We start from the raw sequence: 103,196 nt of genomic DNA on the forward strand, positions 1-103,196 counted from the left end.
ACTACATTGTCGCCTATCCGGACTCTGAGCAGGTAGAGTGGAATGAGGGCTGCAACTGCAATATTGCCCATCGTCTGGGCGCAGATGACTTAGGTTTTACCGCCGATATGATCGCCGATATCAGCAGCAGTTACACAGTGACGCCCGGTGAAGTATACGCCGCAGGCTATTCTCAGGGTGGGCTATTCGTACAAAATCTGGCCTGCAATCTGCCTCATTTATTTAAAGCCGTGGCTGTGGTGGCAGCACCAATGTCAACCCAGTTGGCCTCGAGTTGTGCGCCAGAGGCTGCTGTTTCGTTGATGATGGTACATGGCACCGCAGACACTGTGCTGCCCTATACAGGTATGGAGCACAGCAACTTTGGCCTGCTCAGCTCACCGGACACTATTGCCTTAATGGCGGAAAAAAACGGCGCTTTACCTTATGCATTGCACAAAGCATTGGTAGCACCAGACACTAACCTGACCAGTTATCATAATGGCGCGCAAAAGTTCCGGTTGTACAGTGTACAGGATGGCGGGCATAGCTGGCAGTTTGCCGGTTTTGACACCAGCAGTCAGATCCTGACATTTTTTGCTGAACTGGAGCAACCAGAGTTGCCTGAGCATTCCCGTCTGGTTACAACAGAGCAGGGGCAGTTTCATGTCCGCGCTATGGGGCTGGACAAGGTGGGGCCAGCTATAGTGTTGTTGGCTGGGCCAAACTACAACTATCACAGCGACAGTGCATGGTTTGCTGCGCTGCAGCCACTATTGGCGCAGCAGTATCGGGTTTATAGCATTGACCGGCTGGGCAATGCCTTTAGCAGCACTGCGGATGAGCTGTCTTACCGCCGTTTCGCCGATGACCTGGCTGCTGTGTTGCAACAGCTGCAGGAAACACAACTGGCGTTGGTTGCCTTTTCCAGCAGCAGTATCAGTGCGCGCTGGTTTTATCAGCAGCATCAGCAGCAGTTTGATATTAAAGCCATGTTGTATATTGATCCCGACATTCCGTTGCCGCATTCGTTAAGTTTGTATCAGGGCTACCCTGCAGACTGGTATCTGGCTAATTTACCGGCTTTGCTGCCCCACCTCGCGGCCGGTAACTGGACAGAAAGAACCAAAGATAAGCTCGATGTTGAATATCAGGAAGTGCAGCAGCTGGTGGCACAACATAATGTGCAGTTGGACTGGAGCTACTTTGAACAGATTATGCAACTGCGTTTACTTATTCCGCAGCAACAAGCCCGCGCCATGGAAATTGCGGCCTATATCGCAGACTTAGACGGTTATGCCCAACTGCCGATGGTATCTGAAATACCTGTCAGCGTAATTGACAGTGATTTTGAGCAGCAGCAGATAGATATGGTGCAAGAAAACGAGCCTGAACTGGCTGAAGCACTGCGCCTGTGGCAACAGGAAGGCAGTGCCTGGAGTGCAGAGCAGGCTTCGTTATCTAACGGTCAATATATTGCTCTGAGCAACAGCGACCACTTGGTATCGGTACAGCAGCCTGAGCAGATAAAGCAGGCGCTGGATTGGCTGTTCGGGCAATTACAACTGCCGTAATCAATGTAACCATAAAGCAGTAACCCATGCATCCGGCTCACAGCCGGATGCTACTTATTGGCTACGGCAGTTAACCAGAGTTTGGTACTCATCAAAAGCAAAATGGTCGGTCATACCGCTGATAAAATCCTGCAATAAACGGCAGCGGCAGTACAACTCCAGGGCGCTGTCGTCCGGGCCGATTTGCGTCAGCGCCAGTTGATAGGCGGCCAGATGTTTATTCGGCAAGCGGTGCGCCAGCCGTTGCTGTTGGGCTAAATGGTAAGCCTGGTTTTGCAGCACAGCGGTAAATTCAGCGCGCGATAACAATAACAGTGGCTGATAACTGCTGAGCAAGCCGGCAATAATACGAAAGCCCTGCAATTCCAGTGTTTCTACCTCGGGCTGGTTAAACACAAACTGGCGGGCGACCTGCTTAAAGGTGCTGGTAATGGCATGGTACTGGCTGCCATCTTCCAGCAAAGCGCGGTTCAGTGTGCCGTGATATACTGCGTCGATGTTGCTGATAAACTGCTGCGCAGCATGGCGCACCAGCGGGTGGATCATACCTACGCGCAACTTAATAAAAAACTCTGAAGTTTTGTTGATCGGTTCATCCGCCGCTTTATCCAGCGCGGCCTTAACCAAGGCAGCAAAGCTCTCGCTGGCGCCACTGTGAGTACTGATTAACCGGCCTTGTGGTTCCAGTTCAACAAAGGCGGTATTAAGCTGCTGCGCCAGTTCAGTTAAGCTCAGCAGGCCTTTTTCTACCGCATCTTCCAGGTCTGCCAGGCAGTATGAAATATCATCGGCGGCTTCCATAATATAGGTCAGCGGATGGCGGCAATGCGCGGCAGTTTGCATTTCCTGCCACAGGGCTTCAACCAGTTTGTGCTCGGAGTAATAATAACCGGGTTTCTTCTGCAAATAGCTTTGGTTGTGGCTGTTATCCGGTTTGGCGACAGTGCCCTGGCGGGTGTACTTTAAAATACAGGCAATTTGCGAGTAGGTCAGGTTCATCCGCTGCAGGCTATGCACCAGCCGTATGGCCTGGGCGTTGCCTTCAAACTGGGCAAGCTCGATGCACAGTGTCTGCCATAAGGCGTTATCCTGCAGTTGATGCTGTGCGGTCAGTGTCGGTAGCACCTGGCTAAACCAGACATTAATAGCACTTTCGCCACTGTGGCCAAACGGCGGGTTACCGACATCGTGCAGCAGGCAGGCCATTTCTACCAATGACTCGATAGGCCGCTCCAGCCCGGTTAAGCCGTACGCTGCCTGGTCTGCAGCGGATAACAAGCGAAATATAGTTTGCACAATAAAACGGCCGCTTTGCTGCACTTCCAACGAGTGCGTTAAGCGGCTGCGCACGGCTGCATTGCGCTCCAGCGGAAATACCTGGGTTTTTTGCTGTAAGCGCCGTACTGCTGCCGAGTTAATAATACGGCCCCTGTCACTTTCCAGCGCACTGTGTAAATCACCGCTGCGGCTCTGCAGCAGGCGATCTGCTTTGATTTTATTGCGGAAATCCATAGCTTAGCCTCAGGTTATGCCCGGCTGAGTAGGGCCGGCAACTGCCGGTAGTCAAACTCAGTAAAACAGCGGATTTTATGATCGGCGATGTCAAATTTGCTGTGCTGCCATTCATGCGCGGCCGGTATCGCAATCACTGTCATGCCGGCGGCTTTGGCAGCGGTGACGCCGGCAAAGGAGTCTTCAAACACCAGGCAATGTTGTGGCGCTACCCCCAGTTTAGCGGCAGCCAGCAGGTAAATATCCGGCGCCGGTTTACCCTGTGTTACCAACTCTATATGGCAACGGGCCTGAAAATAATGCGCGATATTCAGCCGCTGCAAGGTAGTATCAAGCAGCAGTTGCGGCGAGTTAGTGGCCACGGCGATCTTCAGCGCCGCTTGCTCAAGTTGCTGTAGCAGTGCAGGCAAACCGGTTTTGGCGACACCGCCTTGCTTTACGCCGCTGGCAACAAACTGAATAATCTGCTGCTCTACCTGCAGTGGTGTAAGCGCAGGCCAGGGCTGATGCTGATACCAATGCGCAATCACGCTGGCGGTAGTCAACCCGGTGCTTTGCAGCAGTGGTGGTTTAGTGAAATTAACCCCAAGGCCACCTAAGATCTGTTGTTCGGCCTGATGCCATAACGGCTCTGAGTCGATCAGCACACCGTCCATATCGAAAATAACTGCCTGAAACACCGCGCCTCCGGATTTGCTACGCTAAAACAGCAGCATAACATGCAGTAATTAACTTTACTGCTACAGCCAACCTTTTTGCCGTGGTACCACCGCGACTAAACCTTTGCCAAGACTGCGGGAAATCCGTACTGATAACATAAATAAACCTGTGTTTTACTTAACATTAAACTAAACGCCGCCAGACTCTGTATCAGGGTTTAAAGACTGGCCGGGCGTCCGGGGCTTCGGCATTGTATTCATCGTCGCTGAACAACAGCGGATAGTAAAAATGACGCAGTTGGGCGTGAAAATCTCTTACTTTTTGCTCATAGCGCCATGCTGCTTTCGCGTCTGTGTGCGCCCAATCGGTAAGGGTTCTTTGCAGTAAGGTTGCCGGTGATAACCATGCTACCCAACCCGCTGCCCGATATTTATCTGCTGCGGTTTGCTGATAAGCTTGCGCTAATGGCCTGGCCGCTTCATCCCCCAGTTGCTGAAAGGCGTAATACCATTTCCATTCAAACAGCGATTTTACCTGCGTTTTGCCAGCCCACTCAGGGTGCGATACCACAAAAGCCTGCATGGTTGTTTCAATAGGAATATCCCAGGCATCATTTACCGCCTCACGCTGGGTCAGCAGAATATCGCCGCCTTGCGGGCCATGAAAGCTTTTATCAATTACGACATTGGCGACAGCAGGAATAATAAAGGTGGTTAATAACCAAAAGCCGATTAAAAACGAGGCCAGTACCGGGGCAGAAAAGCTAAAACGTGCCACCCAATAACACAGTAATGACCATAGCAGAATATAAACCAGCACTAGAAATACAACCGATAGCATTAACCCGGTAGAGACAGCATTGAATATAGCGCCCACGATAAAAGGCAGCACAAGCGCTAACCACAACGCCAGCACAACAACGATGGCCCGCAATGGCCACAAGCTATAGCCCGTGCGCGCAGTAACGGATAAAAAGTCTAACCGGCCGGCAGCCCGCTCGCTGGCCCGCAAATCATGCAGTAACAATATCAGCAGTAATGGCGCAATAACGGCGATAACAAAAGTAAAATCGATGCGACCAACCATTGCCAGCTCAGGGTTTTGGGTATCAGACTCATGAATTTGGCCCTCAAGTGCCAGCATGCGAATGCGATGCTTCCATGGGTAAACATCGCGTACGCCTGTAGCGGCAAAAGCCAGGGAAGATGGCGGCGCATAAGTCAGGTGGAAAGTATAATAAGCAAGGAGACCCGCCTCATCATAGCGCTTTGCTACACCGGCTTGATCCAGCTCATCTGCTTTTTGCATACGCTCAATGGTGGCATGTTGCTGTGTGACTTCCACGCTGCCGGTCCACACAGAAAATAAAGCCAGTAAAAACGCCACCAAAAGCACTAAAGCTACGCTGTTCTTGTGTAAAACAAATCGGGTTTCACGGCAAATGTCTAACCAACTCATATACGTCTACCTGCGAATAAAATAAAGCCCACCACGACAGCCATGGCACAAAATAGCTGTAATAACGCCATAAGACTGTTGGCAAAAAGTTGCGTTGGCGCTAACGGTGTAAAATGAAAATCATCCAGTATTTGCCAGTTAGCTGAGCTGACAGTCGCCTCTTTCTGCGCTTGTTGGCTGCTATATCTGTTTGCATCTTGCGCGTAGCTAAGCCCTTCAGCGTGCAGCGTATTCAGCGATTGCACAAAGTCAAAGCGTATTGCTTCTGCCTCGCGCAGGAAACGCTGGTAGTTTTCCAGATCGGTGCCGGCAAGCTTCATCGAGGCGGTTTGAATGGCAATAGCGGGTGACAACCAGCCAAAATTGCGGGCAATATCAGCCTGAGCTTGCTCGCTTTGCATTTTTTGTTCGGCAAATTTGTTCAACACTTCCGTATGATGCGCCTCTGAATAGCGTGATACCACACCTCTGAAATTAACCGGGAGCTCTTCCACTGTCGCAACATTATATTGAGCTAAAAGATTGTCTTTAAGCGCTTTAAAAGCAGGATCGTTAGCATTGTGCCCGTCCCCTGTGTCACGAATACTTTGTAGCACAGCAAAATCGGTTTCCAGTTTGCCCTGCGAGGCCAGAGTAACACCGGCAGTGTTGCCGGCAATTCTGGGCAGGATAAGACACATGAGGATCCAAACCGCCATTAAGCCACTAAAACTGGTGCTGTTAGCGGATGCCAAAGCAGAAACAGCCAGCACTATGGCGCACCAAATAGCCAGATACAGCAGATAGGCAATCACAAAAGCCACCACGGGTAACAGCGCAGCACCGTTTAACAGCGTCAGCAATGCACCCACAACAAGCGGAGCCAGTATTAACAGGCCCGCACCGGCCAGTGCCACAGCTTTACCCGACATTAGCGTTAGTGGTGACACCCCCTGCACTTTAAGAAAATCTAAGGTACCGGCCTCGCGTTCACGGGTCATCACACCGAAGCCCAGTACGATGAGCAGCAGCGGGGTGAGTATTTGCATGACATAGGCCGGGGTGAGTTTACCGAGCCAATTTAAGCCACTGCTTTGCTTTTGCTCGGCAAAGGTAGCGCTGTTTTGCTGGTGGCCCTCAAGAAAAATGGCATTACCGGTAAACGCATCGATACCCGGATCTAACGTACTTAAAGGCGGCGGAGCACGAAATAAGTAATGCCCATAGTGGATCATCCGGTGGGGATGGCGGTCTGGTTGTGCCTCAAACCCCTGCTTCGCCTCAGCTTGCATATGCTGGCGCTTTTCAGCCGTTGCCGTAATGGCGGCTTGCGTTACCCACACCGAGGCAATTGCCAGCACCAGCGCAATCAGCAACACGGTTTGTGCCAAACGGGAGCGTCGCCAGTAGCGCCACTCGTCTTTGGCGATTGCCAATACCTTACTACCCATTACAGCGCTACTCATTACCGCGCTCCTTGAGTGAACGCTTTGTGCACGACCTCAGAGTCAATATTGCCGTGTTCGGGCGCGTCGAACATACCGACAATTTCTCCGTTGTGCAGTAAGCCAATACGGTCAGCGACATGACAGGCGCCATAAACATCGTGGGTTACCATAAAAATAGTAGAGCCCTGCGCGGCCAATTGCTTTACTAAACGGTTGAATTCATCAATAGCAACAGGGTCCAGGCCGGATGTGGGTTCGTCTAAAAACAAAATGGGTGCTTCACGCAGTAATGCCAAGGCAATGGCGGTTTTTTGCCGCATGCCTTTTGAATAACCAGCCAGTACAGAGTTCCAGGATGCTTCCTGCAATGCAACACGCTGTAAAGCTTCAGCAATATCGCCAGCTGTCTTCTGCTTGCCAGACAATGATAAAAAATATTTTATATTTTCAATCGCTGTTAAATGCCCATACAGCATGACAGACTCCGGCAAATAAGCGACTTTTTGCCGAACGACATCCGGTTGCCGGTGCACATTAACCCCTGCCAATGACACAGAGCCGGATGATGGCGTCATAAGGCCAAGAAAGGTTTTAATAGTAGTGGATTTACCTGCGCCATTGCCGCCCAGCAGCGCCATTACTTCGCCTTTTCGGGCACTAAAGGAAACATTCTTCAATATTTGCTTTTCTTTTACGTTAACGCATAAATTTGAAGCACTTATAACCAGTTCCTGCATTTTAAATCATCCCGGAATTCAATTAAAAATATTACATGTAGTGGGGGAAGCCTTAACTTCAGAACTGATATTTCACACTAACACTGTAGTTTACCGGCGAACCCGGCAGGTTCCATAACTTATGGTAAGAGTTCTCAATGTACGCTTCATTAAACAGGTTATTTACATCAAACTTCAGGCTAAGCTGTTGGCTTAAATCGACAGACGCTGCCAGGTTAACCAGGGTATACGACGGTAAAATGTAGTTCGCATCGGTTGTTTCACCCACGCGGTCACCAACGTGGCGTACCGTTACAGCAAAGAAAGCGTCTTTCGCTAATATCTGAGTAAAGTGATTCACAGAGATATAGCCAGAGTGTTTAGCGATGTTGATTAAGCGTGAGCCTTTAGCAATAGGCACACCCCAATCCAGATTGGTTGCCTCTTTAGCGGTTTTTGCGTCAACGTAGGCATAGCCCAGCTCGATACTGGTGCTTGTCGTCAGGCTGGTCGTTAGCTGAAATTCAATTCCCTGACTTGCTACTTCACCTAAGGTTGCTGAAAAATTGGAATTTGGTACAGCCGTCAACATATTGGTTTTTTCTGCATCGAAAATAGCAACACTACCTGAGAAACGTCCGGCGAGATTTTGCCATTTAGCACCTATTTCAAAAGAGCTGGTCTCTTCAGGGGCAAAGGCATTTCTGTCAGAATCCAGCCCCGGGTTGGGTCTGAAGCCTTCAGCATAACTGGTGTACAAATTCACACTGTCGTTAATTTGATAAACAAAGCCGGCCCGTGGTGTGAATTGTGTTTTATCCTGGCTTTGAGATACTTCACTGATTCTATTGAAAATATCTTGCTCAAACCGATCTACGCGAAACCCGAGCAATAACTTCGTTTTCTCTGTCAGTTCAATCAAGTCCTGGGCATAAAAACCTAAGCCTTGCTGTTTTTCATCCGTCAGTGTTGTCGGTAACACGTCTGGGCGGAAGATGGTGTAATCAGGATTATTCGGGTCAATGCTATAGGTTGTATCGCCGGACCCCCAGGCTGTTCGCCACAATCTGTAATCAGTGTCCAGGTGATAGTTGTAATAATCTACACCGACCAAGACATTATTCACAAAACCGGCAAGTTCGGTGTTACCACTTAGCTCAAAACGTAAAGAGAGATCCCGTGCCTGATAATCGCGCTCTCTGCGTTGTCTTGATAAACGATTAGGATCAGTTAACAGCAACTGTCTGCCGTCTGATAGCTCTGTATCTGAAGATTGCCCCTTCATGGATGAATCCCTGTAGGCAAAACCGGTTAACAGGTGCCAATCCTGACTCAGTGCATGATTTAAGATCAATTGATGACCAAAGGCTTTAACCTGGTGGGCACGGTCCCGGATATCACCATAAAAATCTTCAGGATTGGCCGCGTCAAAATCGTTATCTAAAATATAAACACCGCGATCCAGTGGTTTTTCCTGATCAAGGATTTCCATCTCGTAACTGAGACTGGTCTGGTCAGAAATATTCCAGATAAAAGAATGGTTTAAGTTTAGATTTTTAAAGAAAACATGGTCCCGGTGTGTATCAGAATCTTCATAAGCCCCCGTAATACGGTAAGCACTAACATCGTTAAGGCCGTTGCTGTAGTCAAATTCCAGTGCTTTCTTGTTGTAGTTTCCTATTGTTGCCTGCAGGTAACCCTGCTTATCGAACAGCGGTTTCTTGGTGATAACATTGATGGTACCACCAGGCTCACCCTGGCCGTATAGCGCGGAACCAGGCCCTTTCATCACTTCAATGGTTTCAATATTTACCGTACTTCTGTTGCCGCTGTAGCCGCGTACGTTAAAACCATTGATTAAGTAGCCTGTTGGGTTGGATTCATCGCCGGAAAAACCGCGGATAGCAAAGCTATCAAACATACCACCAGAGTTGTTTTGCCTAACGATAGACGCTGAAAAGTCTAAGGCGTCACTAAGACGGGTAATGCCCTCGTTGTCTAATTTATCAACACTAATGCGATCGATGGCTTGCGGCGTATCAATAAGTGGTACGTTGCCACGATAAGGCTGCCAGTGTTTTTTAACTTCAATATGCTCAATACCGGCATGAGTCTCTTGAGGTTGAATAGCATTATTACCGGTATTTTGTGCCGCTGCACTGGTAGAGATAGCGAGTAACGAAAATAAGAACCGCTTTTTCATGAGTTTTACATTGCTTGGGTGAAATGATTTGTTGATGTTATAACATAACAATATTCACCGCAATGAAGGTGCGCAGAACTTGAGACATTAAGCAGGTGCTAAGCGTTGAATGCGTTACCGCCTGCGATGTCAGGCAGCAAACTGCAGGCCGTACTGGTTGCCTTTTTTCCACACGCATTGTGCGGTATTTTTGCCAAAGCGCTCGCTTTCAATGTTAATGCTATCACCCTTTTTCAACTCGCCGTTGTATTGAATGCGTGCGCCACCGCCCTGGCTGAAATCCAGCAGCTGGCAGTTAGCAGCAAGCTCTTTTAATGTCAGTTGCGCCAGTGGTGTGTCAGTTGCCATATAGCGGATTTTAGCGCGCCGGTCGGCCAGTTTGTCGGCGACGGGGAAATCCGGGTTTTTTGGCCGGTAGCTGCCTTCGGCTATACGTTGATATACGCTGTCGTGAATACTGACATTAATCGGTGGGTTGGCCGGGTCGCCATAGATGCGCCGCATCGGCTCACCTGCGCCCATTTTTTCCAGCAATTTATAACTGATGGAATAGGAGTCGTGTGGTTGCATATGCAGATCCGGCTGGCACAGGGTCAGTAAATAATCATCATTAAACTCCAGCCCTAATGCACAGGCCTTAATTAACATCCACTGCAAGGCAATATCAGACAGCCCGCATTTTTCGTAGCCACCGCCAATATCCGAATGCACGCCGGCAAACCAGCATTGCTCCATATATTGATCGTCGTTCAGGCTGCCGGTCCACAGGTCCGGTGTGAAAGGTGCGCGGCGTTCATCCAGCGCCAGGGCGTGGTAAGCGTGTTTTACCATCGGGCTGATACGGGTATTGTAAAAGCCCACCCAGGGCCGGGTTAGTTTACCCAATAACCGTGTCGGGGCTCCCAAGGCACCGACGGTATCGAATACACCTACCATGTGAATATCGGGTTTGTAATTATCATCGTATTGCGAGGCTGGCCGCTGTTCCGGTGCGGTACGGTAGTACTGGTAAGCTTTTTTCAGTTGATCCAGACCGTGTTTTTCAATCAGGCCAACACTGTTTACCAGCCCGACCAAAGCCCTGGCGGTAAAGGCGCCGCGGCTAAAACCAAAGAAGTACAGTTCATCACCCAATTGGTAGTTGTGTACCAAAAAACGGTAACCCTCCAGCACATTGTGCTCCATACCGTAACCAAAGGCGCCACCGATATATTTGTCTATCATGTCGCCGGTACCAATACCTTGGTCATAATATACAACCTGATGCTTACCATCTGCGGCCTGTGGTTTAATACTGCGGACCAGTTTGGTCACATTAGTCGGAAGCTCGTCCGGTTCGTTCCAGGTACCATCACAACATATAATTATCCGTTTTGTCGCTGGCATAACTGTGCTCCTTTGCTCAGAACAAACGGCATATCGCTTAGCGACAACGGCGCCGGTTGGTCAGCAAAGTATAGTGCATAATGGCTAAAAAATGAGCAGTTGGCAGTTTCAATAGCCGGAGGCAGCGTCAGAGGTTAAAGCGCTGTCCAGCATGCCGGCCTGATACAGAAACAACAGCAGCAGTACTGACAGTAACTTGGTAAAAATCACTATCCAGACGCTGTCTTTAAAATCGGCATTGGTGGCGCGCATCAGCAGGTAAATATAGGCCACTATTGCCAGCAGCCAGCCGTAGGTAGGGATAAGCGAGATTAATGATACAACAAACACCACTGCCAACAGCACTTTCAGCTCTGCCTGTACCAGGGCCAGGCGGCTGGCTAAATACATACAACAAGATGTCAGCAATACATCCAGTGCAAAAATAATCGCCGTAACGCCCATGCCGTAATCCTTTTACTGCAGCAAACCGGCGTTCAGGCTAATACATTATTGCGGTGCTGGCAATTTACTGCAGCAGCTGTGGTGGCAGATCCCAGCTGGTGGTTAACAGTTCACCCTGCCAGGTTTGCAGCGTAAGCCAGACTTTGTCCGTGCTGCTTAGCTGCTGTGGCGCTATGGCATGCACATGCTGGCCGTGGCGGCTGCCGTGCAGTATACCTTCTTCACCCTGTTGCAGCTGTGCCAGTGGCAAGGCAGCCGGGCCAATATTTAAATAGCCCTGACGGATGGCGCTGATATCGCCTTTGCTGAACATTAGCATAAAGTCTTTTACGTATTCGTCGTGGTGCGCATAGGGCGGTTTTAAATTTAGCGGCATAGGTGCTATTTCAAATTCACCTACTTGTTGTGCCGGCCAGGCTGGCGGGAATTCCGGCGTCAGCGACTGATATAAAAACCAGAATGGCAGAATCAGTACCAGGCCATTTAGTTTGTATTTATGGCGTTGCCAAAAACTGTTACTACGCGCCATGATTAATCTCCTGCAACGCGGCGGCTATGCGGCTTTCACGCACGGCTTTTACCGTGCGGCTGCCCCAAATCATAAAGCCGGTGATCGACATGCCCGACAAAATTAAGCCAAATAAAAACCAGATAGCTTTGGTCCAGATGCCGCCAATAGTGCCGTAGTGCAACGGATCGGCAATATGCATGACGGTTTGCAAAGCAGTCATCGACTGCGGCGATTTTTCGTGCGCAATGTCGCCGGTCCAGGGGTTGATGCTGAGGTTGTAAGCTTGCTCGTCATAAAAAATGTGCTGGCCGCCGCCCATCAGGTTATACATACCGCGGTTATGCTCGGGCAGCATCAGATAACTGGGACGAAAATCCGGAAAGCGCTGCTGCGCAATCTGCATCGCATCGGCAAAGCTGACCGGCGGTGTTTGTTGTGTTGCCGGCAATTGCTCTACGGCTACCAGCGGCGCATGCGGTTCTATATCAATATCGGCATGCCACATTACCGCCTGTACCAAATACCACAGGCCGGTGGCGCTCATCAGCATTAAAAACCAGATAGACCAGACGCCGGCCAGCCGGTGTAAATCGGTAAGCACGGTTTTTTTGCCCTGGTTTAAGCGAATTTTCGGCCGGGTAAAGCTGCGCCAGAAGTTTTTGTAGATCACCAGGCCGGTAACTAAAGCGCCCAGCATTACCAGCGCCATTGCTGACACCAGGTAATAGCCGACGCTGTAGCTGCCTGGCCAGGGAAACAATAACCAGCCATGCAGGCTGCGCATAAAACCAATAAAGGTAATGCCTTCATTGATTTGCTGAATTTCGCCGCTGTACTGGTTTACGTAGGCAATAGCAAAGGGCTTATCGTGATCGGTAAAAATCACCGCATTGACCAGATAAGGCTCAAATACCATTACCGTACCGACATCGGCAGTTGGGTAGGCTTGTTGCACTTTAGCCACCAATTCCGCTACCGGTTTAGCCGGCAAATTATCCGGGTTAGTTGCGCGCGAGGCCGGGTTGGTCAGCCAGGTCAGTTCATGGCTGAATACGGCAATAGTGCCGGTTAAACAGACAAAGCAGAAGATCAGCCAGATCGGCAGCGAAAACCAACCATGTAACTGAAACCAAAAACGATTGCTGAGTTTTGCCATTGTGCTGTGCCTGTGTACCTGACTTCTGGGCAACTATATTAATGTTAATAGGAATCCTTATCAACCGCTATTGTGATTGATACTAATTATCATTTGTACTGTTGCGCTTGCTAAACGCCATTACAGGGCTGTCAGCGCGCTGTGTTTTGCTATAACCGCTAGCTGTTTTTTAATAAAAAAGGCCGCAATCGCGGCCTTTTTATCATCAACTTTCAACTTAGAACGCCCAGGTTACGCCCAGGCTGAAGTTACGTGGTGCACCGTAGTTATACTGTTGGGTTAAACCACTGTAATAGTTTTCATCCAACAGGTTATGCACATTTAACTGCAGGGAAAGCTGCTTACTAATCTCATAACGTGCCATCAGACTAGCCAGCACAAAGCTGTCTTGTTCAACCTGGTATGGCAAACCAGTTACCGGTAGCGCCATTACATCACTGTACGACTCGCTCTCCCAGCTTAAACCACCGCCAACCGTTAAACCCGCCAGCATGTCGCTAAACTCATAGGTGGAAAACAGGTTCAGCTTCTTACGCGGGTGGTTAACATTAATGTCTGCGCCATCGCGATCTTCAGCAGTAAACTGCGAATAGCCGGCACTGATATTCCAGCTTTCGTTAACGCGACCAATTACTTCCAGTTCAAAGCCTTTACTTTCTGAGCCTCTGGCGGCAAACGACGGAAAGAAGTTATTCGCCGGATCATTGTAGTCACTATCGGCCTGCGCCAGGTTGTCCTGTTCTATACGAAACACGGCAAAGGCGGTTTGCAGTGCGCCGTCGAGGAAGCTGCTCTTCACGCCAATTTCCTGATTGCTGCCGACTATGGCATCGAGGAAATTACCGTTGCGATCATAGGCATTTTGCGGTGTAAAAATTTCGGTATGGCTGGCATACAACATATGGTCTTCTGCAACCTGATAGGTTAGGCCAACATAAGGCACAAACTTATCGTCACCAAAATCCAGCGCTGCACCGTAGTTTATGCCGGCACGTTGCCACTCAGTGTAGCGGCCACCGGCAATCAGCTTAAGTTGTTCAGTAATGGCAAAGCGCGTTGCTGCATAGAAGCCACGCTGATCGGTATCCAGATTAACCGCCTGTTCCGCCGTTGTGGCCCAACCCGGCTCAGCCACGCTGCCGTCCCACTGATAAAAGTTACCGGTACCGGGCCAGACCAGGGCGGCATGGGTTTGCACTTCAGATTGCTGTCTGCTGTCTAAGGCACCCACAACAAACTCATGTTCGCGGCCGAGCAGAGCGTAACTGCCCTGTAGCTGAATATCGACGCTGGTTTGTTTGCTAAAACCGTCACTGTTATACGGCCAGGCGATCAGGCCTTCACCGCTGTCTTTGTCGGCAGCGCCATAGATATACAGCAGGCGGGTATTGGCGGTGTTTTTATTGTGATTCAGGTTAACTTTGAGCTGCCAGCCGTTATTAAACTGCTGAGTTAAACTGATAAAGTGGTTTTTGCTGGTCGAATCCCAGCGCGTCCAATCTGCGGCGGTCGTAGTATCACGATCCCAGTCAGTTGGCGTGCCATCACTGAATAATGGCGGCAGTGCACCCCAGGTCGAGGCTGTTGGGTCATTATCCTGATAGCTGCTGCCGAGGCTTAATGTCATGCTGTTGCTTAAATCGGCATCCAGCACGCCGTACAGTACGGTTTTATCTTCTTTGGCCAAATCGCGGAAGCTGTCGCTGAGCTCTTTTTTCGCCACGATACGGGCGCGCACGTTGCCATCACTTGTCAGCGGTGTGCTGATATCGGTAGTCAGAAAGCGTTTGTTCCAACTGCCAATACCGCCGTTAACGCTGCCAGTCAGCTCACGGGCGTTAGCATGCTTGCGTACTAAGTTAATTGATGCTGACGGCTCACCGACACCGGTTAACAGGCCGGTAGCGCCACGCACTACCTCAATCCGCTCGTAAATGGCGACATCGGTAATGGTTTCGCCGGAGTCACCGGCCAGGCTCCAGGCCATAGGTACGCCATCGAGCTGAAACTTATCGATATCAAAACCACGGGCGCTGAACGTATTACGTGTGCTGTCAAAGGATTTGGATGATAACCCCGGCGTTTGTATTACGGCATCAGCAATAGAGCTGATGTCTAAATCCTTTATCCGCTGTGCTGTCATCACACTAACCGATTGCGGTGTTTCCAGCAGGGTTAGCCCCAGGCCGGTTGCAGTATCGATGGTTTCATTTACCGTGTATTGGCCGCGTACGGTAATGGTTTCCACTGCTTTGTCGTCGTTTTTCTGCGTATCAGCCGCAATAGCCGCTGCGGGTAAACACGCCAGTTGTATTGCCAGCACCAGTTTTAGTTTTTTCATCGAATACTGCATGACCACCTCCAAAAAGTTCCGATGATCATACATTAATGATAACCATTATCAATAGTATTAAGTTTAGCTTGCGGTAAGCCGCTCCTATGGGCGGTTAGTTTAAATTGCGGCTGCTGTTAACAGCCTACTGTTTCGGCTCAGGCAAAGCTCAGCACCAGGCTGATAATCACTCCGGTAACAATGAGCTGCAGCAGGCAAAAACCCATAATATCTTTGGCTTTTAAGCCGGCAATGGCCAGTACCGGCAAGGCCCAAAACGGTTGTATAAGATTGGTCCAGGCGTCGCCCCAGGCTACGGCCATGGCAATGCGGCTAACATCAGCGCCCAACTCCAGCGCCGCCGGCAACATTACCGGCGCCTGCACTGCCCACTGGCCGCCACCGGAGGGCACAAAAATATTCACAATACCGGCGCTGATAAAGCTCCAAAAGGCTAAGCTTTCAGCGCTGGCAAAGCTGATAAACCACTGCGACATACTCTGTGCCAGGCCGGATTGCACCATAATAGCCATAATGCCGGCATAAAACGGAAACTGAATAACAATACCGGCGCCGCCGGCAATCGCCTGTTGCAGGCTGTGCAGTAAGCGCCTTGGCGTGCCGTGCAGTACTATGGCAAGAAACAAAAATAAGAAGTTAACGATATTCAGGTTCAATGTGCCGCCTTTAGCAAAGTACTGCACTAAGTAGGCAATACCGGCAAAGCCGACCAACAAAGCCAGCACCAGGCTGTTCTCCAGCTTATCGGCCGGCCGCGCACTGCCGGTGTCTAACGGCTGAGCAGGCTGTAGTTTTGCCGGGTCAACATACACGCTGTCGCCTTTTGCCGGTAACATCAGATAATTCACCAGCGGTACGGCAAGAAACAGCAGCGCGACTAACAACAGGTTGAAGCCGGCAAAAATGGTTTCGCTGGTCGGAATAATGCCAATTTGGGCTTCGCTGAAATGGTTTGGTGTGGCGATAGTTAGCGGCACTGAGCCCGCCAGGCCGCCATGCCATACCACAAAACCGGAATAGGCACTGGCCACCAGCAGGCGGTAATCGACCTTAATGCGCCGTGCTAAGGCTTTGGCAAATAAAGCGCCGACAACTAAACCAAAACCCCAGTTTAACCAACTGGCAATTAATGAAATTACCGTTACCAGCACTATGGCCTGGCCGGCCGTTTTTGCCAGTGCGGCAAGACGGTTTAATATGGCTGTGATCAGCGGCGTATTAGCCAGCATAAAGCCGGTAATCAGTACCAGCAGCATCTGCATGGAAAAACCGAGTAAGCCCCAGAAGCCATCACCCCAATAGCCTATAACGGCCAGCGGGCTTTGCTGCTCAAACAACACTGCTGCGGCAAAAACCACTATGCTGAGTAGTAACACAAAGATGTACGGATCGGGCAGGTAGCGTTCTACCAGTTTAACAAGGGGTTTGGCAGCGGCGTTTAGCATAGTAGACTCATTATTCTGTTATTTGTCCGGATGGTTAACATGACTGATTTTCGCAGTAGCGCACAGTACCAGACAACCTTAGCGCAGTTGGTTGAAAAACTGCAATCCGACTTTAGCCTACCGGCAGTCATTGGTATCAGCGGTGCTCAGGGCAGTGGCAAAAGCACCCTGGCTACCTTGCTGGCGGCAGAGTTACGCGCCACAGGTTTGGCGGCGCAAACGGTATCGCTGGACGATTACTACCTGAGTAAAGCCCGACGCCAGCAATTGGCGCTGCATATCCATCCATTGCTGGCGCAGCGCGGTGTGCCGGGAACTCATGATATTGAGCAAGCAATTAACGATGCCAAAGCGGTGCTGGCCGGTGTGCCGGTGATGTTGCCACAGTTTGATAAAGCGTTGGATGAGCCTGCGGCTACCTTACCGGCACAAACACTGGATATCCTGATTGTTGAAGGCTGGTGCCTGGGTGTAACGGCGCAGGCTGAAGCAGAACTGGCGACACCGGTTAATGAGCTCGAAGCACACGAAGATGCTGACGGCCGCTGGCGGCAATACGTTAATACGCAACTGGCCGGGCCTTACGCAGAATACCGGCGCTTAGTTAAATCGCTGCTTTGGCTACAAGCGCCGGACTGGGATTGCGTCTGCCGCTGGCGCGCCAAACAGGAACTGCAGCTGTGGCAAAACCGCGGTACAGGTATGACAGATACTGAACTGGCACGTTTTATGTTGTCATTTCAGCGCTTAACACAAGCCAGCTGGCAGCAGTTGCCACAGCAGGCTGATTATATTATCAGCCTGGATTCGCAACAAAATATGACATTAATCAGCAGCAGATAATTAATGCCGGCTGAGGTTAAAGTTATCAAATAGCAATTGACAGCGTTGTCATTTTGCCGTTAGGCTGTTTTTCAAACAATAAACGGGGAAAAACTATGCGCTATTCATCACTTGCTGTGTTGCTGTTACTGGCGGGCTGCGAACAAGTTGTTGTTACCAGTGGGCAGCAAAGCTCTGCAGTAGCTGACCAGGCCGGGCTAATGTTTGACGATTTTAATTATGCCGATACCGACGCCTTACTTGCTAACGGCTGGACGGCGCGCACGGAAACCGGCCACCCCGGCATTGCCGGTGCCGCCTGGTCAGCTGAGGGCATCAGTGTGCACCCGGCTCCGGAGGCTGCACAGTTTGGCATTGCCCGTATGAGCTCAATAACCGATGGTAGCGGTGCCGGCACCCGCCATACGCAAATTTGCCATGCACGTAAATATTTATATGGCACTTATGCTGCGCGGGTGTTTTTTCGCAACGAACCCACTTATGGCCCGGATGGCGATGAAGTGATCCAGACCTTTTATGCCATCAGCCCGTTGGCCGCGCCACTTGACCCGGATTATAGCGAAGTGGATTTTGAGTATCTGCCTAACGGCGGCTGGGGTGAAAACAGTGACAGTGCGATGTGGACCACCACCTGGGAGACCTTTCAGCTGGAGCCCTGGACCAAGGTTAACGAATACAGCCGGGTACCGGGTGATTATGCCGGCTGGCATACGTTGGTGATGAATGTTACCGCTGAGGCGGTACGCTACTATGTCGACGGTAACTTAGTCGGCGATCACAGCGCTGCCGTGGCACCGGAAGTGCCGATGTCGATGAATTTTAATCTGTGGTTTATGCCCAAAGGCGCCGATGGCTCGATTGGCCCGATTGACTCAACTGAGTCGCGGCAGTATCAGCAGGATATCGACTGGGTGCTGCATGTTGAAGATCAACTGCTCAGTACCACTGACGTAGAAGCCAAAGTCGCCGCACTGCGTGCAGGCGGACAACGTGCTGTCGATCAGGTGGCCGATAAAGGTTTAGCGCCTTACTGCGGTTTGTAAGCAATTCTACTTAAGCTCTGCTTTACCACGGCTACTTAACGTAGCCGTTTTACTTCTGAGTACTTGTTGCTGTCAACATTCCTGCGGTACAGTGGGCAGTATCAGAATGCAACAAAAACGTTATGATATGGCAATACGTTACAGTTTTAAAAACCCGGAAATGATTATTGCCGGCTCGGCACTGATCGTCAGTTTAATTACTGCCTTTGTTAGTATTTACTCTGCGTTTATTGACAGGGCTTATGCCCGTTCTTCCGTTTGGCCGCGGATAGAAATTGCCAGGGGCCATGATAGTAAGAGTTATTTTCGCTACCTGGTATCAAACAACGGCACCGGACCAGCGCTTATTCAGTACGCCCGGGTAACTTATAACGGCGAAGCCATCCCAAATTGGCAAACCTTGTTCGCCAAGTACGGCATAGCAAACGAAGGTATGGCGCAGTCGCATATCGGCACTACGGTGTTACCGGCACAAAAGCAGATTAATCCGGTAGAAATCAATAATGCAGCTTTCTATAGTAAACACTACTCTCAGGATCATCTGATAAGCATAGAGCTATGTTACTGCTCTATTTATAATGAGTGCTGGCTGGTCGATCGTGAAAATCAACCGCAGCCCGTTGCCCAGTGCAGCATAGACGACAGCCAACGGTTTTTGCAGTAAAGATATGTCACTATGCCAATAATGCGCCGCTTGTTGTCCCGCTTAACTGAAGATTTCCTGCTACTGACGTTGTTATTATTGCTGCCGCTATTGTTATGGCTACAGCCCACAGCGCCGTTTGATGTTGTTGCATTGGTTGATTGGCATACGGTAACGGCGCTGGCCGGTTTAATGCTGCTAAGCCGGGCGTTGGAAGACAGCGGTTATCTGGCCCGTTTTGCCGCCTGGTTGCTGCCGTGTTGCCATTCAGAACGCATGCTGGCAGTGTTGTTGTTATTGTTTGCAGCCCTATTGGCGGCTATCGTTACCAATGACGTAGCCTTATTTATTCTACTACCCATTACGTTAAGCATTGGCCGTTTAACCGGGTTACCGGTAGGGCGGCTGATTATTTTTCTCGCGCTGGCGGTCAATGCCGGTTCCGGTTTAACGCCTGTGGGCAACCCGCAAAACCTGCTGCTGTGGCAGGCCTCCGGCTACAGCTTCTGGCAATTTACGCTGATGATGGCGCCGTTAGCGCTGAGCTTATTGCTGCTGATTTTGCTGTTAAGCGGTGTAGCTTTTGGCTCACACAAGTTCAGTATTGCCGTGCCGCATAATAACAACAGTGATAACGGTAGATTGTTTGGCTGGTCGCTGGCCGGGTATCCGCTGTTTATTCTGGCGATGGAATACCAATTGACGCCCTATGCTGCGCTAGCCGTACTGCTGGCCTATACCCTGTTTAAGCGTGTTGTTATTAGCGGTATTGACTGGCTACTGTTGCTGGTATTTATGCTGATGTTTATTGATTTAGGCTTGTTAGCGCAATTACCGGCAATGCAGCAACTGGCGGCTCAGTTAATGGCGTTGCCAAATGGCAGCTACACCGGTTCAGCACTGTTGTCGCAGCTTATCTCCAATGTGCCGGCGGCGATTTTTCTGCAGCACTTTACTGATGATTGGCGTGCACTGAGCTGGGGCGTAACAGTAGGCGGCTTTGGTTTGGCCATTGGCTCGCTGGCGAATTTAATTGCCCTGCGGCTTAGTAAACAGCCAGGGCTATGGCGCGAGTTTCATTACTGGTCGCTGCCGGTGTTTGCCGGCAGCTTAATGTTGGGTTGGCTGCTTAGTTAAAGTCTTCTGCAAGTGTATTCAAGTGCGCCAGCTCAGCGGTTTTTAACCGCACTTTTTGCTGCAACCGGTAAATGCCAAATATACAGGCCGGCGATACAATCAGGCTGTAAAAAAGCAGCAGCGTCAGTGGTGTGTCTTCCAATTGCCACAGGTGTAATAACCACAGGATCAGCGTAAACAGTATAAGCGCCACACAGCTTAGCTGGGTATAGCGATAATAGCGCAGGCTAAGCTGGCAGGCCTTAAGCCGGAAGTGCAGTAAGCCGCTGCTGCTCCAGTTGTCATAGGCCAGTATAGGCCGGTGTACCTGCCAACTGATATAAACCGTACTTAACGCCCCCAGTGCCAGAAACAGTGCCGAAATGCCCCCTAACCAGCCGGGCAGATTAAACAGCAACAACAGCGCCGTAACGGCCATAATCACCGCTCCCAGCCACTCGCCATACATCAGCAGCTTTTGCTCGCGCTGGCGCTGGCTGGCCTGAGCTAAATCTGCGCTGGTTGGCGCCTCTTCAGCAGGCGTAACTTGTTGCTGCCAGCTTTTTGCCAGCGCGGCAAAGTCAAAATTATCGGCCATCTTGCATTAACTCCATCAGTTCTGTTTTGGCGCGGTTAAGCCGCACCCTTACCGCACCCTGGCTGATCTGCAGAATGTCTGCTATCTCCGGTGCAGCCAAATCTTCCATTGCCAGCAAAATCACCTGGCGGTTAGCCGCTGATAAGCGCCGCACCGCCTGCATTAACTGCTGGCTTTGCTGCTGCTCATCCAGTTGCTCTGACGGGCAGTCATCCAACAGACTTTGTTGTATCTCGTCATCTAAAGGTTGCCACTTGTGGCGCTGCGCGCGGGCAATATGGTCTACCGTTACATTATGCACGATGCGAAACAGGTAGGCCCTTGGCAGCTCAGCCGCCTGTAACCGCTCAGCCGCCTGGTGCAGCGCCAGGAAAATATCCTGTTTTAAATCCTGCCGCGCTGCCGGGTCGGCTTCGTTGGCCAATAATGCGCGGCAAATGGCGCCCTGATGCTGTTGCCACAGCTGTAATACAAAATCGCTCGCGCTTTGCGCGCTATTCAGTCCTGTTGTCAAACGATGCTGCCTTGCTGTTAAGTGCTGTGTCTGGTTACGCCGCTTTTTACTGCGCCTACCCGTTAAGTCTGTTGATTGCCGCCAAGTGTTACATAAAAAAATAAAAAAATAATCTGTAACACCTGAAAAAAAATCAACGACTTAACTGATGACTACTTTATAACAACGAGGATATACAAATGGAAACCTTACAACAGTTGATAACACCCTTTACGACCGCATGGTACCAGGCCGATAACAACGAGTTAGTATCTTTCGGCATCTTCTTTGCGGCCATGTGGCTGATTGCCATGGTGATTGAAGCGGCCGTTAAAAAAGCCACTAAGGAGGACTAAAACATGGAAACCTTAAACCAATTTATCGCTGCTTTTAATACCGCCTGGCAACAGGCTGATGTGCTGTTTTTAGTTGGCTTTGGCCTGTTCTTTTTAACCGTATGGTTTTTACCCTGTCTGTTGGCACTGCTGTTTAACCGCCAGCATTTGGGCAAAATTGCGTTGCTGAATATTCCGGCTGGTTTTTCCTGGATAGCCTGGCTGGCGCTGTTGGTGTGGGCGGTTACCGGCAAACTGAGTAATAGGCTGGCCGCTAAAGCCCGGTTAAAACCGGTGCTGTAATGGCCAGTGGTAAACTATAACGCGACACTATCACCTTCGTTTAAAATCAGCAGCGGCACCTGGCTATCCAGTTGCTGCTGCATATGTAACAACCGCAGTAGTGCCGAGTGTGAGCTGATATCACCCATCTGCCAGCTGGCGTTGCCATAACCCCAGGGGATCATTACTTTGCAGCCCAGCTCATTGGCTACCATCAACGCATCTTCCGGAGTCATATGCACGGCGCGGTAATTCGGGCCATGGTAAGATGCTATCGGCAGCAAACAGATATCTATCGCGCCGTATTTTTGCTTAATATCATTAAAATGCTGCGAATAGCCGGTATCGCCGGCAAAAAACAACTTTGTATTATCATGTTGAATCAGCCAGCCGGCCCATAGTGCCTGATTTTCATCACGCAGAGTGCGGCTGTTAAAGTGCCGTGCCGGTAGAGCATGAATACTCAATTCTCCTTGCCGGGCACTGCTGTACCAAGCCATCTCCGTAGCATTGTAGCCACCGCCAGGCAGATAGGAAGCCATGCCATAAGGTAGGTAATAATGTGCTTTGGTGCCAATGCGCTTAATATCGCGGGTACTGAAATGGTCATAGTGTAAATGAGAGTAGAGTACCGCATCTGTAGCAGCTAAATGTTCTGTGCTGAGTGTTGGCGTGGTACGCCGCGCCCTGGTTCCGACTAAATGTGCGGCCCAGTTCACCGGCCAATCAAACTGACCGGTAACCGGATCCAGCAGTAACTGCTGGCCATCCGGTGTCTTAATGCTGAAACTGGCATGGCCCAGCCAGTGTACGGTAAAACCACTTTTTAGCTCTGGCAAGTGTTGCTCACCGGTGTAGCGGCATTGCTCAGCAGAAGGCTGGCAATCAACCAGTGGATGTGGCTGATAGCAATTTTGTTCACAGTTGGCCGGATAGGGAATATTGCCGCGGTACATATTCTGAAAATAACCGCCGCTTTGCACTATGTTGGCGGCGTTGTCGGGTTTCCCGCTTACTTGCTGCACTTTGTTCGGTGTACTGCAGGATGGGATAAAAGCGATGCCGGCAAGCAGCATCGCTAAAAACAGAATACCCGGATTCGATCGGTCAGGCATCTGAAGCTTTACTCAGCTTTTTCTCCAGCTTCTCGATTTTTTCCTGCGCTTGTTCACGATAACGGGTTAAGCGCTCAATGGTAGCGGCAGCGTTATCTTTAACAAAGCTAACCTGTTGCTCCAGTTGGCTTTTTTGCTTGGCAAGCTTGTCCTGTTCCAGTTGCATATCATGCACCTTGTCGCGCTGCTGTTGCAGTTCTTCACGCAGTTGCTTGATGGTTTCGCGCTGTTCGGCCTGGTGGTTCGCGGTAATAGCGCTTTGCTCTTTCAGCATGGCGTTATTTGATTTCAGCTGGGCCAGGGTGGCGTGAATATCGGCCTCGTCGGCCTCGTCACTGACTTGTGCTTTTTGCATCGCGTCCAGCTGTTCCTGCACTTTTAATGCGGCATCACGTTGCTCGGCGGCTTCGCGTTTTGCGGTTTCGCGCTCTTTTTGCAGCGCAGATATTTGTTTCTCATACTCATCCAGCTGCTGTTGCAACTTTTCAAGTTCAGCAGATGTGTCGGCAGATGGAGCTTGTTGCAACTGAGCGCCGTCAACAACGTCTTGTTTTGCTTGTTCAAGCTGCTCAAGGGCGGTGTCACGCTCTTTTATCAATGCTTCTGTGCGTTTTTGCGACTCCGCCAGCTGCGCCAACGCAGTATCGCGCTCTTCCAGCAAAGCGTTATGTTGATCCGCCATACCGGCTTGGTCTGCTATTACACTGCCCTGATCATTTGATGATTTTTGTAATTGATCCAGCTGTGCCTGCAACCGCTTGGTTAACGCGATGGCCTGGGTTTCAGTTTTAGTGGCTTGCTGCAGTTTGCTTTCAAACTCATCCAGCATCGCTTGCAGCTCGGTAACGTCATGCTCGCGGGTTTGCAGGTCCTGTAAAGCTTTCTTGCTGGTTTGTTGCGCGGCTTCCAGCTCGGCTTTTACCTTAGCCTCCGCTTGTTGTAGCGTTTTTATTTGCTGCTCTGCCTGCTCAGCCGCTTTTAACTTTTGTTGCAGCGGTTCCAGCTCTTGCTCGGCAGCAGCCAGCTCGGTTTGTAATTGCTGCAGTTTTTGCTGGTTCAACTGCTGTTCGTTTTGCAGTTGTTCTTCCAGTTCATCCTGGGCTTGTTGCAGGCTAATTACTTTCAGCTGGATCTCTTCTGCGGCTTTCTTAGCTTGTTCTGCGTCTTGTTGGGCTGTTTTTAATTCGGCTTGCAGTGCCGCCAATGCTTGTTGGTTGCTTTGCAGCTCCTGCTCAGCTTTTGCTAAGGCTTGTTGTTGCTCATCCAACAGCTTCTTCGTACTGTCCAGCTCCTGCTGCTGGTTTTGGCTCAGTTTAACGGCGTGGTCACGTTCTTCGTTCAGCGCGGCGTACTTTTCAGCCTGAGTCGACAGTTGTTGCTGTTGTTGCTGCAAGCTGTTTTCCAGCTCGGCTTTGCGTTGTTCTAATTGCTCAGCTTGCTGTTGCAGTTCGCGATTATGCTCTGCGGCCAGCACTTCAGCCTGCATCGCTTGTTGCAGTTGCTGGTTCAGTTGGTCGGTCAGTTTTTTAGCATATTGCTCAGACTCACGCTGAAAGGCGCTGATAAAGTCGGCGCTAAACATGCTGTCTGTCGGGGGTTCAGCGGGGGCCGGTGTGCGGTTTGCCTGTTCATTGCGCCACTTCTGGTAATGCACCACCAGGCTGGCCTGGGCGCCGGGTACCTGAGAAATTAAATAATCTAATGAAACGGGTTTGCCTGTTTTATGCAGTTCATCACAGATTTTCTTAACTTCACTATATTGCATGGTTTATTTATCCAACTGAACTGAATGGAAGTACTAAAAAAATACCGCTTTGTTATCGGCAACATTTTAAGCACTTTTAGCTTAAAACCAAATTTAAATTACATTTTCTTTGCAACCTGGTCGCTTCAGGACTAAATTACTGTATATAAAAACAGTTGAGTGCCACTATGATCCTGTATATTGCAGAAAAGCCGGCATTAGCCCGGGCCATTGCTGCTGTGTTGCCAAAGCCGCAGTATAAAGATAACGGTTTTATCCGCCTTGCCAATGGTGATGTAGTGAGTTGGTGCATTGGCCATTTATTACAACAGGCCGAACCGGAAGACTATAACCCTGACTACAAACGCTGGCAAACCACGCACTTACCCATAGTACCGCAGAAATGGGTGTTAAAGGTACGTAAGTCAGCTGAACAGCAGCTTAACGTACTTAAAAAACTGTTAAAACAAGCAGATAGCCTGGTGCATGCCGGCGATCCCGACCGCGAAGGCCAGCTGCTGGTCGACGAAGTACTGTCCTACTGTGGCGTTAACGGCGCAAAATTGGCCAATACGCAGCGGCTGCTGATCAGCGATCTGAACCCGCCGGCGGTTAAGCGGGCTCTGAGTCAGTTAAAGCCGAATAAAGATTTTGTGCCCTTATCCACGTCGGCATTAGCCCGCAGCCGTGCTGATTGGTTATATGGCTTAAATATGACGCGGGCTTATACTTTGCAGGGGCAAAAAGCCGGCTATCAGGGCGTATTATCGGTTGGCCGCGTGCAAACACCGCTGCTGGGGTTGGTGGTAAGGCGGGATCTGGAGATTGCAAATTTTGTCGCCAAGCCGTTTTACCAGGTTGTGGCGGAGGTAGAAACCGCTGATAAGCAACGTTTCTCCGCACTATGGCAACCCAGTGCGGCCTGCGCGCCATGGCAGGATGAAGAAGGCAGGGTATTGCTGAAGGCTCTGGCGGAAAAAGTACAACAGAAAATTACCGGCCAGCCGGCAGCAGTAAGTAAGTTGCAGCACAAAGACGGTAAGCAGGCTGCGCCACTGCCGTATAATCTGTCAGCGTTACAGATAGACGCCGGCAAGCGTTACGGTATGACAGCACAGCAGGTGCTGGACAGCTGCCAACAATTGTATGAGCGGCACAAGTTGATTACCTATCCGCGTTCTGACAGCCGGCATTTGCCGCGGGAGCAACTGAAACAAGCTGTTGAGGTATGTGGTGCTATAGCAGCCAACGACCCTGATTTGGCCGGCGCGGTGCAGGAGGCAAATACTAAGCTTATCAGTAAAGCTTGGAATGACAGTAAAGTAGAGGCGCATCATGCCATTATTCCGACCGGGAAACGCCAGCCGCTCAGCCGTTTGAATGTGGCGGAGCAGCGGCTGTATCAACTGATAGCGCGGCAGTATCTGGCGCAGTTTTATCCGCCATTTTGTTACAGCGATACCCTGGTAGAGTTAACTATTGCCGGCGGCAACTTTATCGCTAAAGCCCGCACAGAACAGGCAGCCGGCTGGAAGCAATTATTTCGCCGCGATGCAGAGCCAACACCGTTGGATGAGCAAACCGACCCGGCGATGCAGCAAACCGCCTTACCAGCTTTAAAACATGGCCAGCAATTACTCTGCACAGCTGCACAGCTATTGGAAAAACAGACGCGGCCGGCGCCGGCTTTTACCGATGCCAGTTTGTTAGCCGCGATGACCGGCATCAGCCGTTATGTCAAAGATGAAGCGGTGCGTAAAATTTTGCGCGACACCGATGGTTTGGGCACGGATGCAACCCGCGCCGGCATTATTGAATTGTTATTTAAGCGCGGTTTTTTACAGCGCCGTGGCAAGCTGATTAATGCCACCGATACCGGCAAGGCACTTATCGCCGCCTTGCCGGAGCAAGCTTCATTGCCGGATATGACAGCCCGCTGGGAAGCGGCACTAAATGCTATTTGCCAACGTGAGCAAAGTTACCGGGCCTTTATGCAGCCTTTGATTACCGAGTTATCACAGTTGGTGCAGCAGGCCGCCAACGTTACGCCAACCGGTTTGCCGGTACAAAATGCACGGCGCTGGCGTGGTGGTAAAGCTGCGGCTAAAGCTAAAAGCGGCACTGCCAGACGCAAGGCTGCTAACCGCACTGCCGTTAACCGTACAACGGCAAAGCGTAATTAATTGTTATCCTGCTGGATTTTTTTTTGCAGCTTGCCTTATGCTGCAGCACAAATAACCAAACAGGAAACAATACAATGGCCACAAAGCTGTTAAAAATGCTGCTGGCAGCATCGCTGCTAAGTTGCAGCGGTCTGGCACAGGCAACCATAGTAGAAGTAACGACTAACTTAGGTAAGTTTGAAATTAACCTGTACGACGAAAGCACGCCGGTAACAGTACAAAACTTCCTTAACTATGTCAGCGCAGAGCGCTACAACGGCACGGTCATTCATCGCTCTGTGCCGGGTTTTATTATTCAAGGCGGTGGTTTTGAGTTTGACCAGCAGTTACCCCTCAAAACCAGACCAACCAATCCGGCCATTATTAACGAGCCGAAATGGTCTAATGTACGCGCTACCATTGCTATGGCAAAACAAGCTGGTAACCCAAACAGTGCAACAAACCAGTGGTTTATTAACCTGAAAAACAACGCTTCTAATTTGGATTTCCAAAACAGTGGTTTTACTGTCTTTGGCCAGATCAGTAGCAGTGATATGGATGTAATTGATGCTATAGCTTCACTACCGCAATATGATTTTTTTGCATTTAGCTCTACTGAGAAAGACGAGCTACCACTACGCAACTACTCCGATTCGGACTACGATGACAATAAACCACTGGTTGCAGATAACTTTGTCGTTATAGAGTCTGTAGTGGTTGTTGATAATCGCACAAACACCATCTCAGGTCTGACGCTGGTACCAACCACTAATAGTGGTAGCGCCGGCGGTGATGAGAGCAGCAGCGGTGGCAGCTTTGGCTGGTTTTTGCTGCCGTTAGGCTTATTGGCATTTAGACAACGCCGCTAATCAGCGTTGTAACCCGCAACGGAGCTTCGGCTCCGTTTTTGTTTTGGCTACAATTATTCCGTTTTAAAGCATTTGGTTAGATAAATTCTTTATGTTGTTTCGCTGGTCATCCTAGCGATGTCATCTACACTTAATCCACAGTACTTATGCCACAGTATAGGCTGTGTAGATGAGGGTAGCCTGATGATATTGTTAGTTGGTGGAGAAAAGGGCGGTAGTGGCAAAAGCTGCCTGGCACAAAATATCGCAGTATATTTTTCGCGCGAAAAAAACGCTAACGTCATGTTGGTAGACTGTGACCCGCAAAGAACCTCGTCAGACTGGGTGCAGGAGCGGCATCTGGACCCTGCTCTGCCGTGGATTAATTGTGTGCAGATGTACGGCAAAATCCGTTACGAACTAAAAAGTCTCGAAATGCATTACGACGTGGTTATTGTGGACTGCGGTGGCCAGGATAGTGTGGCCTTACGGTCTGCTATGGTCGTGGCAACCCATGTATTGCTGCCACTGCGGCCGAAACGCCGTGACTTGAAGACCTTAGAGCACCTGGAAGACTTAGTCAGTGCCTGTAATGTAGTGAATCCGGATATGATTGTCGGCTGTGTTATTACCCAGGCACCGTCGCTGCCAAACCAAGCCGGGCGTATTCTGGACGCAAAAGAAGTATGTAAGTCATTTAATATCCGCGTGTTAAATGCCATTACTTATAACCGTAACACTTACGATGACAGTGAAGAGAAAGGGTTGTCGGTCATGGATGTAGAGCCTGACGGCAAAGCCGCGCAGGAAATACGTGATATAGTGACTGAGCTACTGGCTATGAAGGCGATACAAGACGATGGCGCTGACAGATCTGAAGAAAAAGTCGCAGCCGCCCGGTAAGCCCGGTTTTACGGCAGACGAGTTTATTGACGACGCAAACAATTATGCGATGGGTATGCCGCGTATTGTCAGTTTGCGCCGTCAGTTACCCCAGGATGATGACAGCAGCCGCTTGCCAATGCGCCATGCCACTTTTACGCTGAGCCAGGAAGCGATAGACGCGCTAAATGAGTTAAGCAGGGTAACCGGCGAAGCGAAGTCTAAGTTGATCCGGCAGCTTATTTTACAAGCCGGCAGAGCGGTAACTGTGGATTTAACCGATTACAACAGCCGCCATCCAACCTCAGAGCAGGATAAATAGCAGCAGTTCGGTATTACTTTGCCAGAAAGGCATAGGCGGTTAAAAATGCCGTTTCCTGGAAGGCTTTCAGGCCGGTGGCTTTAAAATCTACCGGTATCGGATGACGCTTTAATTTCTCTTTCAATTCGGTAGAGCTGATAATGCTGCATTGGCAACCGGCAATCAGTTGCAACGCAGTCTCTATTTTAAAGCCAACTGCGCCGCCGGCAAATTTGCCTTTTTGTGGCCGGTCTTTAATCACCAACTGGGTAATTTGATAATCTTCGATAAATTTGGCAAAGGTGAACTGAAAATGGCGCATCTGCTGTTGCTCCTGATCTTTGCTCAGGGCAAAGCGGGTTTGGCGGCAATCCGGCAGTTCAAATAAACCATCTTTTAGTGTCATCAGGCAAATAATGGCTTCACTGCCTTTAATTTCGATTCCGCATGTGCGCATGGGCAGTCCTCTGTTTAAGGTTGGTTTAAATTGTCGTAATGGCTTTCAATGATCTTGCAGCTTTCTCTGAGCGGCTCACCGTACAGGATCGGATTAAAGTCTTTATTTACACAATAATCACGGCGGAATCTTTTCAAACTGTCGATACTGGCTGCTGCTTTCTCTAACTGTGCCCGCTGTCCGTCACCCCATTGTTCTGCCAGGGTAGCCAGTTGTTTGCGCGTACTACGCAGCGCAGCTTCTTTGCTGTCTCCGGCAATGGCGGCTTTATCCATAACCAATTCAAACAGCTGCTCTTTATGTGGCCTAATCAAGTCATGATCGGAAAAGGTAATAACTAACAACACCACTACAACCAGCCAGAAGAACTTTTTCATCAGCTTACATACTCCGGTAACACAACGGCGCCATTGTAGCGGATCGCGTAACAATCTGCATCGTAACGACGATGATATCTGCAATACTGTCAACTTTGTTTGCAGTATTTGTAGCTGCTGTCATCCTTGTTTACGTTTTCAGGCTGATTTATACCAAAAAAGTACCTGGCCGGCAGGCATGGATATTGCTTTGTCACAGGTCAAAAAATCCGGTGTCCAAGCTGTTATACTCTGCAGCGGACACAACAAGCAGTAAACGGAGTCATTGGTGGATCAGCAAAAGATAGATATCAGAAACATTCCGGTACATGTTGAGGTACATCAGCCTGCTGCAACCGGGCAGTATAATCCGCGTGACCGTATTTATGTGCGTGCAGTTAAAGGCCTGCATCAGGCGATCCGCCGTTATATGGGCTTTGTGTTTATGGGGCTGTTTATGTTGCTGCCCTGGCTGCGCTATGACGGCCATCAAGCCATTTTGCTCGATATTACCGAGCAGAAATTTAATATCTTTGCGCTGACGCTATGGCCGCAGGATTTTACCATTCTGGCATGGATTTTTATTATTGCCGCCTATGCGCTGTTCTTTATTACCGCTTTTTACGGCCGGGTCTGGTGTGGCTATTTGTGCCCACAGTCGGTGTGGACCTTTATCTTTATCTGGTTTGAAGAAAAAATTCAGGGTACGCGCAATCAACGGATGAAGCTGGATACCGAACCCTGGTCTGGCAGCAAATTTGTTAAAAAGGCGGCTACCCATTTTTGCTGGCTGGCATTCTCCTTGTTAACTGCACTTATTTTTGTCGGTTATTTTACGCCGGTCGGGCCCTTGTTTGCCGAATTCTTTACGTTGCAGGCCGGGTTTTGGGCGGTGGTATCGGTGTTGTTTTTTACTCTGTGTACTTATGGCAACGCCGGTTGGATGCGCGAAATTATGTGTACGCACATTTGTCCTTACGCCCGCTTCCAATCAGCCATGTTTGACAAAGACACCTTTACTGTAACCTATGATGAAAAGCGCGGCGAAAACCGCGGTCCGCGCAGCCGGAAAGACAAAGACTATAAAGACAAAGGCTTAGGGGATTGTATCGACTGCAACCTTTGTGTGCAGGTGTGCCCCACCGGCATCGACATCCGCAACGGCCTGCAGTACGAATGTATTAACTGTGGCGCCTGTATTGATGCCTGTGACGATACCATGACAAAAATGGGCTACCCGACAGGGCTTATCAGTTACACTACCGAGCACAGCTTAAACGGCAAGCCAACCAAAGTACTACGGCCCAAGCTGCTGGGTTATTTGCTGGTGCTGATAGTGGTATGTGGTGCCTTTGTCTGGACACTGTACAGCCGGGTGCCGTTTGAAATGAATATTATCCGTGATCGCGGTGCGCTGTTTCGCGAAACCAACGAAGGCCTGGTTGAGAACACCTACACCCTGAGTATCTCGAATAAGTCGCAGCAAGCAGTGCAGTTTGATCTGAGTGTGGCCGGTGGCGCAAACTTTAGCTGGATAGGGCCGCATCAGGCCAGCCTGAACGGCGGTGAAACGCGCAGTGTAACCATTAGTTTAGCGTTAGACCCTTACGCCACGGAACAGCGCAGCCTGGACATCAGCTTTACCGTGCAGCAAACGGACAATCCGGACATTAAACTTGAGCAAGCCACGAAATTCTTTGTTGGCCGTTAAGGAGCCCTATGACGGCCTTTGATTTTTCCACGCTGCAACCTGATTTGATTATTGATGCTTTACAGCAGCTGGGGCTGGATGTCAGCTCCGGTTTGCTGGCACTGAACAGCTACGAAAACCGCGTCTATCAATTTAGTGCCTATCGTGCGGATGCGCTGCGGCCGGAGAAATTTGTGGTGAAGTTCTACCGGCCACAGCGCTGGAGCGCACTGCAGCTGCAGGAAGAACATGATTTTGCTTTTGAGCTGGCGGCAGCGGATATTCCGGTGGTAGCACCGCTGAAAATAGCCGGGCAATCACTACTGCAATACGGCGGCTATCACTTTGCGCTGTTTCCAAGCCGCGGCGGCAGAACACTGGAAATCGACAATGATGATCAGCTTGCCATGTTGGGCCGTTTTCTCGGCCGTATGCATCAGGTAGGTAAGGCGAAGGCATTCGCGCAGCGCCCGGCATTCAGTGTCGAAAGCCATCTGTTGCAAAGCCGCGACGTATTGCATGCACTGGAGTTTATTCCGGCGTATTTACGCCCGGCCTTTGATACCGCACTTAACCAGGTTATTGAGTTGGCAGCTCAACAGTACCGCCCGGGGCAGCTGATCAGGTTGCATGGCGATTGCCACGCCGGTAATTTGTTCTACGTCGATGAAGGCCCGTTTTTTGTTGATTTGGATGATTGCCGCAGCGGCCCGGCGATCCAGGATATCTGGATGATGCTCTCCGGTGATCGTTTGCAACAGCGCGATACGCTTGAACTTATGCTGGAAGAGTACGAGCAATACTGTGAATTTGACCCGGCTGAACTAAAGTTAATTGAACCGCTGCGCGCTATGCGCATGGTGCATTATATGGCGTGGCTGGCACGGCGCTGGCAAGATCCGGCCTTTCCAATGAACTTTCCGTGGTTTGCCACAGACAAATACTGGGAACAACAATGTGTAGCGTTAAAAGAACAGTTGTTTTGCTTACAACAAGCACCGCTTTCACTGGTGCCATACTACTGAGTTTTTGTTAAGCTGTGGCTTAATTGCCTACCAAAGGACATTACCCAAGATGAAAAAGCTGTTATCTGTATGTGTATTTGCGTTGTTGCTGCCGTTGGCGGTGTCTGCCAACAGTAAGTTTCAACAGGGCAAACATTATGATGTTATTGCTGAGCAAGCTACGCCCAAAGCTGAAGTAAAAGAGTATTTCTCGTTTTACTGCGGCGGCTGTAATGCGTTTGAGCCGATAGCCCAGAGCCTGGCAAAAAAGCTGCCGGCCGATGCTGAGTTTAAGAAAGTCCATGTTGATTTTATCCGTGCGGCATCGCCTGAGCTGCAAAACACGTTGGCCCGCGCTTACCTGGTAGCAAAGAGCCAGGGTAAAGGTGACCAGGTAGCCAGTGCTATTTTTAACCAGATCCACCGCAACCGCGCCCCCTTTGCCAATGAAAACGATATCCGTAGTCTGGTGCTGATCCATGATATTGATGGCGAAACCTACGATAAAGCCATGAAGAGCTTTTCCGTGCGTGGTGCGGCTAATCAGATGAAGAAAGAGCAAGATGAGTTATCTGAAAAACGCATCTTAACCGGCGTGCCTATGCTGGTAGTAAACGGTAAGTATAAAATTAACAACGCGGCGCTGGATAAGAGAAATATGGAAGCCGAATTACAGGAGCTGGTTAACTACCTGCTGCAAAAAGACGCTTAAACCGGTTGATGCATACCAAGGCAGCGATAAGCTGCCTTTTGTTTATGCAGAACTCAGCGCGGTACCTCAATGCGTTGTTTTACGTATTTCAGCTGTGCCACTATGGTAAAGGTCATAATCACCAGCAGCGACCATGAGCTCCACTTACCCAAGTGCACCACCGACCAGGCACCGAGTTGGTTCGGGTAGCTCCATAACCCCATAAAGGTGCTGATATTTTCTGCCAGCCAGATAAAAAAGCCCACCAGCACAAAACCCAGCAACAGCGGCATGCTGCGTTCGCGATCCAGCGGCGTAAAGTACACCACAGTGCGGGCATATAGCCCCAGGGTAGCGGCCGCAATGTACCAGCGATAATCCCCGATATAATGATGGCTGAAAAAATTAGCATAAATTAACAGCGCCACCAGCACCGCCATCCAGTACGGCGGATGATGCATCACCCGCTGCTGCATTAAGCGCCAGCTCTGGATAATATAACTGCCCACCGCGGCATACATAAAACCGGCAAACAGTGGTACGCCAAATACCTTACTGTAAGCAAAGTCGGGGTAACTCCAGGACTGAATGGCGCCTGAGGTTTTAAACACCTCCAGCGCAAAACCCACCAGATGAAACAAGCAGATAGCTTTTAGCTCATCAACAGTTTCCAGCTTGCTCCACACCATCCAGTACTGAATAAGCAGCGCCAATATCAGCAATACATCATAACGCGGTATCGCCAGAATGCCGCTGCGTGGCACCAGCAGTACACAAGCAAAAAACAACGCGACAAATAAACAGGCCCGCGCCTGCTTCAGGCCAAAAAACCACAATTCCCAGCAGATGCGACGCAAGCCGTGGGTATCGGCCGGCGGGGTAACCTGCATCAACCAGCTATCCAACCGGTTAACGGCAACAACGGAAAAAGATGACATAAGCAGTCCATGGCAAAGTGATAACTAAAATTACCCTGCGATAACGCCGCAGGCAAGCGCTTATATAAAAGCTTATGTTAGAGTAGTCAGCTGAATTACCGCTGAGCAACGCTATGAAAACCCTATTAATATCAGCTTCAGGCTTTGGTGATACCGCGGCCTGCATCCGTGTATATATCGCTAACCGGCCACCCATGGCAGAGTATGCCGGCTTACAGGCAGTGCAAGCACTGCACAGTGGCGAGATAGAGCTGATCAACCGGGCTTGTGGTAATGGCTGGCGCAAGGTATTTAATGTCTATGCCAAACTACTGTTTGTGCTGGATGCTAAGCAATTTGCCTTTGCGCAGCAAGCCGGTAGCTGGCAACAATATCGTGAGCAATATTTATTGCAGGCCGGTAGCAGTACGGCATTAGTATTTAGTGCGCCGGATCTTAAGCCAAAGACGAAAACCGTACATATTATTGCCGGCCGTGCTCATGCCAAAGCATTGCTGGAGGCCGGTTTACCGGCACAGCTTAGCTGGTTGAATAATGAATTTGCCGTAGATAAACACAACCGGCTGTTAGTCTGTCCTTACTTTGACTATCGCCAGCTGAATAACGAAAAGTTGGCTTTTTTGGCACAGCTGATTAAGGCATTAGATGAATAACAACTCTTTAACGGTACAACTACAGCAACTGTGCACTATGCTGCAACCCTTGCAGTTTGGTGTCGGCGGCAGTTGCCTGTTGTGGCAACTTGGGCTGGAAAATACACCAAATGATATTGATATCGTTTGCACAGAGCAGGATTTTGCCCGGATATGCCAACTGTTGTCCGTCAGGTTTACGCCGCAGACAACACCTGCCCATGCCGAGTATGTTTCGGCGCATTTTGCCTGCTTCAATCGAGAAGGTTGGCCGGATATTGAAGTCATGGCCGGTATAGCGGTAAAACAGGGTGATGCAGTAACCAACTGGCAATTTAATCCGCAGCGTTGCCACTGGCAGGACAGTATCTGCTGGATGCCGCCGGCTGACTGGCTGCAATTGTATCAGTTGTTTAACCGGCCGCAGCGGGTAGCGCAGTTGCGACGCTATTTGGTGCAACTGCGGTTAAACAGCCTGAGTTAGTCGGTTATTTCCACTGAGGTAGGCACCAGTTGATACAGCGTTACCGGCTCTGTGACTTTTGTCGGGTCAAATACGCTACCGCTTTTTTCTGCCTGTTCTGCCAGATAATCAATACTGGCCTGCAAGTTCATCGGTAGCGGCTGAAGGCGGCCGTGTGCATAAGCTGTTTTGCCCATACTGCTAAGCGGAAATACCATATCGCCATCGCGTACTTTGATGCGAAAAGCCGGTTCATCTTCCGCTGCTGCCAACGTCATCCAGCAGCCTTGTTTTTTACACACAGCCTGAATTTTGCCGCTAACCGTAATCTCCTGCTGCAGATAACCTGCCGGGTTGGCAATGATCTCAGCCACCGGTACCACCCTGGTTTTATCAAACGCCGGGCCAAAGCTCAGCGGCGTTGCTTGCAGCGTAAATACGGCGCCAGCCAGCAACATAGTAAAAAGGTTTTTGCCCATATCATCTCTCCTTGTTGATTAGCACTATTGTCGTTGCTGCCAGGCGCAAAGGCAAGTTTGCTTGCATGATCTATATTTATTATAGAATTGTAAATTATTATTTTTAAGTTAGCTTTTTTGCGTTATAACTAAACGAAGCGATACATTCACCCAACGTGGAGGCGTTATGTCGACCTTTGATGAAGACGGCATGTTGATTGACGATAAAATCTCATTGAAACGTTATACCAGCATTGAGCATGGTAATTTAACCAGGGTTAGTGCCGTTGTGGTGCACCAAACTGATGCTCCTACGGCACAGCATACTTTTAATGCATACAACTCCGGTGGTAATGGCGCGCATTTCCTGATCGGCAAAAACGGCCAGATTTACCAGACCGCCAGCACGTTGAAACGTTGTTATCATGTCGGCCGATTGATTAAATCAAAGTGTCTGACATTGGATAAAAATAGCTGTGACAGCGTTGAAATGGCAAAAATACTGGCAAAGTCATGGAGCAATCAGATTAAAGCGCTGGATGCGCATGAGCGACAAAAAGCCTATCCGGATCGCTATCCGGTGAACTCAGATGCGCTCGGTATTGAGCTCGTAGGCAAGCATGTGAATGACACTCAGTACGAAGCCGTAACGCCGGCCCAAAATGAAGCATTGCAATGGTTGCTTACAGAGTTGTACTCCCACTTTTCGCTGACAAAAACGGATGTATATCGTCATCCGGACGTATCTTACAAAAATCCGGGTGAAGCAAAAGGAGCAAACTGGTAATGCGGGTGCTTATATTATGCAGTTTATCGTTATGGTTACCGGCATGTGGCAGCCAGCAACAGTCATTTGATTCTGACCAAATCGGTTCGCTGTATATTGCCGACTTTGTTTCAGATGCGCCTGAGCAATGCCGTCCAACGGATGTTGATCTCAGCAATATAGAGGTAAAGCAGTTTTTTAAGCAGGCACGTGAGGTGGCGCATAAAATACTGCATGATCATTATAACTATGCTCCTTGCGCCATTGAAGGTACGCTAAAGTACGGGCAGCAAAGTTGTAACTGGCAGGTGCGGGCCGGTGCGACTGGGCATATCCAGTGCGGTGAAGAACATCGTTATTTTGCCTGCGACGATTGTGCAGCGCTGTTTAATACAGGTGAAACAACAGAGTAAACCAGAGCAGTGTAATAATCTCAGAAACAATAAGGGCGTAATCCTTCGGATTGCGCCCTTTTCACTTTTACTAACCTGGCTGCTCTCATTGCCAATTCCTTGCGTAATTTATCGCCGGTGTTTGCTTTAAAAGTAATCAAACGGTTTCTATTTGTGAATTTTAATTGAACTTTAATTTACATTTGAAATTCCTGCCGCTAGTATGCGCGCCGCAATGACCAACTTAGGGAACTAAAACAATGACGTTAAAGTATGTATTACCTGTTATAGCACTGACTGCCTCAGCAGCACTGTCTGCCGAAGAATATCAATTATTCACCAGTCTGACTGCAGATCACGAGCGCGCTAGCGGTGATAACGAAACCAACTGGAAGCTGGACGGTACTTATTTCTTCGATAAGAAGCAAACCTTAGGCCCGTTGGATCAATTTGAATACATCAATAAAGTCAGCAATGTAGATGCCGGCTTTAATCGCAGCAACGATCGTAACTTCTGGAATGTTGGCGGCGAATACTTTGCCGATAACAAATTAGTGTTTTCTGCAGAGCACAGCCGTACCAGTGGTTCTTACAGCAATAAAGTAGGCATTGGTTACCTGATCTCTGACGACATTATTGTGCGTGCAGAAGCAACTAAGCCAAAAGATGGCAGTACCTCATACCTGTTCTCCGGTAGCTATAACCACCAGTTGCAAGGCAACGACTATGTTGGTTTTACTGCCAGCGTTGATGACGAGTTTGATTTCTTCACTCTGAGCAGCAAATACTTTGCCGCCTTGGGCGAAGACCGTTATATCGCTGTAGGCGTATCATTAGCTGACAACGACGGCAGTTCAAGCTGGGGCGCAGCCGCAGATTACTACTTCTCTAAAATGACTTCAGTGGGCGTTAGCTACAATAAAGCAGACGACTACAGCCTGAATGCTAAACACTTCTTTAACCGTAACTGGGCATTAGTGGCTGGCTTTGGCAGCAACACTGACAGCTCTGATACTAAAGTTTACAGCTTAGGCGTAAACGGCCAGTTCTAAGTTTTCCTTGGTAGCTACACGAGTGTTTTGGGGCAACAATAGTTGCCCCTTTTTTATGCTTGTTAGTCCAACAGCGGCTTTAAGTAATGTCCGGTATAGGACTTCTCACAGGCTGCGACCTGCTCCGGTGTGCCGGCGATCAGAATTTCCCCACCGCCGCTGCCGCCTTCGGGGCCGAGGTCGATAATCCAGTCAGCAGTTTTAATCACATCGAGGTTATGCTCGATAACGACGATACTGTTGCCATGGTCGCGCAGCCGGTGCAGTACGTTCAGCAGTTGCTGAATATCGTAAAAATGCAGGCCGGTGGTGGGTTCGTCCAGAATATACAGCGTTTTGCCGGTGTCGCGTTTACTCAGCTCGCGCGCCAGTTTTACCCGCTGCGCTTCGCCGCCGGACAAGGTCGTCGCCGACTGGCCGAGTTTAATGTACGAAAGGCCAACGTCCATTAAGGTTTGCAGTTTGCGGTTAATCGCCGGTATCGCTTCAAAGTAGGCCAGCGCGTCTTCCACCGTCATATCCAGCACTTCATGGATACTTTTGCCTTTGTATTTTATCTCCAGCGTTTCGCGGTTATAGCGTTTGCTTTTACACACATCGCATGGCACGTACACGTCAGGCAAGAAGTGCATTTCTACCTTAATAACACCATCACCCTGACAGGCTTCGCAGCGGCCGCCTTTGACGTTAAAGCTGAAACGCCCGACCTGATAACCGCGTGAGCGCGATTCCTGGGTAGCGGCAAACAGCTCGCGCACTGCAGTAAAAATACCGGTGTAGGTAGCGGCATTGGAGCGCGGGGTACGGCCTATCGGGCTCTGGTCGATGTCGATCACTTTATCAAAATGATCGAGGCCTTTAATCGCGCGATGCGGCGCCGGATCATTACCTTCGCCTTTATTCAATACACGGTGCGCCACCCGAAACAGCGTATCGTTAATCAGCGTGGATTTACCCGAGCCGGACACCCCGGTAATACAGGTCATCAGGCCAAACGGGATGGCAATATCGACATCTTTTAAGTTATTGCCGGTAGCACCTAATACCTCCAACCATTTTTTACCCGGTTTGTGACGCTTTTTCGGCACCTCTATTTTACGCGTACCGGATAAATACTGGCCGGTTAACGAGTCCGGCGCCGCCATTACCTGTTCCAGCGTGCCTTGGGCGACGATATTACCGCCATGTACACCGGCGCCCGGGCCGATATCGATAATATGGTCAGCCATCCGCACCGCGTCTTCATCGTGTTCTACCACGATCACAGTATTACCCAGATCGCGCAGGTGGCGCAGGGTGCCAAGCAGGCGGTCGTTATCGCGCTGGTGTAAACCAATAGAGGGCTCGTCCAGCACGTACATTACGCCGACTAAGCCGGCACCAATCTGGCTGGCCAGCCGAATACGCTGCGCTTCGCCGCCGGATAAGGTTTCGGCGCTGCGTGACAGGTTAAGATAGTTCAGGCCAACGTTAACCAAAAAGCTCAAGCGGTCCTGAATTTCTTTTAATACTTTTTCGGCAATCTGCGCGCGCTGGCCGGTGAGGGCCAGTTGCTGGAAAAATACCATACAATCGCCAATCGACAGCTCGACAATTTGTGGCAGGTTAGTCTGGCCGATAAACACGTGGCGGGCTTCTTCGCGTAAGCGGGTGCCGTTACACCCCGGACAGGCCTGATGCGCCAGGTACTTACTCAGCTCTTCGCGCACCGAGTTTGACTCTGTTTCGCGATAGCGGCGCTCCATGTTTGGCAAAATGCCTTCAAACGGATGGCTGCGCTGCACAATATCGCCGCGATCGTTCAGGTATTTGAAATCAATTACCGTTTTACCGCTGCCGCGTAAAATAGCGTCCTGCTGCTGTTGGCTTAAGCTGCTAAAGGGGACATCCAGCGCAAAACCATAATGCTCAGACAAAGATTTCAGCATCTGGAAGTAATAAAAATTACGCTTATCCCAGCCGCGTATCGCGCCGCCGCTAAGGCTTAATTCGGCGCTGACAATAACTTTGTTCGGATCAAAATATTGCTTTACGCCCAGGCCGTCACAGCTGGGGCAGGCACCGGCCGGGTTATTAAAGGAAAACAGCCGCGGTTCCAGCTCCACCATGGAATAACCACAGCTGGGGCAGGCAAAGTTGGCCGAAAACACCAGCTCGGCGGCATCGGGCTCGTCCATCAGTGCGACTTTGGCCACGCCGCCGGATAACGCCAGCGCGGTTTCAAACGATTCGGCCAGCCGCGTTTTTACGTCATCGCGCACTTTAATCCGGTCGATCACCACTTCGATGGTGTGCTTTTTGTGTAGATCCAGCGTTGGCGGATCAGATAAATCACACACCTCGCCGTCGATCCGCGCGCGGATATAGCCTTGGGCGGCCAGGGTTTCCAGCGTTTTTACGTGTTCGCCTTTGCGCTCCTGCACCACCGGCGCTAACACCATTAATTTGGTACCTTCGGGGAAGGCGGTAACCTTGTCGACCATCTCACTGATGGTTTGTGCCGCCAGCGGTAAATCGTGCGTCGGGCAGCGCGGCTCGCCGACGCGGGCAAATAGTAAACGCAGGTAGTCGTAAATTTCAGTAATGGTGCCGACAGTAGAGCGCGGGTTATGCGAAGTGGACTTTTGCTCAATCGAAATCGCCGGTGATAAGCCTTCGATATGATCGACATCGGGCTTTTCCATTAAACTTAAAAACTGTCGCGCATAAGCTGATAACGACTCAACATAACGGCGCTGGCCTTCGGCGTAAAGCGTATCAAACGCCAGCGATGACTTGCCGGAACCGGATAAGCCAGTGATAACAATCAGCTTATCGCGCGGAATGGTTAGCGAGATGTTTTTCAGGTTGTGGGTACGGGCCCCACGGATATCAATTTTGTCCATTATTACTCCAGCTTAATCGCGCCTGTGCTTACGTGCTGAGCCTGCTTTCAGTTCTTTGGGTGCAGTAGTAACTGCGCAAAACTGTACAAATATACACTATGCAACCACAAGAAAAAACCTGCCGCCAAATATTAACCGCTGCTGGCGATAGCCAAGCTTTGCGTTTATTGTATGGCGGCGCGCGCCCACAGATAAGGACATGCCGATGCAGGCAACCATTTTAGTTGTTGAAGATAATAAGGAAATCCGCTTTTCTGCTCGTTTTGTGCTGGAAGATGCCGGCTTTAGCGTGGTGGAACTGGAAAACCCTGTGCAAGCCATGGCCTGGCTTAGCCAGAGTGATGCCAGTGAAAATAGTGCCGATCTGATTTTGCTGGATATGAATTTCAGCCTCGACACCACCTCGGGTGAAGAAGGTCTGCAGTTTTTACGCTGGCTACAGCAACAGAGCAGTAAAATCCCGCTGGTGGCGATGACAGCCTGGTCGAATACCACGCTTGTGGTGCAGGCAATGCAACTGGGTGCCGGCGATTTTATTGAAAAGCCCTGGCATAACCAGCGGCTGTTGCAGGTAATCCGCCAACAACTAAAACTGGCGCAACTGCAGCAACATAACAAACAACTGTCGGCCGCCTTTGCCGATCCGGCCAGCCCGCTGCTGGCACATAGCGAAGCGATGCAACGGCTATTACAGCAACTGACAGAGGTGGCGCGCAGCGACGCCAATATTTTGCTCACCGGTGAAAACGGCAGCGGCAAAACCCAGCTGGCGCAGTTTATTCATACTAAATCACAGCGCGCTAATGCGGCCTTTATCAGCGTGAATATGGGCGCCATTGTCGACAGCCTGTTTGAAAGCGAAATGTTTGGCCATAAAAAAGGCGCCTTTACCGATGCTAAAGAGGCCAGAGTCGGCCGCTTTGCGCTGGCACAGGGCGGCACGCTGTTTCTTGATGAAATAGCTACACTGCCACTAAACCAGCAAGCCAAATTATTGCGAGTGCTGGAGTCCGGCCAGTATGAAGTGGTGGGCAGCAGTGTAACCGAGCAAGCCAATGTGCGGCTTATCAGCGCCAGCAATGCCGATTTTGCTGCGCTGCTGGCCAGTGGTCAGTTTCGCCAGGATCTGTATTACCGGCTAAATACGCTGCAATTTACTGTGCCCGCCTTGCGGCAGCGGCCGGACGACATCATACCGCTGTGCCGCTACTTTTTGCAGCAACACGGCAACCGTTATCAAAAACACAACTTGCAGCTAACCGCAGCGGCCGAGACTGCGCTGCGCCAGTATGGCTGGCCGGGTAATGTGCGCGAACTGAGCCATGTGATAGAGCGCGCGGTACTACTATGCCAAACGCAACAGATCAGTAGCAGCGATTTGGCGCTGGCGGTGCCGGCAGCCGGCAATACTGGCAACGGCCAGCAGGTGCCAATAGCGCTGGAACATATGACGCTGGAACAAGCTGAATTACAGCTGATCCGCCAGGCACTGGCGCAATTCCCGGCCAATAAACAACGCGCGGCTGAGCTGTTGGGTATTACCAAATCGTCGTTATACCGCCGGCTGGAAAAATATGGCCTGGATAAATAGACGCCCGGCCTCGCTGGAGCGCCACAGCTTAGCGCTTAGCGTCGGCTTGTTGCTATGCTCGCTGGCAGCTGTTGTGCTGGCCGGGTTATGGTTTGGCCTATGGTGGCTATGGCTGCTGTTAGTCCCAGCCTGGTTGCTGTTGAATAAATGGCAGTTTGCCCGGCGCAGGCAAATGCTGGCGGCGTTTAACCGCGCCAGTGTGCAGTTGGAGGCCATGCATAACCAGGATTACAGCCTGCAAGCTAAAGCGGCTTATCAAACCGGTATTGCTGCCAGCTTTCAGCAGCAGTTGCAACAATTAAGCAGCCAGTTGCAACAACGCAAAAGCTTTTTTGATGAACAGCAGTTTTTACTCTACCGGCTGATTGATCAACTGAATACCCCCATTCTGGTATTTGATCACAAACAGCAACTGAGTTACGCCAATGCTGAATTTGACAGCTTATTTGGCCAGCCCTGGCAAAGTTTGCGTAAAGCCTCGGCGGAATTACTCGGTTTACACAGCGAGCCGCATTGGCATTTTGCTGACAGCGAGCGCCAGCGGCAGTGGCAAATCCGCCATAGCCGCTTTATGGATCAGGGCCAGCGCCATCAGTTGCTGGTGTTTATTAATATTCAGGCGGCGTTGCGTGATACCGAATTAGAGGCCTGGCAACAACTTATCCGCGTGCTGAGCCATGAGATCCGCAATTCGTTAACGCCAGTGCTGGCATTGTCCGAGCAATTACAACCTAAACTGGCGGCAGAGCGTGACCAACAAGCGCTGCAGGTGATCCGCCAGCGCAGCCAGCATTTGCAGGACTTTGTCAGCCGCTATAGCGAGCTGAATAAACCGCTGAGCATCAATCTGCAGCCGCTGTGCGCCGCCGATTTATTTGCCGCTTTGCAACCGCTATTCAGCGATGCAGCACTGCAGGCCAGCGGACTGAGCTTGCGGCTTTACTCAGATGCCACCTTATTACAGCAGGTGCTGATTAACCTGATTAAAAACGCCATTGAAGCCGGCAGCCCGCCGGGCACTTTACTGCTGCAGTTTGCCCGCCAACACAACCAGTTGCAGATCAGCGTTAGCGATCTGGGGCACGGCATCAGTAACAGCCGTGACCTGTTTGTGCCGTTTTACACCACCAAAGCCCAGGGCCAGGGCATCGGCTTACAGCTGTGCCGCAATATCGTACGCCAGCTAGCCGGTGAAATGAGCCTTGCGCCGCGCAGCGACGGCCAGCAGGGCTGCTGCGCTACCATCAGCTTACCCTGGCATGCGGCTGATGCTGGCTGCTGAGTGATCTGCAATAAGCGTCCGAAACCGGAATAGCGCGTCCGAAACCGGACGCTATAGCCATAAATTACAATGCCAAAACCAAATTAATTTTTACATATCAAAGCCTTAACTTATTGGCATAAGCATTGCTCTGCCATGGCAGGCCGTTACCGCACACTGCCACTTGTTATTACAGAGAAATGCAATGGACGTAAAAAAAGTAAATACCAAACCGCGCTGGAAAAAACCGCTGCTGGCACTGAGTGCCCTGGCCAGTCTGGCGCTGCTGGGCAGCCTGTGGGCCTCGCCCGGCTATCAGCATAAAACCGACCGGACTGCGTTACTGCTGGCACAGGTGCAGCGTGGCGACTTGCAAGTCAGTGTCGATGCTTATGGCGTGCTGCGCTCTGACAAGCAAACCCTGCTCACCGCGCTAACCAGCGCCACCGTGCAGCAGGTGTTGCTGCGCCCCGGCGCTCAGGTCAGTGCCGACAGCATTATTTTGCAGCTGAGTAACCCCGAGTTACTGCAGGAAGTGGAAGCGGCAGCCATGGCGTTGTCACAAGAAGAGGCAAATCTAAAGCGGTTAAAGTTGGCTAATCAGCGCGAGCGGTTAGCCGAGCAAGCCGTAATGGCTGAGCTGGATGCCAATTTACAAATGGTAACCTTAAGACGCAATGCCGAGCAGCAACTGGTCGCCGATGGTGTAGTGTCGTCACTTAGTTACCAAACCACAGTGCTGCAACAACAACAAATGCAACAACGGCTGGATTTACAACAGCAACGACTGGCGCAATTAGATGATGTTATTGCCCAGGCCGACATTATTCAGCAGGAGCAAATTAACCAGGCGCGAACCCGTTACCTTACTATGCAGCAACGGGCTGAACGTTTAACCGTGCGCGCCGGTATGGAAGGCGTGTTGCAACGGCTACCGGTAGAGCTGGGCCAAAGTGTTGTGGCTGGCCAGGAGTTGGCATTAGTCGGCAGCGACAAAGACTTACTGGCGCTGGTGCGGGTATCGCAATCACGTGCCGAGCAGCTGCAAATTGGCCAGACCGCGCAAATTAACACCCGGCGTGAACGGGTGGACGCTGTGGTTACCCGCATTACACCGGAAGTACGCGAAGGCACTATCGAAGTTGAGCTGGCCTTTACTGAAGGCGTACCGGCCTCAGCGCGGCCGGAGCTGAATATAGACGCGCAGATTTTTACCGCCCGGCTAACCGACACCCTGTATCTGGAACGGCCGGTTAATGTGCAAAGCCATAGCAGCAGCCGGTTATTTAAAGTTACCGATGAGGGCCGCGCTTTGTCTGCCACTGCTCTGCAGTTTGGCGACGATGCCGGCCGTTATTTACAAATTACCAGCGGCGCGCAGCAAGGCGACACCTTTGTACTGTCTGATATGGCAATCTTTCGCGATGCAGACCTGATTCAACTGCAGTAAGCACGGAACAATATTAAGGAAATAACATGCAACAACAAAAAATCAGTATGCGCGGCATTACCAAGGTATTTGCCACCGATGAAATGGAAACCCATGCCTTACGTGGCATTGATTTGCAGATCTTTGCCGGTGATTTCGTGTCAATTTGCGGCCCGTCTGGCTGCGGTAAGTCTACCTTGTTGTCCCTGCTGGGCTTGCTGGATATGCCGACTGAAGGCAGTTACCAGATTGAAGGCCAGGAAGTCAGTGGTTTAAGCCTCAGTGAAGCCGCTTTTATCCGCAATGAAAAAATTGGCTTTGTCTTTCAGTCGTTTAACTTAATAGACGAGCTAACCGTATTTGACAATATCGCCCTGCCGCTGCGTTATCGGCGTAATGCAGTGCCCAAAGCCGAGCTGCAGGAGCGGGTAATGGCGTGCCTGAAAACGGTGGATATGAGCCACCGCGCCGGCCACCGGCCAAATCAGTTATCCGGTGGTCAGCAGCAGCGTATTGCCATCGCCCGTGCCTTAGTCGGCAGCCCGGCGTTGCTGCTGGTAGATGAGCCAACTGGTAACCTGGATTCGAAAAACGGTGATGCGGTAATGGATATGCTAAGCGAGTTAAACAGTAACGGCACCACGCTGTGTATGGTAACGCACGACCCGCGCTACGCCGATATGGCCAGCCGCAAACTGCACCTGCTCGATGGCCGCATTCTGGATGCTGATGGCACGCCCTTATCAACACAGGCGGCACAGGCGCAACAAGCGCCGTTACTTCAGGCCGCAGGCCAGTAATGCTGGCGTTTAGTGGCTGGTTTTGGCTCGGCGTTATAGCGCTGCAACCGCTGTGTTTGCTGCTGCTGACGTTACTGGTGGCACTGTGGGCTAACAGCAGTGCCAGCTCCGCATAAGGATAGTGAGATGTTTACCATCAAAGATTTATCTACCGCGCTGTACGCGCTAAGCAAAGCCAAAGGCTATGCGCTAACGGTGATCCTGACACTGGGCCTGACACTCGGCAGCCTGGTGGCGATGTTTAACCTGAACTACCAGATTTTAGCGGCACCGCTGCCTTATGCTGATGAAGATCAGTTAGTGGTAGGCAGCACCGCCTGGCTGGATAAAGACGGCAGCGTGATGTATCCGCGTTTGTTGCCGGTGAGTATTTTCCGCCAGCTTTACCAAAAACCTTCAGAACAGTTAAGCGACCAGGCCTTGTATAGCTTTTCCTATATCGGTATGACGCTACGCGATTTGCCGCATAGCCCACAGGTGCAAATTGCCTACACCACGCCAGGTTATATGCGCATGTACCAAATGCCACTACTGCATGGCCGGGCTTTTAGTGCTGAAGAAGATGTCGGCAGCCAGCAACCGGTGGCGGTACTGAGTGAAAAAATCTGGCGTGAGCACTATAACGCTGACCCATCGCTGATAGGGTGGAGTGTACATATCGGCAGCCAGCAGTTTAAAGTAGTGGGCATCGCCGCTGCCGACTTTATCGAACCGCGTTTGACCGGACCAGCCCGCAGCAATGACATCTGGCTACCCTGGGACTTTAGCATTGGCAGTAGCTTTGGCCCCGGTGACGTAAGCGGTGCGCACCTATACCTGGCAAAACTGAAAGACGCCAGCCAACGTCAGGTGTTCGAGCAGCAGCTGCGGCCGCAAGTTGCCAGCCAGTATCAGGACGATATCACTGCCTTACCCAGCCAGGCCGGCCGCAGCCTGGTATTTAATGCCGAGCCGCTGCGTTTAGTTTTAGAGGGTGACAGCCGTAGCCGCACCTTATGGATGCTGGCCGGTAGTCTGCTGTTATTACTTATCGCCGCTGCCAATATCACCAACTTGTTATTGTCCCGCGCCGCCCGTCAGCAACGCAGCATGAGTATTCAGGCCGCGCTGGGGGCGCAGCGTCATCATCTGCTGGGGCAGGTGCTGGCAGAGCTTAGCTGGTTAATGAGCAGCGCTTTGCTACTGGCTTTTATCGTTGCCGAAGGTGCTTACCATTTACTACAGCTTTACGCCGGTGCCATGCTGCCAAGACTGGCCGAGCTGGGTTTTGACTGGCCGGTATTAGCTTTTGCCGTCGCTATCAGTCTGCTGCTGGCGCTGGGCTTTGCTGCACTTATCAGCCGGCAAATTAACTACCGCGCGTTGCAGCAAAATCTGCAAAGCAGCGGCAAAGGCAGTGGCGTGCAAATTAGCAGCCGCACCCGTCAGGTATTAATAGGCGCTCAGGTAATGCTGGCGGCTATGCTGCTGATCTGCAGTGCCCAGGTGTTGTTGCAGTCGTTGCAACAGCTGCGCCAGCAAGTGGGGTTTGCCAGCGCAGATCGCTATCAAATTCCGATTGATAATATTACCGCCACACCGGATGACAGCTTGCCGCCGGAGCAAAGCCGTGCGCTATACCGCCAGCAAAAAGACGAGTTGATGCAGGTGCGGGATATACTGCAGCAACACCCGGCAGTAGAGGCCGTGTCGGTCAGCAATTATCCGCCGATTTCTTTTGATGGTTACTATGGCTCGGCCAGCTTTATCCCGTCACCAGACAGCCCCAACCAGCAACTGTTCAGCCGTGCCGTGTTCACGGACCAGTTTTATCTGCCAATGTTCGACATCAAGTTAGTGCAGGGCCGCAATTTTACAGCGCAGGAAGTGGCGTCACAGGCTATGGTCGTTATTATCAATCAGGTACTGGCGCAACAGCTGAAGCCAGACGGTAAAGTGCTTGGCGAAAGGCTGTATTCGACCGACGGCAGCCTGGCCTTTGAGATTATCGGCGTCAGCGCTAACCATCATTTGCCGGATGCCTGGTCGGCGGAAGAGACCGGTCGCAGTTATTTAACCCGCAACATAGGCACAACCGCCAGCCTGCAGTTGCAGCTAAAACCCGGTATGCAGCTGGACAAAACCGCCATTAATCAGGCGATGGTGCAGGTGTCACCGCATTATCGCGCCGCCAATATGTATAGCATTGCAGACAATGTCACCAGGGTGTTACTGAGCAACTATCTGGCTGCGGCTGTAACCACCTCATTGGTGGTGCTGAGCTTCCTGCTGGCGGCCATCGGTATTTACGGAGTACTGAGCTACAGCGTACAGCTGCGCCGCTTTGAGCTGGGTGTGCGGATGGCGATAGGCGCCCGGCCAGTGACAATTTTAAGCCAGTTACTCGGCGAAAACCTCAAACCGGTTGCTGCGGGTTTAGCGCTGGCAGGCCTGATGTTGGCCGCACTGTGGTTGGGCCTGCAACACACCACCTTGATGGTTGAATTGTCGGCCGGCGGCTTTGCGCTGCCGCTGTTACTGATAGTGCTGCTTACCACACTGACCTCGCTGTTATCGGTGTGGGGCATTATCCGCAAACCTGCCATTTACGCATTACAAGGACAATAATATGCTGCGCCCTTCGCTACATTCCTGGTTTCAAACTGCGTCACTGCTGCTGCGCCAGCAGCAGTTGTATGCGCTGACCATTATTTTGACCCTGGGCCTGACACTGGGCGCGCTGGTAGCCACTTTTAACCTGAATTATCAGCTGTTACTGCAACTGACCTTACTAGACAGCTTAAAACCCTTGTTATGGGCGGTGCTGTTGCTGGCGATGAGTTATAGCGCTTTGCAGCTGAGTTTGCGCCTGGGTTGGTCGTTTAACTTTGCGCAGCAGTTACAAATAGCGCCACTGCATGCAGTACTGGCATTACTGACCGTGTTGCTGCTGACAGCAGCCATTGTACTTGGTTGTATGCGGCCTTTGCTCAGCCGGCCGGCGGTACAGGCGTTACGCGGCGAATAAGGCGCTAGCCCGTACTAAGCAGAAAAAAGCCCCCGCACCAGGCGGGGGCAATACGTGGTGGAACACGGGGGAGAAAATCAGAACGTATAACTGATACTAAAATCGATACTGCGCGGCATAATATAGCGGCCGTTCGGGCTGCCGGCGCTGCGCGGATCACCTTCGGTAATGCCGTCTTTATCGGTCAGGTTAGCTACCGACAACTGGGCTTTTAACTGCTGCGTAATCTCCAGCTGCACACCTAAATCGATTTTGCTGTAGCCTTCCAGTGTTACGCTGTTGCCGTTATCGCCAAAGCGATCGCCTACCGACGCCAGGGTGCCGTATACCGTAGCGTACATATCCGCGACATCGAAGCCATAGCTGGGGGTTACCCGCAGCATCCAGTCCGGCTGGCGGATGGCCTGGTTGCCTACCACTAACGGATCCGGGTGGTTAGTAATTTCGGTATCCTGCACGGTGGCGTTCAGGTTTACCGCAAAGCCGTTGTCGGCACGGTAGTTGGCATCAAACTCGATACCCATGGCTTCGGTGGTTAACACTTCGGCCGGTGCACCCGGGCGGGAGACAAACAGCTCGCCATCTACTTCGTTATAGAACGAGGTTAGGTAAATACTGTAGTTTTGTTCGGCCCATTTGTAACCGAACTCATACTGGGTAACTTCTTTAATCAGCTTATCGCCACTTTCAAAGGCGCCGTAGTTGTCGCGGAAGTCGTCAAAAAACGGCATTTTATTGCCTTTATTAACCCTGGCAAACACGCCCATATTGCGCTGCCACATCCAGTTTACCCCGGCAGTCCAGGCGGTTTTGCTTTCATCGTAATCTACTGCTTTGCTGATATCGCCGGTTAAACCTTCATCTACCACATAGGTAATTTTGTGGTTTTCGCGGCGCAGACCAACATCTACCCGCCATTGTTCGTTCAGCTGATATTCTACCGCGCCATAAAAGGCACTGGTGTCGCCGTCGCCGGTGGCATCGATATCGTAGTCCCAGCATTCAGGGACTCCGAATTCTGCTGCAATAGCGGGAGTCGGGCATTGCACATTGTGCAGTTCTTCACCACCTTTTTCCACCACAAACCAGGATTGGTTGCCGATAGACCACCAGTCCTGTACCGAGAAGTTGGTGGCGTAATAGCCCAGGGTAAACACGGCGTTATCCGTGGTTTTGCTCAGTGCTATATCATTGGTAAAGGCTTCAATATCTTTTAATACCACCCAGCGGCCAATTTGTTGCGCTGTGGTCTCATCGTTATAACTGGCGCCGGTTGCAAAACCTGTTACCGGGCCGGTTATCAAACCAGCATCATCCAGTGTGCTGATCTGAAAAGGATTACCATTGGGCACCAGACCAAAGGTGTTGGCTTCGCCTTCAATATGGCTAAAGCGGTAGATTAAACGCCAGCTGTCGCTGAGGTCTAAATCGACGGTACCGCCGGTAATGCCACCGTTCCAGCCGCGGCCATCGCCAAAGTCATAGCTTTGTTCTTCGCCATCCGGGCCATAGGCAATTTTACCGAGGCGGTTATTCGGGCCAATCTGGCTGTAGTCGTTATCCACCCCCGGCACATTCAGTGCTACCGGCAAATGCCATACGCCGTGATCGTCGGTCTGGCGGGTATAAACATTAATACTGCCGTTATCCAGCTCTTTGGTAACGTTAACGGTAAACTGATGGCCTTTTTCTGAGTTAAAGCCGGTTTCGCGCGGGCCTTCAGAGCTGCTGATATAGCCGCCGGCCATTACGTACAAGCGGTCGGCAATTTCACCGCTAACCACACCATCAACCCGGCGCAGGCCGTAGCTGGAGGTAGAAAATCTCACCAGACCTTCTGTGACTTCACTGCCTTCTTTTAACAGGAAGTTAGTGGTTAAACCCGGCTGGCCGTTGGATAACACCGGCGTTGAACCGCCACGCAGCGCTTCCATAAAGTGCACGGTTTCATCGAGGCGGAAAATCGACGAGTTTTCTAAGAAAGATAAGGTTGGTGGCGGGAAAATCGGCGCGCCGTTGAGCTGGATAGTTAAAAATGGCGCGTCACCGGTGCTGGGAAAGCCGCGCACAAACACGTTGGCACCGGCGATACCACCTGAGCTTTCTGCCCATACGCCAGGCACTACGGTAAATAACTCCGCTGTGCTTTTCGGGGCCAGCCGGCCGATATTTTCTGCTGACACATTGGTAATGGCGTAACTGGTGTCGACTTTAAAACCAGACATACCGCTGGCTTTACCGGTAACCACAATTTGTTCTATTTCACCCTGGCTCTCTGCCGCGGAGGTGGCGTCGGTATTGGTCTGTGCGATAAGGGGCATGCTGCAAACCAGCGCCAGAGCGGCGCTGATCTTATTAAGTTTGGCTACCATTTTTGTTCTCCTGCTATCCTGTCGATGATTACAGCGGCTGTTGTTTTAATCACTTTTTGTTCAATCTTGTGCCGTGCGGATTTAACCATAGGTGATATTGCAATCGATTGCAATAGTGTGATTGATGTTTTTGCATACGATTGCAAAGCTGTTTAATCCAAAAATGGCCGGGATCTGTACTCTGGCTGCCAGCGGCGTTGCGGGGCGCGGCCTGATAGGGCATTATTGCTTGCATGACAGCAAATTACGGCGAAACTAAGTAGGTACTGTGGCGATTAAACCGGCAAAAACTATGACCTTATCTGATATAGCCCGGCTGGCCGGGGTGTCGGAGTCTACCGCGTCGCGCGCCTTACGCGACAACCCGGTAATTAACGCGCAAACGCGGCAAAAAGTGCAGCAAATTGCTGCTGATCATCAGTTTAAAGTCAATGCCACTGCGCGCAGCCTGCGCACGCAGAAAAGCCACACTATCGCTGTGATCATTTTGTTTGACGCTAAAACCCAGCAGGCGATAACCGACCCCTTTCTGCTGGATATTCTTGGCGTAATAGCCGATGAGCTGACCCGCCAGGGCTACGATATGTTGCTGAGCAGCAGTAAAACTACCGACAAAGACTGGCGCAGCTACTACTTTGATTCAAAACGCGCCGACGGCCTGATTGTTATCGGCCAGGGCGAGCATGATGAGCGGGTAGAACAACTCAGTGCCGCTGGGGTGCCCTTTGTGGTGTGGGGCGCGGCCAGCGGCACAGAGCATTTTCCGGTGATTGGCAGCGATAACCGCCAGGGCGCACAGTTAGCGGTGGCGCATTTGATTACACAAGGTTGCAAGCGTATCGCCTTTTTAGGTGATATTCGCCACAGCGAAATTGAAATGCGTTATCTGGGCTATCAGGATGCATTGCAAGCGGCCGGCATTAAAGCTGAACCAGCGCTACAGCTAAACACCGATTTTACCGCTCAGGCCGGTTTTTTGCAGACGCAGCAGGCGCTGTTTGCCGAGCTTGGCAGCCTGGATGGTATCTTTGCCGCCAGTGATGCCATTGCCATGGGGGCAATGAAAGCGCTGCTGGAGCACAACATCAAGGTGCCACAGCAGGTAGCGCTGGTAGGCTTTGATGATATTGCGATGTCTGCCTACTGCACACCGTCGTTAACCACAGTAAAACAGGACACCCATGCCGGAGGTAAATTGCTGGTAGCGCAGCTGCTTAGCCGTATTAACGGCGGCAAAGCAGCATCTCAGCTGCTGCCGGTGACGTTAATAGAACGCCAGTCCAGCTTGCGAAGCAGTTAACTGTTGTTGGTTATTGAACACCGCTCCCGCTGACGGAGCAATCTGCTTGTCCTCACAGACTGTGATGCCAGATGGGGCGACACAGAGTGTCTGAGCCCTGCCGTAGGCAAAAGGGCGAGTTGCTGTGGCGAGCCCAGCGGGTATTACAGTCTGTGCGTTATCACCTGACTGAAAATGCTAACCGCTGCTATTTAAGGTGTTGCTCATAGCTCAGTTATGTCGTTAAGCTTGATCGTCTGTACTGTCGGGTACACCTTTAACGCTCCGCTTAGCACCCTGGCATCCCCAATACCTATCGCTTTCATACCGGCGCGATTAATCGCTTCAATACCGGCCAGCGCATCTTCGACACCGATGCAGTGCTGTGGCGCCACGCCCAAACCGTTGGCGGCGAGTAAAAACACTTCCGGATCGGGTTTGCTGTTTATTACCTGGTTGGCATCGGCAATATAGTCAAATTGCGCCGCTATACCTAAACGCTCAACCACAAAGGCGGCGTTTTTACTGGCAGAGGCCAGGCCAATTTTAATACCGCTTTGGCGCAGTTCTGCAAACAACGGTTGTACGCCGGGGTACAGATCGGCTGCTGTCATATGGTCGATCAGCGCAAGATAATGCGCGTTTTTTTGCTGCATCAGCCGCGCCTCTTCGGCCTCACTTAGCGTTAAGCCGCCTTGCTGTAAAATCCAGCGCAGCGAGCCTAAGCGGTCAACGCCCTTTAACTGTTCATTGTCATGTTCGGTAAAGGCAATACCCAGCTCATCGGCCAATGCCTTCCAGGCATGAAAATGGTAAATGGCGGTATCGGTAAGTACGCCATCCAGATCAAAAATAACGGCGCGGCAGCTCATACTGATACTCCAATCGCTTTACTCACGGTTTGGCCGTGGGTTAGCGCTACAGCCTGGCTTGCGTGAAACAGCGTTAACGGCTCGCCGCTGATTAGCTGATAACTGGCCTGCTGGCTGTCGGCGCTAAACTGCAGCACGCGGCCGCGGTAACTTAAGCGGAAGCTCAGGCCTGGTAATTGCGCTGGCAACTGCGGCTTAAAATACAGGCCATCGGGGCGCGAGCGCACGCCGGCAAAACCCATTACCAGCGACATCCAACTGCCGGCCATACAGGCGATATGCACGCCAAATTCGGTATTAGCATGGTGGTTATCCAGATCCATCCGCGCGCTGTCGCCAAAAAACTCGTGTGCTCTTGTGGTGTCGCCGGTTTCGGCAAACAGAATGCTGTGAATACAGCTGGATAGGCTGGAGTCATGCGTGGTCAGCGGCTCGTAATAGGCCAGATCGCGCTGCTTTTGTGCCTGTGGTATCGCATCATCCAGCAGTAGTAGCGCCAGCACCACATCGGCCTGTTTTAATACCTGATGGCGGTAAATCACCAGCGGGTGATAGTGCAGCAACAGCGGGTACTTGTCGGCCGGGGTGTTGGCAAAATCCCACGGCTGGCGGCTTAAGAAATTATCATCCTGCGGGTGCACCTGCAGTTGCTCGTCAAACGCCAGATACATGGTATCGGCCGCCTGTTGCCATTGCTGTATTTCGGTTTCTGTTACGCCCAATTGCCGCAACAGTGGGCTCTGCTCTGCCTGCAGTTTTTGCACTATTTCCAGCGTAAAACGCAGCTGCAATTGCACCATGGCATTGGTGTAAAAGTTATTGTTCACCAGCGCCGAATATTCATCCGGTCCGGTAACCATATGAATTTCAAACTTACCACTGCGCGCAGAGAAAAAGCCCAGCTGCAGCCATAGCCGCGCGGTTTCAATCAGCATTTCAGCGCCCATCTGCTGCATAAAGGCCCAGTCGTCGGTGGCCAGATAATAACTGCGGACAGCGTAAGCGATAGCAGCATTAATATGGTACTGCGCGGTGCCGGCCGGGAAATACGCCGAGCACTCTTCGCCGCCAATAGTGCGCCACGGATACAAGGCACCACGGCTATGCGACATCTGCCTGGCGCGCTGACGTGCCGCATCCAGCTGGCTGTAGCGCTGAGTTAATAACTGCCGCGCTATAGCGGGCTGAGTCAGGCTCATTACCGGCACGACGTAAATTTCAGTGTCCCAGAAGTAGTGGCCATCATAGCCAGGCCCGGTTAGCCCTTTGGCGCCGATATTGCTCTGGCCGTTACGGCCGGCTGATTGCGCCAGGCTAAACAGGTTAAAACGAATCGCCTGCTGCAGTGCCACATCGCCCTCTATGCTGACATCGGCTTGCTGCCAGAATTGCTGCCACCACTGCTGATGCTCGCTTAGCAAGCCAGCAAAGCCTTGCTGCTGCGCGTTACTCAGTAATTGCAGTGCTTGTTGGCCCAGGTGGTCGCTGTCGTCAACATTGGCGCTGTGGCAATAGATCACCAGCTTGTGCAGCGTCTGGGTTTCGCCTTGCTGCAGTTGCAGAGCAAATTGCTGCGTTAGTTTATTACTTTGGCTATCGTCCTGTGTCAGCAAAGTAGCATTGGCCGGCAACACGTGGCTTGTTGCTGCGGCGACAATAAAATCAGCGCCTTTAGCACGGTGCAGCATCAGGCTGTGTTCGTCTTCGAATTGCTGGCTAAGCAGCGTTAAGCTGTCGGCTATCGACATGTCACCCACCCGCGGGTCATCTTTTTTATAAAAGCCCGGGTAAGCGGCATCCAGGCCGCTGGTCAGGATAACCTCAGCGGAGAAATTCAGTGCGGTAATACTCAGCTCTAGCGCCATTAAATGCGGGTTGGCCTGGGAGACAAAACGCCGGCTGGCGATACGTAACTGCTTACCGCTTTGGCTTTGCCACTCACTGTGCCGGCTAAGTACGCCCTGCTGCAAATTCAGCGTGCGGCTGTGGCTGCCGGCCTTATCAGCACTAAAGCTTTCGCCGTCGACACTCAGCTTAAGCACTTTGCCATTGGCGACCTGCAGCATTTTGTGGTTATGTTTAGCAAAACCGTAAGCGGCTTCACCGTAATGAATTGGCTCGCTACTGTACACGCCGTTTAAATAGGTGCCTTCGCAACCGGCAACCCCAGCCGGGCCGCCTTCTTCCAGCGTGCCGCGTGTGCCGATATAGCCATTGGCCAGGCTAAGCAGCGTCTCTTGCAGCAGTAAATGCTGCGGCTGGTAGTGGTTGTCGGTTAAAGCCCAGGGCTCAGTGGTAAGCGGCCGCACGGCAGCATGGGGATGTAACGACATAAAGCGTACCTGACTAATTGCAGTAAATAAGCTTAATATACAGCTTTTGCAATCGATTGCAATATGCAATAAAAGCGTTGTATAGTGCAAAATGTCAGCAAACAGACTGGCAACAGGGTAAAACAACTATAGCTGTGATACACAGCATAAAAATGAGAACCAGACTATGGCCACTTTGCGTATTCGCTTGTCGCTACTGCTAACCTATTTCGTCTTCGCCATTCTGCTAAACAGTGTCGGTACTGTTATCTTGCAGGTGATCCACACTTATCAAATCACAAAAGAAGCCGCCAGTGTGCTGGAAGGCTTTAAAGATATTTCCATCGCCGTGGTGTCCTTTATTATTGCCTCTTACCTGCCGCGGCTGGGCTATAAAATGGCACTGCAAATTGCACTGGTGCTGGTTACGCTGGCTTGCATTATGATGCCGCTGCTGCCCGCGTTCTGGACCACTAAATTGTTATTTCTTGCCGTCGGCGCCAGCTTTGCGCTGGTGAAAGTATCGGTATATGCCAGTATCGGTGTGGTTACCCGGACCAAAGCCGAGCATGCGTCCCTGCTGAATTTTATTGAAGGCGGTTTTATGCTCGGTGTGTTGTCAGGCTACTGGCTGTTTTCGGCCTTTATGGACCCGGCGGCACCAGAATCCGATGGTTGGTTGCAGGTGTACTGGTTGCTGGCACTGCTGTGTGCGGCTAACCTGGCGTTGCTTAGCAGCACCCCTTTTCCAAAACTGGAGTTGCCACTGGCCCAGCCATTAAAGCAGGATTTTATCGCCATGCTGCAGCTGGTGTATAAACCGCTGGTGTTTGTGTTTGTGTTATCGGCGTTTTTATATGTGTTGATTGAGCAAGGCATCGGTAGCTGGTTACCCACTTTTAACAATGAAGTATTGGCACTGCCGAACCAGCTCAGTGTGCAGCTGACCAGTATTTTTGCCGCCAGTTTAGCGCTGGGCCGCATTTTGGCCGGCGTGGTACTGAAAAAGCTGTCCTGGTATCTGCTGCTTAATGCTTGCCTTATCGCCATGGCGCTATTGATCCTGCTTACATTGCCATTAACGCGCAACATAGAGCTGAATGCCGATGTCAGCTTATTCAGCGCGCCGCTGGCGGCTTACCTGTTTCCGCTGATTGGCCTGTTTATGGCACCGATTTATCCGGTGATTAACTCGGTAATGTTAAGTGCCCTGCCCAAAGTACAACACGCGCCGATGACCGGGCTGATAGTAGTGTTTTCCGCACTGGGCGGCACCACCGGTTCTATGGTAACCGGCTATACCTTTGCCAACTTTGATGGCCAGACTGCGTTTTATCTGAGCTTGCTGCCGCTGAGTTTGTTGTTGCTGTCAGTTGGTTTGTTTCATCGCCAGAGCAAACAGCCGACAGCTTAATTTGCCAGCGGACAATACACTGCCGGCTGCGGTTAAATGCGCTTAAAGCGCGCCGGTTCTGTGCTACACTGGTGCGCTTATTTGGGCGGTTAACTCATACCTGATGCATCAACTGAACTCTTTAGAAAAACGTGCCGCCATGGCGCTGGCGCTGGTGTTTTCCAGCCGCATGCTGGGCTTGTTTATGCTGCTGCCGGTATTTGCACTGTATGGCACTGAGCTGGCCGGCTTCTCGCCGTTATGGATTGGCCTGGCCATTGGCGCCTACGGTTTAACCCAGGCCATTTTACAAATTCCGCTTGGCTGGTTATCAGACCGTATCGGCCGCCACAAGGTAATGCTGGGTGGCCTGGCGCTGTTTGCGCTTGGCTCTGTCGTGGCGGCGCTGGCCGATTCTGTTTACATGGTTACCTTAGGCCGTATTTTACAAGGCGCCGGGGCTATTGCCGGTGCAGTGCTGGCGCTGGCCGCCGATTTAACCCGTGAAGAACAGCGGCCCAAGGTGATGGCCATCATTGGCGCCAGCATCGGCTTAAGTTTTGCCGCTGCTATGGTGCTGGGGCCGCTGTTGGCAAAGTGGGCCGGGCTAAGTGGCGTATTCTGGTTTACCGCCGTGCTGGCCTGTTGTGCCATGCTGGTGGTTGCCCTGCTGTTACCCAAAAGCGTGCACAAAGCGCCGATGGCAGAAACCCTGGCGCTGCCGCAAAGCCTCGGCGCTATGCTAAAGCACCGGCAACTGCTGCAACTCGATGCCGGCGTATTGCTGTTGCATTTAATGCTGACAGCGATCTTTGTCGCATTGCCGGCTTTACTGCAAAACTATGGCCTGGTATCGGTAAAACACTGGCAGTTTTATTTACCGCTGCTGCTGGGCTCTTTTGTATTAATGATCCCAATGATGATAATTGCCATGCGCAAAGCGCAGGAGAAAGGTTTCTTTTTGCTGGCCATTGCCCTGTTAATCAGCGCCATGCTGGTTATTGTTGTGCTGCCGGGCTTTTGGTCGCTCACTGCAGCTTTGCTGTTATTTTTTACCGGTTTTAACTTTCTTGAAGCCAGCCTGCCGGCACTGGTATCGCGCATCGCGCCAGCCGGGCAACGTGGCAGCGCTATGGGTATATACTCCAGCAGTCAGTTTTTTGGTGCCTTTCTCGGCGGAGTACTGGGCGGCACCCTGGTGCAACAATTTGGCTACCAAGCTTTGTTTGCTGTGCTGGCGGTTATTGGTTTAATATGGCTGGCAGTTGCCGGTACCCTTATTATTCCTCTGCGTGTGCAGCGCTTATCACTGGCGGTGTCGCTGCAAACAGAGCAGCAGGCTGAGCAATTAGCCGCAGATCTTACGGTATTAGCCGGGGTGCAGGAAGTTACACTGGTTTTGGCAGAGCAGCGCTGTTATCTGAAAGTCAGCTCAGCACAATTTGACACAGCGCAGGCGCAGGCGGTTATTGCCGCTGCCGGGGCTTAACATTTTTTAGGAGAATTCGCATGGCGCGTGGCATTAATAAAGTTATTTTGATTGGTAACCTGGGTACAGACCCGGAAGTGCGCTATATGCCGCAAGGCGGCGCAGTGGCTAATTTAACGGTAGCAACTTCAGAGAGCTGGACCGACAAAGCCACTAACGAGAAAAAAGAACAAACCGAATGGCACCGTGTGGTGATTTACCAGCGTTTAGCCGAAATTGCCGGTGAATACCTGCGTAAAGGCAGCAAAGTGTATATCGAAGGCAAGCTGAAAACCCGTAAATGGCAGGATAAAGACGGTGTAGAACGCTACACCACCGAAATTATTGCCAACGAACTGCAAATGTTAGACGGCCGCGGTGACGGTCAGCAACAAGGCGGTGGTATGGGCGGCGGCCAGCAAGGCGGTTACCAAAAACCGGCTCAGCCACAGCAAGGCGGCTACCAGCAGCCAGCCCAACAAGCTGCACCGGCTTACCAGCAACCACAACAAGGTGGTTACCAGCAAGCCGCACCACAGCAGGGCGGTTATCAAAAGCCGGCGCAGCCACAAGGTGGTTATCAGCAGCCGGCCCAGAGCCAACAACGCGCCCCGATGGAGCCGCCAATCGACTTTGATGACGATATCCCGTTCTAGGATTGGTATTTTAAAGCAGTAAATTAAAATGCTCTGAAGCCTCACGTTTGTGGGGCTTTTTTGTTGCTACCATTCATCCTCATCCTCTGGTAATGCTGATAATGTCGGGCAAGGCTCTGCACCAAGGTAGAGATTCTGCTTGACAATCTGCACCGATTTTATTCTACTCAGACGCAATAACTAAAACAGTGTTATTTAATCGGGGGAGTAATGAAGACTATTTTTTTGTGGGCGATAACCGTGGCGTTGGCCGGATTTTTATTCGGTTTTGACACCGCAGTTATCTCCGGAGCCGATCTGCCAATTCAGCAGCTTTGGCAAACAGATCCGCTATTTCACGGCATGTTCATCATGTCATCGGCATTGTGGGGCACAGTCATTGGCGCGCTTTTTGGTAGTGTGCCGTGCGACCGGTTTGGTCGTAAGGCTACCCTTATTGCTATCGGCATTTTATACATTTTGTCGGCGCTGGGCTCAGCGTTGGCAGCAGATCCTTATACGTTTTCATTTATGCGATTTATCGGTGGCTTAGGCGTTGGCATTTCGTCGATTGCAGTACCGGCGTATATCGCTGAGATAGCACCTGCTAAACATCGTGGGCGCTTGGTTGCGATGTACCAGTTCCAGATTGTGTTTGGTATTTTAGTCGCATTTTTCAGCAACTACTTGTTATCAGGTATTTCAGCTGAGGATTGGCGCTGGATGTTGGGAGTTGAAGTTATTCCCGCTATGGTCTTTCTGCTGCTGGTGTTTAAGGTGTCAGAAAGCCCGCGTTGGCTGATCCTGCATAAAAGAGATGAAGCTGCAGCCAGAGTGGTATTTAACCAGCTGCAAGAGCAAGATGTAGACACCATAGTATCTGATATCAAGCGCACCCGGCCAACAGGAAAAAAATTCAGTTTGTTCTCAAGCCGGTATCGTTTCCCGGTAATGTTGGCGTTTTTTGTTGCTTTCTTTAACCAACTGTCGGGGATTAATTTTATTATCTATTTTGCCCCGCGCATTTTCTCGCTGGCTGGCCTCGATAGTGACTCCGCATTACTTTCGTCGGCGGGCGTGGGGATTGTGAACCTGATCTTCACCATGTTGGGTTTGTATTTGATTGATAAAGCCGGCAGACGTTTGCTGATGCTTATAGGCTCAGTCGGCTATATTGTTTCGTTAAGTGTGGTTGCCTATGCCTTTTATGCTGGCATAGGTGGTATGGCGGTGGTGTTTTTTGTATTTCTGTTTATTGCCTCGCACGCCATTGGTCAGGGCGCGGTGATCTGGGTGTTTATATCTGAAGTGTTTCCTAATGCGGTGCGTGCCAAAGGCCAGTCTCTGGGGGCCAGCACACACTGGGTATTTGCGGCATTAATTGCTTTACTGATGCCGTTTTTCTTAAGTGTGTTTACACCCGCCACCATTTTTATCTTCTTTGCTTTTATGATGGTACTGCAACTGGTTTTTGTGCTGTTTGTCATGCCTGAAACAAAGGGGCGTACGCTGGAGTCCATCTCGGAAGAGGTCCAGACAGAACATTCTGAGGCTGTTGTGTTAACGAAGTAAAACCTGACAGCATGGCAGATGATCTGCCATGCTGTTATTTCTGTTGCAATCTGTCCGGCACACCGCCTTTTAACAGTACTGTGCGGTCTGGTGCGAAATGCGAATAAAGCGGCAAAATAGCGCCACCAATGGCGATTGCATCTTCACCCAGGCTGCCTTTTTCGATCTGTGGCACGAATAAATTTGACGTTGGCATCGCTGCCAACCGTCTTTTGATCATGCTGATAAGCTCAATTAACAGAAATGTTGGCAGTTGGGAGTCAATAACAACCTTTTCCAAATCCAGGAAACTGACACAAGACATAATGCAGAATACGACGCCTTCTGCGCAGTCCTGCATCCAGTCATGCACCAGTGCCCGGTTGTCATCAATAATATCGGCAAGATCTGCAATATTGTCGATATTAACCTGATGAAACTGCAGGTGTCTGAGCAGTGTTGCTATCGAAGCCCGGTTAACTAAGGTATCCCAGCCGGAGGTGTTGCTTTGGCTGTCCAGCCTGGATTGCGGCACAGGTAACGTTGCCAGATTGGCGGCATTACTATGCACCCCTCTTTCCAGATTGCCATTGAGTACCAGGCCCCCGCCGACAAAGGTATCTATGTATATGTAGAGGAAATTGTTTGCGGCTTTTATCTGGCCAAAGTACAGCTCAGCCGCCGCGGCTGCTGAGCAGTCATTTTCAAAGAATATGCTGTAAGGCAGGCGTTGTTCCAATTCATTGGCGAAGTCGATATTAACCCACTGCTGCGCGATATCAGGTGCCATTTCATGCTGTGCTGCCCAATTACCTAAGAACCAGGGCATCGCAATCCCGACACCAACAAAGCGCTGGCGTTGCGCTGGCGATAGTTTGGCCAGCATCACTTCAATGCCGCTACTTAAGCTATCGATAAGCTGCTCTGGGGTGGGTTCTTTATAACGATGGGATGCTTTATCTATTACCTGGCCGGCAAAGTCAGATAATACATACTCAATATTTTGTCTGCCCAGCTTGATACCAACCGAAAACAGGCCGTCGGCTTTAATCTGGTAAAGGTTGGATGGCTGACCAATGCCAACACTGCGCCGGCCGGATTTTTCCAGCAAACCTTTTTCTTCTAACGCATCAACAATACGGGTTAACGATTGCAGGGTTAAACCAATACTTCTGGCAAGATCCGGTTTGGATGCGACGCCGGCCTTACGCACGGCGGAAATAACCACGCGCTCATTGTACTGCCTGAGAGTTGATGAATTACTGCCTTGCCCCATAAAATTCCACACTATCTTGGTTTTGCAACGATTGGACGGCGAAACGCCATATTTGCCGTGATAATAACCAGTTAAGGCGTATTTTTCTATGATAATACTACGTACCTTAATGGTACGCAGAGTTTAATTGCAGTAGATAAATTGCTGATGCATCAGCTGGCCAGTTTCTGCTGAACCTCCACTTTGCTTGGTGGCACACAACCATGGCGGGACACATTAATGCTCGCGGCAACAATGGCATGTCTAAGTGCAGGGCGAAGCTGTTTGTCTGACAGCAATGATGGGGCAATAGCGTCGAGGTTCTCAGACCAGAGATAAGATAGCAGCATACTGTAAAAGGTGTCGCCGGCGCCGACGGTATCGCCGAACACGTCCGGACGTATAACAGGCAAAGTAATTTCTGTTGTTTGGGTGTACAAAAGTGCGCCCTTATCGCCTTCAGTGTAAGCAAAAAGCGCTTGAGGTATCAGAGATTTAAACTTTGCCAATGCATCGCTCAGTGGTATATCCGGATACAGTCTGGTCAAATCTTCGTCGCTTGCTTTAACGTAATCGCAAAGTGGCACCAGCTGTTCAATACCGGCACTGTAGGTGGCTTTATCAGTGACGAAATCCATTCTGATATTAATGTCTATGCTGATCCTGACCCCTCTGGATTTGGCAAAAGCTATAAGTGTTTTAACCTTTGCCAGGTCCTCAGGCTCCAATGCCAAAGAGCCGGTGTGTAGTATCCGGGTTTTTTCCGGCAGGCAAGAAACCAGTAACCCGGTACTGATATCCCGGTCGGCGACGTGATGGCGGTAAATACTATAATGTGGTTGGTGCTGCGCATCTAACGTGACGATGGCAACCGAGCTTGGTAGCGCTGAGCGATGCGGCGCACCATACTCAACGCCCTGTGTTTGCATATAGCTCAGAAAGCTGTCACCAAACCTGTCCTGTGATATCGGAGACAGGTATGTAACAGGCACCTCCTGTTTGCCAATGCCAATCGCAACGTTAAATGGCGAGCCGCCCAGATGAGGGCAAAAATTACCATCAGGCTGCATTAACAGATCAACGACGTTCTCTCCAAGCACCGCAATCATAGTCTTCTCCGTGTTCATTTAAGGTGCAAGCGCCAACTCGTCAAGCGTAATTGGCCTTGCATATTGGCATTAGCATGCTTTCTATTATATGTCACCTATTCTGTTTTAGCTTTATAACTAAATCAATGTTATTTTTTATTTTTGTTGTCTCTGTTTGTGGGTATTTACATAACTTTATGTTTTTAAATAAAAATAAAGAGATTTCTAAAGGCGTTTTATTGATGTTATTTCAATTATCGCATTTTTCTGAACTGGTCAAACTTGATTAACTAAAACTGTGTTGTATATTGGTGCATGGATGGTCGAATAATGAGCAACATGTAAAACAGGAAAATTGACGGTTTCCAAACAGGCATGCAAAAACGGCTCTGAGCTAGTACTGCAAAGGGCCAATACAGCCGGAACAGACTTCCAAAAGATAATAATTAATAGAAATCATTTCTTCATAACAGCAAACCTTGCGGCCAGGCAGAACTGATGTCGTCTGGCCCGATACAGTGATGCTGTCTCTGAAGAAAATAAAACGAGACGGGGGATGTATGAAAAAGAAAGTTTTTGCGTTTAGTGCACTGTGTTGTGCCTTGCAAAGTGCAGGACTGGCAGCGCAGGTGCAGCAGGATCCGGTGCCTGATGAGTTGGTAGTTCAGCAACAAGAGTCTGAAGCGCAACAGCGCGCTCTGGAGAAAAAAGAGAAAGAAGTCGAAACCATAGTGGTTGTTGGCTATAGCAGTACGCGGCAGGAAGATATTACCGGTGCCGCCGTGGATGTAAACATCGCCGATGTGAAAGATTTGTCCTCAGCCAATATTATGCAGAATTTGCAGGGGCGGGTGCCAGGCGTACAGATCCTGACCAACGGTAATCCGAATTCGACCGCGCAGGTAAAAATCCGCGGCCAGGGGCTTGGACCTCTGGGATATAACGACCCGTTATACGTGGTAGACGGTGTGCCAATGAACTCCGGTTTGCACGAGATTAACAGTAACGATATTGACTCACTTGTTGTATTGCGTGATGCCGCCAGCGCAAGTATTTACGGGGCGCGGGCAGCGAATGGCGTCATTATTATCACCACCAAAAAAGGCCGCGGTGATTCAAAGTTTGAAGTGAAATTAAATACCTCAACGGAAGACTTCGAGTATGACCTTAATCCGCTAAACACCAGGCAACGTGCTGAAGTTGTCTGGCGCGCAGCCGTTAACGACAGGGCTAACCCGAATAATGTCAGCCCGCTGTATCAATACGACTGGAACGGTGACTACGATAATCCGCAGCTTAATAATGTCATGCTGAACACTTACATTGACAGTGCGCAAACCATGCGCCCCGCCGATACCGACTGGTTTGATGAAGTGACCCGGCGTTCTACGTCAAAAGATTTAAACCTGTCTTATTCCAGCGCCAGTGATACTTCAGCGGTGTACGCCTCATTGGGGTATCTTGATCGCAACGGTGTGGTAAAAAGCTCTGAATTTACCCGCATCAGTGGCCGTGTTAATTCACATGTTGAGCTATTTGACGGCAAAGTGCGGGTGGGTGAAAACCTTACCCTGACTGATCAAAAGCAGAATCTGGTCAACGACCTGGCTGGCGGCATTCTTGGCCTGGCGATTGAGCAACAGTCTATTGTACCGATCCGCACTGAAGATGGCACTGGCTGGGGCGGGCCAACTGCCGGTATCACCGACCGTGATAATCCGGTACGGCTGTTGGAAATGAACAAAGACAACACCAACAGATTTAACAAGGTGCTTGGCAATGTTTATGTGGAATATCTGCCGCTGGATGATTTAACGCTGCGCACTAATTATGGCCTGAGTTATGGCAATTTTAAGTTTCGTAATTTCACCAAAGCGTTTCAGGCCGGCAGCCTGAATTTTAATGACCGCCTTACTGTGACAGACGACTGGAACAAAACTATTGTCTGGTCAAATACCGCAGAATACAAATACTTACTGAACTATGACCATATGTTTACCCTGTTGGTGGGCAATGAAACGGTTGAGTTTGAGAGCGAATCTTTTAGTGCCACCGGTTCCGGCTTTGCGTCGCAAGACCGTGACTATGCTTTTTTAGAGCAGGCAACCAGCGGCATTACGGCCAATGGCTTTGCTGATGGCTGGACGCTGAAATCCTACTTTACCAAACTCGATTATGACTATGATCGAAAATATCTGGCATCTTTTACATTGCGCCGCGATGGTTCATCCCGTTTTGGTCAGAATAATCAGTGGGGTAATTTCCCTGCAGCGTCGGTAGGCTGGCGTATTTCGGATGAGGATTTCTTTAAGTTTGATGCGATGAACCAGCTGAAATTCAGAGCCAGTTGGGGACAAAATGGTAACCAGGAAATTAATACCCGGGCGACCTCATCCATCTTTCAGTCACGTTACGCCACACAGTCACTGTTTACCAATGAACAGGATGAAGGTACCGCATACGATTTAACCGGCAGTGATCAGGGCAATCTACCGTCTGGTTTTGCCAAAGTCAGTTCCGGTAACCCGGATTTAAAGTGGGAAACATCGACCCAGCTGAACCTGGGGGTGGATTTTGATTTCTTTGACAGTGCGTTATACGGCAGCTTTGACTGGTTCAGAAAGCGCACCGAAGATATTCTGACCACAACGCAGCCGCTGGCGACAGAGGGCGAAGGTGCACAGATGATCGTCAACGGCGGCACCATAGAAAACACCGGTATCGAGCTGATGCTGGGTTATACCGATGAGTTTACTGTGGCCAGCCTGGGCAACTTTACGTTCGATATTACCGGCAATATTTCAACCGCAAAAAACAAGGTCATTGCGCTGCCTGACTCGGTGGTGAACTCTTTTGGCGGGAATGGCCGGGATAAAACCATTCTGGGCAAGTCGGTAAATTCGGTATTTGGTTATGTTACCGATGGCCTGTTCCAAAGTGCGGAAGAAGTTGCCGCTCATGCCAGCCAGCCAGGTGCGGCCCCTGGCCGGATACGTTATGTTGACCTCAATGGTGATGGTGTCATTAACGATCAGGATCAGGACTTCTTTACCAATACCGATCCGGATTTTATCTACGGCCTGAATTTCACGCTGACCTACGGCCGTTGGGACTTCAATATGTTCTGGCAAGGTGTGAAAGGCGGCAGTGTCCGTAACAGCTGGCGCTTGTTTACTGATTTCACCTCACTGAATATCGGCTCTAACTATGGTGACAGGACACTGAATGCCTGGACCCCGGATAATACCGGCAGCAATGTGCCGGCATTAACCTTACTGGATAACAACAATGAAGCCAGAGAGTCCAGTTTTTACTGGGAGGATGGTTCATACCTGAAGCTGCGCAATCTTTCTATCGCATACAACATCGACCCGGCAATTCTTGATGCAAGGGTTTACTTAAGTGCACAGAACTTACTGACGATAACGCCAAGCGGCACTTTAAGTCAGGATCCTGAGGCGCCGAACAGTGTATTCCCCATTCCAAGAACCGTGACCTTAGGTCTGTCGATGACATTCTGAGTTGATGCTTAAATAGGACATGAATTATGTATAACAAACTAAAAGCAGGTGTAATGATAGTTGCCGGTACTGTACTGCTGGCAGTGGCGGGGTGTGGCGGCGATCTTGAGCAATCACCGAAAGGCACCTTAACGGAAGAGCAAATTACCAACGGTGGCAATATAGACGGGCTGGTGACGGCCACCTACGCTTACCTTGGCAATGATCACTATACTGCGCCAAACTTTCTCTGGCCAACCGGTAACCTGCGGGCCGGTGATGCCCATAAAGGCGGCAATGGACCCGGCGATATATTTGCCTACCATGCGCTGTCGATGTATACGTCGATTATTGCGGATATGGAGTCTTATCCACCGGATTTTGTCGATCTGAACAATAAAAAATGGGTAAGAAATTACACCGCCATCTCAAGAGCTAATACCGCTTTAAAGGCGCTGGCGAATACCACAGAGGCGCAGTTTGCGAAAAAGACTATTCGTGAGGCTGAGCTGAGGTTTTTACGCGCTTTCTTTTATTTCGATCTGAAGATACACCACAAACATATTCCTTATGTTGATGAAACCATGTCATCAGAGCAGATTAAAGCACTGACAAATTTTGATTTAACCGATCAGCAATTGTGGGACAAAATCGCCGCAGATTTCCAGTTTGCCGCCGACAATTTACCGGTTGCCCAGAGTGAAATCGGCCGGGCCAATCAGTTAAGTGCCAAAGCCTATCTGGCGAAAACGAAGTTGTATCAGGCATATCAGCAAAATGATCTGCATCAGGTCGTTAACATTGATGCGGAGAAACTACAAACGGTGGTCGATCTGGTGGATGATATTGAAGACGCTGGTGTCTATGGTTTGCAGGATGACTTCGGCCAAAACTTTCTGCACCGTTTTGAAAACAGCAAAGAGTCGGTGTTTGCGATCCAGCGCTCACGCAATGACGGTTCGCCGGATGGCCGTGGTTCCTGGCCAACAGCATTAAATGCGCCTTTGCAGGGCGGCTTTGGCTGCTGTGGTTTTCATGTGCCGACAGAGAATTTCGTTAACGCCTTTAAAACCGACGCTCAGGGCTTACCACAGTTTGACAGCTTTAACAGCAACAATTATGTACTGGCACAGGACGCGGTTGACCCAAGGTTAGATCACACTGTTGCCATGCAAGGTAAGCCGTTTAAATATGACAGCGAGCTGATGATTGAAAATGGTAATGCCTGGGCACGGGCGCCGGCGGTTTACGGCAATTTCATCTCAATGAAAGAACTGGAGCATCCGGATTGTGAATGTCGTATGCAAAACGGGCCCTTCCCGGTGTTTTCGATGAATACGGTGTTGATCCGTTTTGCCGATGTGTTGCTGTGGAAAGCAGAAGCGCTGATCGAATTAAATCGTCTGGATGAAGCCTTACAAATCATCAACCGCTTACGCAGCCGGGCTATGAACAGCACAGCCATGCTAAATAATGCCAGTATCTACAATGTCGGACTTTACACTGCATTTACGTCACAAGAGCAAGCCCGCCAAGCCCTGCGGATGGAGCGACGGTTAGAACTTGGCCTGGAAGGACACCGTTTCTTTGACCTGGTGCGCTGGGGCGTAGCAAAACAGACATTAGATACTTACCTTGAAGTTGAACGCACCCGTAAGCCTTATTTACAGGAAGCCTTGTTTACCGCCGGGCGCGACGAGTATCTGCCGATCCCGCAGCAACAAATCAATTTAAGTGGTGGTTTGTATAAGCAACTACCCGGCTATTAATTGCATGGCAGCAGCTGAATTCAGATGCTGCCGTCTGTTAAAAAGGAATACAGTAAAATGAGAAAAACAGTTTTAGCTTTATGCTTAGCAGTGAGTAGCACTATGGCACCCAATGCCCTGGCGGTAGAGGATTTATATCAGGAACCACACCGGCCGCAATTCCATTTCAGCCCGGAGCAGCAATGGATGAATGACCCCAATGGTATGGTGTATTTAGACGGTGAATACCACCTGTTTTATCAGTATAACCCGTACAGTAATATCTGGGGGCCTATGCACTGGGGCCATGCGATCAGTAAAGATTTAGTGCACTGGGAGCAGCAACCCATAGCGTTATATCCGGATCAACATGGCACCATCTTTTCAGGCAGTGCAGTGGTAGACCGGAACAATACCTCTGGTTTTGGTAGCAAAGACAAGCCGGCTATGGTGGCAATTTACACTTATCATGATCATTTACAGGAGAACTTCGGTTCAGACACCTTCCAGTCGCAGGGTATTGCATACAGCTTAGATAACGGCCGCAGCTGGACTAAGTACGACGCTAATCCGGTGTTGAAAAGCCCGGGTATCAGGGATTTTCGCGACCCTAAAGTGAGCTGGCACGAGGATTCTGAGCGCTGGGTGATGTCACTTGCAGTAAAAGATAAAATCAGTTTCTACACGTCAACGGATTTAAAAAACTGGCAACATAGCGGCGATTTTGGCCAGGGCATTGGTGCGCACGGTGGTGTATGGGAGTGCCCTGATTTGATTAAGATGCGGGTTAATGGCAGTGACGAAGAAAAGTATGTGTTACTGGTCAGTATTAACCCGGGTGGCCCGAATGGCGGCTCGGCCACACAATACTTTGTCGGCGACTTTGATGGTAAAACCTTTAAACTTGACCCGGCATTTAACCAACAGCTTATGGCCGCGGAACAAAGTTCGCCTTCAAAACAAGCAGCAGTTTGGCTGGATTATGGCACTGACAACTATGCCGGTGTAACCTGGTCTGATGTGCCGCAACAAGATGGCCGGCATCTGTTTATTGGTTGGATGAGTAACTGGCAATATGCCAATAAAGTACCGACCCAACGTTGGCGCAGTGCTATGACTATTGCCCGGCAGCTGGAATTAGAAAAGCGGGGCAATAGCTATATAGTTAGCTCGCAACCGGTAGCCAGCCTGTCGTCGCTGGCAACGGATACTAAAGTTGTACGCAATAGCAGGGTAAAAGGCGGTCAAGCCGTTGAATTAGTTAAGCTAACCAAATCAGCAGAGTTGGGTGAGCATATCAAGCTTGAGCTGGATTTGCAGCAGTCCAAGCTGGTCGAGCTGTCATTTGAAAATGCCAAGCACAGCCTGAAACTAAAAATAGACGCCGTAGCGGGACAGTTGATTTTAGACAGAACTAAAGCAGGCATTGCCGACTTTGAAAGCGGTTTTGCCTCTGTGCAGCGGGCGCCATTAGATATTAAAGCTGGCGTCGTGCAGTTAGAGATATTTCTGGATACTTCTTCTATAGAAGTGTTTGCCGACAATGGCCGCACGGTGATGACCAGTGTGGTATTTCCTGAGGCACCCTATAGTCAGCTTAAACTAAGTACTGACAGTGCTGTTAACATTCAGCAGCTCTCTATAGCGCAATTGGGGTCAATCTGGCAGAAATAGCCATACAGAGTTGGTTGCCGGTTAGCGGCTGGTCGTTTTTCTAACGCGTAAAGCCTCTCTAATTTGTCGGAAAAGCCTCTAAAATCAGAGGCTTTTTTATTGCTGCTTGCCTAACCCTTGAAACCGCTGCGGCTGAACCCCATTGCCTGTATAGTTTCATACCACTTGGTATGTAATTGGCATTTTTACAGCATAGCGGAGAGCTGATGATCCCTTTATCCATTTTAGATTTAGCCCCGGTGTCGGCCGGCAGCAGCGTTGCCGACAGCTTTGCCGCCAGCAAAGCCCTGGCGCAACTGGCAGACCAGTTAGGTTATCACCGTTACTGGCTGGCCGAGCACCACAATATGCCGGGCATTGCCAGCGCTGCTACGTCGTTATTAATCAGCCATTTAGCCTCCGCTACCTCGCGCATCCGCTTAGGTGCCGGTGGCATTATGCTGCCAAACCACTCGCCGCTGGTTATCGCCGAACAATTCGGCACTTTGGCAACCTTGTACCCTAACCGCATTGACTTAGGCTTAGGCCGCGCACCGGGCAGTGATCAGGCCACAGCACGGGCTTTACGGCGGCATAAAGTGGAAACTGAAGCGCAGTTTCCGGCCGACATCGCCGAGTTGCAGCAGTATTTTGCTGCCGCCAGGCCGGATCAGTTAGTGCAGGCCGTGCCGGGGCAAGGGCTGCATGTGCCGTTATGGATATTAGGCTCAAGCCTGTATGGCGCGCAATTAGCGGCGCAGTTGGGGCTGCCCTATGCCTTTGCCTCTCATTTTGCACCGGGCATGATGCAGCAGGCCGCCGCTTTATATCGTCAGCAATTTAAGCCATCAGCGCAGTTAGATAAACCTTATCTGATGCTGGCGCTGAATGTGTTTGCCGCAGACACCGCAACTGAAGCCAAACGGCTGTTTAGCTCGCTGCAACAGCAGTTTGTTAACCTCGCGCGCGGTACCCCTGGCTTACTGCCGGCGCCGGTGGATAGTATGGACGCTATCTGGCAGCCACATGAAAAAGCCTATGTACAGACAGCTCTAGCCTGTTCTGTGGTGGGCGATGCCGCTGCGGTGCAGCAAGGCATTAAGGATTTTATTGCCAAACATAACCCCGACGAGCTGATGCTGACCAGCATGATGCACGACCCTGCCGCGCGGCAACATAGCTATCGGATAGCCGCAGAGCTTATTCGCCGTTAAAGCTGCTAAGCAATTGCGCCAATTTACGCTGATCGACGGCGAATTTACGGATACCTTCGGCCAGTTTTTCTGTTGCCATCGCGTCTTCGTTCAGTTGCCATAAAAATTCCGCTGCGCTTAGCGGTTTTGCGGCTGCCGTAGCCTGCTGCTGCGGCATCTGCAGCGCTGCTGCTAACGGTGCCTCGGTGGCGGCTAATTCTTGCAGCAGGTTGGGTGCTATGGTGAGCAGATCACAACCGGCCAGCCGGCGGATTTGCTCTACGTTGCGAAAGCTGGCGCCCATGACCACAGTGTTGATGCCATGTTGTTTATAGTACTGATAAATGCGCTGCACCGATTGCACCCCGGGATCATTATCGCCGGAAAAGTCCTGCGTTGGCTGGTTATGCTTGTACCAGTCCAGAATACGGCCGACAAAGGGCGAAATCAGCGTTACGCCGGCATCGGCACAGGCTTTGGCCTGAGCCAGACTAAACAACAGTGTCAGGTTACAGTGAATGCCCTGCTTTTCTAACTGCGCCGCGGCCTGTATGCCTTGCCAGGTGGCGGCCAGTTTAATCAGCACCCGCTCGGGCCCGACCCCCGCCTGTTGATAGCGCTGAATAATCCGCAGCGCACTGTCGACGCTGGCGCTGGTATCAAAAGACAGATGGGCGTCTATTTCGGTTGATACCCGGCCCGGGATATGGCGCAGAATTTCGACGCCAAAATTTACCGTAACTTGCTCGCAGGCGGCGTTAAGGTCGTTGCGGTGTTGCTGCAGCGCAGCATTAAGCAACGGGCGGTATTGCGCTTGCATGCCGGCTTGTAAAATCAGCGACGGGTTAGTGGTGGCATCTATCGGTTGCAGCCGGCGGATGGCGTCGATATCGCCGCTGTCGGCTACCACTACTGTCATCTGGCGTAGTTGCTCAAGTTGGTTCATTGCAGGTTCCTGTTACTAAAAGGCGTTGTTAGGGTAAGCGCTGGCTTTGCGGCGGCCCAAGGTAACTGGGTTGTAAACCACCGGTATCAATCAGCAGTTTTTCGATCACCACCGCCGGGTCCAGTAAATAAATACGCAAGCGCTGCGCGCCGGGCCTGGTTACCTGCAGTGGGGTTTTTATTGTACGCACTCCGTTCAGCACTGCCTGCTGCCAGGCTTGCTCGCTGTTATCGGGCAGGGTGTTGATAAACTGCGGCGGGCCGTCATTTAATGTCACGGCAAAACGTAACTGGCGGCCCGGTATTAACTGCAGCGTCGGCGCCACTATGCTGTGCAAGGTAAAATCGCCGCTGCTGTGAAAATACAGCGGATACTCCAGATAAGGCGCCCGGCTTAGATCGCTGAGCTGATAATCTAACTTTGTCATCGCCGCCATTGCCGCCTGGTTACGGCCAAGGCCCGGAACTTTCTGCCACCAGGCGTTGGCGCTGTTAGCTACCACCTTGGCGCTGGCGGCTTCTACGGCAATATAACCATCGGCTTCCACAAAGCCGCCTTGTGGTGTCGTTGGCGGTTTTACTGCCGTTACCTGTACCTTGGCGCCGCCCCAACCGGTGCCCTGAATATGCACTTCGGCCTGGTTTAGCCCGGTTTGGGTTTTGCTCCAATCAATGGATACGGCAATGTTTTGCTCAACGGTAATTTGGCCGCTGCTGTGGCTTAGTTGTATCCACTCCGCTGAGGCCTTAGCGCTGAAGTCAAACGGCTCTGTGCCTTTATTAAAGACTTCAATTTGCCGCTGTGGTTGGCCGTTTGGGTAAAAGGTGTCCAGCATGAGCTGCTTGCCGCGGTACTCACTGATCGGCCAGGACAATGCTGAGCCTTCTGCTGCTACGCCCATATCGGCAACGGCCATTGGCTGCGCTATGGAGACCACCGGCATTAAATTGGCCGGCGGGTTGCGCCAATAGGTAAAGCCGATATGCGGCTGCGACATCATATGGTTCCAGCGGCCATCGCCGAGGCTGTGATACAGCTTAGTCAGGCGGGCATCTTCGGCAAACCAGAACTGTACCTGCTCTGCCCAATAATTGCTGCTGGCACGGCCCTGGTCGCCGTGCAGATGGTTCATCGCCACCGCGCGGTTAAGCTCGAACACGGCGCGGCTGGCTTTTAGCGGATGTGCCACCAACTGGATATAGGCATCCTGCTGCGCGCTGGTTAATTGCTGCTGCACGCGGTCAGATTTTTCCACCAGTTGCGCCAGCTCTGTGCTGATGCGCTGAGCTTCGCCATAATGAAAAATACTGTAGGTATCGGGCTCAACTGCTTCGGGTTTACGCCGGCCGTTATGCCGCGTGTAGCCCTGCAGCAGGTCGGCAATAGCGCCGGCATGCTGTGGTCCAAACTGCTGGCTGGCCCAGTCGGTGGCAAATTGCTGCAAGTTAGCCGCGTTAAAGGCGGCGGGGTTCCACGCCATGCGCAGGAAGAAATCGATGGGAAACTCCATTGGTTTTAAATCGCCGACGTTAACTATCCAGATGCGGTCGGCCTGATACTGCCACGCCAGCTGCATTTGCTGCCAAATTTTCGCCAACGGTACGGTATTAATCCAGCGGTAAGAGCGCGGCGCACCCACATAGTCAAAGTGGTAGTACACCCCGGCACCGCCGGCGCGGTTACGCTCGCTGGCTGCAGGCAGGCGGCGGATATTACCAAAGTTGTCGTCGGCCCATAGCAGGGTAACATCGTCCGGCACCCGCATGCCGCGCTCATAAAAGCCCTGCACTTCTTTATACAGTGCCCATACCTGGGGCACGGTTTCTACCGGCCTGTCGTTGAAAGTTTCGCGCAGAATCTGCCGTTGATCGGCAACAATTTGCTGCAGCAGTTCAATATTGTCGCCTTCGCTCATCGGCTCATCTTCCTGCCCGCGCATGCCGAGGGTAAAAATGCTCTCCAGCTGTTTATGCCGCTGTGCACCTTGTTGCCAGAACTTATAGATATTGTCGCGGTTGGTGGAGTATTGCCACGGGCCTTCGCCGTAACGGTTCCATTCTTTATCGGCGCGCAGCATAGGTTCGTGGTGGCTGTTGCTCATCACTATACCCATTTCATCGGCCAGCACGGCATTTTGCCAGTCATCATCGGCAAAGGCATTGTTCCACATCGCCGGCCAGAGAAAATTGGCTTTTAAGCGTTGCAACAGTTCAAACACCCGCAGATAAAACTTGCTGTTATAGCCGCCGTATTTTTCTGTTACCCAGTTGGTTAGCGCCGGATATTCGTCGTTAAGAAAAATGCCGCGATACTTTACTTTGGGTGCATCGGTTACCAGGGTGCCGGCTTTAATATACAGCTGCTGCCGCTGTGGCAGTGGCACATCGGCCCACCAATGCCAGGGCGATACACCGATAGTTTCGGCCAGGTCGTACACGCCGTAAATAGCGCCGCGCTTGTCGCTGCCGGCGATCACCAGGGCTTGTTGTACGCCGGGCAGCGGCTGCTGTATCAGCTGGATCTGATAGGCGTCCCACTTACCCTTAATGGCGCTGAGATCCAGCTTGCCCGCAGCAATCAGTTGGTCCAGCAGCGGGTTATTGCCCAAACTGCCGATAATCAGCATCTGCGCTGCGCCCGCCGTGCTGTGGCTGACGCTCAGCTGCTTGCCACTCACTGCTTGTATATCAGCTTGCAGGCTGCTTACTGCCCGCAGCAAACCCTTATGATCGTTATTACTTAGCTGGATCAGCGCCTGGCTGTTGCTGCCAACCAAAGCAAAGTCATCTTTGCCGGGTGTTGCCGCCAGATAATTGCCCGGTAGGGCAGCGGCAGTGTGGCTTAGCAACAGCACCGCTAACAGCACAAGCACTCTCATTGGCTTGCCTCAGCTTCCAGCCGGCTGTGTAACCCCAGCATAGTGCCGACAAAACCCGCAGCCACTTGCGTACTTAGCAGCATAGCGTCTTGCGGCCCAGTCAGCGGCAACCAGTCTTGGTCAGGCAGGGCATAGTAAAAGGCGATTTCGCCGGCATCACCGCTGATTTTTAAGCGGATGTCTGCCGCAGTGCCTGGCAGCTGCAGCCCGGCAATTTGTGCAGCTTTGCCGCCGTTGGCCTGCTCTAAAAACAGTTCTGTGCCGGCGGCGTTGCTGCGCACGCCGAAATAGTAGTGATACTGCTCGTTTTGAAACGCCACTATACCCGCGGATACTGTGCCTTGCGGCAGTGTCAGGCTGGTGCTGGCATCAAAATGCATATGCTGCTGGCGCCTGGCAATAAACGCCGGTTGCGCCAGGCTGTCCAGGCCTTCGGCTTTAGCCTGTAAGCTAAGCTGTTGGCCATCCAGGCTAAGCCAGCTTTGGTCAAATTGACGCAGGCTGTTCCAGTGTAAATTTAATCTTGTGCTGTCAAACTCATCACGCCAGCTAAAGTTGCCGGTTAACGGCTCTGCTACCGGTGCGGCTTGCAGCGCCGGTGCAGCCGGGCGGTACGGAATGCTCTGGCCGGCCGGTAAAATATGCGGCCAACCATCTTGCCAGCTTACCGGCAGTAAAAAGGTTTCGCGGCCGGTATTGTAGTAGCGCTGCTGATAAGCGCGGCTGGCCAGAAACACCGCCCACCAGCTGCCGTCAGGCAGTTGCACAAAATCGGCATGGCCGGCGGTAGTAATAGGGGCAGGCCGGTCCGCGGCCAGGTCGCGCTGGGTTAAAATCGGGTTACCGCTGTAGGGCACAAAAGGCTCATCCAGGCTGCGGCTACGAAAAATCACCGCCGAATGCTGATCGGCAGTGCCGCCCTCTGCACACAGCAAATAGTACCAGCCGTCATGTTTATATAAATGCGGCGCTTCAATCCAGATCGGCTTGGTGCTTAAGTCCACCCCGCCATTGACCAACAGCCGCTGTGAATCCGGCACGATTTTCTGGCTGTGCGGGTCGTACTGCCACAACCAGATGGCCTTATGACCTTCGTACAGTGATTCGACGGGGTCGCCATTGTGGGCAATATACACCTTGCCATCGTCATCAAAGAAAATATCCGGGTCTATACCCTGCACTTCCGGCAGCCAGATTGGGTCTGACCAGGGGCCGGCCGGGTCGCTGGCGGTCAGAATAAAATTGCCGCCTCTGTCTACTACGGTAGTGATCAGATAGTAAGTGCCGTCATGATAGCGCAACGTTGGCGCAAAAATACCGCGCGACACCTGCAGGCCGGCCATATCCAGTTGCGAAGGCCGCGTTAGCGCATAACTGAGCAAGCGCCAGTTCACTAAATCGCGGCTGTGTAATATCGGCAAGCCCGGCGTATAGGTAAAAGATGATGCCACCATATAATAGTCATCGCCGCTGCGCGTAATGCTGGGGTCGGGGAAAAAGCCGGCGGCCACCGGGTTTTGATAGCTTCCCGCAGGTAATGGCGCTGCAAAAACCGCATCACGGCCCTGATAATCAAACCAGTTAAACTGTGCTGTTGCCGCCGGTGCTGTGCTGGCCGCCGGCCCGGCAGCAGTGGTGTGCGGGGCATTGCCGGCCGGCTGACAAGCGCTGAGGCAAAGCATCAGCCCCAGCGTTAATAGCAGCGCCTGATAGTTGTTTGTCATCTGATGTCACTCCTGTGGTCAGCGCCCGGCTTGGTAGTAAAAGCGGCCCGGCAGCTAAAAGGTAGTGACATTAAAAGGAAAAAGGCCATATTCATCAATGGCCTTGTTGTTATGAAAATACATCTGCACTGTGCGTTTTTTGCGCATGGCGCGGCTTAGTCGTTCACCGCCATGCGGTTTACGCTTTCACTGCGGGCGCAGCGGTATTCTTTCGGAGTTTGGCCAAAATGACGCTGAAACACGGCATACATATATTGCAGCGACGGATAACCGCATATTTTGGCAATTTCGGTCGGGTTGGCCTGCGTTTCTTTCAGCATCTTGCAGGCTTTAGTCAGCTTTTGGTTATGTAACTCGGTATGGATAGAATGGCCGCGCTCAGAGCGAAACCGCTGCTCCAGATTCGAGCGCGAGATGCCGACAAAATCGGTCACCTGTTCCACCTTGGCGCCGCGGGTAGCATTGCGGCGAATATAGTTCATCGCTTGGATCACATAAGGGTCACGCAGGGCTTTAAAGTCGGTAGATTGGCGCGAGGCCACACCAACCGGCGGCACCAGCAGACGCTTTTGGCCAACATCGATATTATTCAGCTGAGTATGCAGCAGCTTGGCCGCCTTATAACCCATTTCAAAGCAGCCCTGGGTTACCGAACTTAAGCTGATACGGCTGAGAAAACGGGCGATATCATCGTCATCTATACCGATAATGGCAATGTTGTCCGGCACCACAATACCGATATGCTCACAGGCCTGCAGCAAATGGCGCGCGCGCGAGTCGGTAACGGCAATAATGCCGATAGGTTTGGGCAGGCTTTGGATCCAGTCGGTCAGCCGGTTCATCGCATATTGCCAGGTTTCCGGCCGCGTGCAGTGGCCCTGATAAATCTGGCAATCGTAACCATCCTGCGCTGTCAGTTTACGTATCGCGTTTTCCCGCTCCTGTGCCCAGCGGTGTTGCTCATCGGTTGGCACACTGTAAAAGGCAAAGCGGTCGAGACCTTTGCGTTTTAAATGCTCGTAAGCAGCCTGCACCAGGGCGTAATTATCTGTAGCAACATAGGGCACGGCCGGGTAATCGGCCGGGTTACTGTACGAGCCGCCAACCCCAACCAACGGTTTGTCCGAGCCTGCCAGCGCGCGCTGGATATTCATATCATCGAAGTCGGCAATAATGCCATCGCCGCCCCATTCGTGGATATGTTCTAACCGGCAGAGGAAGTCTTCTTCCAGATACAGGTCCCAATCCACCTTGGATGATTGCAAATAATGGCCTATACCTTCTATTACCTGGCGGTCATACACCTTATTTGCGTTAAATAATAACGTAATGCTGTGTTTAGCCTTGAACATATCCCCGTCCTTTATGTTTTATCTTTTTTTTATTTTTTTGATCAAGCGGGTTTAATCTTAGACCGGCCTGCATTTAAGGCAAACCGGAAAACATAATTCGGCACGGAATTATGAATTTTCGTAATTGCTCAGTGCGCCCCGCTCACCAAAGATTAAGCCACTCAGGCTCATAGCAAACACAGGCAGAATATGTATATAGGCATAGATTTAGGCACCTCCGGCATTAAGGTGATAATGCTGGACGACAATGGCAAAGTGATCGACAGCGCCAGCGCAGAATTGCAGCTAAGCCGGCCTTATCCGCTGTGGTCGGAACAAGATCCGCAGCAGTGGTGGCTTGGCTTGCAGGCCTGCATGACGCAGTTGTGTCAGCGCCGCTCGCTACAGGCGGTAAAAGCCATAGGCCTGACCGGACAAATGCACGGTGCTACTTTACTGGACCGTAATAACCAGATTATCCGCCCGGCAATACTGTGGAACGACGGCCGCGCTTTTGCGCAGTGTCAGCAGTTGGAGCAACAAGTGCCGCAACTGCAACAGCTTACCGGTAACCTGGCGATGCCGGGTTTTACCGCGCCGAAACTGCTGTGGCTGCGCCAGCATGAACCGCAGCAGTTCAGCCGTGTCGCCAAAGTGCTGCTACCGAAAGATTACCTGCGCTTTTGTTTAAGCGGCGATTTCGCTTCTGATATGTCCGACGCCGCCGGGACTTTATGGCTGGATATGGCCAAACGTGACTGGAGCGACGAGCTGCTGCAAGCCTGTGGTTTGAACCGCAGCCAGATGCCTCAGCTGTACGAAGGCAACCAGGTAACCGGTATTTTACTGCCAGAGTTTGCGCAGCGCTGGGGTATGGATGCGGTGCCGTTGGTAGCCGGCGCCGGCGATAATGCGGCCGGGGCTATCGGCGCCGGTATTGTCAGCCCTGGCCAGGCCATGCTGTCGTTGGGTACCTCCGGGGTGTATTTTGCCGTTAGCAACGGTTTTGTCGCCAATCCGCAGTCGGCGGTGCACAGCTTTTGCCATGCACTGCCGCACAGTTGGCATCTGATGGCGGTAACGCTCAGCGCCGCCGCCTGTTTGCAATGGTATGCCGATAACGTCGCCGGCGTGGCGGTGGCAACCTTGCTGGACGAATTAGACCAGGCTGCTGTGGATATCAGCCAGGCACCGCTGTTTTTACCGTATTTATCCGGTGAACGCACACCACACAACAACCCCGATGCCAAAGGCGTTTGGTTTGGTTTGAGCCACACTACCGACCGTAAAGCCCTTACCTACTCGGTGCTGGAAGGCGTCAGCTTTGCGCTGGCGCAGGGCGCGGCAGCACTGCATGCCTGCAGCGCGGTACCGACAGAGATTAACCTGATTGGCGGCGGTGCCCGCAGCCCGTATTGGCGCCAGTTGCTGGCCGATGTGCTGAACCTGCCGCTAACCTTTCGTGAAGGCGGCGAGGTGGGGCCGGCGCTGGGTGCAGCGCGGCTGGCGCAGTTAGCACTACAGCCACAGCGTAGCCTGGCCGATATCTGCCCGCCGCCACCAGTGGTAAGCCGGCATCTGCCGGACAACCAGCGCCATGCCGCGCTGGCCGTGCGTTACCGCAAATTTACCGCTTTGTACCAGGCGCTGGCGCCGCATTTCTGAGCACAGCCACAGCTACTGACGAAAAGCACAAGCTGGCTTTGAAAAAACATAATTGTGCTAACTGCCGGCAATGCCCAACATTACACCGGTAGCTTTGGCATGAAACAGGAGAGCAGTGTGGCTCAGTACTTTGATCAAATTGATAAAATTGCCTACGAAGGTGCGGACAGCACTAACCCGCTGGCATTTAAACATTACAACGCCGGCGAAAAAATATTAGGCAAAACCATGGCCGAGCATCTGCGTATGGCGGCCTGTTACTGGCATAACTTCTGCTGGAACGGCCAGGATGTATTCGGTCAGCCTATTTTTGGCCGGCCCTGGCTGGCAGCCGGTGATGCGATGCAGCAGGCTAAGCACAAGGCCGATGTTGCCTTTGAGTTTTTCAACAAGTTAACCATTCCGTACTATTGTTTCCATGATATCGATGTCGCGCCTGAAGGCAGCAATATTAAAGAGTACGTAAATAACTTTGCCGCCATGGTCGATGTGCTGGAGCAAAAACAGGCTGAAACCGGCGTTAAGCTGTTATGGGGCACCGCTAATTTATTCAGTAACCCGCGTTATGCCGCCGGCGCCGCCTCTAACCCGGATCCGCAAGTGTTCAGCTATGGCGCCACCCAGGTGTTTCACGCGATGAATGCCACCAAACGCCTCGGCGGGGAAAACTACGTACTGTGGGGCGGCCGTGAAGGCTATGAAACCCTGCTCAATACCGACCTGCGCCAGGAGCGGGCCCAGTTAGGCCGCTTTATGCAAATGGTGGTGGAGCATAAGCACAAAATCGGCTTTAACGGCACCTTGTTAATCGAGCCCAAACCGCAGGAGCCCACCAAGCACCAGTACGATTACGACTCCGCCACTGTGTATGGCTTCCTGAAGCAATACGGCCTGGAGAAAGAATTCAGGGTGAATATTGAAGCCAACCACGCTACTTTGTCCGGCCATTCGTTTCATCATGAAATCGCCACGGCTATTTCGCTGGGTATTTTCGGCAGCATAGACGCCAACCGCGGCGACGCGCAAAACGGCTGGGACACCGACCAGTTCCCCAACAGCGTGGAAGAGTTAAGCCTGGTAATATACGAAATTCTCAAAGCCGGTGGTTTCTCTACCGGTGGCTTTAATTTCGATACCAAACTGCGCCGCCAAAGCTTAGATCGTTACGATTTGTTCCACGGCCATATCGGCGGTATGGATCATCTGGCCATGGCGTTAAAGCGGGCAGCCAAGCTGGTAGAAAAAGACTTCCTCGGTGCTGCCGTAGCACAACGCTATGCCGGTTGGAGTGACAAGTTGGGTAAGGCTATTCAGGGTGGCGAACATTCATTACAAACCCTGGCCGAGCTGGTGCAGCGCGAGCAGTTCGATCCACAACCGGTAAGCGGCCGCCAGGAACTGTTGGAAAACCAAGTTAACCTGGTGCTGTTTCGCTAAAGGTTTTTAGCTCCCGTAGTCCTGTGTGTTGCCCGGCTTGCCGGGCTTTTTTATGCCTGAAAGGTGAGGGAGTGTAAGGCTTGAACTGAAGTAGTCGGTACTTAATCTGATATTTGAAAATAACGTTCAAAGCAGCTGCGCGTCGCGCGTCGGCTGCCTTAATTTGTTGGGGCTAGTCACTGCCAGACCCGATTAATATCCAACGCTTACCCTTTGAATGAACATCAAAAGCAAAATCCCAAAATACAGGATACGAAGGATGGCCTTCAGCAAGACCAAACTCAGTTACCATGTCAGCATCATCCAGGGCTATGTGGCTGAAAACATCTTGCATTAATGAACTTATCTCATTCTTTTTTGACTTGAGATCAATCGGCCCGGCGCTAGTACTTCCCTCATAAAGAACCATGTCCATGATTTCATGTCTGGCCTGCTCTGGTGAAGATGCCACAACACCAGATACCTTGCAGTCTTTAGAGATTTGTTCTTGCAGTATCTGTTCTAAGGCTGAATCGCAATCTCCAAGACCATACAGATGGAACGAAACTGCATAGTTTATCCCGTATAGTAGCTTTTCAATTTTATCAAAATCTTTCATATGATAATTTTTAGAAACTCCGGGGGCATCCATTTTATTTTGAGCTGATCCGTTTACCCTGATGTTTCCCGATGGCCAACGCTTTGTTAACGTTCCGTTGAGCAACTTGCCAGAGCGTGCTCCCATATTTCTTTAACTAATTGATTTGAATTATAAATAAAGTCGCCATTAGAGAATTCATATACCATAGCTTCATATTCATAGCCGATCATTTTTTCTTTGTTGTCGTCAGTTTTACAATATTTATATGTGTCATGGGATAGCCGGACTTTTATATTTCCACTAAACCATGTTGCTTTTAGTGGATAAGCTTTTTCACCGAAGAACAGAACGGGGTCAACTAATGGAGGATTTTCAGAGCAGGCTTCTTTAACTAGTGAAGTTAAAAACAATTGGTTATTTTTAACTTCCCAAGTACCTTTATAACCTCGCCAATTTGCAGAACACCAACCTTGTGATTCCAGCATTTGGTGAATTTCTTCAAAGGTATATAGTGAGTCAAGGGGGCTTACATCTCCTGGTCCCATATCTAGACCAAATGAGTCGCCATCAATGATAAATGTTTCTTCAATCTGTTGAGTTGCGTGAGCATAATTAGTCATGACAACTAAGAATAATATTAAAAATTTATGCATGCCATTCCTTTTGCTAGTTTGTTTAAAGGTAAGACCCGATGCCCGGGATAAGGCTGGGCTAGCTAATATCTTCCGTAAGCGCTGCGAGTAGATTCTGTGCTCGTAAAATACGAACAATCAGCACATCTGCACCGTCTTGGCGGTAATAAATTGCATGAACGCCGTACACGCTGCGGCGATACCCCGGCCTGATACTATCGACAGCCTGATATAAATGGGGCGCATCAGCAATGTCCTGAAAACGTACTTGCATAGCCGCAGTATAGGCTTCAGCTTGCTTAACCCCGAAAGTCTGCGCTCCGTAGATATAGATGTCGAAAAAATCCTGATCTGCGCTATGGCTAAGCCGGTATCGTGCCATCGGCTTTCAGCCTTGCTCTTGCGGCTTGCAAAATATCATCAGCGGAACGCGGGCTTATGCCGCTTTGCTCACCTTCAATCAGTGCTGCGCGTACTGCCTCAAGCTGGGCGTTGCGGGCTTGATCACGGCGGATTAAATCGCGGAAATATTCACTGTCATTGGTGAAATCGCCGCTGGCAATGCGCGTTTTTACCCATTCGCCTTGCTGCTCGGTTAAGGTAATTGTTTTTCGGACAACGGTCATAATTCACTTCCTCACCAATAATCATACTACTGGTGCAGTATAGCGCATGTTACAACCAACTGCGGTAATCTGTATTTTTACTCTCATCATACCTTCGGCTGCGCTCTGGCCATTAACGCTATGCAATCAATATCCGCTGGCAGGGTGCCGTAGTTACTGCAGATGCCCGGTATCAGCCGGGCGCGGATAAAGGCTTCTGCTGCCATGGCTTCGCCATATTGCAGCAACACACTGGCCTGTAACAGCAGTGCTAATTGATCGACTATGCTGCGGGCGCGATATTCCAGCGTGGATGTATCCTGCAGTGCTTGCTGCAGCCGGGAAAAGGCGGCGTCGTACCCGCTGTTGCGCCCGGTTACGGTTTGCAGTTCGCTAAGGCAGGCTTCTAAGGCCGCTGGTTCTTTTTGCATGGCGCGCAGTACGTCCAGACACTGAATATTGCCCGAGCCTTCCCAGATAGCGTTAACCGGTGCTTCGCGGTATAGCCTGGGCAGGATATTTTCTTCAACATAACCGACGCCGCCCAGGCATTCCATCGCTTCATAGCAAAACTGCGGCGTGCGTTTGCATATCCAGTATTTACCAATAGCCGTGGCCAGGCGGACAAAGTGCTGCTCGCTAACCACATCCTGGTTATCCAGCGCGTAGGCTACCCGTAAACTCAGTGCCAGCGCCGCTTCACTGTCGAGCGTAAGGTCGGCCAGTACATTTTGCATCAGCGCATGCTGCTGCAGTTTTTGGCCAAAAGCGGTGCGCCCGGCGGTGTGATGCAGCGCTTGTGCTAAAGCGGCGCGCATTAGCCCGGCCGAGCCGAGCATGCAGTCAAAACGGGTGAGTGCCACCATATCAATAATGGTGCGCACACCGCGGCCTTCCTCGCCAATGCGCCAGGCAAAGGCACCGCGAAACTCCACTTCGGATGAGGCATTAGAGCAGTTACCCAGTTTGTGTTTTAAGCGCTGAATATAAAACTGGTTTTTGCTGCCATCCGGCCGCCAACGCGGTAACAAAAAGCAGCTTAAGCCGGCATCGGTTTGCGCCAGCGTTAAAAAGCCATCGCACATCGGCGCCGAGCAAAACCATTTATGCCCCACCAGCTCGTATTCATCATCGTTTAGCCGCTCTGCCTGCGTAGTATTGGCGCGCACATCCGAGCCACCCTGTTTTTCCGTCATCGCCATGCCGATAGTCAGGCCGGCTTTGGCAAAGTACGGTTTGTTCGCCGGGTCGTACTCGGCGGTTAATACTTTGCCCAGCCAGTCGGCCGCGCCTTTGGGCGCTTGCTTAAGTACCGGTACGGCGGCGTAGGTCATGGTTAGCGGGCAGCCGGAACCGGCATCGGCCTGCATATGCTGATACACCATAGCGGCGCGGGCGACCTGGGCGCCTTTGCCCGGTTTAACCCAGGGCGCTGAGGGCAGGCCAAAGGTTATCGCTGCCTGCATCAGCTGATGATAAGCCGGATGAAAGCGCACCTCGTCAATGCGGTTACCAAAGCGGTCATGGCTGTGAAATTCGGGCGGGTATTGATTGGCAAGAAAACCGGCCTCGCTGAGCGCACCGCCACATAAACTGCCATAGCTGGCCAGATCGGCGCTGTGCGCTGCGCTAAAACGGCTGCTCCAGTACTGCAAGGTGCTGTCGCTAAGCCAGCTGTTAAACGGTGTTAACGATGATGGCTGGTTAAGTACCTGATGGGTTTCGGCCTGCGCACTGTAACGATTTGCTGCTGATGGGGTGTGATTTGACATCCGCGCCTCCTGCTGCTGTTACAGCAGTGAAGCATGGCGCGGAACAGAACTCAAGTTTGCCGGCTAACTCAGTGCTTAGCGCCCGGTGCCGCCTGCATGCAGACCCCTTTGCCATTACGTTTTATGCTCAAGCATACCGTGCATCTTTAACCAGCTGACGAAGGCATTAAACCAACCGGTACTGGTTGTCTGTTTCGGGTACATGCCAAAGCCGTGACCGCCCTGCTCATAAAAGTGAAGCTCCACTGGTTTCTTCGCCGCCTGCCAGCTCTCGATCAGGCCAAACTTACTGCTGGCAAAGAAGGGATCGTCTGCCGCAAGCGCGACAAATAAAGGCGGTGCATCGGCCGGCACCGTTACTGATGTGATCGGGCCATAAATATTGCCAATAAAGGCCGGTTTAGCATCCTCGCCGACGAGTGCAGTGGCCATCGTTAACATGGCACCGGCCGAGAAACCCAGCATACCAATACGATCCGGGTCGATTTTCCACTCAGCGGCCCTGCGCCGAATCAAGGATAATGCTGCACGGGAGTCTTCAAGCTGTATCGCAAGCTGCATTTTCATCTGCTCTGGCTCAAGTAACGGCGCTCTGCGCCCGGTGTTAGAGAACATCTCGTCCATTGCGCGTTTAAATGCCGCCATCTCTGAGGGTGTCTGGTTTAAACGATACTTCAGCACAAAGGCGGCAATGCCTTGACTGGCAAGCGCCCGGGCAACATTCCAGCCTTCGTTTTCCATTGACAGTGTGCGAAAGCCTCCGCCGGGTGCCACGATTACCGCCGCGCCACCGGCGTTTGCCGGATCAGGTAAAAAGGGCGTAAGCGTAGCCACAGTGACATTACGCACAAACCGGCTGCCATACTGCGAATGCCAGGCTTCCTGCTGCCGGGCACCGGGCAGTGGTCCGGTACCAAGGTCGACAGCACCAACCTGGCCGGGAGCTGCAATCACCGTCATGCTATCGTCCGGCTGAGCCAGCGCTTGTGTTGCAAAGAAACACACAGCTATCAATACAACTATGTTGCACAACTCAAGCCTTACACCCAAACGGTTACAGCAAGGCTCACCGAGCCGGTTTTTAGTCATTTTCATACCAACGGTATCCTTTATCTGGCTATTCTCTAACTGAGCATTCTCTAACGGGCAAGTGTTGCCTGGCGTCTATCACTTCGCTGTTCTGACAATGGGTTTAATGCTGCCATCGGCGTTAAAATACACCCTGTCTATAGCGACTGACCTTCTGTAATTGCCGCCGCCGGGCAGGTCGGCGTTGTGGTAGGCGAGGTAGGTGTGGCCGTTAAAATCAAACAGCGCCGGGTGGATGGTGGTGGTGCCGGGTAAAGGTGGCATGATTATGCCGCGGTACTGCCAGGGGCCGGTGGCGGAGCTGCTGGTGGCGTAGGCGATACTTTCCGGAAACCCGGCGGCATACAGCAAATAATAAATGCCGTTATGTTTTGATACATAAGGCGCTTCTTCAAAGTTTGGCAGGCTATCTACAGTGTGGATTTGCACCTTACTGACATCGCGGTTTTGCATGTGGCCGGCGGCATTCAGCGTGAAGCTTTCGCCTTTTAAGTGAATTAAATTGCTGTCCAGCTCTACCCACCATAGCTGCTTGTTGCCCCAGTAAAGATAAGCGCGGCCGTCATTGTCAATAAATACCGCCGGGTCAATATTGCGCCAGCTGTGGTCTTTATACTTTGCGGTATCTTCGAGCAAAATCATCGGCATACCGCGGGGGTCTGTAAAAGGCCCGGCCGGGCTATCTGATACCGCTACGCCGATGGCAAAACCAAATTCGCCGCCGGTTTGGCCGCCTTCAACTGCAGCAAAAAAAAAGTACTGTGCTTTACCCGACGCATCTTTGCGCTGTATTACATGATGGGCGTAGGCGTTGCCGGTTTTTTCATTGCCGCGGGCCCAGGCAAAATCAGAGTAGCGCAGCACTGCGCCTTTATTTTGCCAGCTGAGCATATCGCTGCTGGTCCACAGCCGATAATCGTACATGCGGTAATCATTCACCTCTAAAGCCTGCTCGTCGTGCGTGCTATACAGGTAGACCGTATCGTCGATAACCATCACGGCAGGATCGGCGGTGTATATGATGTCACCAACCTGGTTGGTCGGGTCTGCCGTGTCGTACTTAATAATAGGGTTATCAAAGCTTGATGGCGGGGCCTGCGAGGCGGTGATACCCGTTGTGGAAATGGCAGCTGGTTCTGCGCTACAGGTAAATAATACCGGTAATGACAGCAGGCAAAATAGCAGCGCACAGATTTTTTCAAACATGAGCATGGGTTCCTGTTTATCTGTTGCAGCCGCGCATTTTGCCCTTTTCTATCTGATAACGAATATGCGCCACAAACGGCTGCGCCGGCTTAGCCCTGCATATCTTCCAGCTCGGTGCCTTTGGTTTCATGCACCATTTTCGCGACAAAGAATATCGAACAGAATGCGCCCAGCGTATACAAACCGTAAGCCCCGGCTAAACCTACGCCGCTTAGCAACAGCGGAAAGGTCATGGTAATAAGGAAATTACTGCTCCATTGCGCCAAACCACTTACCGCCAGGCCGGAGCCACGAATTTGATTGGGGAACATCTCGCCCAGCATTACCCACATTACCGGGCCCCAGGACATATTAAAGAAGAACACATAGGCATTGGCACTGATCAGCGCCACTATACCCCAGTCGCCCAGCAGCAGGCGGCCATTGGCATCTTGCTCGGCGTTGGCAAAGGCCAGTACCATCAGTGCCAGCGTAATGGCCATACCAACCGAGCCCCATTTCAGCAGTGGCTTGCGGCCAATTTTATCGATCACCATCAGCGTGATTACGCAGGCGGCAATACTCAGGCCACCGCTGATCACGTTGATTAGCAAGGCATCCGACTCGGAAAAGCCCACCGCCTGCCACAACACAGCGCCGTAATAAAACACCACATTAATGCCGACTAACTGCTGAAAGGTTGCCAGGCCAATGCCAACCCAGACAATACGGCGCAATTTGCCGCTGTTGTTGTCGATTAAATCGCGCAGCTGTGGTTGATGATTGCCCTCCAGCGATTGCTGGATCTCGGTTAATTTACGCGTTGCCGCGCTGTCGCCATACAGCCGCGTTAATACCGTTTTCGCTAACGCCGTTTTACCTCTGAGTACTAAAAAGCGCGGGCTTTCCGGAATAAACAGCAGCATCAGTAAAAACAGCAGCGCCGGTAACAGCTCCATCCAGAACATCCAGCGCCAGGCGGCAAAATCCAGCCACAGCACGGCGGTGGACGCGCCGGCGAATTTTGCCAACAGATAATTGCTGATAAAGGCCATAAACAAACCACAGATAATGGCAATTTGCTGCACTGTGGTCAGCATGCCACGATAGCGTGCCGGCGCCACTTCGGAAATATAGGCCGGTGCCATTACCGACGCTGCCCCAACCGCCAGGCCACCGAGAATACGGTAAAACACAAATTCCACTGAGTTGTCTGCCACGCCCGAGCCCCAGGCGCTGATAACAAAAAACACCGCCGCTACCTGTAGCAAGGTGCGCCGGCCACTGATATCGGCCAGCCGGCCGGCAAAAAAGGCGCCTACCGCACAGCCGAGTAACATGCTGGCGACATTAAAGCCGGTGCCGGCACTTTGCGAATTAAATGCTTGTTGCAGGCCATCTACGGTGCCGTTAATTACGCCGCTGTCATAGCCGAATAAAAAACCGCCTAAGGTTGCCACTACGGTAATAAATAAAATAAAGGCTTTATTATCTGCGGTTTCGCTCAGGCTGGCTGGCGTGCCTGCAAGGGCCGGGCTGGTGCTGGTATGCTGCAAAATAGTTACTCCGCTCGGTGGATGTCAGCTTGCAGCATAAAGTCTAATTGCTTGCAAAGCAGTCTGCTTGTTAAAAAACATAATTCTTTCAGTACATTTCATTAAGCCACGGAGCTGCCGGGCATTGTATGGTAAGTTTCAGTCGAAATATTAACCAGGCAAGGCGAACAATGACACCAAATTTACAGCCGCTGTTGTTATGCACTATGCGTTGCGCCTGGTTGCTGCTGGTATTGGCGGCGTTGCCCGGTTGTGCGGCCCGGCCCGGCACCTTGGCCGACACTGCGACCAGCATGGCGCAGCCGCCGGCAGCCGGCAGTGCTGTGAGCGGGCGATACCCTAACCTGTTGGCGCAGCTTGGTTACAGTGAGCAAGCGATTGACGCCAAAATCAGCGCGGCCTTTGAGCAGCTGTTTTACGGCGACCCGGCAACCGAAGCGCTGTATTTTCCCGCCGGTAGCAACAGTGCCGGCAGCAAGGCGTATATTCTCGATGTTAACAACAACGATGTGCGCTCTGAGGGTATGTCATACGGCATGATGATCGCCGTGCAACTGAATAAACAGGCCGAATTTAATGCGCTGTGGAATTGGGCGCTAAGCCATATGTATCAGGCCGATCCGGCGCATCCGGCTTATGGTTATTTTGCTTGGTCGGTAGCTACCGACGGTGTAGCGCTGGATGAAATGCCGGCGCCGGACGGTGAGGAATACTTTGCCACGGCGTTGTATTTTGCAGCCGTGCGTTGGGGCGAAGGCGACGGTATTTATCAGTATAAAGCGCAGGCTGATCAGTTACTGACGCAGATGCGCCATCGTAAACTGATCACCGGTGTCACCAAGCGCGGCAGCCAAACCGGCACTAATTTGTTTCATCCGGACTACGCCATGGTGCGTTTTACCCCGGATCTGGCTAATGCCGACCATACCGATGCCTCCTACCACTTACCGGCGTTTTATCAAGTCTGGGCCCGCATGGGGCCAGAGGCCGACCGGCCGTTTTGGCAAAAAGCCGCCCGGGTTAGCCGCGACTATTTCAGCAAAGCAGCGCACCCCAAAACCGGCCTGACGCCGGACTATGGCAATTTTGATGGCAGCCCCTGGGCTGCACCGTGGCGGCCGGAGTCGGCTGATTTTCGCTTTGATGCCTGGCGTACGGCGATGAATTGGTCGGTAGACTGGAGTTGGTGGCGCGCGGATGCCAGAGCGGTTGAGCTTAGTGACCGGCTGCAGGCGTTTTTTGCCAGCGAAGGCTTAAACAACTATGGCGGCCAATATAGCCTGGATGGTAAAAAACTCGATACTAATCAATTGGCAGGCCCAACTGCAGGAATCGTAGCGATGAATGCGGTAGCAAGCTTAGCCGCCAGCCAGCCGCGCTCGGTAGATTTTGTTCGGGCGCTGTGGCAGCAACCTGTACCGACCGGCCGGTACCGTTATTACGACGGCATGTTGTATATGCTGGGGTTGTTGCATGTCAGCGGCCGCTTTCAGGCCTGGCTACCGGCAGAACAAACAGAATAAAAACAACAATTACCAACAGGCAGACACAGATGCAGATAGCGAGTTCAGGTGCGACAGCAAAATACAGTGCAACAGAAAAACTCAGTGTGACAGAAAAAATCGGTTACAGCCTCGGCGACCTGGCGGCCAATCTGATTTTCCAGACATTGATGACATTTTTGGCGTTTTTCTATACCGATGTCTACCAAATTGCACCAGGTGCCGCCGCGGCCATTATCTTTCTCGGCGGGATAATCGGCGCCTGCTTTAACCCGGTAATGGGGCTGATTGCTGATCGCACCCAAAGCCGTTGGGGCAAATTCCGGCCGTGGATCTTATGGACAGCCGTGCCCTTTGGCGTAATGGCGTTGCTGGCATTCAGTACGCCGGATTTCAGCCCGCAGGGCAAAATTGCCTATGCCTTTATTACCTATGTGCTGCTGGTGTTGGTGTACTCGGCCAATAACCTGCCGTACTCGGCGTTAAGCGGCGTGCTTACCGGCAATATGGCGCAACGTAACAGCTTATCGGCTTACCGTTTTGTCGCCGTGATGGTGGCGCAGTTTATTATTCAGGTGTTGTTACTGCCGCTGGTGCTGATCCTCGGCGATGGCGACAAAGCAGTGGGTTTTGAAAACACCATGACGCTGTTTGCACTGGTTGGCATAGTGTTTTTTCTGATCACCTTTATAACCACTAAAGAGCGGGTGCAGTCGCCACAAATACAAAAGTCCAGTATCCGCCAGGATATCGCTGATCTACTGCACAACAAGCCGTGGTTTATTATGTTGCTGGTAACGGTGCTGGTGTTTATTACCCTGGCGCTGAAAGGCGGCATGTACATTTTCTATTTTGAACATTACCTCAGTGCGCCGCATATCGCCGGCTTTTTACAGCATATCGGTTTTAACAGCTTTATCGCCGGCTTAAATGCCATGCTGACCGGTATGGGGTTAAATGAGTTTCTCTGGCCGAAAGATGCGGCGACGTCGGGTTTCAGCCTGTTTAATGCCGGCGGCATTATCTGCATGATTATCGGTATTGGCTTTTCCAAAACACTGGCGGATAAGTTCGGTAAGCGTGATGTGTTCGCCGTGGCGCTGTTTATCTCTACGCTGTTTATTTTGCTGTTTTACCTGCTGCCACCCGACGCCATTGGCCTGGTGTTTTTAGCGCAAATTCTGCACGGCTTTTTCTACGGCATCACCATACCGCTGCTGTGGGCCATGATTGCCGACGTGGCCGATTATTCCGAGTGGAAAAACCAGCGCCGTGCTACCGCCATTATTTTTTCAGCGATGATTTTTGGCCTGAAGCTGGGGCTAAGCATCGGCGGTGCTTTGGTGGCCGGCATACTGGCGCACTATGGCTATGACGCCCTGCTGGCAACGCAGGCCGCCGACACCATTAACGGTATTAAGCTGTCGGTTAGCTTGTACGCCGCGCTGCCATTCTTGCTCGGTGTTGGCTGCATGCTGGTATATGAAATTAATAAACATAAAGAAACGCAGATAGAGCGCGAACTAAATCAGCGCCGTGCTGCAGTGGCACAAGGGGATTAAGCCATGTCTGATAATGATTATGCCGCGTTAAAAGCGCGCGCCTTGTCGCAGCCGCTGATAGAACACATTTACACCGCCGATCCGTCGGCACATGTGTTTGACGGCCGCATCTATATTTATCCGTCGCACGATATCGAAGCCGGTATTGCCTTTAACGACAACGGCGATCATTTTGCTATGCAGGACTACCACGTGCTATCGCTGGACGGCCCGGATGCGGTGGCAGTGGATCACGGCGTGGCGCTGCATATTAACGATGTGCCTTGGGCAGAGCGGCAAATGTGGGCGCCGGATGCGGCGAAAAAAGGCGATAACTACTACTTTTATTTCCCGGCGAAAAACGCCGCCGGCCGCTTTCAGATAGGGGTAGCCAGCAGCAACAGCCCGACCGGGCCTTTTACCGCGCAGCCTGAGCCGATACAGGGCAGTTATTCTATTGATCCGGCGGTATTTGCCGACGATGACGGCAGTTATTATCTGTACTTTGGCGGCATTTGGGGCGGCCAGTTACAGCAGTACCGCGACAACCGCTACGCGGCGCACTACGGCGAACCGGCTGCCACTGAGCCGGCGCTGGGGCCAAAGGTGGCCAAATTAACCGACGATATGCTGCAGTTTGCCGAAGCGCCGCGTGAAATTATCCTTCTGGACCAGCAGGGCCAGCCGCTGCTGGCCGGCGATACCGATCGGCGTTTTTTTGAAGCCTCCTGGCTGCATAAGTACCGGGGTAAATATTACTTTTCTTACTCCACCGGTGATACGCACTTTATTTGCTACGCCACCGGCGACAGCCCCTATGGCCCCTTTACTTACCGGGGCCGCATATTGGAGCCGGTAGTCGGCTGGACCACGCATCACTCAATTTGTCAGTTTAACGGCCGCTGGTATCTGTTCTACCACGATTCGGTGTTATCTGAAGGCGTAACCCATTTGCGCTCGGTAAAAATGACCGAAATCTGCCACGACGACCAGGGCCGGATCGGCACCTTAACGCCGTACCGCACTTAACCGGAGGCGCTATGCGCAAGTTACTGTTTGTTGTGTCGCTGTCACTGTCGGCTACTACATTAGCCGCACAGCCATTGCCGTATCAGGATGCCAGCCTGAGCACAGAGCAGCGGGTCGATGATTTACTCGCAAGAATGACACTGCCGGAAAAAGTGGCCCAGCTGCAAACGGTGTGGCAACAGCGTCGTGGCATGGAAAACCGCCAACAACAGTTTTTAGCGGATAAGGCGGCAGAAATTATCCCGCTCGGTATCGGCCATATCGGCCGGCCCAGCGAGTTTAAAACGCCGCAACAAACGGCAGAGTTTAATAACGCGCTGCAGCGCTGGTTAAAGCAGCATACCCGGCTGGGGATCCCGGCGCTGATGCATGAAGAAGCACTGCATGGTTACGCCGCCTTTGATGCCACCAGCTTGCCGCAGGCGATAGCACTGGCCAGCAGTTGGTCACCACAAATTATGCATGATGTGTATGCGCTGGCGGCGCGTGAGATGCGCGCTACCGGTGCGCACTGGGCCCTAACGCCGATTTTGGATATTGCCCGCGACCCGCGCTGGGGCCGGATTGAAGAAACCATGGGTGAAGATCCTTATCTGATGTCGGCATTGGGCGTGGCTGCGGTACGCGGTTTTCAGGGCAAAACCGGTAAAACCGGTGCCTTTGCAAACGACAAAGTGGTGGCGACGTTAAAACACCTTACCGGCCATGGCCAGCCGCAGGCCGGGGTAAATATAGCCCCGGCCCAGATAGCCCCGCGCGAGCTGCATGAAGTGTTTCTGCCACCCTTTGAAGCGGCGGTAAAGCTGGCGCACGCTGCCAGCATAATGGCGTCGTACAATGAAATTGACGGCATTCCGTCGCATGTTAACCGCGGTTTGCTGCAGGACATAGTGCGTGGCGAATGGGGTTTTAACGGCGTGATTGTCAGTGATTACTTTGCTATTGAAGAGCTTAACAGCCGGCATGGCCTGTACGACAGCGATGCGGCTGCTGCTAAAGCGGCTTTGCTGGCCGGGGTAGATATGGAAACGCCGGATCCGAAAATCTTCCCGCAATTAACCGCGCTGGTGCAATCCGGCCGCTTGGACGAAAGCGCGATAGACACCGCAGTACGCCGCGTGCTGGCGCTGAAGTTTCGCCTTGGTTTATTTGATAACCCCTATGTCGATGCCGGTAAGGCCAATGCGTTGGTGGGTGCGGCGACACAGCGTGACTTTGCCAGGCAGGTGGCTGAACAGTCGCTGGTGCTGCTGAAAAATAACGGCATCTTGCCGCTAAATGCGGACAAAATCGGTAAATTAGCGGTGATAGGCCCGCACGCCGATGAAACTCTGCTTGGCGGTTACAGCAGTATTCCGCGCCAAACAGTCAGTATTTTTCAGGGTTTACAGCAAAAACTGCAGGGCAAGGCTGAGGTCGTATTTGCCCGTGGTACGGTTTTAACAACACAGCTGGCAACACCATTAACCCAGCCAGCGCCGGATGCTAATCAGGCCTTTATTACCTCAGATATCCGCCAGCGCAGCCAGGCCGCCGGCACTTTTTCGATGCAGCGCTGGAACCATGATGCTATAGCGCTGGCCGATGATAACGACCGCAAAGGCCTGCTGGAAGAAGCCGTGGCGCTGGCAAAAACTGCCGATGCGGTGGTGCTGGTGTTGGGTGAAAACGAAGGCTTATCACGCGAAGCTTGGGCTGAAACGCATTTAGGCGATCGCGCCAGCCTGCAGTTAGTTGGCAATCAGCTGCAACTGGCCAAGGCGATACTGGCCAGCGGCAAACCTGTGGTACTGGTATTAACCAATGGCCGGCCACTGGCGCTGGGCGAGCTGGCCCAAACGGCGCCGGCGATTATTGAAGCCTGGTATCTGGGCCAGGAAACCGGCGCGGCTATTGCCAATGTGCTGTTTGGTGAGGTATACCCGTCCGGCAAGTTACCGCTAACCTTCCCGCGCAGTGCCGGGCATATTCCCGCCTATTACAACCATAAAGCGTCGGCTAAACGTGGTTACCTGTTTGATGATATCAGCCCGCTGTATCCGTTTGGTCATGGCTTAAGTTACACCACATTCGATTACAGCGAGCTACAAATTGACGCCAGCCGCGCCCGCGCCAATGGCGACGTGCAAATCAGCCTGACGCTGCAAAACAGCGGCCAGCGCAGCGGTACTGAAGTGGTGCAGCTGTATATCAACGACCCTGTAGCCAGCGTAACACGGCCGGTTAAGCAACTGGCAGGCTTTGCACGGTTAGAGCTGGCTGCCGGTGAGCAGGCCCAACTGCGTTTTACGCTGCCGGTAAACCTGCTGGCATTTTTTGATCAGCAGATGCAGTGGGTAGTGGAGCCGGGTGAAATCCGTTTGCTGCTGGGCAGTTCGTCGGCGGATATCCGCTTACAAGGCAGTTTCAGTATTGACGGCGCAGTAACCGACGTCAGTGAAAACAAAGCTTATCTTAGCCGGGTCTGCGTGGCTAAAGCGAATCAGGAGGCACAATGCGACAGTTTAACGGAGTAATTTATACCCGCCAGCCAGGCGCAGTATTAATGCTGGCGGCGGCTTTATTGCTTAGCGGCTGTGGCCGGCAGGCGGCAGAGGATAAAACCGCAGTGGCTGCAGCACCAAAGGCGCAGGCAGCAAGCATCCGGGCGGAAAACTGGCCACAGCAGGCAGCGCCGATAGCGCGCAACGCAGCAATTGAACAGCAAATCAGTGCATTGCTGGCACAAATGAGTACAGAGCAAAAAGTCGGCCAGATTATTCAGGCCGATATCGCCTCGGTTACGCCGCAGCAGGTACGCGATTATTACCTTGGTTCAGTGTTGAACGGTGGCAATTCCGCGCCGGGCCGGGATAACCGCGTTGGTGCCGCCGCCTGGCTGGAATTGGCCGATGCCTTCTGGCAGGCCAGCACCGACACCAGCGATGGCCGACCTTATATTCCGGCGATTTGGGGTACCGATGCGGTGCATGGCCACAGTAATGTCAAAGGCGCGACTATTTTTCCGCATAATATTGGTCTGGGCGCAATGCACGAGCCGGAATTACTGCGGGCCATCGGCCGTGCCACCGCCATCGAAATGCAGGTAACCGGGCTGGACTGGACCTTTGCGCCGACCATAGCGGTAGCGCGTGACGACCGTTGGGGCCGTACTTACGAGTCGTACAGTGAAGATCCGGCGTTAGTGGCCAGCTATGCACCCTATATTCTGCAGGGCATTCAGGGCGAGCCCGGCGCTGATGATTTTCTCCGTGGCGAGCATATGCTGGCCACAGTGAAGCATTTTCTCGGCGATGGCGGCACTGTTGGCGGCAAAGATCAGGGCGACAGCATCGATAGCGAAGCGCAGCTACGTGATATTCACGCCGTGCCGTATTACAGCGCCGTTAAAGCCGGTGCCCGGGTGGTCATGGCGTCATACAACAGCTGGCATGGCAGCAAAATGCATGGCTTTGCGCCAATGTTAACCGATGTGTTGGTTGGCCGGATGGGCTTCGACGGCTTTGTGGTTGGTGACTGGAACGGCCACGGCCAGATAACCGGCTGTACACCAACCGATTGCGCCGCCTCGTTACTGGCCGGGCTGGATATGTATATGGCGCCGGACAGCTGGCAAACGCTGTATACCAACACGCTGGCCCAGGTTAAAGATGGCCGCATCAGCATGGCGCGGCTGGATGAAGCCGTTAGCCGTATTTTACGCATTAAAGCCGAAATGGGCCTGTTTGACCAGGTGAAGCCCTCAGCGCGGCCACTGGCCGGGCGTTATGAGTTACTGGGTAATGCAGAGCACCGCGCCCTGGCACGAGAGGCCGCGCGTAAATCGCTGGTTTTGCTGAAAAACAATCAGCAGTTATTGCCGCTTAAGCCCACCGGCCGGGTGCTGGTAGCCGGTGATGGCGCCGACAATATCGGCAAACAAAGCGGTGGCTGGACGCTAAGCTGGCAGGGTTCGGGCAACAGCAACAGTGATTTTCCCAATGGCGAGTCAATTTACAGTGGTATTAAACAAGCAGTCGAGGCCGGTGGTGGCAGTGTCGAGCTGAGTGAAAACGGCCACTTCAGTGCTAAGCCGGATGTGGCGATAGTAGTATTTGGTGAAGAGCCCTATGCCGAGTTTATCGGTGATCGCAGTCATTTAGCCTTTGATGATAATCGTGGCCTGCAAATTTTAACGGCACTTAAAGCCCAGGGTATCCCGACGGTAAGCGTGTTCTTATCGGGCCGGCCACTGTGGGTTAACCCGGAATTGAATCAGTCAGATGCCTTTGTCGCGGCGTTTTTACCCGGCAGCGAAGGCGGCGCCATTGCCGATCTGCTGTTCCGTTCGCCTGAGGGCGAAGTGCGGCGCGACTTTCACGGCAAGCTGTCGTTTTCCTGGCCGGATAACGCCACCGGCGAGCCGCTCAACGTTGGCGATGCGGACTATAAACCGCTGTTTGCTTACGGTTACGGCCTGAATTACAACGATAACAGCTCGCTTGGGATACTACATGAACAGGCCGGCATCAGCGCGGCTGAAATGCTGAATACCAGCCGTTATCTTTACGCCGGTAAGGCAGTAACACCGTGGCAGCTGCAACTGCTGGATGAGGGTAAGGTAACCGTAGTAACTGATGCTATGCATACCTCTGCCAATGGCGCCTTAACGGCCCAGGCTACCGACCGTTTGCAGCAGGAAGATTCGGTGACGCTAAGCTTTATCAAGCCGGGTGCGGTGGCGTTGACATTGGCTGACGGTGCTGTGCTGGATTTAGCCCGCCAGGCCAACGGCGATATGGCGCTGGAGCTGGAATATCAGATTGTAGCGCTTGGCAATAACAGTAAAGCAACCCTGGGCATGCAGTGCGGTGACAATTGCGCCAGTGCGCTGGATATCAGTACACAGCTGGCGCAGATGCAGGGTAAAGGCTGGCACAGCATCAAAATCGCGCTGCGCTGCTTTAGTGAGGCCGACAGCAACTTTGCTATCAGCCGGGTAACCCATCCAATGCTGCTGCAAAGTAGTGCCGGGTTGGTATTACAACTGGCCAATGTGCGGCTGGCACAAAATGAAGGTAATGCCACCTGCGGGAATTAGCTTTTTACCAGTTGAATAAGGTGCCATCTTCCAGCCGGTTTACCGGCAGGTAGGCCCGCTTATACGGGTATTTTGCCGCCAGCTTTTCGTCAATATCCACGCCATGGCCCGGGCTTTCGCCGCAGTGCAAAAAGCCCTGCTCAAAATAATAGTCGTGCACAAATACTGCATCGGTTTCATCGGTGTGGCGCATATATTCCTGAATACCAAAGTTAGGCACCCAGGTATCAAAATGCAGCGCCGCGCCCATAGTCACCGGCGATAAATCGGTAGCACCGTGAAAGCCGGTTTTAACATGGTACAGCTCGGCCAGTGCGGCAATACGGCGCAAATGCGTAATGCCGCCGGCATGCACCAGGGTGGTGCGGATATAATCTATCAGCTGTTCGCTGATCAGTTGCTGGCAGTCATGAATGGAAGAAAATACTTCACCCACAGCCAACGGTGTAGTGGTGTGCTGGCGGATCAGCCTGAAACCTTGCTGTAACTCGGCCGGTACCGCATCTTCGAGCCAGAACAGCTTAAATGGCTCCAGCTCTTTGCCCAGCCGCGCCGCTTCTATCGGCGTTAAACGGTGGTGTACATCGTGCAGCAAGTGCAGCTCGTCACCAAACTGTTGGCGCAGCTCGGCAAACAATTTCGGCGTATGGTTTAAGTATTTGCTGGTTGACCACAGGTTTTCGCCGGGCAGGTCGGCATCGGCCGGTTCATAAAACAAGGTGTCTTTTGATACGCCATAGGTAGAGGCTAAACCCGGCACGCCGGATTGGGCGCGGATAGCCTGATAACCGAGCTCACGGTATTTCGCCACTGCCTCAACAGTGTGGGCGATATCATTGCCGTTGGCATGGCCATACACCAGCACCTTGTCGCGGCTGCGCCCGCCGAGTAACTGATACAACGGCATACCGGCCGCTTTGGCTTTAATATCCCACAGCGCCATATCCACTGCCGCCAGCGCTGTCATATTCACCGGGCCACGGCGCCAGTACACACCACGGTAAAAATACTGCCAGATATCTTCAATCTGGCCGGCATCGCGGCCAATCAGGCAGGGCAGCATATGCTCGTTCAGCATAGCAACTACCGCCAGCTCGCGGCCATTTAAGGTGGCATCGCCTATACCATACAGGCCCTGGTCGGTTTCAATTTTTAGTGTGACAAAGTTACGGCCGGGGCTGCAAACAATCACCCGCGCGGCAATGATTTTCATAGTGCTTAACCTGTTAGCGAAAAGCTCAGGCTAACATGCGCGCTGCCGGCTGCAATTGAGAAAGCCGCCGCCGGTTTTACGTTTTTTGCTAAGCGCTTAGCCATTATTGCGCAAAGGCTTGGCGTGATATAACAGCATGTTAGGCTGGGCAGATAGCCTTGCCGGAGATGCCTGATGAATAAATTAATCCTTACTGTAGCCTTAAGTTGCAGCCTGAGTGCGCAGGCCGATATTCGTTTACCAAAATTAATCAGCGATAATATGGTGCTGCAGCGTGATACGGCGCTAACCTTGTGGGGTTATGCCACAGCCGGCGAGCAGGTAACAGTGCAGTTAAACGGTGCAGTGCCGGGCCAGGTGCAGGCTGACAATGGCCGGTGGCAAATTACGCTGCCGGCGCAACAGCCCGGTTGTGGCCATCAGCTGCGCTTTAGTGGCAGCAATCAAATTACGCTAAAGGACATTTGTTTTGGTGATGTCTGGCTGGCGTCGGGCCAGTCGAATATGGAACTGCCGATGGCGCGCCTCGCCGAGGCCTATCCGCAGGATTTAGCCAGCGCCAATTATCCGCAAATCCGCCAGTTTACTGTGCCGCAACAGTATAACTTTGACGCGCCGCAGCAAGATCTTAGCGCCGGGCAGTGGCAGCCGGCTACCACAGAGCATATCGCCGGTTTTTCGGCACTGGCATTTTATTTCGCCCGTGATTTGTTCAACCATAACGGCGTACCAATAGGCATGCTAAATAATGCGCTGGGCGGCTCGCCGGTGGAAGCCTGGCTGAGCGAAGAAGCGCTGCAGGCGTTTCCTGATGCACTGGCGCAAGGGCTGCGCTTTCGCGATAAGCAACTGATTGCCGATATTACCGCCGCCGATCAGGCAAAAAATAATCAATGGTACGCCGATTTAGCCAGCCGCGATGCCGGTTTGAACGGCGATATGCCCTGGTACGCGCCGGCGCTGGATCACAGTGGCTGGCAAAGTTTTACTGTACCGGGCTTTTTGCCGCAGCCTTTTACCGGCGTGTGGTGGCTGCGCAAAACCGTGCGGTTAAGCGCAGCGCAGGCCGCGGCTGCTGACACACTGCGGCTTGGCTCAGTCGTTGATGCCGACGAGGTGTATATCAACGGTGTTAAGGTGGGTAATACCACTTATCAGTATCCGCCACGGCGTTATGCGCTGCCACAGGGGTTACTTAAAGCCGGTGATAACCTGATAGCGGTGCGGGTTATTGCCACTAACAACAAAACCGGCCTGATGCCGGATAAGCCTTACTGGTTAGGCACGGATAAACAGCATATAGCGCTTAGCGGCCAGTGGCAGATGCGCCGCGGTGCCACCGCCGAAATACTACCCGGTGATACCTTTATCCGCTGGCAGCCGCTGGGTTTATATAACGGCTTAACGGCGCCGCTGACCAAGCTGCCAATAAAGGGCGTGATCTGGTATCAGGGCGAGTCGAATGTCGGCCGCGAAGTGCAATATCAACAGCGCTTTCGCGCGCTAATCCGTGACTGGCGCGCTAAGTGGCAGCAGCCAAAATTGCCGTTTTTATATGTGCAGCTGGCCAATTACCTGGAGAAAAACCCGCAGCCGGGCGACAGCGGCTGGGCGGCACTGCGCGAAGCCCAGCGCCGGGTGCAGGACGAGCCGGATACGGCGATGGTGGTAGCGATTGATGTCGGCGAGTGGAACGATATTCACCCGGTGGATAAAAAAACGCTCGGTCAGCGCCTCGCACTGGCAGCCAGAGCGGTAGCGCTGGGCGAGAAGGTGCAGTATCAGGGGCCGCAGTTGCAAAAGGTACAGGCGCAGGGCGATAAATTACGGCTTAGCTTTGATCAGCAGCTGGTACTGAAACCCGGCCAAAGCTTTGCCATCGCCGGCAGCGACGGCCAGTACCGCTGGGCGCAGGTACAGTTGCATGGTAAACAAGTAGTGCTGTCGCATGCGGATATTAAAGCGCCGGTAACTGTACGCTACGCCTGGGCCGATAACCCGGATGCCGTGCTGTATAACAGTGCAGGCTTACCGGCGTCGCCTTTTACTGCTCAGATTAGCCAGCCAAAGTAAGCTGCTTAGCCCGGCTATGGCTCTTGGTTTTAAATGTACTTATCGGGGTTTCCACAAGCCGCTATTTTATTCAGCTGTATTGCTCAAAGCATATTCCGGTTACAGTAAGTGGCCTTTTCAAACTCACTGACATTCATCGCAATATTTGGCACATGCGGAAACATAGCCACTAACTTCTCAACAACCGCTTGTGACAACTTCGCCCGCTGCTCAATGGTGCGGCCTTGCATAATGCTTGAAAAAACGTGAATGAAAAGCTCACGTTTTCCCCCAACCAGATACTTACTGTAAGGATCAACCCGGACTTTAATATCACCAATATCAAACAAATCAGAGGCAACAGCAACCAAATGAATTTGCTCTGCAATATATTCCTCAGGGTGACTTTCCAGCACCTCAACCGAGCAATCGACGATAAAATGTGGCATTGTTTTTCCTCTACGCGTTGAACTGCAAACTGTCCAGCGTAAACAGTACGCGGGTTGTAGCACTTTGTTATGCTTTTATAGTAAAGCCAGCAAAGCAGTTGCTCCTGCGCCAATCAGGCCTGCAACTGTGGCGTTATTAAGTAACTCTTTTAATTTTGACTTTGCTTCCAAGTCATTACTTTTAGCTACATTTTCAACTAATTCTTTCACACTGACATGAACACTTAGCGAATTACCATTTCCGACTTGGAATGTACTACCTGAAATATTACCGATAGTAATTGAATGCTGAGCTGAACTAACCGGATTTGCTAGTTCAGATAAAAACTTTCTTCCAGAAATTGTTATTCTTGGTTCAAGGTAGCTATCTCCACCACCGCTACTAGCGTCAATTGCAGTAACATAGCCTTGTTTGTACAGCTCTTTGAAGATACCTATAAGTGCAAATTTACCTTCGGTAATTTCCTCTGGAAATTCGTTTTTTGATAAAAGTTCAAGAATGTGTTTATGTTCTTCCATAACTTCTCCGATGCCTAACGCCCAAATTTAGCGCGGAAAGCCGCGCAGCGGATTGACGTCGCAGCCAGCCGCTTTTTGCTGGCGATAAAATTTGATTGTTAGAACGTGATTGACGCTATTTCTCAGCTTTTTTAATACAAAATACTGTAAGGAGCAATGAGGTAGCCGGGTCAAAACCGTAAGCCCCCGCATCCATAACTCTATACCTGCAACTTACATCCACAACATCGCCAAGCTGATTACCTAAAAACTCTAGGCGTGCATCAAGTAATTGACGGACACCATAACTTCTTGCTGATGAACCTAATCTGCTAATCGCAGCAATATAGCCGGTTTCGAGCCGCTTCGATTGGTGTGGCTCCGAAGCTAATGCCTTTAATCTTTTTGACTCTTTAAGTAACTGCCGCTTACTTAATGAACGCTTTACTTCAATGATGTGCCTCAGTTTCCTTGAGCCTTTACTGATAATTGCTATATCAAATTTTCCATTTATTCTGAGTTCATTTGGGCTTATATAATTTTCCAAGCCAAACTCATTTAAAACCTCTTTAACTGGCATTTCGAGTCGATAGCCAAGTGTCGGAAATTTATTTGAAAGCTCATTTGCGATGAAAACATTTAAAAAATATTCTGGCATTATACGAATATGAACACCAGACCTTTCAAAAGCATCACTGGATGCTCTCTCCATAGCGTCAATGATAGAATTTTGCAATTGTATTTTTGTTGCTCGAGCCAATCGATAATCTCCGATGAAAGTGCTACGCCCCGCTTAGGGGTGAAAAATATGCAGGTTAAAATTAGGAGCAAAGCGACTGGAGCCTGCGTGTTTTTGTGCCAGCAAGTGCAGTGAGCGACTAAAACGGTTTGTTAGCACCTGCTGCTTCAATAGGTCCAATACACTGATTGATAATTAGGGTCAGATCATTAGGGTCAGATCCTGAGGGATCCCCACGAATTTAGCCCTCCCATTCAATGTTGTAACTCCTCG

84 protein-coding genes (1 of these 84 only partly in view) are annotated in these 103,196 nt (G+C 51.5%); 42 read left to right on the plus strand and 42 right to left on the minus strand.

Annotated elements, in window-relative coordinates; genetic code table 11:
* Positions 1-1,553, plus strand: partial view of an alpha/beta fold hydrolase gene (locus tag ACTZWV_RS17345; protein ID WP_444787741.1) — the 3' portion only. It extends 262 nt beyond the left edge of the window; only the last 1,553 of its 1,815 coding nucleotides appear in the window; the start codon falls outside the window, past its left edge; its stop codon occupies positions 1,551-1,553.
* A 54-nt stretch (positions 1,554-1,607) separates the two neighbouring features.
* Here ACTZWV_RS17345 and dgt read toward each other — a convergent pair whose 3' ends face one another.
* The 12 genes from dgt to ACTZWV_RS17405 form a co-directional block, all read right to left on the minus strand.
* The gene (dgt, locus tag ACTZWV_RS17350) at positions 1,608-3,065 is read right to left on the minus strand and encodes a dGTPase (protein WP_444787742.1); all 1,458 of its coding nucleotides are present in this window, start codon (positions 3,063-3,065) and stop codon (positions 1,608-1,610) included.
* A 14-nt stretch (positions 3,066-3,079) separates the two neighbouring features.
* Positions 3,080-3,745, minus strand: a complete 666-nt coding sequence (gene hxpB / locus ACTZWV_RS17355; RefSeq protein WP_444787743.1) for a hexitol phosphatase HxpB — start codon at positions 3,743-3,745, stop codon at positions 3,080-3,082.
* A gap of 190 nt (positions 3,746-3,935) precedes the next feature.
* A complete protein-coding gene (locus tag ACTZWV_RS17360; RefSeq protein ID WP_444787744.1) occupies positions 3,936-5,183 on the minus strand; it encodes a DUF3526 domain-containing protein in 1,248 nt (415 codons plus the stop codon).
* A complete protein-coding gene (locus ACTZWV_RS17365; protein ID WP_444787745.1) occupies positions 5,180-6,628 on the minus strand; it encodes an ABC transporter permease in 1,449 nt (482 codons plus the stop codon). Before ACTZWV_RS17365 ends, ACTZWV_RS17360 begins: the two co-directional genes overlap by 4 nt.
* The gene (locus tag ACTZWV_RS17370) at positions 6,628-7,287 is read right to left on the minus strand and encodes an ABC transporter ATP-binding protein (protein ID WP_444787746.1); all 660 of its coding nucleotides are present in this window, start codon (positions 7,285-7,287) and stop codon (positions 6,628-6,630) included. The genes ACTZWV_RS17365 and ACTZWV_RS17370 overlap by 1 nt, the downstream gene beginning before the upstream one ends.
* Before the next feature lie 118 nt (positions 7,288-7,405).
* Positions 7,406-9,580: a TonB-dependent siderophore receptor gene (locus ACTZWV_RS17375; RefSeq protein WP_444787747.1), complete on the minus strand. Its 2,175-nt coding sequence runs from the start codon at positions 9,578-9,580 to the stop codon at positions 7,406-7,408.
* A 78-nt stretch (positions 9,581-9,658) separates the two neighbouring features.
* Entirely contained in the window at positions 9,659-10,915 is a 1,257-nt protein-coding gene (locus tag ACTZWV_RS17380; RefSeq protein ID WP_444787748.1) for a DUF2235 domain-containing protein, read from the minus strand.
* Positions 10,916-11,023: 108 nt separating this feature from the next.
* A complete protein-coding gene (locus ACTZWV_RS17385; protein ID WP_444787749.1) occupies positions 11,024-11,359 on the minus strand; it encodes a hypothetical protein in 336 nt (111 codons plus the stop codon).
* Positions 11,360-11,423: 64 nt separating this feature from the next.
* Entirely contained in the window at positions 11,424-11,888 is a 465-nt protein-coding gene (locus tag ACTZWV_RS17390) for a hypothetical protein (RefSeq protein ID WP_444787750.1), read from the minus strand.
* The gene (locus ACTZWV_RS17395) at positions 11,878-13,026 is read right to left on the minus strand and encodes a PepSY-associated TM helix domain-containing protein (protein ID WP_444787751.1); all 1,149 of its coding nucleotides are present in this window, start codon (positions 13,024-13,026) and stop codon (positions 11,878-11,880) included. Before ACTZWV_RS17395 ends, ACTZWV_RS17390 begins: the two co-directional genes overlap by 11 nt.
* A gap of 217 nt (positions 13,027-13,243) precedes the next feature.
* Positions 13,244-15,367 carry a TonB-dependent siderophore receptor gene (locus ACTZWV_RS17400; RefSeq protein WP_444787752.1) on the minus strand — a complete coding sequence of 708 codons (2,124 nt, stop codon included), beginning with the start codon at positions 15,365-15,367 and terminating at the stop codon, positions 13,244-13,246.
* Positions 15,368-15,516: 149 nt separating this feature from the next.
* Positions 15,517-16,824 carry a short-chain fatty acid transporter gene (locus ACTZWV_RS17405; RefSeq protein ID WP_444787753.1) on the minus strand — a complete coding sequence of 436 codons (1,308 nt, stop codon included), beginning with the start codon at positions 16,822-16,824 and terminating at the stop codon, positions 15,517-15,519.
* 39 nt (positions 16,825-16,863) lie between these two features.
* Between ACTZWV_RS17405 and ACTZWV_RS17410 the strand changes: the two genes are divergently transcribed.
* From ACTZWV_RS17410 to ACTZWV_RS17425, 4 genes are all read left to right on the plus strand, one after another.
* The gene (locus tag ACTZWV_RS17410) at positions 16,864-17,667 is read left to right on the plus strand and encodes a kinase (protein ID WP_444787754.1); all 804 of its coding nucleotides are present in this window, start codon (positions 16,864-16,866) and stop codon (positions 17,665-17,667) included.
* A 95-nt stretch (positions 17,668-17,762) separates the two neighbouring features.
* Entirely contained in the window at positions 17,763-18,710 is a 948-nt protein-coding gene (locus ACTZWV_RS17415; RefSeq protein ID WP_444787755.1) for a glycoside hydrolase family 16 protein, read from the plus strand.
* Between the two features lie 106 nt (positions 18,711-18,816).
* On the plus strand, positions 18,817-19,374 hold the full coding sequence (locus tag ACTZWV_RS17420; RefSeq protein ID WP_444787756.1) for a hypothetical protein: 558 nt from the start codon (positions 18,817-18,819) through the stop codon (positions 19,372-19,374).
* Positions 19,375-19,386: 12 nt separating this feature from the next.
* A complete protein-coding gene (locus ACTZWV_RS17425; RefSeq protein ID WP_444787757.1) occupies positions 19,387-20,490 on the plus strand; it encodes an SLC13 family permease in 1,104 nt (367 codons plus the stop codon).
* On the opposite strand, the gene ACTZWV_RS17430 is transcribed toward ACTZWV_RS17425, so the two are convergent.
* Positions 20,483-21,067, minus strand: a complete 585-nt coding sequence (locus ACTZWV_RS17430) for a hypothetical protein (RefSeq protein WP_444787758.1) — start codon at positions 21,065-21,067, stop codon at positions 20,483-20,485. The two genes, ACTZWV_RS17425 and ACTZWV_RS17430, sit on opposite strands and share 8 nt — an antisense overlap.
* Positions 21,057-21,581 (minus strand): RNA polymerase sigma factor, encoded by a 525-nt coding sequence (locus ACTZWV_RS17435; RefSeq protein WP_444787759.1) that lies wholly within the window; start codon positions 21,579-21,581, stop codon positions 21,057-21,059. Before ACTZWV_RS17435 ends, ACTZWV_RS17430 begins: the two co-directional genes overlap by 11 nt.
* Positions 21,582-21,760: 179 nt before the next feature.
* Between ACTZWV_RS17435 and ACTZWV_RS17440 the strand changes: the two genes are divergently transcribed.
* Positions 21,761-21,916 carry a hypothetical protein gene (locus ACTZWV_RS17440; RefSeq protein WP_444787760.1) on the plus strand — a complete coding sequence of 52 codons (156 nt, stop codon included), beginning with the start codon at positions 21,761-21,763 and terminating at the stop codon, positions 21,914-21,916.
* Between the two features lie 3 nt (positions 21,917-21,919).
* The gene (locus ACTZWV_RS17445; RefSeq protein WP_444787761.1) at positions 21,920-22,198 is read left to right on the plus strand and encodes a superinfection immunity protein; all 279 of its coding nucleotides are present in this window, start codon (positions 21,920-21,922) and stop codon (positions 22,196-22,198) included.
* 14 nt (positions 22,199-22,212) lie between these two features.
* On the opposite strand, the gene ACTZWV_RS17450 is transcribed toward ACTZWV_RS17445, so the two are convergent.
* Positions 22,213-23,292, minus strand: a complete 1,080-nt coding sequence (locus tag ACTZWV_RS17450; RefSeq protein WP_444787762.1) for an MBL fold metallo-hydrolase — start codon at positions 23,290-23,292, stop codon at positions 22,213-22,215.
* Positions 23,285-25,057: a hypothetical protein gene (locus ACTZWV_RS17455; protein ID WP_444787763.1), complete on the minus strand. Its 1,773-nt coding sequence runs from the start codon at positions 25,055-25,057 to the stop codon at positions 23,285-23,287. The genes ACTZWV_RS17450 and ACTZWV_RS17455 overlap by 8 nt, the downstream gene beginning before the upstream one ends.
* 167 nt (positions 25,058-25,224) lie before the next feature.
* Here ACTZWV_RS17455 and ACTZWV_RS17460 point away from each other — a divergent pair, with 167 nt between their 5' ends.
* The 4 genes from ACTZWV_RS17460 (at position 25,225) to ACTZWV_RS17475 (ending at position 29,250) form a co-directional block, all read left to right on the plus strand.
* The gene (locus tag ACTZWV_RS17460) at positions 25,225-27,219 is read left to right on the plus strand and encodes a DNA topoisomerase III (RefSeq protein WP_444787764.1); all 1,995 of its coding nucleotides are present in this window, start codon (positions 25,225-25,227) and stop codon (positions 27,217-27,219) included.
* A gap of 74 nt (positions 27,220-27,293) precedes the next feature.
* Positions 27,294-28,067 carry a peptidylprolyl isomerase gene (locus ACTZWV_RS17465; RefSeq protein WP_444787765.1) on the plus strand — a complete coding sequence of 258 codons (774 nt, stop codon included), beginning with the start codon at positions 27,294-27,296 and terminating at the stop codon, positions 28,065-28,067.
* A gap of 183 nt (positions 28,068-28,250) precedes the next feature.
* Positions 28,251-28,949, plus strand: a complete 699-nt coding sequence (locus ACTZWV_RS17470) for a nucleotide-binding protein (RefSeq protein ID WP_305557215.1) — start codon at positions 28,251-28,253, stop codon at positions 28,947-28,949.
* Positions 28,906-29,250, plus strand: a complete 345-nt coding sequence (locus ACTZWV_RS17475) for a ribbon-helix-helix protein, CopG family (RefSeq protein ID WP_444787766.1) — start codon at positions 28,906-28,908, stop codon at positions 29,248-29,250. Before ACTZWV_RS17470 ends, ACTZWV_RS17475 begins: the two co-directional genes overlap by 44 nt.
* Before the next feature lie 13 nt (positions 29,251-29,263).
* Here ACTZWV_RS17475 and ACTZWV_RS17480 read toward each other — a convergent pair whose 3' ends face one another.
* Both ACTZWV_RS17480 and ACTZWV_RS17485 read right to left on the minus strand, forming a co-directional pair.
* Entirely contained in the window at positions 29,264-29,686 is a 423-nt protein-coding gene (locus ACTZWV_RS17480) for a DUF3010 family protein (protein WP_305557209.1), read from the minus strand.
* 14 nt (positions 29,687-29,700) lie between these two features.
* On the minus strand, positions 29,701-30,063 hold the full coding sequence (locus ACTZWV_RS17485) for a hypothetical protein (protein ID WP_444787767.1): 363 nt from the start codon (positions 30,061-30,063) through the stop codon (positions 29,701-29,703).
* Positions 30,064-30,331: 268 nt separating this feature from the next.
* On the opposite strand from ACTZWV_RS17485, the gene ccoG reads away from it, so the two are divergent.
* From ccoG to ACTZWV_RS17500, 3 genes are read left to right on the plus strand one after another with little or no spacing between them, the layout of a single operon-like run.
* Positions 30,332-31,753, plus strand: coding sequence for a cytochrome c oxidase accessory protein CcoG (gene ccoG, locus ACTZWV_RS17490; protein WP_444787768.1), 1,422 nt, complete (start codon positions 30,332-30,334; stop codon positions 31,751-31,753).
* 8 nt (positions 31,754-31,761) lie between these two features.
* Complete coding sequence (locus ACTZWV_RS17495) at positions 31,762-32,757, plus strand: serine/threonine protein kinase (RefSeq protein WP_444787769.1); 996 nt, start codon at positions 31,762-31,764, stop codon at positions 32,755-32,757.
* Positions 32,758-32,806: 49 nt separating this feature from the next.
* Positions 32,807-33,448 carry a thiol:disulfide interchange protein DsbA/DsbL gene (locus tag ACTZWV_RS17500; RefSeq protein WP_444787770.1) on the plus strand — a complete coding sequence of 214 codons (642 nt, stop codon included), beginning with the start codon at positions 32,807-32,809 and terminating at the stop codon, positions 33,446-33,448.
* A 53-nt stretch (positions 33,449-33,501) separates the two neighbouring features.
* On the opposite strand, the gene ACTZWV_RS17505 is transcribed toward ACTZWV_RS17500, so the two are convergent.
* Positions 33,502-34,365: a DUF817 domain-containing protein gene (locus ACTZWV_RS17505; RefSeq protein ID WP_444787771.1), complete on the minus strand. Its 864-nt coding sequence runs from the start codon at positions 34,363-34,365 to the stop codon at positions 33,502-33,504.
* 113 nt (positions 34,366-34,478) lie between these two features.
* On the opposite strand from ACTZWV_RS17505, the gene ACTZWV_RS17510 reads away from it, so the two are divergent.
* The gene (locus ACTZWV_RS17510) at positions 34,479-35,018 is read left to right on the plus strand and encodes a DUF6942 family protein (RefSeq protein ID WP_444787772.1); all 540 of its coding nucleotides are present in this window, start codon (positions 34,479-34,481) and stop codon (positions 35,016-35,018) included.
* Positions 35,011-35,481, plus strand: coding sequence for a hypothetical protein (locus ACTZWV_RS17515; protein ID WP_444787773.1), 471 nt, complete (start codon positions 35,011-35,013; stop codon positions 35,479-35,481). The genes ACTZWV_RS17510 and ACTZWV_RS17515 overlap by 8 nt, the downstream gene beginning before the upstream one ends.
* Here the strand turns inward: ACTZWV_RS17515 and ACTZWV_RS17520 are convergent.
* Complete coding sequence (locus ACTZWV_RS17520) at positions 35,478-35,939, minus strand: DUF4920 domain-containing protein (protein ID WP_444787774.1); 462 nt, start codon at positions 35,937-35,939, stop codon at positions 35,478-35,480. The two genes, ACTZWV_RS17515 and ACTZWV_RS17520, sit on opposite strands and share 4 nt — an antisense overlap.
* Positions 35,940-36,105: 166 nt before the next feature.
* Between ACTZWV_RS17520 and ACTZWV_RS17525 the strand changes: the two genes are divergently transcribed.
* The 3 genes from ACTZWV_RS17525 to ACTZWV_RS17535 all read left to right on the plus strand — a co-directional run bounded on the left by ACTZWV_RS17525 (position 36,106) and on the right by ACTZWV_RS17535 (position 38,128).
* Positions 36,106-36,705 (plus strand): peptidoglycan recognition protein family protein, encoded by a 600-nt coding sequence (locus ACTZWV_RS17525; protein ID WP_444787775.1) that lies wholly within the window; start codon positions 36,106-36,108, stop codon positions 36,703-36,705.
* Positions 36,705-37,097: a hypothetical protein gene (locus ACTZWV_RS17530; protein WP_444787776.1), complete on the plus strand. Its 393-nt coding sequence runs from the start codon at positions 36,705-36,707 to the stop codon at positions 37,095-37,097. Before ACTZWV_RS17525 ends, ACTZWV_RS17530 begins: the two co-directional genes overlap by 1 nt.
* A 239-nt stretch (positions 37,098-37,336) precedes the next feature.
* Positions 37,337-38,128: a putative porin gene (locus ACTZWV_RS17535; protein ID WP_444787777.1), complete on the plus strand. Its 792-nt coding sequence runs from the start codon at positions 37,337-37,339 to the stop codon at positions 38,126-38,128.
* 62 nt (positions 38,129-38,190) lie between these two features.
* Here the strand turns inward: ACTZWV_RS17535 and uvrA are convergent, their stop codons facing one another.
* Positions 38,191-41,013 (minus strand): excinuclease ABC subunit UvrA, encoded by a 2,823-nt coding sequence (gene uvrA / locus ACTZWV_RS17540; protein WP_444787778.1) that lies wholly within the window; start codon positions 41,011-41,013, stop codon positions 38,191-38,193.
* A 205-nt stretch (positions 41,014-41,218) separates the two neighbouring features.
* On the opposite strand from uvrA, the gene ACTZWV_RS17545 reads away from it, so the two are divergent.
* The 6 genes from ACTZWV_RS17545 to ACTZWV_RS17570 all read left to right on the plus strand — a co-directional run bounded on the left by ACTZWV_RS17545 (position 41,219) and on the right by ACTZWV_RS17570 (position 49,101).
* Complete coding sequence (locus tag ACTZWV_RS17545) at positions 41,219-42,604, plus strand: sigma-54-dependent transcriptional regulator (RefSeq protein WP_444787779.1); 1,386 nt, start codon at positions 41,219-41,221, stop codon at positions 42,602-42,604.
* Positions 42,588-43,886 (plus strand): sensor histidine kinase, encoded by a 1,299-nt coding sequence (locus tag ACTZWV_RS17550; protein WP_444787780.1) that lies wholly within the window; start codon positions 42,588-42,590, stop codon positions 43,884-43,886. Before ACTZWV_RS17545 ends, ACTZWV_RS17550 begins: the two co-directional genes overlap by 17 nt.
* A gap of 184 nt (positions 43,887-44,070) precedes the next feature.
* A complete protein-coding gene (locus tag ACTZWV_RS17555; RefSeq protein WP_444787781.1) occupies positions 44,071-45,315 on the plus strand; it encodes an efflux RND transporter periplasmic adaptor subunit in 1,245 nt (414 codons plus the stop codon).
* Between the two features lie 26 nt (positions 45,316-45,341).
* Positions 45,342-46,094 (plus strand): ABC transporter ATP-binding protein, encoded by a 753-nt coding sequence (locus ACTZWV_RS17560; RefSeq protein WP_444787782.1) that lies wholly within the window; start codon positions 45,342-45,344, stop codon positions 46,092-46,094.
* A 126-nt stretch (positions 46,095-46,220) separates the two neighbouring features.
* The gene (locus tag ACTZWV_RS17565; protein WP_444787783.1) at positions 46,221-48,701 is read left to right on the plus strand and encodes an ABC transporter permease; all 2,481 of its coding nucleotides are present in this window, start codon (positions 46,221-46,223) and stop codon (positions 48,699-48,701) included.
* 1 nt (position 48,702) lies between these two features.
* Positions 48,703-49,101, plus strand: coding sequence for a hypothetical protein (locus tag ACTZWV_RS17570; RefSeq protein WP_444787784.1), 399 nt, complete (start codon positions 48,703-48,705; stop codon positions 49,099-49,101).
* Between the two features lie 77 nt (positions 49,102-49,178).
* Here ACTZWV_RS17570 and ACTZWV_RS17575 read toward each other — a convergent pair whose 3' ends face one another.
* Complete coding sequence (locus ACTZWV_RS17575; protein ID WP_444787785.1) at positions 49,179-51,473, minus strand: TonB-dependent receptor; 2,295 nt, start codon at positions 51,471-51,473, stop codon at positions 49,179-49,181.
* Positions 51,474-51,765: 292 nt separating this feature from the next.
* On the opposite strand from ACTZWV_RS17575, the gene ACTZWV_RS17580 reads away from it, so the two are divergent.
* Positions 51,766-52,773 carry a LacI family DNA-binding transcriptional regulator gene (locus tag ACTZWV_RS17580; RefSeq protein ID WP_444787786.1) on the plus strand — a complete coding sequence of 336 codons (1,008 nt, stop codon included), beginning with the start codon at positions 51,766-51,768 and terminating at the stop codon, positions 52,771-52,773.
* 203 nt (positions 52,774-52,976) lie between these two features.
* Here ACTZWV_RS17580 and pgmB read toward each other — a convergent pair whose 3' ends face one another.
* Together pgmB and ACTZWV_RS17590 are read right to left on the minus strand one after the other, a co-directional pair.
* Positions 52,977-53,624: a beta-phosphoglucomutase gene (pgmB, locus tag ACTZWV_RS17585; RefSeq protein WP_444787787.1), complete on the minus strand. Its 648-nt coding sequence runs from the start codon at positions 53,622-53,624 to the stop codon at positions 52,977-52,979.
* On the minus strand, positions 53,621-55,957 hold the full coding sequence (locus ACTZWV_RS17590; RefSeq protein WP_444787788.1) for a glycoside hydrolase family 65 protein: 2,337 nt from the start codon (positions 55,955-55,957) through the stop codon (positions 53,621-53,623). Before ACTZWV_RS17590 ends, pgmB begins: the two co-directional genes overlap by 4 nt.
* 166 nt (positions 55,958-56,123) lie before the next feature.
* Here ACTZWV_RS17590 and ACTZWV_RS17595 point away from each other — a divergent pair, with 166 nt between their 5' ends.
* The 4 genes from ACTZWV_RS17595 to ACTZWV_RS17610 all read left to right on the plus strand — a co-directional run bounded on the left by ACTZWV_RS17595 (position 56,124) and on the right by ACTZWV_RS17610 (position 61,004).
* On the plus strand, positions 56,124-57,350 hold the full coding sequence (locus tag ACTZWV_RS17595; RefSeq protein WP_444787789.1) for an MFS transporter: 1,227 nt from the start codon (positions 56,124-56,126) through the stop codon (positions 57,348-57,350).
* 103 nt (positions 57,351-57,453) lie between these two features.
* Positions 57,454-58,818, plus strand: coding sequence for an MFS transporter (locus tag ACTZWV_RS17600; RefSeq protein WP_444787790.1), 1,365 nt, complete (start codon positions 57,454-57,456; stop codon positions 58,816-58,818).
* Positions 58,819-58,838: 20 nt separating this feature from the next.
* On the plus strand, positions 58,839-59,453 hold the full coding sequence (gene ssb / locus ACTZWV_RS17605) for a single-stranded DNA-binding protein (RefSeq protein WP_444787791.1): 615 nt from the start codon (positions 58,839-58,841) through the stop codon (positions 59,451-59,453).
* Between the two features lie 210 nt (positions 59,454-59,663).
* Complete coding sequence (locus ACTZWV_RS17610) at positions 59,664-61,004, plus strand: sugar porter family MFS transporter (RefSeq protein WP_444787792.1); 1,341 nt, start codon at positions 59,664-59,666, stop codon at positions 61,002-61,004.
* Between the two features lie 34 nt (positions 61,005-61,038).
* Here ACTZWV_RS17610 and ACTZWV_RS17615 read toward each other — a convergent pair whose 3' ends face one another.
* Together ACTZWV_RS17615 and ACTZWV_RS17620 are read right to left on the minus strand one after the other, a co-directional pair.
* Entirely contained in the window at positions 61,039-62,259 is a 1,221-nt protein-coding gene (locus tag ACTZWV_RS17615) for an ROK family protein (protein WP_444787793.1), read from the minus strand.
* Positions 62,260-62,411: 152 nt separating this feature from the next.
* A complete protein-coding gene (locus ACTZWV_RS17620; protein WP_444787794.1) occupies positions 62,412-63,347 on the minus strand; it encodes a carbohydrate kinase family protein in 936 nt (311 codons plus the stop codon).
* 539 nt (positions 63,348-63,886) lie between these two features.
* On the opposite strand from ACTZWV_RS17620, the gene ACTZWV_RS17625 reads away from it, so the two are divergent.
* The 4 genes from ACTZWV_RS17625 to ACTZWV_RS17640 all read left to right on the plus strand — a co-directional run bounded on the left by ACTZWV_RS17625 (position 63,887) and on the right by ACTZWV_RS17640 (position 71,441).
* A complete protein-coding gene (locus tag ACTZWV_RS17625; RefSeq protein ID WP_444787795.1) occupies positions 63,887-66,847 on the plus strand; it encodes a SusC/RagA family TonB-linked outer membrane protein in 2,961 nt (986 codons plus the stop codon).
* A gap of 26 nt (positions 66,848-66,873) precedes the next feature.
* Positions 66,874-68,595, plus strand: a complete 1,722-nt coding sequence (locus ACTZWV_RS17630) for a RagB/SusD family nutrient uptake outer membrane protein (RefSeq protein ID WP_444787796.1) — start codon at positions 66,874-66,876, stop codon at positions 68,593-68,595.
* 57 nt (positions 68,596-68,652) lie between these two features.
* Positions 68,653-70,248, plus strand: a complete 1,596-nt coding sequence (locus ACTZWV_RS17635) for a glycoside hydrolase family 32 protein (RefSeq protein ID WP_444787797.1) — start codon at positions 68,653-68,655, stop codon at positions 70,246-70,248.
* 206 nt (positions 70,249-70,454) lie between these two features.
* Positions 70,455-71,441, plus strand: coding sequence for an LLM class flavin-dependent oxidoreductase (locus ACTZWV_RS17640; RefSeq protein ID WP_444787798.1), 987 nt, complete (start codon positions 70,455-70,457; stop codon positions 71,439-71,441).
* On the opposite strand, the gene tal is transcribed toward ACTZWV_RS17640, so the two are convergent.
* The 4 genes from tal to ACTZWV_RS17660 all read right to left on the minus strand — a co-directional run bounded on the left by tal (position 71,428) and on the right by ACTZWV_RS17660 (position 78,320).
* Positions 71,428-72,366: a transaldolase gene (tal, locus tag ACTZWV_RS17645; RefSeq protein WP_444787799.1), complete on the minus strand. Its 939-nt coding sequence runs from the start codon at positions 72,364-72,366 to the stop codon at positions 71,428-71,430. The two genes, ACTZWV_RS17640 and tal, sit on opposite strands and share 14 nt — an antisense overlap.
* Positions 72,367-72,394: 28 nt before the next feature.
* Positions 72,395-75,244 (minus strand): glycosyl hydrolase 115 family protein, encoded by a 2,850-nt coding sequence (locus tag ACTZWV_RS17650; RefSeq protein ID WP_444787800.1) that lies wholly within the window; start codon positions 75,242-75,244, stop codon positions 72,395-72,397.
* A complete protein-coding gene (locus ACTZWV_RS17655) occupies positions 75,241-76,968 on the minus strand; it encodes a glycoside hydrolase family 43 protein (RefSeq protein WP_444787801.1) in 1,728 nt (575 codons plus the stop codon). The genes ACTZWV_RS17650 and ACTZWV_RS17655 overlap by 4 nt, the downstream gene beginning before the upstream one ends.
* Before the next feature lie 155 nt (positions 76,969-77,123).
* Entirely contained in the window at positions 77,124-78,320 is a 1,197-nt protein-coding gene (locus tag ACTZWV_RS17660; protein WP_444787802.1) for a XylR family transcriptional regulator, read from the minus strand.
* Positions 78,321-78,509: 189 nt separating this feature from the next.
* Between ACTZWV_RS17660 and xylB the strand changes: the two genes are divergently transcribed.
* Together xylB and xylA are read left to right on the plus strand one after the other, a co-directional pair.
* On the plus strand, positions 78,510-79,964 hold the full coding sequence (xylB, locus tag ACTZWV_RS17665) for a xylulokinase (protein ID WP_444787803.1): 1,455 nt from the start codon (positions 78,510-78,512) through the stop codon (positions 79,962-79,964).
* A 117-nt stretch (positions 79,965-80,081) separates the two neighbouring features.
* Positions 80,082-81,401: a xylose isomerase gene (gene xylA, locus ACTZWV_RS17670; protein WP_444787804.1), complete on the plus strand. Its 1,320-nt coding sequence runs from the start codon at positions 80,082-80,084 to the stop codon at positions 81,399-81,401.
* A gap of 172 nt (positions 81,402-81,573) precedes the next feature.
* Here the strand turns inward: xylA and ACTZWV_RS17675 are convergent, their stop codons facing one another.
* The 8 genes from ACTZWV_RS17675 to ACTZWV_RS17710 form a co-directional block, all read right to left on the minus strand.
* Positions 81,574-81,999: a hypothetical protein gene (locus ACTZWV_RS17675; protein WP_444787805.1), complete on the minus strand. Its 426-nt coding sequence runs from the start codon at positions 81,997-81,999 to the stop codon at positions 81,574-81,576.
* Between the two features lie 86 nt (positions 82,000-82,085).
* The gene (locus ACTZWV_RS17680; RefSeq protein ID WP_444787806.1) at positions 82,086-82,634 is read right to left on the minus strand and encodes a hypothetical protein; all 549 of its coding nucleotides are present in this window, start codon (positions 82,632-82,634) and stop codon (positions 82,086-82,088) included.
* Positions 82,635-82,692: 58 nt separating this feature from the next.
* Entirely contained in the window at positions 82,693-82,995 is a 303-nt protein-coding gene (locus ACTZWV_RS17685) for a type II toxin-antitoxin system RelE/ParE family toxin (RefSeq protein ID WP_444787807.1), read from the minus strand.
* The gene (locus tag ACTZWV_RS17690) at positions 82,976-83,239 is read right to left on the minus strand and encodes a type II toxin-antitoxin system ParD family antitoxin (protein ID WP_444787808.1); all 264 of its coding nucleotides are present in this window, start codon (positions 83,237-83,239) and stop codon (positions 82,976-82,978) included. Before ACTZWV_RS17690 ends, ACTZWV_RS17685 begins: the two co-directional genes overlap by 20 nt.
* Positions 83,240-83,325: 86 nt before the next feature.
* Positions 83,326-84,990, minus strand: a complete 1,665-nt coding sequence (locus tag ACTZWV_RS17695; RefSeq protein WP_444787809.1) for an isovaleryl-CoA dehydrogenase — start codon at positions 84,988-84,990, stop codon at positions 83,326-83,328.
* A gap of 114 nt (positions 84,991-85,104) precedes the next feature.
* On the minus strand, positions 85,105-85,950 hold the full coding sequence (locus ACTZWV_RS17700) for an alpha/beta hydrolase (protein WP_444787810.1): 846 nt from the start codon (positions 85,948-85,950) through the stop codon (positions 85,105-85,107).
* Between the two features lie 207 nt (positions 85,951-86,157).
* On the minus strand, positions 86,158-87,285 hold the full coding sequence (locus ACTZWV_RS17705; RefSeq protein WP_444787811.1) for a glycoside hydrolase family 43 protein: 1,128 nt from the start codon (positions 87,283-87,285) through the stop codon (positions 86,158-86,160).
* Between the two features lie 89 nt (positions 87,286-87,374).
* A complete protein-coding gene (locus tag ACTZWV_RS17710; protein WP_444787812.1) occupies positions 87,375-88,820 on the minus strand; it encodes a sugar porter family MFS transporter in 1,446 nt (481 codons plus the stop codon).
* Between the two features lie 170 nt (positions 88,821-88,990).
* Between ACTZWV_RS17710 and ACTZWV_RS17715 the strand changes: the two genes are divergently transcribed.
* The 5 genes from ACTZWV_RS17715 to ACTZWV_RS17735 are packed head-to-tail and all read left to right on the plus strand — an operon-like array spanning position 88,991 to position 97,972.
* On the plus strand, positions 88,991-90,343 hold the full coding sequence (locus ACTZWV_RS17715; protein ID WP_444787813.1) for a glycosyl hydrolase family 8: 1,353 nt from the start codon (positions 88,991-88,993) through the stop codon (positions 90,341-90,343).
* 29 nt (positions 90,344-90,372) lie between these two features.
* Complete coding sequence (locus ACTZWV_RS17720; RefSeq protein ID WP_444787814.1) at positions 90,373-91,884, plus strand: MFS transporter; 1,512 nt, start codon at positions 90,373-90,375, stop codon at positions 91,882-91,884.
* A gap of 3 nt (positions 91,885-91,887) precedes the next feature.
* A complete protein-coding gene (locus ACTZWV_RS17725) occupies positions 91,888-92,892 on the plus strand; it encodes a glycoside hydrolase family 43 protein (RefSeq protein WP_444787815.1) in 1,005 nt (334 codons plus the stop codon).
* An 11-nt stretch (positions 92,893-92,903) separates the two neighbouring features.
* Complete coding sequence (locus tag ACTZWV_RS17730; protein WP_444787816.1) at positions 92,904-95,408, plus strand: glycoside hydrolase family 3 N-terminal domain-containing protein; 2,505 nt, start codon at positions 92,904-92,906, stop codon at positions 95,406-95,408.
* The gene (locus tag ACTZWV_RS17735) at positions 95,387-97,972 is read left to right on the plus strand and encodes a glycoside hydrolase family 3 protein (protein WP_444787817.1); all 2,586 of its coding nucleotides are present in this window, start codon (positions 95,387-95,389) and stop codon (positions 97,970-97,972) included. The genes ACTZWV_RS17730 and ACTZWV_RS17735 overlap by 22 nt, the downstream gene beginning before the upstream one ends.
* A gap of 4 nt (positions 97,973-97,976) precedes the next feature.
* Here the strand turns inward: ACTZWV_RS17735 and manD are convergent, their stop codons facing one another.
* Positions 97,977-99,185 (minus strand): D-mannonate dehydratase ManD, encoded by a 1,209-nt coding sequence (gene manD, locus ACTZWV_RS17740; protein ID WP_444787818.1) that lies wholly within the window; start codon positions 99,183-99,185, stop codon positions 97,977-97,979.
* A 174-nt stretch (positions 99,186-99,359) separates the two neighbouring features.
* On the opposite strand from manD, the gene ACTZWV_RS17745 reads away from it, so the two are divergent.
* Positions 99,360-101,258 carry a sialate O-acetylesterase gene (locus tag ACTZWV_RS17745; RefSeq protein ID WP_444787819.1) on the plus strand — a complete coding sequence of 633 codons (1,899 nt, stop codon included), beginning with the start codon at positions 99,360-99,362 and terminating at the stop codon, positions 101,256-101,258.
* A gap of 83 nt (positions 101,259-101,341) precedes the next feature.
* Here the strand turns inward: ACTZWV_RS17745 and ACTZWV_RS17750 are convergent, their stop codons facing one another.
* The 3 genes from ACTZWV_RS17750 to ACTZWV_RS17760 form a co-directional block, all read right to left on the minus strand.
* Positions 101,342-101,686, minus strand: coding sequence for a 5-carboxymethyl-2-hydroxymuconate Delta-isomerase (locus ACTZWV_RS17750; protein ID WP_444787820.1), 345 nt, complete (start codon positions 101,684-101,686; stop codon positions 101,342-101,344).
* A 75-nt stretch (positions 101,687-101,761) separates the two neighbouring features.
* On the minus strand, positions 101,762-102,205 hold the full coding sequence (locus ACTZWV_RS17755; protein ID WP_444787821.1) for a hypothetical protein: 444 nt from the start codon (positions 102,203-102,205) through the stop codon (positions 101,762-101,764).
* A gap of 115 nt (positions 102,206-102,320) precedes the next feature.
* Complete coding sequence (locus ACTZWV_RS17760; RefSeq protein WP_444787822.1) at positions 102,321-102,944, minus strand: hypothetical protein; 624 nt, start codon at positions 102,942-102,944, stop codon at positions 102,321-102,323.
* Positions 102,945-103,196: the final 252 nt, after the last annotated feature.

It is taken from the genome of Rheinheimera sp. NSM, assembly GCF_052380015.1.
Taxonomy (GTDB): Bacteria; Pseudomonadota; Gammaproteobacteria; order Enterobacterales; family Alteromonadaceae; genus Alishewanella.

Bases quoted from the DNA above. Each gene is read 5' to 3' on its own strand.
- dgt (WP_444787742.1), bottom strand. From the start codon at position 3,065: ATGGATTTCCGCAATAAAATCAAAGCAGATCGCCTGCTGCAGAGCCGC.
- ACTZWV_RS17360 (WP_444787744.1), bottom strand. From the start codon at position 5,183: ATGAGTTGGTTAGACATTTGCCGTGAAACCCGATTTGTTTTACACAAG.
- ACTZWV_RS17365 (WP_444787745.1), bottom strand. From the start codon at position 6,628: ATGAGTAGCGCTGTAATGGGTAGTAAGGTATTGGCAATCGCCAAAGAC.
- ACTZWV_RS17380 (WP_444787748.1), bottom strand. From the start codon at position 10,915: ATGCCAGCGACAAAACGGATAATTATATGTTGTGATGGTACCTGGAAC.
- ACTZWV_RS17385 (WP_444787749.1), bottom strand. From the start codon at position 11,359: ATGGGCGTTACGGCGATTATTTTTGCACTGGATGTATTGCTGACATCT.
- ACTZWV_RS17390 (WP_444787750.1), bottom strand. From the start codon at position 11,888: ATGGCGCGTAGTAACAGTTTTTGGCAACGCCATAAATACAAACTAAAT.
- ACTZWV_RS17395 (WP_444787751.1), bottom strand. From the start codon at position 13,026: ATGGCAAAACTCAGCAATCGTTTTTGGTTTCAGTTACATGGTTGGTTT.
- ACTZWV_RS17400 (WP_444787752.1), bottom strand. From the start codon at position 15,367: ATGAAAAAACTAAAACTGGTGCTGGCAATACAACTGGCGTGTTTACCC.
- ACTZWV_RS17405 (WP_444787753.1), bottom strand. From the start codon at position 16,824: ATGCTAAACGCCGCTGCCAAACCCCTTGTTAAACTGGTAGAACGCTAC.
- ACTZWV_RS17410 (WP_444787754.1), top strand. From the start codon at position 16,864: ATGACTGATTTTCGCAGTAGCGCACAGTACCAGACAACCTTAGCGCAG.
- ACTZWV_RS17415 (WP_444787755.1), top strand. From the start codon at position 17,763: ATGCGCTATTCATCACTTGCTGTGTTGCTGTTACTGGCGGGCTGCGAA.
- ACTZWV_RS17420 (WP_444787756.1), top strand. From the start codon at position 18,817: ATGCAACAAAAACGTTATGATATGGCAATACGTTACAGTTTTAAAAAC.
- ACTZWV_RS17425 (WP_444787757.1), top strand. From the start codon at position 19,387: ATGCCAATAATGCGCCGCTTGTTGTCCCGCTTAACTGAAGATTTCCTG.
- ACTZWV_RS17430 (WP_444787758.1), bottom strand. From the start codon at position 21,067: ATGGCCGATAATTTTGACTTTGCCGCGCTGGCAAAAAGCTGGCAGCAA.
- ACTZWV_RS17440 (WP_444787760.1), top strand. From the start codon at position 21,761: ATGGAAACCTTACAACAGTTGATAACACCCTTTACGACCGCATGGTAC.
- ACTZWV_RS17445 (WP_444787761.1), top strand. From the start codon at position 21,920: ATGGAAACCTTAAACCAATTTATCGCTGCTTTTAATACCGCCTGGCAA.
- ACTZWV_RS17450 (WP_444787762.1), bottom strand. From the start codon at position 23,292: ATGCCTGACCGATCGAATCCGGGTATTCTGTTTTTAGCGATGCTGCTT.
- ACTZWV_RS17455 (WP_444787763.1), bottom strand. From the start codon at position 25,057: ATGCAATATAGTGAAGTTAAGAAAATCTGTGATGAACTGCATAAAACA.
- ACTZWV_RS17460 (WP_444787764.1), top strand. From the start codon at position 25,225: ATGATCCTGTATATTGCAGAAAAGCCGGCATTAGCCCGGGCCATTGCT.
- ACTZWV_RS17465 (WP_444787765.1), top strand. From the start codon at position 27,294: ATGGCCACAAAGCTGTTAAAAATGCTGCTGGCAGCATCGCTGCTAAGT.
- ACTZWV_RS17470 (WP_305557215.1), top strand. From the start codon at position 28,251: ATGATATTGTTAGTTGGTGGAGAAAAGGGCGGTAGTGGCAAAAGCTGC.
- ACTZWV_RS17475 (WP_444787766.1), top strand. From the start codon at position 28,906: ATGGCGCTGACAGATCTGAAGAAAAAGTCGCAGCCGCCCGGTAAGCCC.
- ACTZWV_RS17480 (WP_305557209.1), bottom strand. From the start codon at position 29,686: ATGCGCACATGCGGAATCGAAATTAAAGGCAGTGAAGCCATTATTTGC.
- ACTZWV_RS17485 (WP_444787767.1), bottom strand. From the start codon at position 30,063: ATGAAAAAGTTCTTCTGGCTGGTTGTAGTGGTGTTGTTAGTTATTACC.
- ACTZWV_RS17495 (WP_444787769.1), top strand. From the start codon at position 31,762: ATGACGGCCTTTGATTTTTCCACGCTGCAACCTGATTTGATTATTGAT.
- ACTZWV_RS17500 (WP_444787770.1), top strand. From the start codon at position 32,807: ATGAAAAAGCTGTTATCTGTATGTGTATTTGCGTTGTTGCTGCCGTTG.
- ACTZWV_RS17505 (WP_444787771.1), bottom strand. From the start codon at position 34,365: ATGTCATCTTTTTCCGTTGTTGCCGTTAACCGGTTGGATAGCTGGTTG.
- ACTZWV_RS17510 (WP_444787772.1), top strand. From the start codon at position 34,479: ATGAAAACCCTATTAATATCAGCTTCAGGCTTTGGTGATACCGCGGCC.
- ACTZWV_RS17515 (WP_444787773.1), top strand. From the start codon at position 35,011: ATGAATAACAACTCTTTAACGGTACAACTACAGCAACTGTGCACTATG.
- ACTZWV_RS17520 (WP_444787774.1), bottom strand. From the start codon at position 35,939: ATGGGCAAAAACCTTTTTACTATGTTGCTGGCTGGCGCCGTATTTACG.
- ACTZWV_RS17525 (WP_444787775.1), top strand. From the start codon at position 36,106: ATGTCGACCTTTGATGAAGACGGCATGTTGATTGACGATAAAATCTCA.
- ACTZWV_RS17530 (WP_444787776.1), top strand. From the start codon at position 36,705: ATGCGGGTGCTTATATTATGCAGTTTATCGTTATGGTTACCGGCATGT.
- ACTZWV_RS17535 (WP_444787777.1), top strand. From the start codon at position 37,337: ATGACGTTAAAGTATGTATTACCTGTTATAGCACTGACTGCCTCAGCA.
- uvrA (WP_444787778.1), bottom strand. From the start codon at position 41,013: ATGGACAAAATTGATATCCGTGGGGCCCGTACCCACAACCTGAAAAAC.
- ACTZWV_RS17545 (WP_444787779.1), top strand. From the start codon at position 41,219: ATGCAGGCAACCATTTTAGTTGTTGAAGATAATAAGGAAATCCGCTTT.
- ACTZWV_RS17550 (WP_444787780.1), top strand. From the start codon at position 42,588: ATGGCCTGGATAAATAGACGCCCGGCCTCGCTGGAGCGCCACAGCTTA.
- ACTZWV_RS17555 (WP_444787781.1), top strand. From the start codon at position 44,071: ATGGACGTAAAAAAAGTAAATACCAAACCGCGCTGGAAAAAACCGCTG.
- ACTZWV_RS17560 (WP_444787782.1), top strand. From the start codon at position 45,342: ATGCAACAACAAAAAATCAGTATGCGCGGCATTACCAAGGTATTTGCC.
- ACTZWV_RS17565 (WP_444787783.1), top strand. From the start codon at position 46,221: ATGTTTACCATCAAAGATTTATCTACCGCGCTGTACGCGCTAAGCAAA.
- ACTZWV_RS17570 (WP_444787784.1), top strand. From the start codon at position 48,703: ATGCTGCGCCCTTCGCTACATTCCTGGTTTCAAACTGCGTCACTGCTG.
- ACTZWV_RS17575 (WP_444787785.1), bottom strand. From the start codon at position 51,473: ATGGTAGCCAAACTTAATAAGATCAGCGCCGCTCTGGCGCTGGTTTGC.
- ACTZWV_RS17580 (WP_444787786.1), top strand. From the start codon at position 51,766: ATGACCTTATCTGATATAGCCCGGCTGGCCGGGGTGTCGGAGTCTACC.
- pgmB (WP_444787787.1), bottom strand. From the start codon at position 53,624: ATGAGCTGCCGCGCCGTTATTTTTGATCTGGATGGCGTACTTACCGAT.
- ACTZWV_RS17590 (WP_444787788.1), bottom strand. From the start codon at position 55,957: ATGTCGTTACATCCCCATGCTGCCGTGCGGCCGCTTACCACTGAGCCC.
- ACTZWV_RS17595 (WP_444787789.1), top strand. From the start codon at position 56,124: ATGGCCACTTTGCGTATTCGCTTGTCGCTACTGCTAACCTATTTCGTC.
- ACTZWV_RS17600 (WP_444787790.1), top strand. From the start codon at position 57,454: ATGCATCAACTGAACTCTTTAGAAAAACGTGCCGCCATGGCGCTGGCG.
- ssb (WP_444787791.1), top strand. From the start codon at position 58,839: ATGGCGCGTGGCATTAATAAAGTTATTTTGATTGGTAACCTGGGTACA.
- ACTZWV_RS17610 (WP_444787792.1), top strand. From the start codon at position 59,664: ATGAAGACTATTTTTTTGTGGGCGATAACCGTGGCGTTGGCCGGATTT.
- ACTZWV_RS17615 (WP_444787793.1), bottom strand. From the start codon at position 62,259: ATGGGGCAAGGCAGTAATTCATCAACTCTCAGGCAGTACAATGAGCGC.
- ACTZWV_RS17620 (WP_444787794.1), bottom strand. From the start codon at position 63,347: ATGATTGCGGTGCTTGGAGAGAACGTCGTTGATCTGTTAATGCAGCCT.
- ACTZWV_RS17625 (WP_444787795.1), top strand. From the start codon at position 63,887: ATGAAAAAGAAAGTTTTTGCGTTTAGTGCACTGTGTTGTGCCTTGCAA.
- ACTZWV_RS17630 (WP_444787796.1), top strand. From the start codon at position 66,874: ATGTATAACAAACTAAAAGCAGGTGTAATGATAGTTGCCGGTACTGTA.
- ACTZWV_RS17635 (WP_444787797.1), top strand. From the start codon at position 68,653: ATGAGAAAAACAGTTTTAGCTTTATGCTTAGCAGTGAGTAGCACTATG.
- ACTZWV_RS17640 (WP_444787798.1), top strand. From the start codon at position 70,455: ATGATCCCTTTATCCATTTTAGATTTAGCCCCGGTGTCGGCCGGCAGC.
- tal (WP_444787799.1), bottom strand. From the start codon at position 72,366: ATGAACCAACTTGAGCAACTACGCCAGATGACAGTAGTGGTAGCCGAC.
- ACTZWV_RS17650 (WP_444787800.1), bottom strand. From the start codon at position 75,244: ATGAGAGTGCTTGTGCTGTTAGCGGTGCTGTTGCTAAGCCACACTGCC.
- ACTZWV_RS17655 (WP_444787801.1), bottom strand. From the start codon at position 76,968: ATGACAAACAACTATCAGGCGCTGCTATTAACGCTGGGGCTGATGCTT.
- ACTZWV_RS17660 (WP_444787802.1), bottom strand. From the start codon at position 78,320: ATGTTCAAGGCTAAACACAGCATTACGTTATTATTTAACGCAAATAAG.
- xylB (WP_444787803.1), top strand. From the start codon at position 78,510: ATGTATATAGGCATAGATTTAGGCACCTCCGGCATTAAGGTGATAATG.
- ACTZWV_RS17675 (WP_444787805.1), bottom strand. From the start codon at position 81,999: ATGAAAGATTTTGATAAAATTGAAAAGCTACTATACGGGATAAACTAT.
- ACTZWV_RS17680 (WP_444787806.1), bottom strand. From the start codon at position 82,634: ATGCATAAATTTTTAATATTATTCTTAGTTGTCATGACTAATTATGCT.
- ACTZWV_RS17685 (WP_444787807.1), bottom strand. From the start codon at position 82,995: ATGGCACGATACCGGCTTAGCCATAGCGCAGATCAGGATTTTTTCGAC.
- ACTZWV_RS17690 (WP_444787808.1), bottom strand. From the start codon at position 83,239: ATGACCGTTGTCCGAAAAACAATTACCTTAACCGAGCAGCAAGGCGAA.
- ACTZWV_RS17695 (WP_444787809.1), bottom strand. From the start codon at position 84,990: ATGTCAAATCACACCCCATCAGCAGCAAATCGTTACAGTGCGCAGGCC.
- ACTZWV_RS17700 (WP_444787810.1), bottom strand. From the start codon at position 85,950: ATGACGGTGATTGCAGCTCCCGGCCAGGTTGGTGCTGTCGACCTTGGT.
- ACTZWV_RS17705 (WP_444787811.1), bottom strand. From the start codon at position 87,285: ATGTTTGAAAAAATCTGTGCGCTGCTATTTTGCCTGCTGTCATTACCG.
- ACTZWV_RS17715 (WP_444787813.1), top strand. From the start codon at position 88,991: ATGACACCAAATTTACAGCCGCTGTTGTTATGCACTATGCGTTGCGCC.
- ACTZWV_RS17720 (WP_444787814.1), top strand. From the start codon at position 90,373: ATGCAGATAGCGAGTTCAGGTGCGACAGCAAAATACAGTGCAACAGAA.
- ACTZWV_RS17725 (WP_444787815.1), top strand. From the start codon at position 91,888: ATGTCTGATAATGATTATGCCGCGTTAAAAGCGCGCGCCTTGTCGCAG.
- ACTZWV_RS17730 (WP_444787816.1), top strand. From the start codon at position 92,904: ATGCGCAAGTTACTGTTTGTTGTGTCGCTGTCACTGTCGGCTACTACA.
- ACTZWV_RS17735 (WP_444787817.1), top strand. From the start codon at position 95,387: ATGCGACAGTTTAACGGAGTAATTTATACCCGCCAGCCAGGCGCAGTA.
- manD (WP_444787818.1), bottom strand. From the start codon at position 99,185: ATGAAAATCATTGCCGCGCGGGTGATTGTTTGCAGCCCCGGCCGTAAC.
- ACTZWV_RS17745 (WP_444787819.1), top strand. From the start codon at position 99,360: ATGAATAAATTAATCCTTACTGTAGCCTTAAGTTGCAGCCTGAGTGCG.
- ACTZWV_RS17750 (WP_444787820.1), bottom strand. From the start codon at position 101,686: ATGCCACATTTTATCGTCGATTGCTCGGTTGAGGTGCTGGAAAGTCAC.
- ACTZWV_RS17755 (WP_444787821.1), bottom strand. From the start codon at position 102,205: ATGGAAGAACATAAACACATTCTTGAACTTTTATCAAAAAACGAATTT.